The following is a 105,522-nucleotide window of genomic DNA, read 5'->3' as shown; positions in this document are numbered from 1 at the left end:
TCCTCCACCCGCACCCGACTCACGCTTGGGGCGATGGGCATCGGGGTGAGATCGAGGGAGCTGGCAATGGCCGACTGAGTGAGCTGAATCTGCATGGCCAGCGCTTCATTCAGGAGAGCCCGTGGCGGCTGAGATCCATTGCATGCCGTCAGTGAAACCACGATCGATAAAACGCACAGCACCTGAAGCAAACGGCGCACAACGCGCTTGAAAGCAGAGACAGGCAATGACAGCTGCGGCAACATGACGCGGTTGAAACCTCTCCCCATGATCGGCTGGCTGCAGGGACGACCGATGGAGTGCTGGACTCAAGGCAACCGTAGCGGCGTTCTGCTGCTCTGCGGTGGGGTCGGATATGAGGTGCACCTGACCGAGCGGCATCAGCAGAACCTTCCGGATGGCGACCTGAACTTGTGGATTCATCAGGTGCAGCGGGAGGACGGCAGCAGCCTCTACGGCTTTCCCCTGCGCCAGGAGCGGGATCTGTTCCGGCTGCTGATTAGCGTCAGCGGTGTGGGCCCCCAGGCCGGTCTGGCGCTAATGCAGGAATGCAAGCCCCAGGAGCTGGTGGAAGCGATCAGCAGCGGTGATCTGCGTCGCCTCTGCAAGGCACAGGGCATCGGCAAACGCACCGCTGAGCGTCTGGCGGTGGAACTCAGGGCCTCGATTGCGGCCTTCGCGGGCGTGGATCCCGCCCCATCGCTGGCGGAAGGCGTCAGCTCGGAGCAGATGCCGGCAAGCGGTGCCGACGTGGAAGCGACCCTCTCGATGCTGGGTTACGACGATCTGGAAATCCGTCGAGCCATCCGTGCGATCGCTGAGGGCGCCGATGGCCAACCGCCTGCTGGAAACGACCAGGACGCCTGGCTGCGGGGCTGCCTGCAATGGCTGAGCCGCGAATCGGCCTGAGCCGCCCCACGCGAAGGTAAGCTGGTTGTTTGCACTGACAGGGCCGCCCCCCGCGCATGTCGCTTGATACCACCGAGAAGCAGCAGCTGATCAACACCCACCAGACCCACGGCACCGACACCGGTTCTGCCGAGGTCCAGGTGGCCATGCTGAGTGAGCGGATCAACCGTCTCAGCAGCCACCTACAGAACAACATCCATGACTTCTCCTCACGGCAGGGGCTGCTCAAGATGATTGGCCGTCGCAAGCGCCTGCTGAGCTACATGCGCAGCAAGAGTGAGCAACGCTACGCCGACACGATCGCCAAACTGGGCATCCGCGGCTGATCGACGTCCCCCATGCCTGAGCAACGCAACGCCCTCCCCTTTGAGCCCAAAGGGTCTGGGAAGGGAAGCAAGCCTGCTTCAGGTACGCCTCGGCAGGAAGCCATTCCTCGCTACGTGGCCGATCGGATGGCTCGCCGGGTTGCTGTGTTCACAGGACTCCCGTCCCTCGCTGGGATGGGAGTTTTTGTTGGCAGTTATTTCGTTGTTACCCGTGGCATCGCCGATATCGCTCCAGGGCTCACGCTGACGGGCTCCGGCCTGTTTTTCCTTTTGGGTCTGGTGGGCCTCAGCGTCGGCGTGTTGACCGCCAGCTGGGATCCCGAACCGGGTTCTCTGCTTGGCTTCGAGAACTTCAAGCCGAACATTCAGCGGATGAAGGAGTCGATCCGGGCCCAGAAGCAGCAGCAACATCAATCGAAGTCCTGATCCAGTTCTTTGGATCAGGACCTCCTGATCAGACGATCAGGTGAGCACCAGACGATCGCTGCATCGGGCTTCAAAGGATTGGGTGCGCAGTGACGCGATCGCTGCATCAACGTCTTTGACGCAGAACTGGGAACCGAGTCGCACATAGCGAACGTTGTCGCCGTGGCACACCTCGGCGACCACAGGCACCTTCACGCCCAGCTCATCCCGCTCAGGGCGATGTTGGTTCAGGCATTCCCGCAGCTTGTGCTGAATGGCAATGTCGCTGGCCTGATCGGAGGGGAGCTGAACCAGCAGCAGATTGAGCTCATCGACGGCACGGCAGTCGTCAATGATCAGCTGCACGCGCTCGTCACGGCGATCAACCCCAGCCCACACCAAGAGGCGGGCTTCAGCCATCAGGTGATCTGCGAGGCGCGCGTAACTCTTGGGAAACACCACCGCTTCGCAACTTCCGGTGAGATCCTCAAGCTGCAGGATCGCCATGCGATCGCCCTTACGGGTGGTGACCTGGCGCATTTCAGCCACCATCGCAATGGCACTCACCTTGGCTTTGTCGGGCTGTTCCTCCAAGGAACCCAGACCGATGGGGGCCAGCAACTTCGACGAGGGGGTGAGCTGTTTGAGTGGGTGATCGGAGAGGTAAAAGCCCACCAGATCTTTTTCGAGACGAAGCTTTTCGGTTGGGGGATAGTCCGGCACCGGCGCCGCCTTGGGTGCATGGCTGAGATCCGCCGGCCCATCGGCATCGGCGGCAGGAGCCATCAGATCAAAGAGGTTGCCCTGTCCGCTGTCTCGGTCTTTGGCCCGTGAGGAGGCCCAGTCGAGCAGCAGATCAAGATCTGCCATCAACTGAGCACGGTTGGCCTGCGGATCCATGGCATCCAGGGCACCGCAGTGAATCAACGACTCCAGACCACGGCGGTTGAGCACCGAGGACGGGATCCGGTCACACAGATCCGCCAGAGAACGGAAAGGCCCATCGCTATCGCGGGCAGCGATCAATTGACGGATCGCACCATCACCAAGGTTGCGAACGGCGGAAAGGCCGAACAGGATCCGATCGCCGTTGGGGGTGAAATCGGTGAGCGAGGCATTCACATCCGGGGGCATCACCTCAATCCCCATCGCATTGCAATTGGAGATGTAGCGCTGCACTTTGTCGGCAGCTCCGGCGTTCACCGTGAGCAGGGCCGCCATGTAGGCGACCGGGTAGTGCGCTTTCAGATAAGCCGTCTGATACGTGACGGCGCCATAGGCCGTGGAATGGCTCTTGTTGAAGCAGTATTCAGCGAAGAGAACCATCTGATCGAACAGTTCGTCGGCGACCTTTTCATCAACGCCGCGCTCTCCAGCACCCTGAACGAAGATGCCGCGGTGCTTCTGCATCTCGGACACTTTTTTCTTGCCCATCGCCCGCCGGAGCAGATCGGCCTGCCCCAGGGAGTAACCGGCCAGATCCTGCGCGATCCGCATGATCTGTTCCTGGTACACCATGATCCCGTAGGTCTCGGACAGGATCGGCTCAAGAATCGCGTGGGCGAAGTCGATCGCCTCCCGGCCGTGCTTGCGGTTGATGAATTTGGGAATCAGTCCAGCATCGAGAGGCCCCGGTCTGTAGAGGGCAAGGATCGAGGAGATGTCTTCCAGGGATGACGGCTTGAGATCACGCACGATCTGCCGCATTCCGCTGGATTCCAACTGGAAGATCCCCTCCAGATCACCTCTCGCCAGAAGGGCAAAGGTCTCTTCATCCTGGGGCGGCAGTTTGTCGGGATCGACACGGGTGCCACTGCTCACCTCCACCAGTTCGAGGGTCTTTTCGATCATCGTGAGGTTCTTCAACCCCAGGAAATCCATCTTCAACAGACCCATGGATTCCACGTCTTCCATGAAGTACTGCGTGATCACCTGACCATCGTTGTTGCGCTGCAACGGCACCAGTTCGTCGAGGGGATCAGCGGCGATAACCACACCAGCTGCGTGAACACCAAAGGTTTTGTTGGTGCCTTCAATCCTCATTGCCATGTCCACCCAACGCTTCACCGTTGGATCCGCCTCGTACTTCTCGCGGAACTCGGGGTTGGGTGATTCCTCGCCGATCATCGCCTTGAGCTTGGCGGGCTTGCCGCGAACCACCGGGATCAGCTTCGCCAGACGGTCGGCATCCCCGTAGGGAATGTCGAGCACCCGGGCCACATCCTTCAAAACCGCCTTGGAGGTCATCCGGTTGAAGGTGATGATCTGCGCCACCTTGTCCTCGCCGTAGCGTTCGGTGACGTAGTCGATCACCTCACCACGACGCTCGATGCAGAAGTCGGTGTCGATATCAGGCATCGACTTACGTTCCGGATTGAGGAAGCGCTCGAACAGCAGGCAGTTGGTGATCGGATCGATGTTGGTGATCCCCAGGCAGTACGCGACGAGCGACCCTGCGGCGGAACCACGACCCGGACCGACGGGAATGTTCTGTTCCCGGGCAAAACGGATGTAATCCCAGACCACCAGGAAGTAGGTGGGAAATCCCATCTGCTCCATGATCTTGAGCTCATGGGCCATGCGCTCGGCATAGTCGTCGGGCAAGGCAGCATCAGGGCTGAGCTCGAGCCGATCCCGCAATCCCTGCTCGGTCACCTCCCTCAGGTAGCTGACGGGGGTATGGCCCTCGGGAATCGGGAAGCGGGGCATTTGATAGCGCCCAAGAATGTCGTAAGGCTCAACCTTCTCGGCCACCTTGACGGTGTTGGCGATCGCCTCCTGAACCACCTCAGGCTCGAGGTGATCCTTGAAGAGAAGGCCCATCTCCTCTTCGGTTTTGATGTATTCGGTGCCGGTGTAACGCAGCCGCTTCTCATCGGTGATCAGCTTGCCGGTGAGCACGCAAAGCAAGGCATCGTGGGCTTCAACGTCCTGCTTGCTCAGGTAGTGGGCATCGTTGGTAGCAACGATCTGAATGCCGAGCTCCTTGGCAATTTTGACGATCTCAACGTTGACGATCCGATCTTCCGGGGATCCGTGATCCTGGATCTCGAGGTAGTAGTCGTCGCCGAACACCTCCTGATACCAAGCCGCCACCTTGCGAGCAACATCGGGGCGACCCCGCAGAATCGCCTGGGCGATCTCACCGCCGAGGCACGCCGTGGCGATGATCAGGCCTTCGCTGTGTTGCTTCAGCAGCTCCTTGTCGATGCAGGCACGGGAGAAGATCCCGCGTCCCCGCATCCCCCGCAGGTGGCTGATGCTGGTGAGCTTCACCAGATTGCGGTAACCGGTGGCATTTTTCGCCAGCACCACCAGGTGATACCGCTTCTCTTTCTTGGGTTGTGGGTCGTCGATGGACCCGTTGATCACATACATCTCGTTGCCGATAATCGGCTTGAGATCTGATCCCTGACAGAGCTTCAGCAGCTCAATCGCGCCGTACATCACGCCGTGATCCGTCAGGGCGATGGCGGGCATACCCAGCAGCTTCGCCCTCTCCACCATGGCCGGCAACTGCGACGCACCGTCGAGAAGGCTGTAGTCGCTGTGGTTGTGGAGAGGAACGAAAGCCATAGGGTCAGCCTAGGACCCAACGCAAGATCCAGCGTTCAGGGGGAACACAACCCCCCATATGTGGCGCAGATCAGGGAACCAGTGCAGCTTCCGGGCGTGAAGCAAACACCTGAGCGGCCTGCTCGTACTGATGCGCCACCTGAAGCAGACGCGGTTCATCCAACACATTGCCGATCAGCTGCATCCCGATCGGCAGACCTGCCGCGCTGAATCCACAGGGAACACTGATGGCCGGAAGTCCAGCAAGGTTGACCGGAATCGTCAGGAGGTCAGCCAGATACATCGCCAGCGGGTCGTCGGCGTGGGCGCCAGCCTTGAAGGCCGTGGACGGCGCTGTTGGCGTCAGCAGCACATCAACACTCTGGAAGGCCGCATCAAAATCCCGCCGGATCAGGGTGCGCACCTGCTGCGCCTTTTTGTAATAGGCATCGACGTATCCGGCAGACAGGGCGTAGGTGCCGATCAGGATTCGCCGTTGCACCTCAGCGCCGAATCCTTCAGCACGGCTTCGCGCCGTCATCGCGGCAAGGCTCTCGGCGTCTTCGGCACGGAAGCCGTATTTGACACCGTCGTACCGCGCCAGGTTGGCCGACGCCTCCGATGGTGCGATCACGTAGTAGGTGGCGATGCCGTCGTTAAAGCGGGGGCAGCTCACCTCAACCAGTTCAGCACCGAGAGCCTCCAGCTGGGCAGCAGAGGCCTGCACCGATGCCTTCACCTCAGGATCGAGGCCTTCGGCATCGAAGCACTCCTTGATCACCCCCACCTTGAGCCCCTTGATGGACTGGTTGAGGCCGGCGCTGAAATCGGGAACCGCTGCATCAAGGCAGGTGGAATCGCGGGGGTCGGGTCCGGCGATCACCTGGAGCAGTTCGGCCACATCAGCAACGCTGCCGGCGAAGGGACCCACCTGATCCAGAGAGCTGGCGAAGGCCACCAGGCCCCAACGACTGACGCGGCCGTAGGTGGGCTTGAGGCCCACCACACCACAGAACGACGCCGGTTGGCGGATGGAGCCACCGGTGTCGGAACCAAGCGAAGCGACGCAACTGCCGGCGGCGACGGCCGCTGCACTGCCACCGGAGCTTCCACCCGGCACATGGGCGGTGTTCCAGGGGTTCTGTGTGGCCCCGAATGCGGACGTTTCGGTTGAGCCGCCCATCGCGAACTCATCCAGATTTGTCTTGCCCACCAACACACCACCTGCCTGCCAGAGCCGCTCGGTGACCGTGGATTCATAGGGCGGCACGAACTGCTCGAGCATGCGGCTGGAACAGGTAGTGCGAACACCTTTGGTGCAGAGGTTGTCCTTGATCGCCAGCGGCAATCCCGCCAGGGGGCCAAGCGTCTCGCCGGCGGCCCGGGCTTCATCAATGCGGGATGCCTCAGCACGGGCCTGATCGGCCGTGACTTCAACAAAGGCGTTCAGCGAAGGCTCAGAACTTTCGAGCCGCTTGAGGTGCTGATCAACGAGCTCGCGGGAGGAAACCTCGCCGCTCTGCAGTTGCTGACGCCACGCGCTGATCGTCATGTCCCTGCGATCCATTGCAGCAAGGACGCTATCAGCCGCAGGATCAGCCCTCAGCTGAGATGGTGAGGGGCTCGGAGCGCAGGGTCCGCAGCAGGGAATGGCTGATCGACTGGGGTTGCTCCGACTTAACGTCGTCCAGGAAGGCACTGAGCTCACTCTCCAGCCCCTTGCGGGTGATGAAAGGACCGAACCAGTAGGTCACATCAGGGCCTGACGTCTGAACGCGAGCCCACCAAGCGACTCCAAAGCCATTGGCAAGGCTGCGCAGCGGCCGAATCAGGGGACTCATGGGAGGAACAGGACATCGGGGCATTGTGCCCCGAGATCTTGGTCAACCGCGCTGTTTTCAGGGAGATAGCTGAATGTTCTGATCGAACGGCAAGCCAACATCCGGCCGCGATGGGTTCAGATCCAGGTCAATCCGCTGTTCCGGGGCCTTCTCCACAGGAGCTTCAGGCTGTTCGGGCGTAGCAGGCTGTTCAGTGGAAACAGGCTTTTCAGTAGTCACAGCCACCTCAGACGCCTCAGTTGCGTCAACGGTCGATTCAGAACCCGCAAGTTTGGGCCTGCGAATCGGCGGCGACGGTGCCTGGCCGTGAATGTCCTTCATCCAGTTGCGCCGTGCCACTTCATAGACGCACAGGGCTGTGGCGACGGAGGCATTCAGGCTCGGTGTGATGCCCCGCAGCGGGATGCGAACCAACTGGTCGCAATGGCGCCGGGTCATCAGCGACAGGCCCTGGTCCTCGGATCCGGTCACCAGCACCATCGGCCCACTGAGGTCGACATCGGTGAGGGTCACATCCCCTTCAGCGGCAAGGCCCACCACCCTGTAGCCGGAGTCTTTGAGCTTTTCCAGGGAGCGATTGAGGTTGACCACGCGTGCCACCGGCAGGTGTTCCAGGGCTCCGGCGGCCACCTTGGCGGCGGAACCGGTCAAACCAGCACTGCGGCGCTGGGGGATCACCACGCCATGGGCTCCCATGGCTTCAGCGGAGCGAACAACCGCCCCGAGGTTGTGGGGGTCGGTGACACCGTCCAGGGCCACCAACAGGGGGGGTTCCCCCAGATCCGAGCAGCCCTCGATGAGGCTGTCGAGATCAAGGGTTTCCGCCGCCGCCGTCTGCAGGGCGATGCCCTGGTGAACGGACCCACCTGTGATCTGTCCCAACCGGGCCCAGGTCACCTCTTCCACGAGAACGCCCGAGGCCTTGGCATCGCGCAGGAGCTGGAGGAATTTGGAGGCACTGCGCATCTCGGCAGTGCACCAGATGCGATGGATGGGGCGTCCGGCCTCCAACGCGGCCTGGGTGGCATGACGCCCCCAGATCAAATCGTCCGCTGGCGGGGTGGCCGCTGCAGCCTCCGGGGCTGCATCCGGCCGCTGAGGACGAGCCTCGTCGAAGCGGGATCTGGGGCGCTGGGACGGTTGGCGCCGTTCATCCCCGGAGCGACGGCGGTCGCCGAACCGATCGTTGCGATCGCGAAAACGTCCAGGCCCTGAGCGTTCGTTTTGATAGCCCGAGCGGGGGGCGTTCTGATCTCGGTCGAAGGAACGGGAGCGGTTGCCAAACCGCTCTTTCGGGCGATCACCGAAACGTTCTCCAGTTCGATCACCGGATCGATCAGCGGCGCGATCACCGAAACGCTCCCCAGACCGCTCCTTGAACCGATAACCAGGTCGATCACCAGAGCGCTCACCAAACCGATTGCCGGGTCGATCGCCCCCTCGCGACTGGTCCCACTCCCCATCCCGTGGAGCGCGTCGTTCGCGATAACCGCCGCCATCACGCCCAGGTTTGGCATAGGGAGAACGACCGCCGTCAGAACGGCGGTTGCCCGGCATGGGGCGACCATTGCCGGAACGGCCCATCGACGAGCGCCCCCCGGCCGGTCGTCCAGTGCCACCAGGCCCCGAACGGCCATCGCGGGATGGGCCGCTGGAGCGGCGTTCAAAGCGAGGGCTCATGGTGTGCGAGGCAACGTTATGGATTTGATCCGGCTTGCTCCAAGTGATCGAAGAGCTCCGCAAGCCGGGCTGGATTGTTCAGGAACAGCCAGCCCACCATTGTCTCAAACCCTGTGGCCCTTCCATAAACCGCAGCGTCTGCGCGCCGTGGCCCCCGCCCGGCACTGTTGCGACCTCGCCGCACCAGATCGAGTTCTTCTGAACAGAGCAGCTCGCGTTCTTCCAGCCAGCTCAACAAACGGGACTGGGCGTCAGCACGAACATCAGCCACGACGGCTCGATGCAGGTCGTCAGAACGTCCTGGCCTCGACCCATGGCGGAGCCGTTGATGCAGCTCCCACACGGCATCACCAATCCAAGCCAGTTGCAATGGTCCCAGCTGTTCGTTGATGTACCGGGGAGACTGGCTTCGAATCCAATCGGTCAAGCGGCCAACTGGTTGAGGGCTGTAGGCAGATCCTCCACCAGATGAAGGAACTCCTCAAGACGCACCAACTTGATCGTCTGCGTCACCCTTGAGTTCCCCACCAGCACAAACGACCGCTTGGCATCCGTAGATTGCTTGGCCAGCTGAACCAAAGCCCCAAGGCCGGATGAATCGAGGAAATCGATCTTGCTGAGATCGAGAACAGACGGAAGCTTGTTGGCCTTCAAAACATCACCCACGTACTCCATGAACTGCTTCTCGGAGTACGCATCCAGCTGACCGGTGAAATGAAACACCAGACAGCCGTCTTTCTGTTCGAATCCGCCCCTGAGAGAGACGGTCAGTCGCTGCAGTTCGCTGATGGGATCAAGCCCCCCAGGCATCGTCGGCACGAAGTGTAGTGATGCTGAGCGTTGGCTACCACCTCATCAACGGCGATCGGCCATCAGCGTCACAAAGCGGGCGAAATGATGGTCGGCGTCATGGGGGCCCGGACTCGCTTCTGGGTGGTACTGCACCCCGAACACCGGCTTCTGACGGTGGGCGATCGCTGCCACGGTGCGGTCGTTCAAATTGAAATGGGTGACGTCAATGACGTCTGAATCCAGAGAATCAGCGGAGAGGGCAAAGCCGTGGTTCTGACTGGTGATTTCAACCTGGCCTGTGGTGCCACAGGGATGATTCAATCCGCGGTGGCCATAGGGCAGCTTGAACGTCTCTCCGCCCAGGGCCAGACCAAGAATCTGATGGCCCAGACAGATGCCGAACAGGGGTAGATCGGATTCCTCCAGCAACAGCTTGGCCAGGGCGATCCCACGGGTCACCGCTGCCGGGTCGCCAGGCCCGTTGGACAGGAAGACGCCATCCGGGCGATGGGAACGAACCGTCTCCAGATCCGTGTCTGCCGGCAGAACCGTGACATCGCAACCATGGGCGACCAATCGATCGAGGATGGCGCGCTTGATGCCGAAATCGATAGCGACAACGCGGAAGGGCGCGTCGCTGCGGCGCTGCAAACGCTGATCGAAGCCAACACTGCAGGCCTGATTCCACTGGTAGGGCTCACGGGTTGTGACGCGGTCCGCCAGGTTCAACCCCTGCATCGACGGGGCCTGCTTCAGGAGCTCAAGCAACTGCGCAGGGGTCTGACCGTCACTGCTGATCACGCCATTCATGGCCCCCACCTCACGCAGGTGACGCACCAGGGCACGGGTGTCCAAACCGCTGATGCCCACCAACTGATGGGTCTGCATCCAGCTCTCAAGGGACTGTTCACAGCGCCAGTTGCTGGGAACTGGGGCCAGCTGGCGGGCAATCACGCCACGGGCATGGGGGCGATCAGCTTCTTGATCATCAACATTCACCCCGGTGTTGCCGAGTTCGGGATAGGTGAAGCTCACCAGCTGCCCGGCATAGGAGGGGTCTGTCAGCACCTCCTGGTAACCGGTCATGCCGGTGTTGAACACCACCTCACCGATGGTGGTGCCGCGATGGCCGAAGCCGACACCGGTGAGAACCGTGCCATCGGCAAGGACGAGATAAGCCTTGTCTGATGGGGAATCGGGCATCGAAGGGCCGCCGCAGGTCATCAGTCACTCATTCTCCATCTCCGTCGGACAGGGCATCCCGCAGAGCCACAAGCTTGTCCCAGGCCTTGCCCTCATTGAGAACAGCCTGAGCATGAGCAACAGCAGCCGGCAGATCGCTTTGAAGCCCGGCAGCCCAGAGCACAAGCGCTGTGTTGAAGGCCACAACCTCCCTCTGCGCCAGGGATCCCTGCCCCTGCAGAACGTTCTGAAGGATCTGCTGGTTCACCGCGCAGTCACCACCGCGCAGCTGATCGAGACCAGCACGGGTGAGGCCCAGATCTTCAGGGGAAACCTCCTTTGTGGTGATGCCCCCGGATTCGATCAGACGCAAGGCATTGGGCCCCGCCAAGGACGCCTCATCGAGGCCTCCAGCGCCATGAACCACCACGGCACGGCTCAAGCCCAAGTGCTGCAGAGCGCCCGCCATGGGGTCGAGAAGTTCCGGACGCGCCACGCCAAGAACCTGGGCCTGGGGCTGCAGCGGATTGACCAGAGGACCCAACAGGTTGAACACCGTGCGGACCCCCAGGCTGCGTCGCAGCGGCGCCAGATTCACAAGAGCTGGATGCCAGGCGGGAGCGAACAGGAAGGTGACACCGGTTCCCGGCAAAGCGTCGACCACCTTGTTCAACGGTGCCTTGAGGTTGAGGCCGAGCCCCTCGAGCACGTCGGCTGAACCCACTTTGCCGCTGGCGCTGCGGTTGCCGTGCTTGGCCACATTGACCCCGCAGGCGGCGGCGGTGAAGGCGACCGCCGTGGAGATGTTGAAGGTGTCGGCACCATCACCACCGGTGCCGCAGGTGTCGACCATGGCCAGATCGGGCCGGGGGCAAGGAAGGGGGCAGGCCTCGCGCAGGACAGCCGCCATGGCCGCCAGCTCATCGGCCACCATCCCCTTGGCCCGCAGTCCAGCCAGGAACGCCCCGGTCTGCACGGGCTCGAGCTCTTCGGCCAGCCAGGCACGCATGAGAGCAGTGGCCTCATCGGAGCTGAGGTTGTTGCCCTGCAGCAGATGGTCCAAGCAACCGGACCAGGAACGCGGGTCTGAAGACATGGAGGGGAGCTGGCAGTAAAAAACCCGGGTGCGAGGCACGCCGGGCCGGGTGATAGGGATAGTCCCACTATCCCCTAGATCAACAGATAACGACCAGTCAACGACCAGCCGTTGAAGCCGGATGCCTAGGTTGGCCTGCCAACGGGACCCACGAGCTCGCATGGCCGCCCTTCGTCTCGATCTGATCGGCCGCTATCTGCGTCCCCACCGCCGCACGGTGCTGCTGGGAGCCATCGCCCTAGTGGTGGTCAACGTTCTGCGGGTCACGATCCCGATGGAAGTGCGCAGCGTTGTGGACGAGCTCCAGGAGGGATTCAGTTACGCCGGAGTCCTGCGCCAGGCGGGATGGGTTGTGCTGCTCGCCAGCACCATGGGGGTGATCCGGCTGGCCTCTCGACAACTCATCTTCGGCGTGGGTCGGCAGGTGGAGGTGGATCTGCGTCAGCGCCTGTTCGAGCACATGCTCCGCCAGGAACCCGATTGGATTCAGAGCAAAGGCAGCGGTGAAGTGATCAGTCGCGCCACCAGCGATGTGGAAAACATCCGGCGCCTGCTCGGATTCGCGATTCTCAGCCTGACCAACACGGTGCTGGCCTATGCGCTGACGCTGCCCGCGATGTTGGCCATCGATCCGTGGCTGACCCTGGCCGCCGTCGGGCTCTACCCCGTGATGCTCAGCACGGTACGCCTGTTTGGTGGACGCATGATGCGTCAGAAGCGCGCGCAGCAGGAAGAACTCTCCGCCCTCAGCAACCTGATTCAGGAGGATCTCTCGGGAATCGGGGCCATCAAGATTTACGGCCAGGAGGGGGCAGAACAGCAGGCCTTTGCCACACGCAACCGCCGCTACCGCGACAGTGCCATTCAGCTGGCGAGAACACAAAGCACTCTGTTCCCGCTGCTTCAGGGCATTTCCTCCCTCTCAGTTCTTTTGCTACTGGCCATCGGCAGCGGCCAGCTCGAAGCCGGTCGTCTGAGCATTGGAGGACTGGTGGCCCTGATCCTTTATGTGGAGCAGCTCGTCTTCCCAACGGCACTGCTGGGATTCACCCTCAACACCTTCCAGACCGGCCAGGTGAGCCTCGAGCGGGTGGAGGAGTTAATGAAACGGGAACCCCAGATCAAAGACCCTGATCCCTCTGATGCTCAGCCCCAGCCAACGTCAGAACACCGGGGGCGTTTTGAAGCCCGTGACCTGACGGTTCAGTACCAGGGCGCAGAGCAGAACACCCTCAATGGCCTGAGCTTCTGCATCGAGCCTGGGGAGCTGGTGGCTGTTGTCGGGGCCGTGGGCTGCGGCAAGACCACCCTGGCTCGGGCCTTCGGTCGGATGGTTCCACTGGAACCGGGACAGCTGTTCCTGGATGGTGTGGATGTCACCCAGATGCCCCTGAAGAGGTTGCGCCGTGACGTGGCGATCGTTCCCCAGGAGGGCTTTCTGTTCACCAGCACCCTGGCGGACAACCTGCGCTATGGCGACCCTGAAGCCAGTGATCAGCGGGTTGAACTGGCGGCAGAGCAAGCCCGCCTGGCTGATGACGTGAAGGGCTTTCCCGATGGTTTCGGAACCATCGTTGGTGAACGCGGCATCACGTTGAGTGGTGGTCAGCGTCAACGCACAGCTCTGGGCCGGGCTCTGCTGATGTCGGCGCCGGTGTTGGTCCTCGACGACGCCTTGGCCAGCGTTGACAACAACACGGCTGCGGCGATTCTGGATTCGATCCGAGCTCAGGACGACCGGACGATCGTGATGATCAGCCATCAACTTTCAGCCGCAGCGGCCTGTGATCGCATCCTGGTGATGGAGAACGGACGCATCGTTCAACAGGGTCACCACAACGCCTTGATTCAGCAGCCAGGTGTATACAAACGGCTTTGGGAGCGTCAGCAGGCGTCGCAACAACTGGATGCGTTGGCTTCCTGAAGAATCTCCGGGCGGTTTCTGACAACACCAACTTTCGTGGCTTAGCTGTGAAGGCAACTTCTTGCCTATGACCAGCGGATCCCCCTTCGCGGTGCGCTGCACGCTCACCTTTGGCGATATCTACGGACAGGTGCTGGCCTGGATGGCCGTCATTTTTGTGAGCCTGGCTGCGGGGCTTGCCCTGATGGGCTCGTCGCGACCGGTGTTTGCGCTGGTGGGAGTGGGGCTGATTTTGGTGCTCAGCCTGCCATTTCTGCTCTTCGCCTTCGTCACAACGCTGCTGAATCACATCCAGCTCAACCCAGTTGAGGGGGAAGCCAACGCGTCTTGAGCATCCACGGCAACAAGAAACGAGGGCCTATCAACACGTCCGGAACGGCTATCCCGCGATGGTTCCGCAGGACGAGACCACGATCCATTGGTCGGCGATCAACAGGAGCTCATTCCATCCTGCCCCGCGATTGAGGGCAGACAGTCCTGGCGCAGGTGCGCTTTCTGGTTCAACAGAATGATCCACCTGTTTTTGTTTTTGAGAAACAGCTTTCTTCATCAACAAGCCATCAATCAATGGCTTGCAATTGATTGATCCATCCAATTCGTCTTTTTTCTGGCCATGGCCCAGCCATCGGCACAATCTCCTCCACCCCTGATGACATTCTCAATGGTGTCAACAGTCAAATGTGCCTGACCCGCAGACTCGCCTCGAGACAGCTCAGCAACAGCGCCATTCAGGCTGAAAACCACTGACAAACAATCAACACCTTTCTGCAGAACATTGTTCAAAGAAGAACCATTCTTCAAGAGAAGCTTTGATTCGTTCCCTTGTATCCCTCACTCGCGGAGCCATCACTGAAAGTTCACTGATTGCCCTCTACGCGGCAGTATCACTGTGCGGAATCCGCTGCCTAAGCTCTGCGGACCGATGCAACCAACATGCTTCCTTCCTGGCTGTCTCCCCGCGGCGGCGCCGAATCCTCGGCCCCGGCAACGCATGCCGTGTTGGGAAAGCCGCTGAAGTCACCCCTGATGGCCGACCAGGAGGAAGCAATTTTTGCCTGTGGGTGCTTCTGGGGTGCTGAAAAAGGGTTCTGGCGACTGCCTGGGGTGGTGAGCACTGCTGTGGGGTATGCGGGCGGCCAGACCGAGCAACCGAGCTACAACGAGGTCTGCTCCGGCAGAACCGGTCACACGGAAGTGGTGCGAGTTGTGTGGAGCCGACCCGCCCTCGACTTCAGCGACCTGCTGAAACTGTTCTGGGAGTGCCACGACCCCACCCAGGGCAACAGGCAAGGCAACGACACCGGCAGCCAATACCGATCAGCCATTTACACCTTCAATCCGGAGCATCTGCAATTGGCCCTGGCCAGCCGGGATGCCTATCAAGTCGCCCTCTCGGCCAAGGGCTACGGGGCCATCACCACCGAAATCCTGGCAGACCAGACCTTCTATTTTGCCGAGGACTACCACCAGCAATACCTCGCCAAACCCGGTAGCCGCCCCTACTGCTCCGCCATGCCAACCCAGACGCTGCTTGGTGACTTCGAGGGATCGAACTACAAACTCCCGAAGCAAGTCTGGGACCAGTACGACTGGTCCATCAGTCACTGCGTGCTTCGATCCGACAACAGCCCGATCGCCCTAGGCTGATTCGGCCAAGATGAACATGGTCCCGACCCATGTCATGCCCGAACCCTGGTCTGATCGGCAGGTGATCCTGGCGATCGCCCTCACCTTGATTTTGGTTCTGGGCCTGATCCTCGGCAGCGTCTCGTTCAATCGAGATCAGCAAGCTCCGATGCTGTGGCGGGAGACCCCCCAACCCACAGCAACACCTTTGGCAATCTGACCACAAGCCGGCGGGCACGCTTCCTGTTGGTGCGATCGTGGGAGAACAAGGACCCCTCCGTTCTGCGGTGAGTGAACGGCCTGATCCATCCGAGCAGCGTCAACTGCATCCCCTGCCGAGGGGGCTGGTGGAGCTCTACGGCTTGATCGCCGTTCTGGTGGTTCTCATCCCCGAATGGCTGGCGGATGGAACCCTGAATCTGGGCCAGGCCAAAGGCCCTGCTTCACTCCCGATGCGCTCGAGAGCCTGGCGCACCCTGCCCGAGCTGCGTCTGGCGGCGATGACCCTGGCTGAGCTTCGCCAGGCCGCCGCAGAACTGCGGATGTACCACTACGCATCCGCAACAAGAGACCAGCTCACCACTCGGTTGCTCAGGCGACTCAGACGCCGGAATGCACTGTGATAACTTAAATCTGACGGGGCGTGGCGCAGCTTGGTAGCGCACCACTTTGGGGTAGTGGGGGTCGTGGGTTCAAATCCCGCCGCTCCGATTCAACCGTCTTGTTTCCCCACCTGAACATCAACACTTCAGGGATTGAGCCGGCGTTTTCGCCGGCTCTTTTTTTGCCTTCAGCGGCGGCCAGCGCCGGTCACCATCAGATGCCTGGAGGCATCAATCTGAAGCCAGCCTTCATCCCGCAACTGCCCCAACACGCGTGTCACGGTCACCCGTGTGGTGCTGAGGGCACTGGCGATCTCCTGATGGGTCAGGCGAAGGTTGAGCCGCAACCCGGCCTCACAGGGTTCGCCAAAGTCCTTGGCGAGTAGCTCCAAAAAGCCCCGGTTCGGACTGTCCAAACCGGGGCTTTTCATTCACCGAAAGAAGAGGTTTTCAGGGCTGAATGCTCGCCACCGCACTGCGGGATTTTTCGAGGATGCTGCCCCGCAGAGGCACAAAGCCCAGGGCCGCCGCCCGCTCCTGGGTGGAATCTTCCAGCATGTAGTTGAAGACGTCCCGCACAGCCTCAGCCTTGGCGCCATTGCCGTTGGCATAGGCCAGCACCCAGGTGAGTGTGGCAATGGGGTAAGCCCCAGCTGCCTCGGGGTTGGGATTGCTGCCCGCCAGGTACTGATCAAGCTCAATGCCGTTGAGAGCTTTGGCACCAGCCTCCACGGAGGGCTGGAGGAATTCACCGGATTTGTTCTGCAGCGCAGCAGCCTTCACATTCCCCTTGATGTACGACTGATTCACGTAACCGATCGCACCCTCACGGTTCTCGATCACTCCGGCCACCCCGGAATTGCCCTTGGCCCCTACGCCCACTGGCCACTTCACCGATTTGCCGCTGCCGAGGGTCCAATCGGTTGAAAAGGCCTGCATGGAATCGGCGAAGGCCTTGGTGGTGCCGGAGCCATCGGAGCGATGCACCCAGGTGATCGTGCCTGCTTCGCAGCCCAGCTCCTTCCAATCGCTGATGCCGCCCGTGGCCACCTCCACAGCCTGTTGCTGAGTGAGTTGAAGCTCGCAACCGGGCTTGTTGTATCCGAAGGCAATGGTTCCGCCCACCATCGGGATCTGAACCACTCCCTGGCTCACCTGCTTGCGATCGGCCTCTTTGATCGGGTCGTCCGAAGCGGCGAAATCCACGGTGCCATCAATGAAGGCTTTGCGACCGGAACCGGAACCCACCGCTTGGTAGTTCACCTTGATTCCACCGGAGCCGGCCAGATCGGCAAACCAACTCTGGTACACCTTGGCGGGGAAGGATGCTCCCGCCGCATTGAGGCTGGACACACTGGAGCTGCCACCACAGGCGGCGAGGCCAACAGCGAGGACGCTCAGGCTTGAAACAACAAGGGAACGACGTGCCAAAACCGTTTGTGTGATTTAGCCCATCCTCTCGCGGAGCAGGAGAGCTTGGGTTAAGAGCCCTCTAACAACTGCCTAAATCGGTCCACCTTCAGGTGGTGGGCACAACGGTGGATGCAACGGTGAGCCGCGTGGCCACCGCGTAACAGCGCAGCCAGCGGTTCACCCGTTTGCGGTGGGGGGCGGGAACCTCCTCAATCAACTGGCTGAGTTCATCCGCCCCCATGCGGCGCAGGGCACGCACATCCACATGCCAGAGCGCTTCGGCTTCACGGATCAAACGCGCCCAGGTGCGCACCTGCTGCCATTGACGCAGGCGGGAGCGGATGGGGCGTTGATGGGGATGCAGAAAAGCCGTCATGGCTTCAGCCTGCTGCGTTCAGCAGCACTCTCTGCAAAATCACCCAGACGCTTCGGAGTGCTGAAGCAAATGCGCAGGCTCAGGCGCTGAGGCGATCGGCTTCGACCTCAACGGAGGCGACCGGAAACTCCAGCTCCGCCACCTCACGATCGCTCAAACGACGGGTCCAGGCCCCCTTGATCGGATCGTTCCAACGGAAACCCGCCGCTTTGGCGAGGTGGCGTTCGTCGAACGACACCCGGGCACGCATCAACTGGCGGGGTTCCAGGCCCCGCTCCAACAGCTGCTCCAGGTCGTCACAGCGGGCGAAGACTTCCGCGATGTAGATGCAATCGCTGAGGGCGCGGTGGGCCGCCCAAACCGGAACGCCGTAGGCCAGGGCCAGGTCCCGCACCGACGGCCGCGAACGCAGCTGACGCTCCGCCGGCCAGCGGATGTCTTCCATGGTGCACAGCCACGGTGTTGTGGTGGCCGGCACAACGCCAAGACCGAACCACTGGCGATCGAAGGCCGCGTTATGGGCCACCAGCAGATCGGCAGCTTCAAGCAGATGCTCAAACCACACCAGCGCCTCCTGCCAGGGCTGGGGCCTGCGGGTGACGGCGGCGGGGATCCGGTTAATCGCCTCTGCCGCGTTGGAGTCCACCGGCAAAAGAAACGATTGCTGGGCCAGCACCGAACGACTCGGCACATCAAACAAAATGCAGCCCACCTCCAGGCATTGGTCCTGCTGCGGATCCAGACCGGAGGTTTCGGTGTCGATGATCAGCAGGGTGGTGGGTGAGGCATTTGGCGCGTCCTCGGGCTGATCAGCCTTGGCCTCGGGTTCAGCGGCTGGCGGAGCAGGAATCGGTATTGCCGCTGTTTGGGGCTCCGCCTGAGGCCTTGAAAATCCCGCAAGCAAATCGAGCTGTTCAGGCATGGCGCAGTGACTCCTACCGCCACTGATTCTCCCGCCCCGGGCAAGGTGCCTGCTGCCTAGGGTTCGACCTCTTCATTTCAATCGAATGGCCCTCGGGATCGGCGACCGTCTCCCCTCCTTCAGCCTGGAGGATCAGAACGGCGACCTTCGCACTCCCGCTGCGGTGCAGGGCCGCTGGCTGGTGCTGTTTTTCTATCCCAAGGACGACACACCTGGCTGCACAGCTGAAGCCTGCAGCTTCCGCGACAACGCGGAGAGCTTTGCTGCCCTCGATGCAGAGGTCTGGGGCATCAGCGGTGATGACGCCGTCAGCCACCGCCGTTTCGCCACCCGCCACAACCTCACGTTTCCGCTGCTGTGCGACCGCAACAACGCCCTGCGCCGCGAGATGGGTGTGCCCAAAGCCCTTGGTCTGCTGCCCGGTCGCGTCACCTACATCATTGATTGCGAGGGAGTGATCCGCCACACCTTCAGCAACCTCCTGGATGGCCCAGCCCACGTGCGTGAAGCACAGCAAGTGCTGAATCAGCTGCGCGGTTGAGCATGGCCAACTGGCGTCAGCTGGGTGCGATCTGGCAACTGCGGCCGGCCGAACCCACGGGATTGATCGAATTCATCGGCGGCAGCTATCTGGCGGCCACCCCCCAGATCAGCTACCGCAGGCTGCTGGAAGAGCTGGCGGCGGATGGGTTGGCGGTGCATGCCTGGGCCTATGTGCCCGGGCTCGATCATCAACGTCAGGCCCGCGATGCCTGGAGTGCCTTCCGCTCTGGGCGTCGCCAACTTGAGGAGCGCTGCGGGACCTTTGGGGCTCCGCTGCGGCTTGGCCACAGCCTGGGATGCAAGCTTCACCTGCTGGCCCCCGATGGGGGTCGAGGCAGCAGGGCTCTGGTGGCCCTGAGCTTCAACAACTTCAGCGCCGATCGCTCGATTCCGCTCCTGGGGGAACTGGCACCAAGGCTCGGGGTGGAAACCGAGTTCAGCCCAAGCCCAGCTGAAACGCTTCGCTTGATCAGCCGCCACTACCAACAGGAGCGGAACCTGGTGGTGCGCTTCGGGCGCGATGAACTGGATCAGAGCGGCGATCTGATCCAGGCGCTGCGAGAACGTGCTTCCGACGCCAGCTCAACCCTGGAGCTGCCCGGTGATCACCTCACCCCAGCCAGTGCCGGGCTGCGGCGCAGCTTTCTCGGAGACTGGGCGGATGACCCCAGGCGGGTGGCGGTCATCCGTCAGCTAAGCCGAACCATCGGCCAGGCGATCAGGCCCTGAGGCGATCCAGAACGGAGCGATCTTCCAGGGTGCTGGTGTCGCCACTCACCTCCTGACCCGCCGCCAGGGCCCGCAGGATCCGGCGCATGATCTTGCCGCTGCGGGTCTTGGGCAGGGCATCACTGCAACGGATCTCATCCGGCCGGGCAATCGGACCGATTTCCGTTCCCACGTGGGCGCGCAACTCCTTCACCAGGGCGTCATCGCCCTCGCGGCCCGCCTCCAGGGTGACAAAGGCCACGATGCCTTCGCCCTTGAGGTCGTCGGGCCGACCCACGACAGCCGCCTCCGCCACCGCAGGGTGACTGACGAGCGCTGATTCAATTTCCATCGTGCCGAGACGGTGGCCTGAGACGTTGATCACGTCATCGACGCGACCCATCACCCAGAAGTAGCCATCGGCATCCCGACGGGCACCATCCCCCGCGAAATAGAGGTAGGACCCATCGGCAGGACGGATGTGCTCCCAATAGCTCTCGCGGAAGCGTTGGGGGTTGCCATGCACGGTGCGCATCATTCCCGGCCAGGGAGCACGCACCGCCAGGTAGCCGCCTTCATCGGCACCACAGCTGTTGCCTTCCGCATCGATGATGTCGGCCTGAATGCCGGGCAGGGGCAGGGTGGCGGAGCCGGGCTTGGTGGGCGTTGCCCCCGGCAGGGGGCTGATCATCACCCCGCCGGTTTCGGTCTGCCACCAGGTGTCGACGATCGGGCAGCGGTTGCCTCCAATCACGTCGCGGTACCACATCCAGGCCTCCGGATTGATCGGTTCGCCGACGGTGCCAAGCAGGCGAAGGCTGCTCATGTCGAACTGATCCGGAACGGAGCGGCCGCTCTTCATGAACGCTCGGATGGCGGTGGGAGCCGTGTAGAAGATCGAGATCTTGTGTTTCTGGATCAACTCCCAGAAGGCACCGGGCTTGGACGGTCGCGGCGCACCCTCGTACATCACCGTCGTGGCACCGTTCGACAAGGGGCCGTAGACGATGTAGCTGTGGCCGGTGATCCAACCCACATCGGCCGTACACCAGAAGACATCCTCATCCCGGATGTCGAAGATCCACTGGAAGGTGAGGTGGGCCCAGAGGTTGTAGCCGGCGGTGGTGTGCACAACGCCCTTGGGCTTGCCGGTGGAGCCGGAGGTGTAGAGCACGAACAGTCGGTCCTCGCTGGCCATCGGCTCAGCGGGGCAGTCGGCACTCTGACCCTCCACCAGGTCATGCCACCACTGATCACGACCGGAAACCATCTCCACGTCCTGCTTGGTGCGCTGCACCACAAGCACGCCGGTCACCGAGGGGCAGGCGCCATTGGCCAGCGCCGCATCCACCGCGGGCTTGAGTGACACCGGCTTGTCCTTGCGGAAGCCGCCATCAGCGGTGATCACCGCTTTCACTTCACCATCGTTGAGCCGATCCCTCAGGGCTTCGGCGGAAAAGCCGCCGAACACCACTGAATGGGGTGCACCGATGCGCGCGCAGGCGAGCATGGCGATCGCCGCTTCCGGCACCATCGGCATGTAGAGCGCCACAAGGTCACCCTTGCCGATGCCCATGGCCTTGAGGCCATTGGCGGCTTTGCACACCTCGGCATGAAGTTCCTGGTAAGTGAACCGGCGCACATCCCCCGGTTCTCCCTCCCAGATCAACGCTGTCTTCTGCGCCGTTGGCCCATCGAGATGACGGTCCAGGCAGTTGTAGGAGAGGTTCGTGGTGCCACCCTCAAACCAGCGCGCGAACGGAGGATTCGACCAATCGAGCACGGTGTGGAAGGGCTCGAACCAATGCAGTTCTCGACGGGCGGCCTCACCCCAGAACGCATCAGGATCGTTTTTGGCGGCATCGGCCATGGCCCGGTAAGCCTCGAGGCTGCCGATGCGCGCTTTGGCGGAGGTGTCTGCTGGCGGCTCGAACACCCGCTGCTCCTGCAGCACGCTTTCGATGGTGGTGTTGGCGTCGGTCACAGCAGACTGCGCAGTGCTTCTCCTGGAAGGGTAAGGAGCAGGACCCCGCTTGATCCAGGTCCCGTATCAATCCGTCGGACGATGATGCAGTCGATGCGAAAGGATTGAGCTGGGCATCGCCATCCCGGGATGAAACTGCCACCTGCCGCTTGCCTGTTCGATCTGGATGGGCTTCTGCTCGACACCGAGCCGCTGCATGGCCGGGGCTGGTGGGAAGCCGCGGCCCACTTCGGCACCCAGCTGAGCGAGGCCCAGTTGATGCAGCTGAAGGGCCGTCGCCGGCTCGACTGTGCGGCCCAGGTGGATGCATGGCTGGCGCAACCGGTGGGCGCGGATGCGCTGTTGGCGGTGCAGCAGCCAATCGTGCGTGCCCTGCTTCCGGATGCTGCCCCGATGCCTGCCGCGCAGGAGCTGGTGGCGCATTGCCACAACCGGGGCATCCCCATGGCACTGGTCACCAGCAGCAGCAGCGAGGCCGTTGCATTCAAAGCAGCACCCCATCCCTGGCTGGAGCTGATCCAGGAACGGGTCTACGGCGACGATCCCGAGCTCAACGCGGGCAAACCCGACCCCGCACCCTTTCGACTTGCCGCCCACCGCTTGGGGCTCAACCCAAGCAACTGCTGGGCCCTGGAGGATTCCCAGGCCGGCAGCCAATCAGCCCTTGGCGCCGGGTGTCAGGTCTGGCTGGTGAGCCCCAAGGGCTCCGACCAACCCGACCTGAACACCAACCCCTGTGCCATCAACAGCCTGGCTGTTGTGTGGAAGCTGTTGACTTGAAGTCGCTGCTCAGTACAGGCGGCTGAGGACAAAGTCCGGCAGTTCCATCAAGGCGCGTTGCGCCGCAGACTCCGGCAGCCAAGCGATCGATTCCCGGGATTCGCGGGCAAAGGTTTCCGCCAGCTCACGGGTGCGTTCAATCGCCTTGGAGGCCCGAACCATCTCCAGTGCCTTGTCCAGGTCACCGGGCTCGGAAAACTGGCGATCGATCAACGGCTGCAGCGATGGATGCTCCTCAAGGGCATAGAAGGTGGGAGCCGTGAGATAGCCGCTGGCGAGATCACTGGCAGCCGGCTTGCCGAGCTGCTGGTCGCTGCCGGTGAAATCGAGGATGTCATCCACCACCTGGAAGGCCAGGCCCAACTGGCGACCGAATTGGTAGAGGCTGTCGAGCTGGGAGGGTGAGCAGCCGCTGAGCACGCCTGCAGCACGGCAGCTGTTGGCAATCAGGGATGCCGTCTTGCAGTAGCTCTTTTCGAGGTAGGTCTCAAAGGTTTGGGCCGTGTCGAAGCGGTAGAGGCCCTGCTTCACCTCCCCATCCGCGAGATCCATGATCACGCGGCTAAGCAGCTTGACGACATCGAGGTCATCGAGGTTGGCAAGGTGCCAGCTGGCCTGAGCGAAGAGGAAGTCGCCGGCAAGAACGGCAACGCGGGCATCGAACCGGCTGTGGACCGTGTCCACCCCGCGCCGGGTGGAAGCCTCATCCACCACATCGTCGTGAACGAGCGAGGCCGTGTGGATCATTTCAGTGATCTCAGCCAGGCGGCGGTGGCGGGGCGTGAGCTCTCCCTGCGGGGACAGGGCCCGCGACAGAAGCAGAACAATGCCGGGGCGCAACCGCTTGCCACCGGCGCTGAACAGATGCTCGGCAGCGGCCTGGAGGATGGGGTGACCTGCCCCGATCAGGCTGCGCAGGTCTCCGAGCAGGGTTTCAAGATCTGTCTCTACCGGTTGGAGTAGCTCGGTAACGGTGCTCATGACTCCCCTCGGCGCCGCGATCCTAGTGGTCCCACGCTCAGTCCTGCAGCAGCTGAAGGCTGACGGCAGGCCGCTGGCCCAGCCAGGGGGTGGCGCGCACTTCGAAGCCATCGGGGTCTGCGGTGACGCAGAAGCGGCAGCTGTCCAAGGAAAACGGCCTTGAGGCCGGCGAGATGCGCGCCGGTGGCCCCAGAACGGCATCCAGCTGACGGGCCACGCCGATGGCCGGGTCAATGATCTTGACCGACTCCGGCAGCAGCTGACGCAACAGCGGCACCAATAACGGGTAATGGGTGCAACCCAGCACGATCGAGTCCACGGAAGCCGCCAGCAGGGGTTCGAGATAGGCCTGGGCCGCACGACGCAGGTCGTCGCTGTTCATCTCGCCGGCTTCGATCAGGGGCACAAAGGCAGGACAGGCCTGCTCGATCACCACCGAGCCGGGATGAAGCGCTTCGATGCTGGCCCGGTAGGCCGAGGAGGCCACGGTGGCTGGTGTGGCCAGCACGCCAACACGGCGCGTTTCCACCATCGCGGCGGCGGCGCCGATCAGACCGATCACCGGCACCCCGGCCTGTCCCTCGGCCACATCCCTCGCCAGGGCATTGGTGGTGTTGCAGGCCATCACCACCGTGGAAACCTGTTGGTCGCGCAACCAACCCACCACTTCCGCAGCGATGCGCCGGATGTCATCCGGTTGACGATTGCCATAGGGAACCCGGGCCGTGTCACCGAGGTACACGCAGGGCACCGGTCCATGGCGTTCAAGCACCCGACGCAGAACCGTCAGGCCACCGAGGCCGCTGTCGAAGAACCCCAGCAGTTGCTTCGTCATCGCACCTCCTGCTTGAGGTAGTTGAGGATGCCGGCCGCCAGAGCCAAGGCCAGGCGGCGGCGATGGTCGGCCTTGGCCAGACGCGGCGCATCAATCGCCCCGGTGACGAATCCCATCTCCACCAGAGCCGAAGGCATGGTGCTGCGCCGGATCACGAAGAAACGACCACGTCTGACGCCGCGGTTCGGTGTTCCCGGGGACACATCCATCATCTGCTGCTGCAGATAGGACGCGAGGCGTCCAGAACGGGGGTCCGAGAAGAAGAACGTCTCGATCCCGTTCACATCCGGGCGGTTCATGCTCAGGGCATTGGCATGGATGCTCACGAAGGCCGTGGCCCCACTGCGGTTTGCCAGGGACACCCGCGGCGGCAGGTCCACATCCACTTCACGGGTGCGGGTCAAGCGCACGTCCACGCCCCTCGCCCGCAGAAGGTCGGCCACCTGCAGCGACACATCCAAAACCACGTCGGTCTCGCGCAGACCACCGATGCCGATGGCCCCCGGATCAGGCCCCCCATGACCGGGGTCAATCACGATGCGATAGCGGTTGCGGGCCACCGTGGGCAGCCCGGAAGGATCCACCGGCGTGCGGGTGGGACGGAAGCCACCCGGTGGGAGCCAGGCCGTGGCACGACCGCTGAGGTCGCCTTCACCGAAATCATCCAAGCCGCGGGTGGGCAGGCCTGTGAACACCAGTTCCCAACGGTCCGGAGCGGTTCCACGCAGGCGCAGATCGTTGGGGTTGAGATCCACATCAGGGCGGAATTCCACCACCAGACGGGTGGCACCCGCGCGGGGTTTGCCCAGCCGGATCTCACGGACGGCACCGCGCCCCGCCAGGCGCCGCGGGAATCTGAGCTCACCTGGAATATCAATCCAGACCCGGGTGCCGCGGCCATCGCTGGCAGCCTGAAAAAACGCTTCCAAGCGAGCGTTCCGGCTGGTGCGCAGCTTGAGCACCCCCTCCTCGGTGAAGGCCCAGGCGGCCAGGGCACTGGCAGCTCGGGCAGGCAACGCCTGGGTGAAGGCCGTGCACTGCAGGGCTGCGGCCAGAAGCCAGGCCATCCGTCGGGATGAGGCCGGAGCCATGGCGCTCAGAACAGCGTGGGTTGGCGGTGCCGAAGGCTCGGCATCTGACCCCGAACATGACCGAGGTGGTTGGTGTTCACCGGAGCAATGGCGGCTCCCGCCTGGACACCCGCATCCGCGAGGACCGTTCCCCAGGGATCAATTACCAGGGCGTGTCCATGGCTCTGACGGCGACCGTGGTGGACACCGGTCTGAGCCGGAGCGAGGACATAGGCCGTGTTTTCAATGGCCCTGGCCTGCAAAAGCACCTGCCAGTGGTCTTTTCCGGTGAAGGCCGTGAATGCCGCAGGAATCATCAACAGGTCTGCGCCGGCACCTACGAGATGGCGATAGAGCTCAGGAAACCGCACGTCGTAGCAAATGGACAGCCCCACCTTGCAGAGACCAGGAATCTCAACGACCGGAGGCAGATCCCTGCCTGGGTTCACCGTTGCCGACTCGCGGTAGGTGTTGCCGTCCGGCAGGTCGACATCAAAGAGGTGAATCTTGTCGTAACGGCCCAGGAGCATGCCGTCACGGTCGACAAGCTCAGCGCGGTTCAGGGTTCGCGATCCATCACCCACCGGCACAGGAAAGCCACCACCCAGCAGCGCCACCTGATAGCGACGCGCCATGGTCACCAGGAAGCTACTGCTCTGCTCCGCCAGGGTGGGAGCCAGCTCCAGGCGCCGGCTGTCTTCGCCCATGAAAGCGAAGTTCTCCGGCAGACCGATCAGCTCGGCACCACGGCGGGCAGCCAAATCGATCTGCTCTTCAGCTGCATTGAAGTTGAGCGCCGGGTCCTGACCGCTCGTCAGCTGGACAGCAGCCGCCAGGAAGTCGCTCACATGCACTGATCAGATGAGCGAACTTTAGTGAGGGTCAGGCCGCCCGAAGCACCCCAGGCTCGACCTGTGTCGGAACGACACTGAGCTGATCGAGGCCAGCACAGCAGCGGAAATCCGCGTCGTGATCGCCCAGGCGGATCAAGCGCTGACCATGGGTCGCCGTGCGAAGACAAGCCTCTGGTTCGAATTGCCACTGACGCCAGAGGGAGACGGCTGCTGTGAGTTCGTCGTTGGCGGCACTGCTCCCGGTGGGATCCAGCTCCAGCAAGCGATGGCCCAAGGCACCAGCGGCCAGGGAATCCTCGAGGGAGTAGGCCCCCTCCCAACCGCTGCCGACAATCGCCACGTGGCTGGGTTGTTTTTCCAGCAAGCGCTGGGCCACGGCTTCACGGTTCGGCAACGCCGCCGTAAGCAGCAGGGGAACCTCGCGGACACGATCGAGCGCCCGGGTGCCATTGGTGGTGCTCATAAACAGACGCTTGCCAGCCACCCGCTCCGGCGTCGCGGCAACGGGTGAATTGCCCAGGTCAAACCCCTCGAGCATCTGCCCACCGCGCTCACCAAGGAGCAACCGAGCATCGGCAGGCCATGCCGCTGCCGCAGCGCGCAGATCGTCGAGGCTGGCGAAGGCCTGCACCGCCTCGGCACCGTTGTGCAACGACCAGGCAATGGTAGTGGTGGCCCGCAGCACATCAATCACCACCGCCGCATCGGGGCGGAGTTCCTGCGGCATCTCTGCCGGCACATGGAAGTAGGAGATCTGCATGGCCACGCTGAACACCGGCGTGCGACACAGTACCGAGACCGCTTGCGCCGAGACCGTCATCCCATGGCCCTGTTCCAATCCGGTCCGGCCACCCGAGATCTGCGGGGCTTCCTGAAGCTGCTCGAGGACCGCGGCCAGTTGCGCCGGATCACGGCACCGGTGGATCCCGACCTTGAGCTGGCGGCCATTGCCGATCGGGTGCTGAGCCAAGGGGGCCCCGCCCTGCTGTTCGAGAACGTGATCGGCTCGTCGATGCCGGTGGCCGTCAACACCCTCGGCACCGTGGAACGGGTGGTGTGGAGCATGGGCCTCGAACGGGCCGAGCAGCTGGAGGAGCTTGGGTCACGCCTGGCCCTGCTGCAGCAACCCCGCCCCCCCAAAGGTCTGGAGGAAACCAAACAGTTCGCGCGGGTCTTCTGGGACCTGGTCAAGGCCAAGCCCGACCGCGACCTCACACCCCCCTGCCGTCAGCAGGTGTTTCGTGGCGATGAGGTTGATCTCGACAACATCCCCCTGATCCGGCCCTGGCCAGGGGATGCAGGGGGCGTGATCACGCTTGGACTTGTGATCACCAAAGACCCCGAAACCGGTGTCCCCAACGTGGGTGTTTACCGGCTTCAGAAGCAGTCGGTGAACACCATGACCGTGCACTGGTTGAGCGTGCGTGGTGGTGCCCGCCACCTGCGCAAGGCAGCCGCCATGGGCAAGAAGCTGGAGGTGGCGGTGGCCATCGGCGTGCACCCGCTGCTGGTGATGGCCGCAGCCACACCGATCCCGGTGCAACTCAGCGAGTGGCTGTTCGCAGGCATCTATGCCGGAGAAGGGGTTCGTCTGGCCCCCTGCAAAACCATCGACCTGCAGGTGCCCAGCCACAGCGAAGTGGTGCTGGAGGGAACGATCACTCCTGGTGAAGTGCTGCCGGATGGTCCCTTCGGGGATCACATGGGGTTCTACGGCGGTGTGGAGGACTCACCTCTGGTGCGCTTCCACTGCATGACCCAACGGCGGGATCCGGTGTTTCTGACCACCTTCAGCGGCCGTCCTCCCAAGGAAGAAGCGATGCTGGCCATCGCGCTGAACCGGATCTACACACCGATCCTGCGGCAGCAGATTCCAGAGATCACCGACTTCTTCCTGCCGATGGAAGCGCTCAGCTACAAGCTGGCGGTGATCTCGATCGACAAGGCCTATCCGGGGCAGGCCAAGCGTGCTGCCATGGCCTTCTGGAGTGCCCTGCCGCAATTCACTTACACCAAATTCGTTGTGGTGGTGGACAGTCACATCAACGTGCGCGACCCACGTCAGGTGGTCTGGGCCATTGCGGCGCAGGTGGATCCCCAGCGCGACCTGTTCACCCTGGAGAACACCCCCTTCGACAGCCTGGACTTCGCCAGCGAGCAGTTGGGCCTGGGGGGACGACTGGCCATTGATGCCACCACCAAGGTGGGACCTGAGAAAAATCACGAATGGGGCGAACCCCTCAGCCGTCCGGCGGATCTGGAACAGCGGGTCAGCGACCGCTGGGCCGAGCTGGGTCTGGAGGACCTCGGCACCGACGACCCCGACCCCAGCCTCTTCGGCTATGCCCTCGATCGCCTGATTCAGGGCCTGAAGACCGGCCAATAGGATCAGCCCAACGACGAAACAACCTTGAGCGGCACAGGCCAACCCGACGACCCCCGTGAGCTCAAGGCCGGAGGAACCCTCCAGGGACGGGTGAAGGTTCCAGGTGACAAATCGATCTCGCACCGATCGCTGCTGTTCGGCGCCATCGCAGAGGGCACCACAACCATTGATGGTCTGCTCCCTGCCGAAGACCCCCTGAGCACCGCCGCCTGCCTGCGGGCGATGGGCGTCAGCATCAGCCCGATCACCGATGGCGGCATCGTCACCGTTGAAGGGGTTGGCCTGGACGGATTGCAGGAGCCAGCAGAAGTGCTCGACTGCGGCAACTCCGGCACCACGATGCGACTGATGCTGGGCCTGCTGGCGGGCCGCGACGGTCGCCACTTCGTGCTGGATGGCGATGCCTCCCTGCGCCGCCGCCCGATGCGTCGGGTGGGCCAACCGTTGGCCTCAATGGGTGCGGAAGTGCATGGCCGTGATGGCGGCAACCTGGCGCCGCTGGCGGTGCAGGGGCGCCAGCTGAAAGGAACGGTGATCGGCACGCCCGTGGCCAGTGCCCAGGTGAAATCAGCCCTGCTTCTGGCTGCGCTCACGGCCGAGAGCCCGACCACGGTGATCGAACCGGCCCAGTCCCGTGATCACAGCGAGCGGATGCTGAAGGCCTTCGGTGCTGATCTCACCGTTGGCGGCGAAATGGGACGGCACATCAGCGTGCGTCCCGGCGCCACCCTGCAGGGCCAGAACGTGGTGGTCCCTGGTGACATCAGCTCGGCGGCCTTCTGGCTTGTGGCTGGAGCCTTGATTCCAGGTGCCGATCTCACCATCGAAAATGTGGGGCTGAATCCAACACGCACCGGGATCCTGGAGGTGCTGGAGCAGATGGGTGCCCTGATCGAGGTGCTCAACCCCCGTGACGTGGCGGGCGAACCGGTGGGCGATCTGCGGGTGACCCACGGCCCATTGAAGCCCTTCAACTTCGGCGAGCAGATCATGCCCCGCCTCGTGGATGAAGTGCCGATCCTCAGCGTCGCCGCCTGTTTCTGCGAGGGCGAAAGCCGGATCAGTGGAGCGTCTGAACTGCGGGTGAAGGAAACCGATCGGCTGGCGGTGATGGCGCGTCAGCTCAAGGCCATGGGGGCCGACATTGATGAACATGAGGACGGCATGACCATCCGCGGCGGTCGAACGCTCAAGGGAGCCGTGCTGGACAGCGAAACCGATCACCGGGTGGCAATGAGCCTCGGCGTGGCGGCCATGCTCGCCGACGGCAACTCGAGCCTCGCGAGAAGCGAAGCTGCAGCCGTGTCGTATCCCTCGTTCTGGGACGAACTTGAACGGCTCCGCTGCTGAGCTCGGTGCGCTCCGCGTCTATCCGACGGCGGATGGCAGCTTCAGCCTGCACAGCGATCACTTCGGCGAGGCCTTTCACAACTCGGCGGGAGCCCTGAATGAGGCCCGGGCCAAGTTCGTCCAACCCGCTGAGCTGCAGCGCTTCAGCGGCGGCACTGAATTAAAGATCCTGGATGTGTGCCTGGGGCTCGGCTACAACACGGCCGCTGTGCTGGAAGCCTTGCCGACGGCAGGGCCGAAACTGCGGTGGTGGGGGCTTGAACTGGACCGCCGGCCCTTGGAACAAGCCTTGGAGCAGGCCAGTTTCCAATCCCTCTGGTCAGCCTCTGTGCTGGCGAAGCTTGAAGCCATTCGCGACCACGGCTGCTGGCAAAAACCCAACAGCCAAGGGATCCAGCTCTGGGGCGATGCCCGATCGATGCTCCAGGAGATTCCCGAGCCCGTTCGCTTTGATCTGGTGCTGTTGGACGCCTTCTCCCCCCAGCGTTGCCCGGAACTGTGGAGCGAGGAATTCCTGGGAGCGCTGGCGCAGCGCTTGGCTCCGCAGGGACGGTTGCTCACCTACAGCCGTTCCGCCGCGGTGCGGGCCAGCCTCAAGCGGGCGGGATTGAGCCTGTATTCCCTGCTGCCGGCCCCGGGCGAACGGGTGGGATGGAGCAGCGGCACCATGGCCACGCCTGCAGACGCCGCCTGTCCTCTGGACGGCCCCGGTTGGCGCCAGCTCTCGGCGATGGAGAGGGAACACCTGCAGACCCGGGCGGCCGTGCCATTTCGTGATCTCCAGGGCAACTCCACAGCTGAAGACATCCTTGAGCGCCGCCGCCTTGAACAGGAGCATTGCGGTTATGAACCCACCAATGCCTGGCAAAGGCGCTGGCGCAGGGACAGTCCGTCCTGAGCCCGGTAGATTCCGCCCGTCTTCCCCTCGCTCCGCATGCTTGCCGTAGCCGTACTGGCCGCTGGAAAAGGCACCCGCATGAAGAGCGCACTCCCGAAAGTGCTCCAACCACTGGCGGGAGCCACCCTGGTGGAACGGGTGCTCGCCAGCGCCGGCGACCTGCAACCGGAACGGCGGCTGCTGATCGTTGGGCATCAGGCCGAACGGGTGGAGCAACAGCTGGCTCCGCTCGGAGGCCTGGAATTTGTTCTGCAGCAGCCCCAGAACGGCACGGGCCATGCGGTGCAACAGCTGATCCCATCGCTGCAGGGCTTTGAAGGGGAACTGCTCGTGCTCAACGGCGATGTGCCGCTGCTGAGAAGTGAAACCGTCGAAGCATTGGTGCAACAGCACCGGGCGAGCGGTGCCGATGTCACCCTGCTGACGGCACGGCTCGAGGATCCCACCGGTTACGGGCGTGTGTTCGCCGATGCCGACGGCCAGGTGAGCAGCATCATCGAGCATCGCGATTGCACAGACGAGCAACGCAGCAACAACCTCACCAACGCCGGGATCTACTGCTTCAACTGGACAGCCCTGGCCAACGTTCTGCCGAAGCTCAGCACCGACAACGATCAAGGGGAGCTCTATCTCACCGACACGGTGGCGATGCTGCCGAAGGCCATGCACCTGGAGGTGGCCGATGCCGATGAGGTGAACGGCATCAACAACCGGCGGCAACTGGCCCAGTGCGAAGCCCTGCTGCAGCAACGGCTGCGCCACCACTGGATGGATGAAGGGGTCACGTTCGTTGATCCCGAAAGCTGCACCCTCAGCGAGAGCTGCAGTTTCGGCCGCGATGTGGTGATCGAACCGCAAACCCACTTCCGCGGGCGCTGCGTGGTTGGCAACAACTCCCGGATCGGCCCCGGCAGCCTGATCGAGGACGCGTCAGTTGGGAGCAACGTCAGTGTGGTGCACTCCGTGGTGCGAGAGGCCAAGGTCGGCAACGACGTTGCCATCGGTCCCTTTGCTCACCTGCGGCCCGCCGCCGATGTCAGCGATGGCTGCCGCATCGGCAACTTTGTCGAGGTGAAGAAAAGCCAGCTGGGGGCTGGCACCAAGGTGAACCACCTCAGCTACATCGGCGACGCCCAACTCGGGGAGAAGGTCAACGTGGGGGCCGGAACCATCACCGCCAACTACGACGGGGTGAACAAGCACCGCACCGTGATCGGCAGCAACAGCAAAACCGGTGCCAATTCCGTGCTGGTGGCCCCCATCAACGTCGGTGAACGCGCCACCATCGGTGCCGGGTCAACGATCACCAAGGATGTGGCGGATGGCGCTCTGGCGATTGGTCGCGCCCGCCAGATGACCAAGGACGGCTGGGCGGAACGAAAGGTTTAGTCCAGCCTTTTTAAAGACTTGGCAACAGCGGAATCAACCGTTCCAGGGCGACACCGCGGCTGGCCTTGAGCAGCAGAACATCACCGGAGTTCAGCCAGGCGGCCAGGGGCGCTGCGGCGTCTTCGGGATGCGACACCAGCTGCAGGTGGGGCAGGGGAGCCGCCACTTCAGCCATTGCCTGGCCCTCCGCACCGCCATCCACCAGCACCAGACCATCCAGGCCCAGCTGCACCGCGCGGGCGGCAACCTCCTGATGCAGCTCCAGGCTGCGCTCGCCAAGCTCCAGCATGGTCCCCAACACGGCAAAACGTCGCCCCGGTTGCGCCGCCAGCAGCTCAAGAGCCGCCAACACCGCCTCAGGCGAGGCGTTGTAGGTCTCATCGAGGAGTGTCAAACCACCCTGCTGCAGGCGGCGGTTGCGTCCTTCAGGCACCGTCACCCGCATGGCTTGCAACGCCTGGCGGGACACGCCCAACTGGTCTGCAACAGCGACGGCCAAGAGCAGGTTGCGGGCGTTGTGGCGTCCCTCCAGCTGTAGCGGGAGACGATCTGCACCGATCAGCAACTGGTCGCCGGTGACGCCTCCAACCAGATCGGATTCGACCTCGGGATCGTCAGCCAGGCGCACGCGCAGCACGTGGCCGAACCACACCGCCGCCAAAGCCGACTCCAGCAGGGGATCACCGGCGGGAATCACCACGGTTCCCTTTGGATGCAAGCCAGCCGTGATTTCACATTTGGCCGCTGCAATCGCTTCACGGCTGCCGAGACGACCGATGTGGGCCGTTCCAATGTTGGTGATCACCGCAAGATCCGGCTCGGTGCAGCGGGAGAGACGCTCGATTTCCCCAGGCCCCCGCATGCCCATCTCAATCACCAGGGCCGCATCAGCTGCGCTGGCACCCAGAACGGTGAGGGGGACACCAACGTCGTTGTTGTTGTTGCCTGCGCTGGCCTGAATCGCTCCCAGCGGAGTCAATGCCGCTCGAATCAACTCCCGGGTTGTGGTTTTGCCGGCTGAGCCCGTCACCGCCACCAGAGGCTTGCCCAGGGCACGGCGATGCAGCAAGGCCAGCTGTTGATAGGCCCGCAGTGTGTCGTCCACCCGCCAATGCAACAGGCCCGAAGGCAACGGTTCAGTCCAGCTGCGGCTCACAACAGCAGCCTGAACCTTGTGTTCAGGCAGTTGGGCGAGAAAGTGATGACCATCGAAGCGCTCGCCCACCAGGGGGACAAAAAAATCACCCGCCTGAAGCTGTCGGCTGTCGGTGCAGACCCGTCCCACCAGGGCATCGGGTTCAAAGCTGGCGCCCTGCGGCGTTCCCCAGGCATCCAGCAGCTGACGCAGCGTCAGGGTCATCCCACCAACCCGAGGTCAAACAGGATCATGCCGCCCCCAACCCGAGCTGACCGCCCCAGCAGATCGCCCTGTTCATTGACCAACTGAAGACTGGCGTAATCCAGCTCAAACGCCGACTGAAGCCAACTGGAGGCGAGGCTCTGGCGCTGATCGAGAGACATCTGCTGCCAAGCGTCAACAGACAACTCCAACAGCAAGCGGTCCTGCTCCGGAACGGGCTTGGCTGAAAGGAGCAGTCCTTCCGGGACGGCCTTGTCCTGAAACAACTCGAACAGGGGATCGAAACTGAGTTGGGGCTGGGGGGGCTGCTCCGGCTCCAATGGCTCCAAAGCTGGCTCCGCATCCACAGCTTCCGGCGGAAGAGATGGCTCCTCCAGCATGGGCTGTGGTGCTGGGATCAGCTCCGGCACGGGGAGCTCAAGGGGAGACGTCCGCTGCTCCATGACCGGCTCCGGACGCGGGGCGGGGCGGGCATGGTCCTGCCAGAAGCGGACCCCAGCCAGCGGCAGCAGCAGGAGCAGCACCAGCAGCAGTGGCCAGAAGCTGGGGGCCAAATCCCGGGGCCAGAAGCCTGGCACCGAAAGCTCACCCTCTCGATTGCGGCGCCAGAGTTCCTGACCCCTGAGCCGAAGATCGGCGGCCATCGCCTGCAGGTTGCGGCCGAACTCCTGCCAGGGGCTGACGTAGGGAGCCGGGAGATTGCCCGATGGCTCCACCCCCTGGAGCTCGGAACGAGCCTCAGGTGGGGAGTCGGATCGGGCGGGCTCGCTCAAACTCAACTGGATCGACGACCGAAGAGGCGATTCAGGGGATTCCGGCCGGCGGAGGTCACCTCAGCAGGAACCCTGGCCTCTTCAGTCTGCCCCTCGGAACGGGAAGGATCAGCAGCCTGCCCCTGAGAGAACTGTTCCACCAAGGCAGCATCCGGGGTTGGTTCCTTGATGCCGCAGACGTCCTTGTACATGAGGTCGTAATCGACCGCGGAACGATCCCAGCTGTAGTCCTGATTCATGCCGCGTTTCTGCAGCTCAACCCAGCTGTCGCGGTGGCGGAAGGCCTCCCAGGCCCGCACCAGGGCTGTGTAGAAGTCGACCGGTTCAAAGCGATCGAAGCAGAAGCCTGTGCCGCTGTCGGCAGCGGGGATGTGGGGCGGAACGGTGTCAACGAGACCACCAACCTTGCGAACCACGGGCACTGAGCCGTAGCGCATGGCATAGAGCTGGCTGATGCCACAGGGCTCAAACCGGCTGGGCATCAGGAAGGCATCGCTGCCGCCATAGATCAACCGCGACAGGTCATCGTCGTAGGTGAGGAAGACGGCGCACTTGCCCGGGTGACGGGATGCGAGTTGCCAGAGCCCGGATTCGAGCCCCCGGTCGCCGGTCCCCAGCACAACGATCTGGGTGTCGGTGTAGGCCAGCAGACGATCAGCCACCTGCAGCAGCAGATCAACTCCCTTCTGGTCGACAAGGCGGCTGACCATGCCAAGGACGAAGGCGTCCTCCCGCACCTCCAGCCCCATGCGTTCCTGGAGCACCTTCTTGCAGACCGCCTTGCCGGAAAGATCGTCGGCGCTGAAGTTCGCCGGCAGGGAGCGATCGGTGGCTGGGTCCCAGGCATCCAGATCAATGCCGTTGAGGATGCCGCGCAGCTTGCCCGAGACGAATTTGAGCAGACCCTCCAGCTTTTCGCCGTACTCCGCCGTGCGGATCTCCTGGGCGTAGGTGGGCGACACCGCATTGACGCGATCGGCGTAGAGCAGGGCAGCGGCCATGGTGTGATCCCCCTGCATGTACCAGGGGCACCAGGTCATCCGATCGAGCTTCCAGCGCCAGGGACCCTGGTACTTGAGGTTGTGGATGGTGAAGACCGTGCTGATTTCCGGGTCCTGATGCATCCACACCGGGATCATCCCGGTGTGCCAGTCGTGGCAATGCAGCACCTGGGGCTTCCAAACGTTCCAGGAGAATTCGGCAGCAGCACTGGCGAAGAAGGTGAAGCGCCAGTCTTCGTCGTCGCCGCCGTAAATGCGCTCCGGGTCGAACACCGGATGACCCACCAGGTAGATCGTCATCCCATTGGTGGGATGCTTCGTTTCATAGACGGCGAACTCGGTGCCCATGGTCTGGGCTCGCCAGATCGGCTCCGCCGGCACGTTGAGGCGGCTCCAGAGCTTGGCGTAGCCCGGCATGATCAGTCGCACGTCGTGGCCGAGCTTGGCCAATGCCGGGGGCAAAGAGCCAACAACATCGCCCATCCCTCCAACCTTGATCATCGGGGCGCATTCCGCTGCAGCGAAGAGGATGCGCATGTCTCAGATCGGCGTTGGCGCGGCGACTTTAAGGGGAATTTAGGAATCTGTTCCGTCAGGGAAGAACCGTCACCTGAGTTCCAAGCGACACTTGGCGATACAGGGCACGCACATCCTCGTTGTAAAGCCGCACACAGCCATGGGAGACGGCCCGTCCCACCGTCCAGCGATGGGGGGTGCCGTGGAACCCCGTGGTGGTGCATCCCTTGATCGTGATCCAGGCATCGCCGTCATGGGCATCACGGCCGCGGCAATCGCGATGGAAGGCGATCCAATGGCTGCCCAAGGGATTGTTGGCCCCCTGTTCCTCCACCCGCTCACCACTCACCGGATGCACCCACACCGGATTGGGGATCTTCTGAAGCACTTCAAAGCGTCCGGTGGGGGTTTCCCAGCCGGGCATGCCGATGGCCACCGGAAAGGCACTGCGCAGCCTGCCGTTGTCGAGCAGGAACACACGGCGACGGCCGCGCAACATCACCACATGGCGACGGCTGTTGCTCCGGAGATCCTGAGGCAGTGAAGCCAGGCCTGCCGCCACGGAATCCTCAGCCGCCGCCTGCAGCAGGGCCAGCGGTTCCGGCGGAGGGAGAGGAAGCATCCCCATCAGGGTAACCAGCCTGTCTCGGAAAAATCCGGAGACCGCTTCTCAAGGAAGGCATTGCGGCCTTCCACGGCTTCTTCGGTTCGATAAAAGAGGTGGGTGGCATTGCCCGCCAATTCCTGCAACCCGGCAAGGCCATCGGTTTCGGCGTTGAATGCGGCCTTGAGGCAACGGATGGCCGTAGGGCTGTGCTGCAGCACCTCGCGGGCCCAGCGCACCCCCTCCGCCTCCAACTGCTCCAACGGCACCACGGCGTTGACGAGCCCCATGTCCAACGCCTCCTTGGCGCCATAACGGCGGCAGAGAAACCAGATTTCACGGGCCTTGCGCTGGCCAACCACTCGCGCCAGGTAGCCCGCACCAAAGCCGCCATCAAAACTGCCGACCTTGGGGCCGGTCTGGCCGAACACAGCGTTCTCGGCAGCAAGGCTGAGGTCGCAGAGCAGATGCAACACCTGGCCGCCGCCCATGGCATAGCCGGCCACCAGGCCGATCACCACCTTGGGCAGGCTGCGAATGATGCGCTGCAGATCCAGCACGTTCAGGCGGGGTAAGCCGTCCTCACCGATGTAACCGCCGTCGCCGCGAACACTCTGGTCGCCGCCGGAACAGAACGCATAGCCACCATCGGGGGCTGGACCAACGCCGGTGAACAGCACCACACCAATGTCACGGTCATCCCGGATGCGCGTGAAGGCATCACAGAGCTCCATCACCGTCTGCGGGCGGAAGGCGTTGCGCTTGGCGGGGCGGTTGATGGCCACACGCGCCAGGCCGTCAGCGCAACGGTCCACAAGGATGTCCTGGTAGCTGCCCCACGGTGTCCATTGCGCGGTTGGCGCACCGGGGAGCACCTGACGCATGTCACTCATCGGGTTCAGGGCTCGGTGCGTTCATTCTGAGCAGCGGCGCGCAGCTGCTGACGCAGGGCAGCATCACGACCGCGGTCGCTGCACAAGCGCAACAACACCGGCCGTTGCTGCGTCAAGCCCCAGGCCAAGGCCTCCTGCAGATCCTCCAGACAGGCCACCTGGCGTCCAGGCACACCGTGGGCCGCCGCCAGGGCCAGGGGATCCACCTGCTGGGGCATAGCGAAGAGCGATTCGAAGCCCGGAGTGGCAATGGGCAACTGCTGAAAAATGCCGCCGCCGCCGTTGTCGATCAGCAGCACCAGCAGTGGTGGAGCTGCATCAGCGGACGATGCATGCAGCCAGCCGTTGCTGTCGTGCAGCAGGGCCAGATCACCGGTCACCAACGCCAACGGACCGAGATTCGCCGCCAGACCCATGGCGAGGGACAAGGTGCCGTCGATGCCCGAGGCGCCGCGGAAGCTGAAGCAACGGTGGCGGCCGCAGGCGGGCCCACCCCAGGTCAACCAATCGCGCACCGGTGAACTGGCGGCCAACATCACTGGCAACCGCTCCGGCAGGAGCTGGGGAAGCCAATAGGCCAGGGCGGGCTCATTCACGGCGCCACGCAAGGGCAGCTGGGCCTCGATCCAGGCCGAGAGGTCATCGGTGCCAACCGATGGCTTGCTCAGCGGCTCCAGACCAGGCTGTTGGGCGATCCAAGCGGCCATGCCCCCGGACCATTGGCTGGCCACCTGCAGCGGATCCAGCGGCCTTGGATCCGCTTCGGTGATCAAAAGTTGGGGGCCCTGATGGCGCTGAAGCCAAGCCTCCAACCGCCGACTGGCGGGCATGGGTCCCAGCCGCAACACCTGAGCGTCGTCAGGCAGGTTCAGCCGATCCAGTTGCAGCTCCCAGTGCTCGATGCGGTTGGGGCAATCGGGAGCAAGGGCAGCGAGGGGGTCGGCCAACAGAGGCCAACCGCTGAGTTTCAGCCAATGGTGCAGCGCCTGTTGATAGGCCTCCAGCGCGGGCGAAAGACCGCGCCAAGGGCCCGCAATCACAACCCCCGGGCGCTCTGGATCGAGGCGAGGCGCAGACGCGATCTCGGGCGAAGGCTCAGGGCAATCCGTGGGCGGGAGCGCAGCTGAGACCAGCTGTTGCTGCTGCTCGAGCGTGGTGTGCAGCGGCTCCTCGAAGGGCAAGTTGAGGTGAACCGCTCCCGGCGGCCCAGTGCCAGAACCATGGGCTTGCTGCCAGGCCTGAACCGCCAGGGCATTGAGGACGTCGTTGGCCTGGGTGTGGACACCGTCTGCCGCTCCACTGCCGAACCAGCGGCAGGCCGAGAGCAGAAAGGATTCCTGGTTAACCGTCTGGTTGGCGCCGCAGTTTTTGAGCCGAGCGGGGCGATCCGCCGTGAGCAGCAGCAAGGGCTGACAGGAACGGTCCGCCTCCACCGCAGCGGGAAGCAGGTTGGCCACTGCTGTGCCGGAGGTGGTGACCACTGCCACGGCAGGACCATGGGCGGTTGCCATGCCGAGGGCCAGAAACGCTGCGGACCGCTCGTCGATGGCCGTGACCAGCTGCAGCCTCGCCTGGGACGCCAGCATTCCAGCCGCGGTTGCCAAGGGGCCGGAACGGCTGCCAGGGCAGAGCACCAGCTGCTTCAGCCCCTGGAGACAAAGAGCCTCTAGCAGCGTGAGGGCGGCCTGCAAATTGGTGCGAGCGATGGTCAGTGCAGCAGGCCAGGCTGGTGTGATCTTCGGTCAACGATGACCCAACCCACGACACCCGCTCCAGGAGAAGACAGCAAGGGCTTCTGGCGCAATCTGATTCTCTGGGCCCTGCTGGCGCTGCTGTTGCGCTGGTTGGTGGTGGAACCGCGCTGGATTCCCTCCGGCTCGATGCTGCCCACCCTGCAGCTGCAGGACCGCATCCTGGTGGAGAAGGTGAGGCCCCGCCTGGCCCGCAGCCGCCACAGCCATCTGCACCGGGGTGATGTGGTGGTGTTCGTCCCGCCAGAGCAGCTCGTGGCCGCTGGCTACGACGCATCTGCAGCACTGATCAAACGGGTGGTGGGGCTTCCTGGCGATCAGCTTGACGTGCATGACGGCAGGCTGTTCCGCAACGGTGAACCGGCTGCGGAACCCTGGTTGGCGGAAGCGATCAACTACGAAATGGCCCCGATCACCGTGCCGGCGGATCAGCTGTGGGTGATGGGGGACAACCGCAATGCCAGCCTCGATTCCCACCTCTGGGGATCACTGCCGGAAACCAATGTTCTGGGCACGGCGGTGTGGCGGTATTGGCCGCTGCAGAGGTTCGGTCCGTTACGGATCACCGACAGCGGCGATGGCGGTTGATGCCAATGGCTTGCGGTAAGGTCAAGTCCGTGATGCAGATCACACACGAATGTTTAACCCCGAGTTCCTGACAACTGACAGCAGTGATGGTCACGCGGGGAACAGCTTGATCCAGTACCTGCAGGAGCAGTCGCCGGACACCTTGCAACGGGTCGCCAAATCAGCAAGCAACGATATTCAGGACATCATTCGCCACAACGTTCAGGGTCTGCTGGGAATGCTCCCTGGCGAGCACTTTGAGGTGAAGGTGACGGCCAACCGCGACAACCTCGCCAACATGCTGGCCTCGGCCATGATGACGGGTTATTTCCTGCGCCAGATGGAACAGCGCAAGGAATTGGAAGAGACCCTGTTCGCTGATGAACAGATGGCGATCGAGCCGGAAGACGAACTCAAGCTTTGATCACGGGCTGATCAGGCACCACGCCGAGATCGAGCAAACGCTGATCAATGGATCCAAGAAACTCCCAATTCTCAGAACTTGGAGCCCAGTCCCGCTGTTGCAATGACGCGAGCAGGTGTTGCACGGTTTCGGGCGTGAATGTGACCGGCGCGCTGTAGTGAGCCGGCACCAGCCAGCGCAGCTCAGCCTGGCCGCTCAACTCCTGCAGCCATCGCAACAGAGCCTCTTTGGCTCTGGGCAACACCAACCGCTCAAGCACAGGGGCCACCTGCAGCCTGGGCGCGTCTTCACCGATCAAGCCATCAGCAGCCGCCTGCCAACCGGCCTTCCAGCGGAAGGGGTAGAGGCCGAAGTGGGCTTTCAGGGAACGGAGCCCTGGCTTGAACGCATCCCGCAGCAACTCAGGCAGCGCGGGCACCTCCAGCGGTTCCGGCCTCAGGTAGGAGGCAAACAGCACCAGCCGGGCCCAGCCGCGGCGGCGGGCTTCCGCTGAATCGCGGAGGGGCTCATCGCCGCGTTCGCGGGCATGGAACAACAGCGGCGTTGGATCGAGGTCAAACAACGCTGGGGGTTCGGCACTGATGCCCACCAGGGCGTCGGTCACCAACAGAGCGCCTGACGGGCGATGCAAACAGGAGACTTCCTGGAAACGGCCCACGCCAAGGTCGAGCGGTCCAAGGGAGAACCACTCACAAACATCGCCATGGGGAAGGCCATCGTCGAACAACACCTTGGTGCGACGGGGCGGCACACCCAACCAGGACAGAGGCAACTGCACCGGGAAGCTCCACTGGCCCGGACACACCCAGATGTCCGCATCCGGGAAGGCGCGGGCCAGGGGACCTAGAGGAAGCTTGTGCTCCAAACCAGAGGCGGTGGGCAGCACGATCGTGCGCACGGGGCCGTGTTGTTGCTCCAGCCCGGCGATGGCTTGGCGCACTTCACCGGTGGGCGGCAGAGGGTTCACCAACATCAAGCCGCCGGGCACCTTGGCCACGGTGAGCCGCACCGGCACGGCCACGTAATACACCCCCTGCAGCTGCTCCAGGCTCCAGAGCTGGCCAGGTATCAGCTCACTGAACAGCGTGCGGCGGCGGCCGTAGGGGTAGAGCGGCAGCAGCGGCCAAAAACCCCAGCGCTGATCAGCAGGATTCACACCAGCTCCAGCCACCACACTCCCCATCAATGCAGTGATTCTGCAGAGGAATGGATCAGGCCAGAGGCAAACCACCCACTCCGGCCCAGAACAGCACCAGTCGCCCGGTTGCCGCCAACCCACCAGCACCAATGGTCCATCCCTCAGATGAGGGAGTGTTCAAGGCGGCGCCCTCGCTCAAAAGGGGGAGACAGAACGAATAACCCCACCCACATTTCCATCAACAACCAGACCACCTGCACAAGGAAGGGTCGAATTCAGCGGCGATTGGAGCGCTTGGAGTGGCTGTGTTTCGACAACAAATGCAACAGGTTGGATGCCTTGTCTTGCTCTCCCACCTTGGTGAGCTTTTTCACCAGAGTCCAGGTGTCTTGCGCAGACATTTCCCCATCGTTCTCCCATTTGATGCTCGACAATTCAGCAGAGACATCAAGGGAAGGCATGTATTTTCTGCGTAAGGAACGTGATGTCGATGTGGCCGTTGCCACCCAGTGATGTCACTTAAGACAATCGGAAGTTGGTTTGTCTGGATACAACGCCCTGCAAGAAGGCAATAAAAAAGCCTCAGCCGCATGGGCTGAAGCCAGGTGATGGGGAACAGACGAAACATACCGGCCCTGCACCCACAATCAAGGGCTGAGGACACCACATCTGGTGGCTAGCGCAGCCTTGCCGAGGCAGCCAACACCACAGACCACCAGCTGCCAACCCGAAAAGTTCAGTGCGAACCGAACCAGGAGCAACAGGTGCCAAGACGGATCGCCAACAACGCCAGAACGCCGAGCGCTGCAGCCATAAACGAAAGTCCCATCAGCTGCTGACGGCGCTTCTCACTTCTGGCCTCGACCGATTGGCTGCCGTTCAACAGAAAAATCCAGACGCTCAAACTTAGGCGTTTTCAGTAACTTGCGCTACCAAGACAGGCGTTCTGCCGGCGATGCCGCGGCGGCTGCGTGCGCTGAGTTGCGTTCGTGCCCTGAGATGACGGTGACGGCGACAGGGTCTCTCATACAGATCGGCGCTGTTTTTCCACGAGCGCGGGTAGGGCCAGCTGCGCTTGACCGCGGGCGAATTGGTTGTTCTGCAACACCACCAGGCGTGGAGCCACAGGGCGGTCATGCCACAGATCAAACCAGTCATGGCTGCATGATGAAACCCATCGGGGCGGCGTCAAGCGCAGGCCAGCAACCTAAGCAACGCTGAGTCATCCCCCCGCAGCTCTGCGTGAATGAGTGATACGGCCTGTTGCCAAGTGGCCTAAGGCCGATGCAGAACGGGTGCATCGGATCAGCAGCCATGGCCAAGCGTCGCTTTCTCGAAAAGCAACCGCTCACCGAAGCGGAAGGACTGACCGCCCTGATCATGATGGGGGTGGGGCTCACCCTGGGTGGCATCAGCGTGACCATCCTGATGGCGCTGAATGCCTCAGCCGCAGGGTCTTGGCAAGAACTCTGGCTTTCAGGTCAACTGAATTTCTGAGATCAGGCCAGCCAAGGCCAACGGATCCCAAACGCCTCCAGGGGGTCCATCACGAGCTTGTTGAGGGCCCGGCCCAACAGCACCTGGGGCTCTTCCGGACGGATCGGCCGCACCAAATGCTCTGGAAGGGTCGCAGCATTCGCCCCTCTCACCACCCCACTGCGCATCAAGGCGTTGGCCGCCTCAAGACCGCAGACGTAGGCCCGTTCCTGGCACAGGCCCTTGGCACCGTGCTCGCGTTCGCCCATCCGCACCCAGTCGCCAGCGCAGACCACAGACGGAAGTGCCGTCTGCAGCGGCGGCCGCTGGCTGAAACTGCCGGGGGAGAACAAAGACACCGAGCCCGGGTAACGCCGCACCTCAAACTCCAGCACCTGGGCAAGCCGGAAGGCCGGCACCGCCTGGGGCAACAACTCATTCAGCAGGGTGTCGACGATCTCCTGATCACTCAAGGCTGCGATTGCCGTGGCGTTGTAGAAGTCGCTGGCCACCACGGATCCCTGGGGCTCGCTGCCATCCCAGAGCGCATCAAGATCCGCGTTCTGCAACTGGTCGAGCATGAAAAATGTGGCGCCCGCACCCTGTAAAGCGTCGAAGCGCGAGAAGACATTGGCGGGATCGGCGACCGCGATGGTGCGATCCAGCCACAACCGCACCGACACCACATCAATCGCCCCCAAACCGCCAGCAGCCGCCAGCTCCGGCAGCACATCACTGCAACGCGGCGACTCCGCCATCAGGGCATGCATGCCCTTGGCACCCACCGCCAGCACAACCGCATCAACGTCATCAACAACGCTGGAGCGGCCTGTTGCTTTGCAACGGACCTCCACCGACCGAATCGCTTCGCCTGGCTGATCAAGATTCAGGCGCGTGGCCAACATTCCTGCCAGAACAGTGAGCAAACCGGAGCCGAGCAGGCGTTCCGCCAGGGGAGCGATCAGCTGCTCGGCGATGCTGCCAGTGCGAATCCAGCGCACATCAAAGGAATCTTGATGCGCCAGGGCGTAGTAGTAGAGCAGCTCCATGGTGACGGCTGCCGATAATTCCTCCGGTGGCTTGAACAGACCCACCAAAAGAATCGGACGCAAGAATTCGTCGATCATCCGCTCCGTGATTCCCAGTTGGCAGAACAGGGTCAACGCATCGATGGCGTCGTAACGCCGAAAGGTCTCCTCGTTGCGGTTCAGATCAAGCATCGCCACCAAAAGGCCGGCAATGCTCAGGCGATCGGCAACAGGCAGGCGCTTGAAGTTCTTGATCGTTGCCATGGCCTGCCCCAGGGGGCTGGGCAACTGCAACCCGTCACCGAACACCGGGGCCGTGGCCTCCAGACCGGCGGGAGACCAGAAGGCGCTGGTGGTGAATTCAGTGAACACGTCGGTGAGCCCAAGCTCATCGGTCAGCGCATTGATGTTGGGGTAATCCCTCCAAAAGCCCCGGGTGCCCGCTTCGAAGGGTTTACCGCTGGCCGTGCGTATCGGCGTCCTCCCCGTGGGATCCGACATCCCGTCAACCAGGGTGACGCGAACACCGGCTTCACAGAGGGCTTTGGCTGCACCCCAGCCGGCCCAGCCAGCACCGATCACCATCACATGGGAGCCATCCGCGCTGGCGACCTTGGCTTGTTCAGGCATCAACCTTTCAGACTCAGTCGTTTTTTGGGGGTTTGATCAGCTCACCGGTCTGCAACGACACCACAGCAAAGCTGCCCACAAAGACCAACGCCACCAGAGCGAGGAAGGCTGCTGTGAGATTGCTGATCTCAAGCTGCCCGAGCATGAAGGCAAACAAGGTCATCAAAAGCAGCAACAGCTTTTGAACTTAAACGGACTCGTCGTTGTTCAGATTGCCAAGAACCACGCCTGCCATCGACAAACCAATGGCAAGCATCACAACGGCTTCGATCATGCGGCTTTGGTAGAGATGCTCGGCGTCTTAAGAAGAAGCGCCGCAGCGGAAGGATTCACCTTCGCCTGGCCAGAGGAAGCGGATTGTGCCTGGGGCTGCCAGGTGGATGCTGCAGAACAACGGGTGGGATTTTTCAACCAAGAACTGCGACCCATCAACCTTCAATCAGCTGTGTCAAGGATTGCGGCTGAAGCTCAGAAGATCTGTCTGATTGGCGACCGACGCTGGAAACCAGACCAAATGCAGCCAACAACATGGCTGAGGTTCAGATACGCGGAATGATCGCGTCGTTGGGGAAGAACTCTTCAAACACACAGATGCGGTCGGCCCAACGGGCCTCCACTTCCAAACGCATCAGGCGATTGCGCACCCACATCAAGGTGTCGACATCAATCGGTTTATGGAACTTGTGCTGCTGCGCCTTCACCCAATCATCCTTGCTCTGAGAGCTGTTCATGACCGCGAAAACTGACCTGCCCACACCGTACGGATGGCGTCCTTCGGCGCCATGAGCTTCACACTGAGTAAGCATCAAGGATCACTCAATCGCAGCCGAACTGTTCAGCAGAACAACGAATTAATGGAAGCTTTGAGTCCAAGCCAGAGCGATCAGGGCCTGAACCTCGTGATCGGTAGCCGATCCATCATTCCGACCATTCAAGCGGCGACAGAATCAATCCAATTCACCTTCAGCCGTGATGACCCAGAAAGCACCTCAACTCAAGCCACGCCCGGTGCACACACCACCCAAACGCGCTTAAAGTACTTAAGGGCTTGAATCAACCCATCGGAGCTGAACAGATTTCCTGTTCTGTAACAGCACGAACGACACGTCGATTGACACCACCCCTATAAAGAATCTGTAGCAACTGCTACGCAATCACGTTCACCTCGTCTTCGGCGAGGCGCAGTTCGACTCAGGCCATGGAACGGGGACCTGAGCTTGCTTCGAGGAACCCATCATGACCCTGACCTATCGCGGCCAGAAGTACAACCAGAACAACGCTGCTGCGTCCAACGTTCAGCGCCCAGTTCTTGTTTATCGCGGTCAGAAAGTCGCCAGCTGAGAACAGCACAACGACCTCTTACAAGCCCCGCCTCGGCGGGGCTTGTTTATGGCTCATTTGCCTTCAGGATCGGGCTGTTTGGCCTTCCAACGTTCAAACCAAACGGCGACGGCAAGGGACACACCCACGGCAAAGCCAGCACCAATCAGCACCACACCAACTTCCACCGGCATAAACACCACCTGTTGCTACCCCAGATCATCGGACAAGAGCGTCACTGAACCAACGACCGATACGCCTCATTGACGCGTCGAAACGCCTCAGCAGAACCACCGAGATCGGGATGGTGCTGCTTCACCAATTTTCGATGCGCCTGCTTGATCTCAGCGAGGGACGCGTTGGCCTCCAAGCCCAACACCCTTAAAGCGGCACGGCGTGGATCACGGGCGTGGCCATCGTCCTGACGATCCGTTTGACGTTGGTCCGTTCGGGTGCGGCGACCCTGCCGCCTTGAACCTGATTGGTCCTGCCGCTGACGCAACTGCTCCACCACACGCTGTGGATCCTCATCCAGCCATTCACTCGCGCGAACCCCAAACAAGGTAAACGCCGCCAGAACGGCCGTTGTTTGCTTGTTCGGCTTGGCTCCCACCGCCGCCATGAGATCTGTTCCCAGCCCCCGAACCAACCGATCCAACCGCTGTTCAAGGGTTAAGTGGGCAGGAAAACCACTGCGGTTGAGCTGCTCGATCAACAGCTCCAATCCGCGCTGACGCAGTGCCGTCCATCCCGGCTGCTGAGCCAGGGCCTGCCCCCAGGCCCGCACCTGTTGGCTGCTGATGCGCGGTGGAGCTTGTGCCGATGGCTCACTCCAGGCGCGATGGGATCTGGGCTCCGTACGAATGCGTTGGCGTTGCTGACGTTGCAGTCGCTCCAACTCACGGTTGAGCCGCAACACCTCGCGACGCAAAGCGTCGTTCTCCGCCAGCAACGCCTCAACATTGCTGGTGACCCGTTGTTCAGGGCGTCCGCCTGACCACTGACGCGGATCAAAGCCCAAAGCGTGTCTCCCGCCTCACCACGGCAACAACTCACCATTGGCATGCCAGAAGCTGCCGCTGGTGGCCATGGTCAAGCCATCGATCCGGGCCAACAGCCCCTTCACCGACTGCTCGGGGGGGATCCCGCTGGGATTGAAGCGAATCATGCGGGTGCGCACCAATCCGGGATGCAAGATCGCCACGGCGATGCCCCGCGGTTCCAGATCAATCGCCAACGACTTTCCGGCCATGTTGAGCGCCACCTTCGACATCCGATAGCCATAGGAGCCTCCCGAACTGTTGTCGTCGATGGACCCCATGCGGCTGGTCATCAGCACCAACTTGGCTCCGCTGGGCATCTGATCCACCAACGCCCTGGCCAGCAGCAAAGGAGCAAGGGCGTTCACCTCAAACTGGCGGCGAATCCCGGAGGGATCCAAATCCTTCAGGCCCATCGACTGCAAAATCCCGGCATTGAGGATGACGCCATCGAGGGGCAAACCATCCAGTCGCTGCACCAGGTCATCAATGGCTTGGCTGTCGCTCAACTCAAGGCCGGCTTCCACCCGCACCCCCAGGCACTCCAGTTCATCACTGGTTTGACGGCAAACGGCCACCACGTCGTCGCCACGGGCCTTGAGCTGCCTGCAGTATTCCAAGCCGATCCCACGGTTTGCGCCGGTGACCAGAAACGTCGCCATCGGGAGGTTTCAGCAACCGCCATCCTGCCGGCTCTTGCGTCGATCCCCTGACGCGATCACGCCGGGAAATCCCCCTCGACGCCGTACTGATGCAAACACTGTTTCACCGTGAGCACGGAGACCGTGATGCCGGTCTCTGCATCCACCAGCAGATAGGGGCAGCCTCGGAGCACGCAGCGTCGCCGTGCGTCGATATAGGCATCAAAAGCGTTGGCATGGGAACACTCCTCCACCCAACCTTCACTACTGAGATACCGCGTGAGGATCATGCCCACAGGCCCCTGGGCCACCGGTTATGGCTCAGGACATTTCACATCCAAGAAAGAGCCTTGAAGTCTTCGGGATCGCAACGGCTCGGGAAACGCCAAAGCAAGCCAGATCAATGGGGTTCAGCTGATCCCTGCACAACGGTGACCACCTGGTTCCAGGTGGCATGCACCACGCGATAGGTCTTCAACGTGGCGCGCGATTTGGTGCGGGCATTCACAAAGGCTTTGAACTCCGTTTTGAAGCAGATCTCCTGGATCCACTGCCCTCCTGTATCAAGCCTCTCGATGCAATACATCAGAGATTTAGCGGTTAAAAACATCACAACCGCAAAACATTTGCTGAGCACAAAATCGAAAGATGCTGTTCGGGATCAATCAAAAAAAAGCCCCCGCGCTTGGCGGAGGCTCGGGTGGTGTGAGGAGTCGACGATTTTGCAACTGCCGACCCTGATTTCATAGCTCGATTTCAGATCAGCAGCGCTCCAAGCCACAAAGCTTTATTCGCTACAGATAAAGAACACTGGCGCGACAACGCCGGAGCGCATCACGCACAGCCTCCAGCCTCGTTTCGTCCGGCCGATGCAGCCCGGCAGGCACCACCATCTCGTCGTTCGCATCCAGATGAACCCGTGCCGAGAACCAGGTGCCAGGTCCTGGCACAGACGCACGGCAGATCGGATCCTGGTTGGCGTCCAAACGTCGCTCGATCAACCAACCCTCAACCCGATCCAAGGGCTGAAACGACGAGGAGGCAGAGGCGACGGGCACCATCAGGGTGAGCAGCAACAAACGCAGGGCTTGCATCACAAGGCTGGGGCGAGCGAAGCGCACCCATCGTCACAGAGAACACCGGTTCAACCGCGCCGTTGCGTTAGAAGGGCTGCGTCGCGGAGCCGTCGATGCCGTTATTTCGCTGTGAAGGGTGCTCCATGCGCATCGAGCGCTCGATGGCGGCGTACTGGCGCAACAAAGGGAAATTGCTGTGCTCATCGTGTCTCGACCGTCAGGAGATGCCTGTGAAAACGGCCGAGGGCTGCCGAAGGCAAGGTTCTTCCGAATTCCGTGCCAACAGCAACAAAAGCTGACGCCAGCTGTGGGAATGATGCACAGGTCGTTCCCTCCCCCCGATCCATGGGTTTTCTCGCCGTCGCCGGATGCGTGCTCCTGGCCTCCGCCATGTCTGCTGCACTCACCACCAAGCCTTCCAAAGCCTGAGCATTCAAAACGCCAGCAAAAGCTGAACAAAAACCGGGCCTGGCCCGGTTTTTTTATGGCGCTGAGCTGTTAGCCATGGATCTTTTCTCCCGCAGAAGAGATTTAGAACTGCAAATCAGAGGTGCAGGCCGCCCCCTCACGGCTGTAGATCCTTGATCCACTGAGCCAATCCCATGGAGAGCATCAATCGCATCTGTGCCACCTCCAAGGGCACAACCATTGATGCCATCGGCCAGGGCCGCTATCGCGTCTGCAATCGACACGCCGTGTGCTCTGACGTTGAAGGTCTCTGGCAGGCCTATGAAATTCTGCGGCGTCAGGAACAATCCTTAAGTTGATCGTTGCGGCCAAGAATAAGTATCAACACTTACAGCGCTTGAGTGTTCAACACGTAACACTTGGTGCACCCCGGTGAGGGGTAATGCGTCGACTCCGGGAGGGCCTAGGGAACCCTCCTTTTTTATGCAGTTTTTCAGAAACCCAGCGTTCCTGCACTGTCATCCCCGAACTCCAGGTATAGGCAGCGGGCATCCTCAGCCCGGCCGCAATCAATCAGATGTTGAACCCGTTCGCGCCACCACTGCGACACACCAGAACTCAACTCTTTGTTGGGCAGACCACCGAAGGATTCACTCACAGCAATCATTCGTGCTGAGCAAACGCTAAGCAAGTTGATTGACAACGCGAATTGGCTTGTTACCTGCTGTTAGCAGCTGTTGTTACCCAAAGGTGTTGCCGTTCCAACCCCAACAGCTGGCCTGCACATCCTCAAAACCGATGTACACCCGATTAGCAGGGATTCCCGTGCGTGCCTGGATCAGTTCACAGAATGCGGCCGTCATCGCGGGCGGACGCAGGGCACCGATCGACTTCACCTCCACGTAGGCGCAAGGCTCGTGGCTGCCGGCGAAGGTCATCGGCACACCCGTCTCCAGGAGCGTCATCACGTAGGCCTCCGGCTTGCCCGTCTGGTTGGCCAACTCAGACGAAAGCTCCTGCAGCAACGCCGATCCGTCTTTCAGTGCTGGAAGCGAAGTGCGCACATTGATCAGAGGCATCGGCTCAAGAATGCTGGGAGAAGCTTGGCACTCTCGGGCCAGGAGTGCCAAGACCTGGACGTTGATCTAATTGAAATATTTCCACAAAAAAAAGCATCAACCTGAACAATTCGAAGAAAGAAAGGCTCATAAATTTCACACAAAAGTGATCAGCTCTATGATCCTTCTTCACTTCTTTGGCCTTGGAGACGTTCTGCGTCGCTTTGAACTCGAGCAGATCACAGGTCTCACAATCATGGGATTCAGGCCACTGAGCCTGGATGAATTGATGCACTGGTCGCAAAACATGGCCGACCAGCACCACTGGGATGGGGAAGCGATTCGTCACGACGTGATAAGCACCTGGCTCGATAAAGCCGAAGACATCACCCGCTGGAGGCATCGGCTGGATCAGGCCCCTGCTGAGGTTGAACTGTTGGCGGGCATTGGCGATCAGTACACCTGGCGTGATCATTGGGAAGGCATGCTGCGCCAAACACCGCGTGCCGGCTGGTCACAACAAGCGGAGTGCAATGACAGGCTGTCCACCGATCAGCGGACGAGAAGCGGACATCGCCGCTGTGATGCGGACCCCGCGTGACGTCTGGGCCAACAGCGCGATCGATCTTGAACAACTGCGTTCCGGATTTGCCTGTGCCCTCCACATGCACCAACCAACGGTGCCGGCGGGGGCGAACAACACTTTGATCTCCCATCTTCAATACATGCTCGATCACCCCAACGAGGGTGACAACCACAACGCAGAGCCATTCGCCCACTGCTATCGGCGTCTGGCCGACCTGCTGCCTGAACTGATCAACGAAGGCTGCAACCCAAGAATCATGCTCGACTATTCGGGGAATCTGCTCTGGGGAATCGAGCAGATGGGGCGCGGCGACATTGGTGATGCACTCCACTACCTCGCCTGTGACCCTTTGATGCAGGGACATGTGGAATGGCTGGGAACCTTCTGGAGCCATGCCGTGGCTCCATCCACACCCATCCCAGACCTGAAACTGCAAATCAGCGCCTGGCAACAGCAGTTCGCGGCCTGTTTTGGCAGCGCTGCCCTGGAGCGAGTGAAGGGGTTCTCACCGCCGGAGATGGCCTTACCCAACCATCCCGACACCCTGTTCGAATTCATCAAAGCCCTCAAAGACGCTGGATATCAGTGGCTTCTGGTGCAAGAGCACAGCGTTGAACGCATGGACGGCAGTCCACTGCCGCGCAGCCAATGCTTCGTTCCCAATCAACTTCTCGCCAGGAACAGTCGAGGCGAGGAGATCAGCATGACGGCACTGATCAAAACCCAGGGGTCTGACACCAAACTTGTGGGCCAGATGCAGCCTTATTACGAGGCATTGGGTTGCGAACGGCAACGTCTTGGTGACGTTGCGCTGCCATCACTGGTGAGCCAGATCGCCGACGGAGAAAACGGTGGGGTGATGATGAATGAATTCCCAGAGGCGTTCCGGCAGGCCAATCGCCACGTCCGTGACAACCCCAACGGCACCGTGGCCATCAACGGCAGTGAATACCTTGAGGCCCTGGAGCGCAAGGGAGTGAATCGCCACCACTTCCCCACCATCCAGGCGGTACAACAACACCGCCTTTGGCAAGAGCTTGACAACAACGCCTCAGCCGAAGCGATGGAAGAGACCATCAGCAAACTGAGGGCTGACGACACCAGCTTCAGCATGGAGGGTGCGTCCTGGACCAACGATCTGAGCTGGGTTGAGGGTTACGCCAACGTGCTGGGCCCGATGAATCAACTCAGCGCTCAGTTTCATGCGCTGTTCGACCGCTCAGTCGCCGCAGACCCCACCACCACCGGGACCCGGGCTTATCGGGAAGCGTTGCTGCATGTGCTGCTGCTGGAAACCAGTTGTTTTCGCTACTGGGGTCAAGGAACCTGGACCGACTATGCCCAGGAGATCCATCGCCGCGGAGAGGAGCTGCTGAATCAGAGGACGGCAACGGCTCCAACCAGCTGAGAGATGCTTTACAGAGCGTTACATTCGTGTAACGTGATGAGAGCTGATCGCACCTGATGGGTGATTACACAACCGCAATCATCGCCATGGTGGGCATTGGCATCGTGTTGACGTCTGCTGTGGTGTTTGCCCTGATGCGTCCCAGCGACATGCCACCCATCGACGAGAACCGCAATTGAGCATGGGAATCGTTACCGAACTGCTGATCGCTGCCACGGAAATCGGAATTGCCCTGCTGGTGGCTGTTTCCCTGCCCGTCGCTGAATCCCAGAATTGATTTCGATTCAGCCGATCCCTTTTAGGCGAAATTCCATATAAATCGAAGCGGCATCGCCCTCGCGATCGAGTTCCTGCAGGTCGCTACATCGCGCTTGCATCCAGTACACCGTTTCCCTCCAAACTTCCAGGTGATAGCGGCGCTCGAGATTTTGTCCAGAACCGTCCAAAGCTCTACCTGCATCACCCACAAAATATAAGCAATGCAGAACGGCATCGCCTTCGATGTCAACATTTAGCGACCGGCCCTTGCTTCACATCACGATGGCAAGAACGAGGGTCAATGTTCATTCATCCAGACCAAGTACGGATAAGCACACAGCAGGGATAAACGTACCCGTTGTTACGACAACGCAGGATCGAGTCAATACTTTGAGCTGATTCTGCCGACGTCACCATGGAGCCCATCGCTCTGACACTTGGCCAACAATTCGACATTGAACAGCGCAGTCGCGATATCAATGCAATGACTGACGTGAAACAGCTTCAGGAGATCAGCAAAGATCTGCTTCTAGCTTGGCAGCAGGAGATTGCCCGCTCACGGGCAGCAGCCAGTCCACACAAGAAATAACGCTTCGTTACAATTGGTTGACATGCTTGGAAGTCATGAACCTGAGCTTGCCTCAGCAGTTCGAAGCTGAAGCGATCAAGCGGTCCATCAACGAAACCGACGATCTTGACCAGTTGAAAGCTCTGGCACGGGAACTCGCAGATCTCTATGTGCGTCAGAGAGCTGCCACGGCCTGGGTGATCGCCGAGAAATAAGCATCACACTTTGCTGTCGTTTCGCCAGCGTCGTTCCAATTGCTGACGTGCTTCGTCAACGGTTTGCCCACGGGAAAGAGCTGTTTTGTCGCGATAAGGGCGCGTGATCGACCAAAACTTGAGGGCAGACGCCAGCGCCACTACCAACCATGCGAGCACAATCCAACCCGGATTCGTCATCGTTGCCCAGCAATGCGCTCCATGATGGCGAACGGGACGCGAGTCTTGCCTGCATATCCCCTCACCAGCGCAACCGTGGATCCTGAGGTGCACCAGTTCGTGATCAGCCAGTTGGTGGTGATCGCCTTACCCGTTGGAACCCTCTTCGGCATCTGGCTTTGGATGCTGAACTGGGGCGGTCGTTCCCGCAGAGACCAGTGACCTTCCTTGCCGGCCTACTGACCCCCGTGTTGATGCTCTTCCATCTTTCTGGCCCCGTCCCTGCGGATCTCGGCGTGAGCAACGGGGCGTTGCGCGACTGCCCGACAACAGCTCACTGTTCCAGCCAAACCTGGGCGAGCTCTAACCCGATGGCGGACTTCAGCAAGCTGAGTGGGTTGGTGCAGGAGTCGCCGCGGACGGTTGTGATTGATCAAACCGAGACCTACCTGCATGCCGAGGCCAGCAGCGCTTTCTTTGGCTTTGTGGATGACCTGGAGCTGTTCGCTGATCGAAACAACAACCGGATCCAGGCACGGTCCGAGTCGCGTCTCGGCGACTCGGATCTTGGTGTGAACGCCGCACGATTGGCGGCGCTGCGGTCGGGGCTGGAGAGCTGAAGGCCGCTTAAACCTTGGCGCGACGCAGTTTGCTCAGATCGATGATCATTTCCTTGATGCCAACCACGAATCCGATGGCGGCCAAGGCCACGATGCTCAAGATGATCACCGTGTCGAGCAGCGAACGTGGATCGATCCAATCAGGCATGGCATGAACCGTGGGCTGATCTCGTATTAGCCAGAGCCGGATAAAATCCCAGCACGTAGCGCGAACGTTCAACACAAATCGTCAGACATGCACGACATCATTTGCCCTCACTGCAATACCGCCTTCAAGGTGGATGAGGCCGGGTATGCCGACATCCTCAAACAGGTGAGGGATCGTGAATTTGAACAGCAACTGAACAAGCGACTGGCCCTCGCCGAACAGGACAAACGCAATGCCATCGAGTTGGCCGTTGCCAAAAAAGACAGGGAAATGCAAACGCTTGAGGCACAACTCAAGCAAAGTGCAATCCATCAGGAACTGGCGATTAAAGATGCCGTGAACAAAGCGGAGAAGCAGCGTGATCGCATTGCCGCTGAGCTCCAGCAAATTCGTGAGCAGCAGGCGACAGAACTACGCCTGGCTGAAACCAAATTCGCCAAAGAAATGCAGGCGATGACGCTGCAAAAAGACAGTGAAGTGAGGGATTTGCAGGCGAAGCTCCAGGCTGGAGCCATGCAGCGCCAGCTGGCCGTGAATGAAGCGGTCAGTTCCGTGGAGAAGCAACGCGATGCACTTCAAAGCGGCTTGAAGGAAGCGGAACTGAAGCATCAACTGGAATCTCAATCACTGAAAGATCGCTACGAAGCCCAGCTCAGTGATCGGGATCAGGCCATTGAACGCTTGCGCGACATGAAGGCGCGGCTTTCCACCAAAATGGTGGGAGAAACCCTCGAGCAACACTGCGAAACCGAATTCAACAGGATTCGTGCAGCGGCGTTCCCCAAGGCCTATTTCGAAAAAGACAACGACGTGCGCAGTGGAAGCAAGGGTGACTACATCTTTCGCGACCAGGACGACCACAACAACGAAATCATCTCGATCATGTTTGAGATGAAAAATGAGGTTGATGCAACGGCCACCAAAAAGAAAAACGAAGACTTTCTCAAAGAGCTAAATAAAGACAGAAACGAAAAAAATTGCGAGTATGCGGTGCTAGTCTCCCTGCTGGAGCCTGAAAATGAGCTTTACAATTCAGGCATTGTTGATGTGTCTCATCGCTTCCCGAAGACCTACATCATTCGCCCACAATTCTTTATTCCATTCATCACATTGCTCCGCAATGCAGCCATGAAGTCTCTGGAATACAAAGCTGAACTGGCTCTGGTGAAGGCACAGAACATTGATGTCACTAATTTCGAGAACGACCTCGAAACCTTCAAATCAGCCTTCTCACGCAACTACGACCTCGCCTCCAGACGCTTCCAAACGGCAATCGATGAAATCGATAAGTCGATCGATCACCTCCAAAAAACCAAGGATGCCCTGATGGGTGCTGATCGAAACCTGAGGCTTGCCAATGACAAGGCACAGGATGTGACCGTTAAAAAGTTGACCCGACGCAATCCAACGATGGCAGCCAAGTTTGCTGACTTGAACAACGCTCCTGATCAGAAATCGGCCTGAGCCATGCCCTCCAGTCCACGCAACCGCATTGGCGAGATTTACGGCAAACTCACCGTGGTGCGCGCATCCGAACGGCGAACCAAAGCAGGAAACGCTTTTTGGTGGTGCCGCTGCAGCTGCGGGGCCGAGCGTGAAGTTCCCAGCGACAAGTTGTCGCTGAACACGGCTCGCCGCAAGCCCACCGTGAATGCCTGTGAAACCTGTTCCCGCGAACTTCAAATTGAAGGTGTTTATCGCAAAAACGATCGGGAGGAAAAACAACGCCGCCAAGCAGCGCTGGAAGCCAGATCACAGCTGAAGGGTCAAGTGCCTGATCGCTGGCTTTCTCTACCGCTCACCGATGCTCACGCTCGAGAACTGGGACAAAAACTCTTCTTCCGCGGCACAACTTGCCTGCGTGGACACCTCGCGCCCTACCGCATCAACGGCGGTTGTCAGGCTTGCTCCGGTCAAACCCCATCCGCGGCAAATTCGCCATCAACCAAGCCCAAAGGGTCATAACAGCGGCACCAAAGGCCATCATCGCCAGGAGCTTGGCTTCCATTCAGAGGAAATCGAAATCGTCTTCCGAATCACCGGAAAATGCATTCATCACGAGGGCAGAAAAGGGCACAAATACGGCTGCCATCACAAGTATTTCCACAGGCTTAAAAACAGCTGACTGAACTTAACTGGTTTGACTTTACAAAAAGTCATCAGCACTACCGTCCCGCTGGAGTGAGTTCAAATACTCATTTCTGATCCAGGCATAGGCATTTCACTCCGTTGTCAGCCCAGACGACCGAATCAGACTGAACTGAGTCGTAAAACGACGATGCCAAAGGTGCTGAAGGCGGCCTCAAAGACGATTCGCAATCTGCTCAAGCCGGCAACTCAACACAGCTTCTCCGAAGACCGGCTGCGCAACGACCGGCAGAGCTACATCGCGATGACGCGGGCACTGGTCGATGCCCAGCTCAAATGGCGTGATGCGGAGCTCAGCTCACGCCTCTGGAAAGACGTAGCCGACCGTGGCATGGATCGCGGCCGCCTGCTTCACCTCATCTACAGCGTTGACGCTCATCACGATGATGTAGCCCTGCAGAACGCCGATACGGCCTATCTGCAGCTGGTTGATCCCAGCGATCCCTGAGGCGGAACTGCTCTAGAGCTCAAACAGAGTGCCCAGCAGCATGGCGGGATGGGTTGACTCCCCTGCCGTGCTGCGTTCGAGCTGAACGGCCATCACGCAGTGGGCCATAAATCGAACGGCCGAAAGAACAGCCAGACCAATGCACAGGGGGCAGTGCGTGAGGGACAAGACAGAGGCCTGCCGGAGTGATGGACCCATCCCAAAGCAGAAGCCGGGAAGCGCCACGATCTCTTCAACAAGCGTCATGCAAGAGACCCATCCCACCCCGGGCAGGTGGTGGGGGATGGGGCAGAGGGCGGCTGGTAAGGTTGTAGTTTATTGCTCTCTTTCGGGGAACGGATGAGTCAGGTCACAGTCGGCGAAAACGAAGGTATTGAATCCGCGTTGCGTCGCTTCAAGCGCTCCGTCGCCAAAGCCGGCATCTTTTCTGATCTGCGTCGGATCCGTCACCACGAGACCCCCGTTGAGAAATACAAGCGCAAGCTGAAGCAGCGTTCACGCAACCGTCGTCGCTGAGCTCGCGCGACACGTCAGCTGCAAACGGGCCCGAGGGCCCGTTTTTTTGTGCCCATCCGTCGCCCTCTTCACGGTGCTCTTTTCACGGTGCGCTCTGGTTTTCGCCAGACTTCATAAATGCTTAAGAAGACCAAGACCAGCCAATGGTGTTAATCAATCCTTTTTGCCCGATCAGTGCGGCAAAAATCGCTGGCTTGAAGACCACCGTGGTCTTGCTGTTGGTGTTGTTGATGAAGTCGAAATTGCTGCGAATCAAGATGTCCCTCCTGGGATCTGTTCTTGGATTCGCCATGTTGGTGAGCTTCTTACTCACCACAGGCCTACTCACTGTGATTACTGGCGGAGCCGTTGCTTACGCCGCCATGCAAAACCGGAGCAACTGAGCCATGCGCAATCGTCTTCCTTTCTTGAGCGGACTTGCATTGGCAACCCTCGGAGTTTCAGGTCTTGCCGGCGGTGGTTTGCTTTGGAATTTTCAGGGCCGCACTCTGGGGCTTGGCAGCACGGTTACGGCATTGGTTCTGCTGGGAATCAGCTTTGTTCTGCTTCGGCCTGAACCACGACTTTCACCCGTTGAAGTCCCTGAAGCCAGCCAGCCGCTCAAATTCAAGGCACCACAGGCATCCTTCCTCGGCCTGATGCTGGCAATCCTCGGCACCTTCGGCATGGCGGGTTCCGGGTTGCTGTGGAATTTTCAGGGTTTGGCCTTTGGACTCACCGGCACCCTCACGGCCGCCGTTGCTCTTTTGCTGAGTCTGGTTTTTCTGTGGCCCCTCGGCACCTCCAAGGCCAAAACATCTCTCAAGACCGAGCCGGTGGAGACCACCGAAACTGTTTCTGAGAGCGCAGCTCCCGCACAAACCACAGCAGAAGCAATTGCCGAATTGCTGGCAGCCGAACAGCAGCAGCGCGCAGAGCTGACGTTGGTGAATTTCGCTCCGTTGAACCTGTTGCCGGGACAACGTGTGCCCACAAAGTTTCGTCGGGCAGGCAGTTCTCTTGGTCGTTATCGCTCAATGGCGAACGAGCTGTTCAAGAGCTGAAGTCTCTCCAGATATTGCGGATCTGTCGGTGCCAGGGGGTGATGTTGAGATCAGGGCGCTGAACATTCGACCTGGGTTCATCAACACTGAATCCAGCCTCTTCCATCTCCCTTCTCAGCCGACGGGTGATTGGGATGAGCGCGATTGAAAGCACCAAGGCTGCGAGAAGCAGAAAGGGGAGCAACGACATCAGCCAAATGGTGGCAATCACGGTGATTGCACCTGCCATGACCGTCTTAAGCCATCGCGGCAGGGTTCTGCTCTGTTGACCTGGAAGTTGCTTCATGGCTCAGGAGAGTCCGTTCACTCTTGAAAAAATCCGCTGGAGTTCACGTTGAAATGCTGTGGTACTGAGGGGTTCCCCCAAGCGCCTGCGTTGGTTGCGGCGAAGCACAGCTCCAATCCAACAAACCTGCAGAACAATCAACAGCGAAGCAATGATCAGAACCGGAGATTCAAGATCATTCCACTGCATCTGAGTTCAGTAACTGGATTGGGGCAGGGTGAAGCCCGACTGCATATGACCAACATCAAGCATCACGTAGGTGAGCCAAATCAACACTGCTGCAACACCAGCCCCTGCAGCAACCTTTGCCAGAGAACGGCCAATCATCTCGAGCAGGCTGACCTCTTTCATCGCGTTGATCCAACTTCGATGATTCTGACGCGTCTTTCGCCCGTACCGTCGCCAGCCATAAAAAAAGCCCCGCGATGGCGGGGCTTTTGAATCTGATCACACTGGTGTTCAGCGGCTGGCCACGGCTTCTTCCAGAACAGCGGCTTCGCCAGCGGCGAAATCCGTGTCTTCCGCAGCGGAAAACTGCATGTCGGGCTCAAGCCGACGGGCGATGAGCTCATCAATGGAAAAGACGCCTGGGCCGCAGGCGAGAACGGCCACGGCAGCCGCGAAATAAAGGCCAAGAAGCTCCAAGAGATAGATGTTGAAGCCCGCTGTGACGATGGCGTGATAAATGGCGACGGAGATGGTCCCGGCGACTGCCAAGGCTCCCATCCGCGTCAGCAACCCAGTAATCAACAGCCAGCTGCCGATCACCTCCGAGAACGCTGCAACGTAGGAGAGAAGGATCGGGAAGGGCAGATGCAGAGGGCGTACGAATGCATCTGCAAAATTCTCGATATTGGCGAGCTTTTCGTAACCGTGGTGAATCAGCAGCGCGCCGGTGAACACCCGAAGCAGGAGCAGACCGAGATCGCCAGCAATGGGGCGGGTCAGAATGGCGCGAATCACCACAGAACACATCGACTACACACAACTTAAATAAGTTGCGTGTAGTTACGCGGCTTCGCGCCAGGGCGGAGCAAGGAATGGGTACTTTTACTCAGTCGTCGTAGACCAGGCACTCGGGCTCATCGGGGTTCTGCTCGCAGAACAACTCAAGGGGTGAGGGGTCATGGGGATCATCAGGGAATTCCTTCTTGTGATCCAACAGCCACTGCAGCTCCTCCGTGAGATGACGCACCTTGCCTTCGTTGTGCTCAGACAGGGCCTTAAGGAACTCCTCCTGGTCCTTCTGGATGTGCTCGTCAATCGTTTTCATGACTGAAACTGTCATCTGGCTGACATTCGGTTGTTAGCGAAGACCACCCCGATCGATCAGTCGGTAGATCTACCTTTGTGGCCGAAACCACACAACAGATCCGCTCCGGGCCCCATCACGTCCTGTGACACCACAGTGGCCATTGGACGATGGCCGCAGGAAAGTCGGGTTGGCTGATGTTGAGTGGATGCAATCTTCCGAACGCAGCGTTCTGACGGGGCTGCTTGTCTTCGCCGTAGGAGTTGTGGTGGGAATCGGAATTGGCTCAGCCAGTGCTGTTGCCGCCCTGACCCAAGGCGCACCTGACGTTCTGCAGAGTTGGTCGGGGGTGGTTGCCCTGCCGTGAAGGTTGACGGGACAGGCTTTCCCGCCTATCAGAAGCGCAGATCGGGTGAGTCGCGCGATGCTGTCAGATGAGCGGCAGATTTTTAGCCGTGACAAAAAGCCCCTGCGCCAATTCCTGAAACGGCTTCAACGCTTTTTGTTCGGATAATCAACGCGTTCCAACACTGATATTCCCTGCGCCAATCAACTGTTCAAGCCGTGCAGTGAGTTTCCGTTCGGTTCGATCAAATTGCTCCTGATGGCCGGCCACATAGGCAAGCTCTTCACTGGTGATCACCTGGTGGGTGACGGCATCAAGGTAGATCTGAACCAGGGACATCCACAGCGGCATCAACCGAAGGCCATCCTGGCAACACTGGAACGCAAACGGTGAATCGGGCCACGCGGAACTGAGCTATGGATCGAGAGACCATTCAGAGCCTGATCAAGCAATGCAGCTTGGGGCTGTTCGATCTGGCCTGTGCCGTCAGCGGACACCCAAGCTGGGATCTCAATCTGCCTGTGGGAGTGATCGATGCACGACGCTCCAAACCAAAGCTGATAGTGAGTGCCATCGGCACGATCAACTCAACCCTGAAGGCCTCATCCACCATTGCCCACCCGTTGATGGTGCGGCTGTTCGAACGGTTCGAAGACGTGGGTCTGGAACAGGCGCTGACGGAAATGAAACGTGGTGAGGATGGGGAGGCGTTCTGCGAGGTCTGGCAGGCTTACAGGGATGAACGCCGTTGTGGTGATGCCCCGATGTGGAGCATCGAAGACGCCACAGCCTTTGTGGTGCAGTCCCGCGAGGCTCACGCTGATCGTGAAGTGGCCTGCGTCGCCATTCTCCCGGGGGATCCCCACCGCATCGTCACCTTTTCAGTTCCCATCGCCTTCCTGACACGAGATTGAGTGTCTCCGAACTGCTGATGCAAATCGCCCTGCTGGGCATCGCCATTGGCGCCAATGCCCTCTCGGCTCTGGCGGGAGGGGGAGCAGGACTGGTGCAACTGCCCGCCCTCATCCTTCTGGGCCTTCCTTTCTCCATGGCATTGGCCACCCACAAGGTGGCCAGTGTTGCGCTGGGGCTGGGAGCGAGTGGGCGTCATTGGCGTGCCAGCAGCCTTGACCTGAAACGCTCGGCGCTGGTGTTGGCGGCCGGTCTCCCAGGTGTGTTTGTGGGAGCCAGCATGGTTCTTGCGCTGCCCGATCAAGTGGCCACCGCGAGCCTTGGGCTGCTGACCCTGGGGCTGGGGGTTTATTCGGCTCGGAAACCAGATCTGGGGACGACAGATCAGCCCTACCCACTGACAGCCCGCACCGTTGGGCTTGGCAGCTGCGGGCTGTTCATCATTGGCGTTCTCAACGGTTCCCTCACCTCAGGCACAGGGTTGTTCGTCACCCTGTGGCTGGTGCGCTGGTTTGGGCTGAGCTACGCCAGAGCCGTTGCTCACACCCTGGTGCTGGTGGGCCTGGGGTGGAATGGCACCGGGGCGCTAGTGCTGGGTTTGAGCGGCGAAATCCGTTGGGACTGGCTTCCACAGCTGGTGCTGGGTTCACTGATCGGAGGCTTCCTGGGGGCCCACTATTCCCTGGTGAAAGGAAGCCGCCTAGTCAAAAAAGCGTTCGAGATCTTGGCGCTGCTGATGGGCGGATCACTCCTGATCCGCAGCCTCTGAATCGGCATCTGCAAGGAAACGCCCCGAAAACCGCGTGGCCAACACCACTGTTGCGGCCCCGTAGGCGATGAACGTCACCGCCTGACCAGAGCTGGCCGTCTCGTAAACCTCACCTGTCAGCAGCATCCAGTCCATCAAGGACGCCACCGTTCCCCAGATCACCACCCAGACGGACACGTAGGCAACACCGCGGAAGGTCCGATTCACAAGGCCATGGGTTGAGCGAACCCGACGCTAGGGGAAGTCGCTCGAACGAGGAAGGCCTGCGGCTCCCGTAATGTCGCTGATTGAACCGGTTGAGGGGATGCCGAAGAAACGCCGCAAGCTCAACAAAGAGATGGAAGCGGAGATGGCCGCTGCCAAGCGCAAGATTGAGCTGGTGGGCGCGCTGATCAACGACATCCGCGATGAAGACATCCAGGGTGAGTACCTCGGCGCCTTCACGCAAATCCGCAGCGCCGTGGTGAATCTGATCGCGAAGTACACAACGGACGGATTCTGCGAAGAAACCGAGGGTCTTCTGGCGCTGTACAAGGGCTTGATTGAGCAGTTTGAAGAGGAGTACGAGCTCTGAACAGGCACGAACGCAGCACAGCGTTTAGGTTCACTTGCCTTCGTGCCTTGCCATGGCTCTTCGAGAGACCAAACCCCAGGTGTCACCGCTGCGCCTCAAGATCACGGTGTTGATCGCCGGCTTCGGGCCCCTGGTCGCCATCGGCCTCTGGCTTCAGTCCAAGGGGTTTTTCAACTGACTCCATTCATCGATTCCTCGCCACGGCTGGACTTCTCGGCCTCGGCCTGGTTCCCAGCGTGAGCTGGGCCGAAACCATGACAGCTCAGGTAGGCGCCGATTTCTGATGACAACACCCATGCTTCACCCTCCGCTGGACGCAGAACAGATCCGTGCCCTGTTCACCAAGCCCTACGGCACGCCAGGCCCCACAGCTGCGCAGTGGAAGGCCGTCTATGCCAGTGACGTGCATTTCACCGATCCAACCCAGGAACGGCAGGGCATTGACGCCTACATCCTTGCCCAGGATGGTCTGATGCAGCGCTGTGATGACGTGTTCCTGGAAACGGAATCGGTGGTGGTGAACGGTGAAACAGCCTTTGTTGAATGGCGCATGGGCCTCAAGATCAAAGGGATTGAGTTCATCTACCCCGGGGCGACCCGGCTCCGCTTCAATTCAGATGGAAAGATCGGGGACCACCGCGATTATTTCGATTTCGTCGGCCCCACGTTTGCTCCAGTGCCCGTGATTGGTGGAATGGTGCGCTGGCTCTACAAACGCTTCGTTGCCTGAACCACGGCCCCATGGCCATCTGTTGATCGGCCCCCCGGGCAGCGGCAAGACCACCCTCGCCACGATCCTCGCTCCGCTGCTCCCTGCACGGGTGATCGCCAATGACGCCCTGAGGGAACAGCTCTGGGGAGACGCGAATGTGCAGGGGCCTTGGTCTGAATTGGAACCGCATCTGCATGGCGCCATCGACCGCGCCATCGCCGATGGCGACAACGTGCTGGTGGATGCAACCCATGCACAACTCAACTGGCGCCAAGGGTTGATGCAGCGAAGCATGGGGGGCCAGCACCTGCCATGGACCGGCTGGTGGTTGCAGACACCGTTGGATCAGTGCCTGGCCTGGAACCGCAGCCGCCAACGGTGCGTTCCAGAGGCCGTGATTCGTGCGATGCACCTGAGCCTGAACAGCCCCCCCAACAGGCCCGACCTCAGCGAAGGATTCGCAAGCTTGATCCGCCTCAATCCCGCCGCCCCCCAGCTCAGCGATCAGATCAACCGAGCCCTCCAAACCATCCTTGACCCCTTGCCATGAAGAAAGGTGAGTAGGTCATGCACCCCCTTCGGAGTCCCATCAACGTGATCCCAACGGCACAAGTGTCATGACACTCGGCGAACTCTTTCTCGAAGCCATGTCCACCGGCGTGATCACCAACGGTGAGATGGCGTGGGTGACCGCCCGCCAAGATCAATTCACACGAACTGAGGAGGCTGTCGCCCAACGGCTGGGCCGGTTGATCGACGAAGGCACGATTCAACTGGGTTGTCGCATGCCCATGGCCTGATTGAAGGCCTAGTGATGGTGCTTGCGTCGCCGCGAATGACGACGCATCCGCTTCACCAAACGGCCGCTGACGGAGCGGCTTTCAGCACATTCGAGCTGATTCCAACGCCATCCCAGCCAGGACAGCACCACGACGATGGCAAGGGCGATCAACAAACCCACGGGGACAACGGCTTAAGAGAACAACGCAGGAACCAAAGCTGCTGGAGCCCAGTTCTCTTCCATCGTTAATGCAACAGGTTGCGATGCAGTCCAGCCAGGCCTGAACCGACTCAATGCGTTGTACAGCGGCCAACGCAGCGCTGTCGCTGCTTCCCTGCTCAGCCGTGAAAGGAGCAGGTTTCAGCGCTGACCGTCCTGGTCAAGGCTGAACTCAAGCAACGCTGCCGTGAGCAAGGTCTTCATCGACTGCAGGGCCTCCTGCTCTCTGGGATCTGGCCCTCCGGGCCATTTCTCAAGGTGAAAGCTCACCGAGCGGTGGAGCAGGCGAACAGCTTCAAGGTCCAGATCGAACTGGAGGGTGGGGCGAGGCTCACTCATGACTCCATTCTCACCAACACCACGTTGACAACCAAAAGGACTGCGAGTAGTACATAGCTACCAATAAGACGCGTATGGGCTTCGTCAACGCTCCGCCGCCAAGCGCCTGGCCACCGATGGGATCAGGGCTACTCCGACCGAGCCGGTCCCTCATGGTGTGCCTCACCTGCCAGCACTTTCAGCACACCCTTGCTGAGGCGGGGGTCACCCAGCCAGCCTGTGCACACCACCAACAGCGCATCCCCCAGGGAGCACACCTCACACACCGCTGCCATTAATGGATGCAACGGCTGGAGAAGCAGATCGGATGGTGCCCTGAAGGGGCCTGATACACCGCCCAACCTTCACAGCGAACACAGCAACAAAAAGCCCCCTCCGAGGAGGGGGCTTTCCGATTCAGTTGATCTGAATCGTTTTGGCTGTTCCAAAAGGAACAGGTTGATTCCAGATCAACCGATGGCAGGAGCCTGCAGAGCCACAGGAGTGGACTCAGCAGCAGCCAGGTCGAGGGGGAAGTTGTGAGCGTTGCGCTCGTGCTGCACTTCCATGCCGAGGTTGGCGCGGTTCAGCACATCAGCCCAGGTGTTCAGGACGCGGCCCTGACTATCCAGGATGGACTGGTTGAAGTTGAAGCCGTTCAGGTTGAAGGCCATGGTGCTGATGCCCATGGACGTGAACCAGATGCCGACAACAGGCCAGGCGCCCAGGAAGAAGTGAAGGCTACGGCTGTTGTTGAAGGAGGCGTATTGGAAGATCAGGCGACCGAAGTAACCGTGGGCAGCCACGATGTTGTAGGTCTCTTCCTCTTGGCCGAACTTGTAGCCGTAGTTCTGGGACTCGCTCTCGGTGGTTTCACGCACCAGGGAGGAGGTCACCAGGGAGCCGTGCATGGCGGAGAACAAGCTGCCGCCGAAAACACCTGCGACGCCCAGCATGTGGAAGGGGTGCATCAGGATGTTGTGCTCAGCCTGGAACACCAACATGAAGTTGAAGGTGCCAGAAATGCCCAGGGGCATGCCATCAGAGAAGGAACCCTGACCGAAGGGGTACACCAGGAAAACAGCCATCGCTGCAGACAGCGGAGCGCTGTAGGCGACGCAGATCCAGGGGCGCATGCCCAGGCGGTAGGAGAGTTCCCACTGACGACCCATGTAGGCGGAAATGCCGATCAGGAAGTGGAAGCAGACCAACTGATAAGGGCCGCCGTTGTACAGCCACTCATCGAGGGAAGCAGCTTCCCAGATGGGGTAGAAGTGCAGGCCAATGGCGTTTGAAGACGGAATAACAGCACCGGAGATGATGTTGTTGCCGTAGATCAAGGAGCCAGCGACGGGCTCGCGGATGCCATCGATATCAACCGGGGGAGCGGCGATAAAGGCAATGGTGAAGCAGATGGTGGCCGCCAGGAGGCAGGGAATCATCAGCACGCCGAACCAACCCACATAGATGCGGTTGTTGGTGTCGGTCACCCACTGACAAAAGGCTTCCCAATTGCTCTGGCGTCCGCTGCGAATTGCGGTGGACATGGAAGAAAAGAAGACGGATGAACCTCTCCCTCAAAAAAGGGATAGGTGGATCAAGTGTATGGACGGAACGTTCCGTTACATGACAACTCAACAATCAGAATCAGGTCTCAAAAAAACTTCATTAAGCGCTTTACTAAGCATTCATGAAGTTGCATGAAGTAGCCACTCGCGGGATTGCTGAACGAAGCCATTCCAATTCACCCGTTCCTCCTCTGCAGCCCGAGCCACCAACAACGGTGCCTGCTGCTTCAACGCCACAAGATCAAGCTCGTCAACGCCGGCATTGATCGCCAGCCAATCCGCCATGGAGCGTCCCACCACACGGGTGAGGTAAGCAGCACTGAGGGCCTGCATTGAACCGGCGATCAGCCAGCTCCCCCCATCCAGCTTGGCCAGCCCAAGCAAGGTCTGTCCGGTCCACTCCACCACGCCCTGGGCGAGGGCCACCCGAGCCAGCTGCGCCGCAGCTTCCCTCAGCACATCCGGTTGAAGCGATGTTCCCCAGATCTCTCCCATCTCCTTGATCATCAAACCGTTCGCCACCGCCACGGCCAGAAGATCAAGGCTGGCGATGGGGGAGGCCATCACCGACCCGGCCACCAGCCACTGGGTGCGCTGCTGGATCTGCAGAAAGCGTTCGCGCCGAAGCGATTCGAGGTCACGCTGCCAACGGCGATGCAAGTCCGCCAGGAGTCGCGGACGCGTCTCCAACGCAGCCTGTTTCAGCGAACGGCGCAACGGTGCCAGTGCAGTGCGCAGCTGCATCGAAGACTCCTGAACCAAAATCCGCTCACGCCAGCGCTCGGGAAGGTCATCCCGAACAGCCGCGACGGCATCGGTGGATGCGTCCTTCGCGTCGGTCGACACAAGCAGCCAGGCCGGCTGATCGTCCGGCACCTGCTGCAGCCAGAGCAGATCTGAAGCCAGCAGAGGCGTCTGCAGGCAGAACAGAATCAGATCCTGATCCAGCAGGCCGCCGGGCCAGGAACGGCTGCCGTCGTCGGTGGTCAGGGGATGGCAGAGCGACAGCGTCACCGGCGCCGGGCCAGCAAGAGAGCTGCTGAGGTCTGCCTCATTCGGTCCCTGAGAGCCCCCCAAGGCGACCATTGCCATGCGCACAGGACCGAAGCGGTCCAGCACCCGTTTCAGTTCAGCGCGACGGGCCAGATCGGCAGAGGATTGCTGCTCGAAACGTGCGAATTGATCCAGCACCTCCTGGCACCGAGCGATCCATCCATCAAGAGAGACCGGCGCCGCAAACCGCGGCTGACTTGGCTTGCGGCCAAGCCAGATCACAACGCCACCGGCGGCCAGCAGACCCAGCCCCCCGCCGGGAACATGCATCACATCACTGATCAGCCACTGTCCAGCAAGCAGACCAGCTCCAGCCAGAGCCAACGGCCGCAGCAGCGACGACGGTGGCATCACCAGGTCTGGCCATGAAGCCGGGAGTTTCAACAGAACGGCTGCTGTAGCAGTGGCCCTTCTTAGCTCAACCCACCACCTGACACCAGAACTTCAGGCCAGAAACACGAGTTCTCCATAAGTTGGGAACAGGCCGGAGTCAGCCGTGACACACAGTCATCCCAATGCGATGGTCGACAACCGCCGGGGGGTGCGCAGGGTTCTGATGGTGGCCCTGGGCCTGAACATCAGCATGTCGCTGCTGAAGCTTCTGGTGGGGGCCATGAGTGGTTCCCTGGCGGTGATCGCTGATGGCATGCACAGCGCCACCGATGCGTTGTCCAGCCTCACGGGACTGGTCACCAACAAACTGTCTGATCCGCGCCCCGACAGGGATCACCCCTACGGCCACCGCAAATACGAGGCGGTGGGAGCCCTGGGCATCGCTGGTTTCATCCTGTTCACAGCCCTTGAGATCCTGCTGCGTTCAGGGGAAAGGCTGCTCGAGGGCCTGCCACCGATCCGGGTGACCAGCCAGGAGCTGGTGCTCCTCACGCTGGTGCTGGGGTTCAACCTCCTGCTGGCGGGGTATGAGTTGCGGGAAGGTCGGCGGCTGAACAGCAACCTGCTCAAAGCGGATGCTCAACATGCGGCGAGCGACGTTTGGACCACCGTGGTGGTGCTGGTGGGCATGGCCGGGGCGGTGTGGCTGCAGGTGAGCTGGCTCGACGTTGCGCTGGCCATCCCCATGGCACTCCTGCTGATCCGTGTGTGCTGGCAGGTGCTGCGCGGAACCTTGCCCTGGCTGGTGGACCACATGGCGGTTGCACCTGAAGCCATCTATGCCGAAGCGATGGCCACCGCCGGTGTCTTGAACTGCCACGACATCGCCAGCCGGGGCGTACCGGGCCAGCAGGTGTTCATCGAAATGCATATGGTTGTCGACGCAGACGACCTCACCAAGGCGCACCGGATCACCGAAGAGGTGGAAGAGCGCTTGGACGAAAGTTTCGGGCCGGTGCGGTGCACCATCCATCTGGAACCCAAGGACTACGTGGAGGACGGGATCACCTACACCGGCGCCCATGGCTGAGGTCGACACCACAACCCAGGCGCTGGCTGGACTGACCGAGCGTCAGCAGCGGGGGCTGATTGAGGTGCTCGATGAAGTCCGTCGTGCCGAGAGCTGGTCGTGGCAACTGCCGGTGTTGCTGCGGGAGCGGTGCTGGCTGCGGCTGTCTCGAACTCCCCTGACCGAGCTGCATCGTTGGCTCCCTCCGGATGGGCGTGATGAAGCCCCGGAACTGGTGCATTACCGGCGGTTGCTGCAGCAGGGGATGGATCCACTGTTGGCCCAACAGAGCTGCTGGCGGGAGTTCGGCATCGAGGACTGCCAAAGAGCGCTGCAGGACTACTGGAACAGTCGTGACACGGCCATCCACGGTTGGACAGCCGAGCGGTACCGACAACTGGTGAGCAGCTATCGCGAACGGATTGAACGGGGGATCACGGTGGTTCCGATGCTGGTACTGGCTCGGAAGAACAGCGTTGAATGCCACCAGCTGCTCTGGATCACCGAAAACACCCCGGTGATGCGTCACACTTGCGCCTGATTCCAGGCCATGGGCCATGAGTGATTCCTACAGCGATCCCCAACAACAGGCGGGACAGGGAGACGGCGGCCGAGATGGTCAGCGCAGTCGTGGCAACCGTGGTGGCGGCCGTGAAGGCGGAGGCTTCCGGATTCGCCTGAGTGACAACGAAATGCGCTCAGCCCGGGCCCTGCAGGAGGCCTTCAATCTCCGCTCGACCGTGGCTGTGCTGGGTTTCGCGGTCCGCAGCCTTGGCCAAATGCTGGAGGACGGCCAACTGGACGCTCTGATCGAACAGCAGAAAAATCAGCCTGCCCGAGGCGGCCGGCGTGATGGTGCTGGTCGTGACGGTGGTGGTCGTGGCCGCCGCTTTGACGATGAGCGTGATGGCCGCGGATCCCGTCCGAATCCCTTTGCCCGACCGGCCAAACCCCAGCCGGAGGCTGCAGCTGAACCGGTTGCCGAGCCGGAGGCCGAACCAGTGGCGGAGCCGGTGGTGGAGTCAGAAGCAACCTCCACCGACGACACCAACACCGCAGCAACCGAGGCCTGATTGATGAGCCGGCCAAGGGTTCTTTCCGGGGTGCAACCGACCGGAGCACTGCACCTCGGCAATTGGCTGGGTGCCATCCGCAATTGGGTTGATCTGCAGGAGACCCACGACACCTTTGTATGTGTTGTGGATCTCCATGCCATCACCGTTCCCCATGACCCCAGCCGCCTGGCTGAGGACACCCGTTCCACAGCAGCGCTTTACCTGGCCTGTGGCATGGACCCCAAACGCTGTTCGGTGTTTGTGCAGAGCCAGGTGGCAGCCCACAGCGAACTGTGCTGGTTGCTGAATTGCGTCACGCCGCTCAACTGGCTGGAGCGAATGATTCAGTTCAAGGAGAAAGCGGTGAAGCAGGGGGACAACGTCTCCGTGGGCCTGCTGGACTATCCGGTGTTGATGGCCGCCGACATCCTTCTCTACGACGCTGACCTGGTGCCCGTCGGTGAGGACCAGAAGCAGCATCTGGAGCTGGCGCGCGACATCGCCCAGCAGCGCATCAATGCCCGTTTCGGCGGCAAGGACACGCCGGTGCTCAAAGTGCCCAAACCGCTGATCCTCAAGGAGGGAGCCCGGGTGATGAGCCTGACGGATGGTCGCAGCAAGATGAGCAAGAGCGATCCCAACGAGGGGAGTCGCATCACGCTTTTGGACCCTCCGGAGCTGATCACCAAAAAGATCAAACGCGCCAAGACCGATCCAGAGCGTGGCCTCGAATTCGGCAACCCCGATCGACCGGAAACCGACAACCTGCTTGGGATCTACGCAATCCTGAGCGGCAAGGGGCGGGAGCAGGCCGCCACTGAATGCGCCGAGATGGGTTGGGGACAGTTCAAGCCGCTGCTGGCCGAAGCCACCGTGAGCGCGCTGGAGCCCATCCAGGCCCGCTACCGGGAGCTATTGCAGGACCCCACAGAGCTCGATCAGGTGCTGAGAACAGGCCGTGAGAAGGCCGAAACCGTGGCCAACGCCACGCTTGAACGGGTTCGGGATGCCTTGGGTTTCGCCCGGCCAGCCTGATCAGCAACAAAGAGAAGCATTAGCTGATCTTATCAATGCGACGGCCATGGGCTCAAGCCATGGCCCCTGAGGCTTGAGGGAGACAACGTCAGCCGCAGACGCGAGCCTCGCAAGACTCTCAGTCTTCTCTCAGCTGCATATACACAGCACAGACAACGCGTCAACCCCTCAGGCGCCGATCTCGCGTCCAGGCCTCGTGGGCCAGCACTGTGATCGTCCACCTGATTGCTCTGCGTGCATCGCCTTTTTTATGTGTTCAGCCCAGCCACACGTTGGAGCCGGCCTGTCGTCGGTGCAGCCCTGACCGCAGGATTGGTGCTGTCCGCAGGAGCCAAACAGCCGCTCCAGAACGCAGAGTCGCCCGCAGAACAGGTTGAGCAAAGCGCCACCAGCAGCCGCAACACCAGCAGCCGCGCCACCCTGTCCACCGGCAAGGAGGGTGGTCGTTACGAGCTGACACCTGAGCGTCGCGCCCTGCTCAACACCATTCGCTACGCCGAGGGCACCTGGAAAGACGGTGAAGACAAGGGCTACCGGATCATGTACGGCGGCGGGCAGTTTCAGGACCTCTCACGTCATCCCGAGCGGGTGATCGTGAAGCGCTACTCCAGCGCCGCAGCGGGGGCCTATCAATTCCTGCCCAAGACCTGGAAGGGCGTGGCGAAGGAGCTCAAGCTGTCCAGCTTCGAGCCCAGGCACCAGGACCAAGCCGCTCTGCACCTTGTTGAGCGTCGCGGTGCTCTCAAGGAAATTGACCGGAAAGGGCTGACCAGAAACGCCATGGCGAAGCTGGCTCCCGAATGGGCATCCTTCCCCACCTGGACCGGCCGCTCCGCCTACGGTCAACCGGTGAAGAGCCCTCAGGACCTGGCGAGCTTCTACAGCAGCAACCTGCGCCAGCTGCGCAATCAGCTCGGGGCCTGAGGCGAACGGTTCGACCCCAACCTCGCGGCCAGGCCCCACACCTCGGTGACCAAGCCGTGCCAAGGGTTCATCACCTCCATCGAGACCGCCATGGGCTGCGTTGATGCAGCCACAAGGGAGCGTGTTGCAGCAATGGCCTTCTTGCCCTCCTGCAGCCGCTCCTGCATGCGTCGGCGCTCCTGCAACGGCATCACCTCCTCCGGACAGGCCTGCAGAAGCTCCTCACCGCGCTGAAACCAGTGCTCGAAGTCATCGAGCAGGGATGCCAGCAACTCATCCAGCAGTGCGCCAGCTTCCTGATTGGTTGACTCACCCACCTGATGCCCTCGGGTCTCGCCCATAGGATGGCGGGCCCTGAACCTGAACCGGTGAGCAGCGCTGCAGCAACCACCCCAGCCCCTTCAGCACCGGTGGTTCTGCCCAAGACCAGCGAAAGCGATCAACTGCTGAAGATTCGCCACTCCATGAGCCATGTGATGGCCATGGCTGTGCAGCAGTTGTTTCCCAAGGCGCGCGTCACCATCGGCCCCTGGACGGAAACAGGTTTCTATTACGACTTCGACAATCCCGATCCCTTCACCGAGGCCGACCTGAAGGCCATCAAGAAGGGGATGATCAAAATCATCAACAAGAAGCTGCCTCTCGAACGCGTCGAGGTGAGCCGCAACGAGGCCGAGGAAAAAATCAAAGCCCAGAACGAGCCCTACAAGCTCGAGATTCTTGAAGGACTGCAGGAGCCGATCACCCTCTACACCCTTGGTGAGGACTGGTGGGACCTCTGTGCTGGCCCCCACGTGGACCACACCGGCCAACTCAATGCCAAGGCCTTCGAGCTGGAAAGCGTGGCAGGCGCTTACTGGCGAGGCGATGAAACCAAAGCGCAGCTGCAACGCATCTACGGCACGGCCTGGGAAACCCCAGAACAGCTGGCGGAACACAAACGTCGCAAGGAAGAAGCGCTTCGCCGCGACCATCGCCGCATCGGCAAAGACCTCGACCTCTTCTCGATCGAGGACGAGGCCGGGTCTGGTCTGGTGTTCTGGCACCCCCGCGGTGCTCGCATGCGCCTGTTAATCGAGGAGTTCTGGCGCCAGGCCCACTTCGAGGGCGGATACGAGCTCCTTTACACCCCCCACGTTGCGGACATCAGCCTCTGGAAGACCTCAGGCCACCTCGACTTCTACGCCGAGAGCATGTTCGGCCCAATGGAGGTGGACGAACGGGAGTACCAGCTCAAGCCGATGAACTGCCCGTTCCACGTGCTCACCTACGCCAGCAAACTGCGCAGCTACCGGGAACTGCCGATCCGCTGGGCGGAGCTTGGAACGGTGTATCGCTACGAGCGGCCCGGTGTGATGCACGGTCTGATGCGGGTGCGGGGCTTCACCCAGGACGATGCCCATGTGTTCTGCCTGCCGGAGCAGATCAGCGACGAGATTCTGAAGATCCTCGATCTCACCGAACGGATTCTCTCCGCCTTCGATTTCAGCAGTTACGAGATCAACCTCTCCACCCGCCCCGAGAAGTCCATCGGCGATGACGCCGTCTGGGACCTGGCCACCAAGGGACTGATTGAAGCCCTGGAGCGCAAGGGTTGGGCCTACAAAATCGATGAGGGCGGCGGTGCGTTCTACGGCCCGAAAATCGACCTCAAGATCGAAGACGCCATCGGCCGGATGTGGCAGTGCTCCACGATCCAACTGGATTTCAATCTGCCGGAGCGGTTCGAGCTCGACTACATCGCCGCCGACGGCAGCAAGCAGCGGCCGATCATGATCCATCGCGCCATCTTCGGTTCGCTGGAGCGGTTCTTCGGGATCATGACCGAGAACTACTCCGGCGATTACCCCTTCTGGCTGGCCCCCGAGCAAGTGCGTCTGCTGCCGGTCACCGACGAGGTGCAGCCCTACGCCGAACAGGTGTTGGACCAACTCACAAAAGCTGGTGTTCGCGCCACGATCGACCGCAGCGGTGAGCGGCTCGGCAAGCTGATCCGCACCGGCGAACAGATGAAGATCCCCGTGCTGGCGGTTATCGGTGCCAAGGAAGCGGAGCAGAACGCCGTGAGCCTTCGCAGCCGACGGGACGGTGACCTCGGGCTCACAGCGGTGGCCGACCTTCTCAGTGCTGCCCAGATGGCCAACAGCGAGCGCGCCGCGGGCCTGGAGCTGAACCGATGACGGATACCCCTGTGCAGCACCTGGCCGATCTCGCGCGGCTGCGGGGAGCGCCGGAGTTGGCTCCCCAGATCAGAAACGAGCTGCGAGGAGAACTCGATCAGGCGATGGCCCAGGCCAGCTGGTTCACCATCGGCGTCATGGCCCCGTCCAGGGAGCAGGCCCTTACAGCGCTTCGCAGCCTCGAGCAAAGCCAACAGTGGGAGCCGCTGGAGCTCGTCGACAGCCCCGAGGAGCAGGGCCCTGTTTTCCTGAAAGCCAATCAGAAGGGGGGCATGATCCGCATTCGGATCGAGCACGGCCTTGGCGAAGGAATTCTGATCAGTGGCCACGGTGACGACGACACCACGCCAAGCACCACCTGGGGACCGCTTCCACTGGACTTCTTCTCCTGAGCCAACCACGCTGGTAGGAATTGCCGCAGCCCTGGATGGCCACCAGCACACTCCTGGCGGGGGACATGGGAGGCACTAAGACTCTGCTTGCTCTCTACGGGAGTGAGGCGGGCCAGCTGCGCCTGCTGCATCAGGAACGCTTCCGCTCGGGAGAATGGCCATCCCTTGAGCCGATGCTCGAAGCCTTCCTCAACAATCGCCCCGCCGATCTCCCGGCTCCAGCGCATGCGTGCATCGCCGTTGCCGGTCCGGTGCGACACAGGGAGGCCACGATCACCAACCTGCCCTGGCGGTTGCGGGAGGCCGACCTGGCGCGGGCTGCTGGCATGGAACAGCTCGAGCTGGTGAATGATTTCGGCGTGCTGATTTACGGGCTGCCCCATTTCGACAGCCATCAGCAGGTGATCCTTCAGAAGGGCCACCAAGACAAGGGCCCCCTGGCCATTCTTGGGGCAGGCACCGGTCTCGGCATGGCGCGAGGCCTGCAGAGCGAACAGGGACTGGTGGCCCTGGCGAGCGAAGGAGGGCACCGCGAATTTGCTCCGCGCAACGAAGCGGAATGGGAGCTGGCCTGCTGGCTCAAACAAGACCTCGGCGTCAGCCGCCTTTCGATCGAACGCATCGTGAGTGGCACCGGCCTGGGGCATGTGGCCCACTGGCTGCTTCAGAAACCCGATGCCGCTATGCACCCCCTGCGCAGCGTGGCTGAGGCTTGGCGGCGCAACAGCTCCAACGATCTTCCCGCTCAGGTGAGCGTTGCCGCTGAAGGGGGTGATCCCTTGATGCAACGCGCCCTACAGCTTTGGCTGGAGGCCTATGGCTCAGCGGCAGGCGATCTTGCCCTTCAGGAACTCTGCACAGGAGGCCTCTGGGTTGGCGGGGGCACCGCATCAAAACAATTGAAAGGACTGAAATCCGCCAGCTTTCTCAATGCGATGCGCAACAAGGGACGCTTCCGCGAACTGATCGAAGGGATGCAGGTCACAGCGGTGATCGATCCCGATGCCGGACTGTTCAGTGCAGCCTGTCGCGCCCGGATGCTGGCGGAGTCAGGTGGGACACTGGCCTGAGCAGAGGATCAGCGATGGCGCAGCCGCGCATCGGTCAGAAAGTGGTCGTGGACGTCCCGGCAACCACCGCCAATCTCGGCCCTGGATTTGACTGCCTCGGTGCAGCCCTTGATCTGAACAACCGCTTCGCGATGCGGCGGATCGAAGGGGGCGGTGAACGATTTGAGCTGATTATTGAGGGAACTGAAGGCAGTCACCTCCGGGGTGGGCCGGAGAACCTCGTTTACCGAGCGGCCCAACGGGTGTGGAAAGCGGCTGGGCTGGAACCCGTCGCCCTTGAGGCACGGGTGCGTCTTGCCGTGCCGCCGGCACGGGGGCTGGGCAGCAGTGCCACGGCGATCGTGGCGGGATTGATGGGAGCCAATGCCCTCGTCGGGGAGCCTCTCTCCAAGGAGAAGCTGCTGGAGCTGGCCATCGATATCGAAGGTCACCCGGACAACGTTGTGCCCTCCCTTCTGGGGGGCCTCTGCATGACCGCCAAGGCCGCCTCTCAGCGCTGGCGCGTGGTGCGTTGCGAATGGACGCCGAGCGTGAAGGCCGTCGTGGCGATTCCATCGATTCGCCTGAGCACAAGCGAAGCCCGCCGGGCCATGCCCAAGGCCATCCCCGTTGGCGACGCTGTGGTCAACCTGGGTGCCCTGACACTGCTGCTGCAAGGGCTGCGCACCGGCAATGGTGATCTGATCTCCGACGGCATGCACGATCGCTTGCACGAGCCTTACCGCTGGCGCCTGATCAAAGGCGGCGACCAGGTCAAACAGGCCGCCATGGACGCGGGAGCCTGGGGTTGCGCCATCAGCGGAGCTGGACCAAGCGTCATGGCTCTGTGCGAGGAAGACAAAGGCTCAGCCGTCAGCCGAGCCATGGTCAAAGCCTGGGAAGCTGCCGGGGTCGCCAGCCGCGCGCCGGTGCTGAATTTGCAGACCTCAGGCAGCCACTGGCAACCGGCCGACGATGAGTAGATCCACCTAAACAGGGCATTCAGCCCTGTTAGCTTTGTTAAAGATTGCGGACACGGAATGGATGCTGGGTTAGCAGAGCTTGCTGTCTCGGGCAGTCCCTTCCCTTGGTTGTCGCTGATTGTGCTGTTGCCGGCGGCAGCTGCTCTGGTGCTGCCGCTGGTTCCGAGCAGCGAAGAGAAGCCATCCCCCGCGCCCAAGATCATCACCCTGGTCGTCCTTCTGGTCGATCTTCTTTTGATGATGGGGGTGTTTGCCACCCTCTTCGACCCCAGCACTGAAGGTCTGCAGCTGGTGGAGCGGGTGAGCTGGCTCCCAGCACTCGGCCTCGAATGGTCCCTTGGTGTGGATGGTCTTTCAGCACCTCTTGTGGTGCTCAGCGGCCTGGTCACGTTCCTGTCAGTGGCGGCCAGCTGGTCGGTTCAGCGCAAATCACGGCTGTACTTCGCCCTGATGCTTGTTCAGGCCTCAGCCCAGGGCCTGGTGTTTCTGTCGCAAGACTTCCTGCTCTTCTTCCTGGCCTGGGAGCTGGAACTGGTTCCCGTTTACCTGCTGATTGCCATCTGGGGCGGACAGAACCGCCAGTACGCCGCCACCAAATTCATCCTTTACACGGCCCTGGCCTCTCTGCTGATCCTGATCAGCGGCCTGGCACTGGCCCTCTCCGGTGACACGTTCACCTTCAACATCACGGAACTGGCGGCCCGTTCCCCCGGCGGCAGCTTCGGCCTGTTGTGTTACTTGGGCTTCCTGATTGGCTTCGGCGTGAAACTGCCGATGTTCCCTCTCCACACCTGGCTGCCCGATGCCCACGGTGAGGCCAACGCTCCGGTGTCGATGCTGCTGGCCGGGGTGCTCCTCAAGATGGGCGGCTACGCCCTGCTGCGCTTCAACGTGCAGATGCTTCCTGAAGCGCACGCCACCCTGGCGCCAGCCCTGGTGATCCTTGGGATCGTGAACATCGTTTACGGCGCGCTCAATGCCTTCGCCCAGGACAACGTGAAACGCAGGATTGCCTGCAGTTCCGTGAGCCACATGGGCTTTGTGCTGGTGGGGATCGGTGCCGTTGATGCCCTGGGAATCAGCGGAGCCATGCTCCAGATGGTGAGCCATGGCCTGATCGCAGCCGCGATGTTCTTCGTGACGGGCGTGTTCTACGAGCGAACCAAGACCCTCTCGATCCCAAACATGGGCGGACTGGCCAAGGCGCTACCCATCACGTTTGCCTTCTTCCTGGCCAGCTCCCTGGCGTCGCTGGCCCTGCCGGGCATGAGTGGCTTCATTAGTGAAATCACCGTGTTCCTTGGCATCACCAGCCAGGAAGCCTTCACGTCCGTGTTCCGATCGATCACCGTTCTGCTGGCCGCCATCGGACTGGTGCTCACACCGATTTATCTGCTCTCCATGTGCCGACGGGTGTTCTTTGGCCCCAGGATTCCGGCCCTTGCGAGCGTGGCTGACATGCGCCCCAGGGAGCTGGTGATTGGCCTGAGCCTGCTGGTGCCAACCCTGGTGATCGGCATCTGGCCCCGCATTGCCATGGACCTCTACGAAGCTTCCACCAACGCTCTGGCCCTGCAGTTCATTGCCAGCTGAGATGTCGACTGTTTCCCCCCTCCTGCGCGGCCAAGGGCTTCCCGAGTTCCGGGCCATTTCCCCTGAGCTCGTCAGCACAGACATTCCGGTTTTGCTCGCACAGCTGGATCAGGACTTCACTGGGCTCGAGCAGGCTCTTGAGACAGCCCTCGTCGGCCCCTCGAAGCTGTCCTGGGATCGGGTGATGCAACCGCTGCAGGCCATCGGCGAACGGCTGCGTTGGAGCTGGGGTGTGGTGTCACACCTCAATGGCGTCTGCAATTCCCCTGAGCTGCGCGATGCCCATGCCGCCCAGCAACCGGATGTTGTGCGTCTCAGCAACCGGCTTGGCCAAAGCCAGATTCTTCATCGGGCCTTGATGGCCCTCCAAAGCGATCCCTCCGAACCGCTCAACCCAACCCAGGAGCGGATCCTGAAATCCGAGCTGCTCTCGATGCAGCAGCGCGGTGTTGGCCTCAGTGGCAATGAGAAGGCAGACTTCAACAGCACCAGTGAACGCCTGGCTGCTCTCTCCACCCAGTTCGGCAACCACGTGCTCGATGCCACGCAGCAGTGGACCCTGAAACTCAGCCAGCCCCACGAGGTGGAAGGCCTGCCGCAACGGGCCTTGGAGGCACTGGCCGCCGCAGCGCGTGAAGCAGGGGATGCTGATGCATCTGCGGAGTCCGGCCCGTGGCTGCTGGGACTGGACATGCCCCGCTATCTGCCCTTTCTCACCCACGCCAACAACCGATCCCTGCGAGAGAAGGCCTATCGCGCCCATGTGGGGCGGGCCAGTAAAGGCGAACTCGACAACCGGGCACTGATCGAGGAGATCCTGACCCTGAGACGAGAGCAAGCGTCCCGCCTGGGCTATGCCCATTGGGCAGACCTCAGCCTCAGCGCCAAGATGGCTGACGATGTTCCGGCGGTGGAAGCACTGCTGGAAGAACTGCGTGCTGCGGCATACCCAGCAGCTGAGCAAGAGCTGCTGGATCTCCAAGCCATCGCCAGGGAGCACAAGGCCCCCGAAGCCGATGAGCTGGCTCCCTGGGACATCGCCTACTGGTCGGAGAAGTTGCGCCAATCCCGGTTCGATCTGGACCAAGAGGCGCTGCGTCCCTGGTTCCCGCTGCCGCAGGTGCTCGAAGGCCTGTTCAGCCTTTGTACGCGTCTGTTCGACGTTGAGATCGTTGCCGCCGACGGCGAGTCACCGACCTGGAACGACGATGTGCGCTTCTTCCGGGTGAAGCGCTCCGATGGCACACCGATTGCCGGCTTCTACCTCGACCCTTACAGCAGACCCGCCAGCAAACGCGGTGGAGCCTGGATGGATGAATGCCTGGGCCTGAGCAAGAAACCCGATGGCTCTGTGGTGCTGCCGGTGGCCTACCTGGTCTGCAACCAGACCCCACCTGTGGGCGACACGCCCAGCCTGATGAGCTTTGAGGAAGTGGAGACCCTCTTCCATGAATTCGGCCATGGGCTCCAGCACATGCTCACCACCGTTGAGGAACCGGAAGCCGCCGGCATCAGCAACGTGGAATGGGATGCCGTGGAACTCCCCAGCCAGTTCATGGAGAACTGGTGTCTTGATCACGCCACCTTGATGGGCATGGCGCGCCACTGGCAAACCGGTGAACCCCTGCCTGAATCGGAATTCAACAAGCTGCGCAGCAGCCGCACCTTCAATGCAGGCCTCGCCACCCTGCGGCAGGTTCACTTTGCCTTGAGTGACCTTCGTCTCCACAGCCAGTGGACCCCTGAACTCGGCGTCAGCCCAGATGGACTGCGCCGTGAGATCGCCGCCACCACAACGGTGATGGATCCCATCCCGGAGGATCAGTTCCTCTGCGCTTTCGGCCACATCTTCGCGGGGGGCTACTCCGCCGGGTACTACTCCTACAAGTGGGCTGAGGTGCTCAGCGCAGATGCCTTCTCCGCTTTTGAGGAGGTTGGCCTGGATCAGGAGGATCAGGTGCGTGCAACGGGAGCCCGCTTCCGCGACACCGTGCTCAGCCTCGGTGGCAGCCGATCTCCAGCAGAGGTGTTTGAAGCCTTCCGAGGCCGTCCTGCCAGCACCGAAGCCCTGATTCGCCATTCCGGCCTGGTGGCCGCGGCCTGATCTCAGGCGCGCAAGCTGCTGCAGAGCCGTCGAATCGCAGCGGGGTGGCTGATCAGTTGCTGATGGGTCCAGACCGGTATTTCCTCACACCGGCCCAAGGGCAGAATGGCCCTCCAGCCGGGGTACACCATCAGATCCCAGCGGCAAAAGAAACTGGAGCACTCGACCCCAGCCAGGGCATCGGGTTGGCGATTCAGCTCGCGCAGCAGGCGACTTCCCACTTTCATGTCTGCCGCACCGGCCAGGAGCGGGCGGGGAATCATCTGAGCAGCCAGGGTGCCCTGCTGCGGGCTGCCCACGCTGAGGAAGCGCCGGGTGCGCTGCCCCCCCCCCAGTTCCTGCAGCCAGATCCTGCCGATCACGCCCCCCATCGAAAACCCCAGAAGATCAACCCTGGTGTCAGCACCAAAGCGCTGCTGGATGTGCTGATCCAGGCGAGAGGCCAGCTGCCGCAGGGGAATCCAACCCAGACCATGGGGCAGATGCGGCGCCAGCAGCGGGCGATCCGGCTGGTCCAACCCCTGAATCAATCGATGAAACAGGCGGGGCGTGTCCCAGAGACCATGGACCAGCACCAACGGGATGCTCACAGGGCTGATCTCCCGCCATTACGGGAGCGTTCCACGAACACGCGGCCGTTAAATCCTGGAACCGGTGCAGCACATTTGGTCAATCGCAGCCAGACCGGGATGGGCCCGTACAACGTTTCCAGCCGATCCAGCATCTGCTCGCTGAAGTGCTCGATCGTGAGGCAACGAACCTGCCGGGACAAGCCTTGCAGGGCCTGAATGGCCACGCCGTAGTCCAGGCTCCGGCCCAGGTCGTCGGCCACGGCAGCAGCCTTCAGATCGAGCTGAACACTGAAATCAAGGCTGAACCATTGGCCATCCCGACGTTCGTGTTCCAATACCCCGACGTGGGCCCACAACCGCAGGTCCCTCACACCGATGCAATCCATCAGAGCGGCCGATCGATGTGGGTGAAGACGCGGCTGCCGTTGGCGTAGTCGGCAGCGATGTGGCCCTCGCCACGCAACCGATAGCGGTAGGTCACCAACCCTTCCAGACCAACGGGTCCGCGTGGCGGCAGGGTCTGGGTGCTGATGCCCACCTCAGCGCCGAATCCGTAACGGAAGCCATCAGCGAAGCGGCTGGAGCAGTTGTGATAGACCCCTGCGCTATCCACCGCTGCAAGGAAACGATCAGCCGCCTGGGCATCCTCCGTCAGGATCACTTCGGTGTGACGCGAGCCATAGGAGCGGATGTGATCGGTGGCTGCCTCGAGATCGTCCACCAGCTTCACCGCCAGGATCAGATCCAGATACTCCGTGCTCCAGTCCTCCTCCGTGGCCGCTTCCGCCACACCAAGGGCCACGCTCTCGGCATCGCCCCGCAGCTGCACCCCGGCAGCAGCGAAGGCCGGCAGCGCAGCGGCGAGAAAAGGCTGCGCAATCGAGCGGTGCACCAGCAAGGTCTCAATGGCGTTGCAGGCGGCGGGATACTGGCTCTTGCTGTCCACCGCCACCCGAACGGCTTTGTCGACGTCGGCCGCCGCATCCACGTAGAGGTGGCACACCCCATCGGCATGGCCCAGCACCGGAATGCGGGTGTTGTCCTGAATGAAGCGCACCAGTTCGTTGCTTCCCCTGGGAATGATCAGGTCCACGAGGCCATCGAGACGCAACAAGGCCAGGCTTTCTTGACGGGTGGTGAGCAGAGCCAGGGCATCGGCGGACACCGGACTGGCCGCCAGGCCTGCCTGCAGAGCCTCCATCACAGCCTCATTGGTGCAGCGAGCCTCACTGCCGCCTTTCAACAGAGCACCGTTGCCCGAACGGATCGCCAGCGAGGCGATCTGCATCACCGCATCCGGCCTGGCTTCAAAGATCACACCCACCACCCCGAGCGGAACGGAGACCCGTTCCAGCACCAGGCCCTGATCCAGCTCCCGATGCAACTGACGACAACCCAGCGGGTCACTGAGGCTGGCCACCTTGCGGACGCCATCAATGGCCGCCGCCAACTTGGTGTCATCCAGCTTCAGCCGCGCCATCAAAGCCGGCGCCAACCCCTCGGCTGCAGAGCGTTGGAGGTCTTCACGGTTGGCCGCGAGGATGCTTTCCGCACGGTCGGTCAGCGCGTCCGCCATCGCCTGAAGCGCCAGAGCTCTCTGGCCGTCATCGGTCTGCCCCAGATCAACAGCAGCACGGCGGACAGCCGAGGCACGCTGCAGCAACGCAGCAGAAGGCTCTGGAACGCTGGACATCAAGGCAATCAATCTGGAGCCATCATCCCGTTCAGCCGCTGCAGAGCGAGCCGCGCAGCCCCCAGGCGTCCAGCGCCGTTCCCCAGATAGGCGGCTTCGATCCGCAACCCCTCCCTTGAGACGGCCTGAACCCGCGACTCCACCTCGCGGCGCACCGCCGGCAGAAAGTGGCGGGCAGCACCGGCCAGGCCGCCACCCAGCAACACCAACTGCGGCGTGAACACGTACACCAGCGAAGCAACGCCACAGCCCAGGCGCTCGCCGTAACGGCTCCAAACCTCCAGGGCCTCCGCATCACCAGCATCGGCCTCTGCACTGAGCTCGCGGGGATCGCGATCACACAAGCGCCGCAGGCCGGTGATGCTGGCGAACTGCTCCAGGGAGCCACGGTTACCGCTGTTGCAGGCCGGACCATCGGGCTGAACCCCGATCAGACCGGGTTCCGCTGCAGCGCCGTTGTGGCCCGTGAACAGCTCACCCCTTAGAAGCACCCCCCCTCCCACACCGGTTCCGAGGGTCAGCAGCACCACATCATCAACACCACGGGCGGCGCCCAGCCAGGCCTCACCGACCACCCCACAGTTGCCATCGTTGGCAAGGGTGACCCGGCGGTTGAGCCTGGACTCCAGCCAATCCGCCAGCGGCACGTCCTCCCAGCCGGGCAGGTTGATGCAAACCCGGGCCACTCGAGCCGCCGCATCCATGGGACCGGGGAGGCCAATGCCGACCGCCTCAGCCGCATGCTCAGGATCAATCTGTTCAATGGCGTCACACAGGGCCATCGTCACGGCGCCAGGTACGGCGGGCTGCGGTGTGGGGCATTGCGCCTCCGCCAGCACCGTTCCATCAGCACGAATCCGGGCCAGCTTGATCGCCGTGCCCCCGAGATCCACTCCAATCACCTGCGCGGTAGGCATGGCTCAGAACCGGAAGAACACCTGCAACTGGCTCTGCCAGGTGCCATTGGCATCCATGGCCGCGGAGACTGACGTGGTCGGTGTCAGCCGATAGGAGACCGTTCCTTGTGGAGGAACGTCGGTTGTGTTCGGTGCCATCAGAACGGAAAGGTTGAACCGGTCGGTCAACGCCACACCAAACTCCGTCACCACTGTGAGTGTTGGTGAAACACGGCCGGAGGTGCGCTCCTTCTCTGATTTCACCTGAGGGTTGACGTAGGTGGGGAAGATCGCCACCTGAAGCCGTTGCCCCATGGCATCGGTCAACGTGCCCAGCACCGGTGAGAGCAGCGACTGACTCAGCATCGTGGCCAACGCGGCGCCACCGGTTCCACCCAGGGAAGCCAGGGTGTTGCCACCGATCAAACCCAACAGCTGTTGCTCGCTCATCGGTGGCGAGCTGCGCAGGACCAGGTTGTTGCTTTCACCCAGACGATTGGCCGGGCCGCTGACCTGGACCATGACCTTCACCAGCCGCAGTTGACCACCGCCGACATAGGCACTGCCCGTTCCATTCGAAGCAAAGAGGTTTGCGCTGGTGATCTGATCGTTGGTGCCCGCACTCACGGTGTCGGCGACCCTGGCTTGCATGGCGATATCCACGTAGGGGACAAGCCCCAGCGAAGGCGTGAACACCGCTGCATTGGCCGCCTGTGGGTCCAAACGCAGTGGAGCCAGAGGAGGAACCCAGATCCTGCCGGACTTGAGCTGGATCAAGCCTCGTGCTTTGAGCGAGGGATCCAACGGGCCGTTCAACGTGACGGCACCTCCCCCTTTGAAGCTGATCCAGGGGGGCATCAGCACCTCGATATCAGGGCCGAGGGCCAGCCGAAGGTTCTCAAAACGGATGGCCGGCAGTTCCGGCATGAACCGTTGCAGCTGATCCGGAGCTTGGATGGATCGGTTGGGACCCATCAGGACCAGAGGTTCCTGGAAGTCCCACTCCTCCTCCAGAAGTGTGTTCAACGCCTGAGGACCGAGCTGCACCGCCGCTGAGGAGCCCTCCACCCCGGTGGGTACCAGAGCTTGAAGCCCGCCCTGCCGCAACCGTCCGAAGAAGCCGGACTGGGGCCGAAGCGTGCCCCGCGACAGGTCCAGATGTCCGGAGAGGACGGGTTGCACCAAAGCTCCAGACACCTGCAGTTCGCCATCGGCCTGGAACTGCACGATCGGCTGTCGAATCTGAGCTTGGCTGAGTTGCAGGGTGAGCGGTGAAGACCCGTTCTGGGGGGTGAACAAGCCAAGGCTTCCTGAACCGCGCAGCAAGCCGCCGCGGCCCACTTCAGCCTCCAGGCGTTGCACCAAGACGCGATCGAAATCGAACAGGATCGAGGCGTTGATCCGACTCAGCTCCTGTTCACCGATGCTGAGATCTCCATTACTGACCACCACAAAGCCATTGGCTTGCGGTTGGTTCAACGGCCCGCGCAGCAACAGCCGCAGATTGGTGCTGCCCCGCTTCACGGCCAGGGAATCCCCAGCCAGAAGCGTCAACACGCCCAGGGCATCCCCATGGCTTTCCAGCCTCAGGTTCAAATCCGAATCGGGGTTGAAGGGCACCGTGCCGGCCACGGTGACGGCTTCCTTGCTCTCGCCTCCCTTCAGGGCCAGGTTCAGGCGGATCAACTCACGCTCAACGACAACCGATCGCTGCTCCAACTGCAGGGGCTGGCCCGCCAGGCTGGCGGAGTCGAGCAGCAGATCGGAAACCAGCAGGGGGGCCGTTCCGCTGAGGTCGTAGCGGCCGCGGATGCCAACACTGCCGCGGAGCTGCGTCGGCACAGGAGCCAACAACGCCAGCAGAGAGAGCGGAACCTGCAGCAGGGAGAGGTCACCGGATCCACCGAGCAACGGGCCGCGAAGCGTGGCGACCATCGGTTCAAGCTGGAGTGCCTTGGCCTGGTCATCCCCTTCAATCCAAAGGTGCGCCTTGGCGATCAGATCGGCCTTCAGGCGCTTTGGATCAGGACCGTCGATCGTTCCCGACAGATTGACCCGCCCCTCCAGACGCTCCAGCTCAGCGCCCTTGCGGGGGTGAGCCAGGGCATAGGCCTCAAGCGCCCGGCGCGATACCGCCAGAGCTTGCAACTGACCATCAAGCGACCCACCAAAGGTGTTGATGAACAGGGTTCCGAGATCCTCGGCACGGCCGGGGGCCAGGCCCGGTTCGGGATCGCTCCCTCTCAACTGACGGGCCAAAAGCGTCAGCCCGGTGACATCCAGGCCTTCGGCCTCGATGCCGCTGTGCATCCAGCCACCCAGATCGCCACGGGCCTTCAGCCGAATGCTGCCCTGCAAGAGCGTCAGTGCTGCATCGGCTTGAAAACGGCCATCCCCGAGGGAACCCTCCAGCTCGAGGCTCTGCACGGCAACTCCCGCCATCGAGCCGTCCGCAATGACGGCAGACCCACGGATCGCGAGGGGGCCCATGGCAAGGCTCCCTGCACCCGAGAGCTGACCTGCCGCCGCTTTGGGCTGGTTGACCGGAGGCACGATGAAACGAAGTCCATCAATGTTGAGGTCCGCTGCACGCCAGCGGTAGCGGCGTTGCTCTCCAGCCGGATCCAGCCCGTGCAAGCGCAACTGCCCCTCACCCCGGCGCAAGAGCACGGTCTTGGGCCAAGCATCGGCATCGAGTTCAGCCACGAGCGAGCCGGGCACGACAGGCTGCTGGGCCACCATCGCCAGACGAGCACCACGGCCCAGTTCACCGTTGAGGCTGCCTTGCCAGCGTTCGAGAACCTGCAAGGCACCAACGCGGGGTTGATTCAGCGTCAGGCTGATGTCGGGCTGAAGCCCCGACAGAGGACCCTTCACGCGACCCCGCGCCGCCACCTGCCCGCCCAGCGGCGTACCGATCAAGGGGGTGAAACGGCTCAGGCTGAAAGGTTGGAGTTCAAAGCCGCTCTGAAGCTCACCGGTTTGCCACCGCCCCTGCGCCAGTTGCACAGGAAGGCGCGCTTCCGCCCGCAACAGCGGACTGGTGAAGTGATCCAGCACCAGGGCTGAATCCTGCGCTGACCATCGGGTCTGAAACGACCACTCGTCCAGCAACGGGTTGGACACCTGGCCAAGCTTCAGGCTCAGCTCAGGTGACGCCAACCCACCACTGACGTCGACGCTTCCAAGGAGCGGAGCGGTTTGGCCCAGTCCGGCCTGCAGGGTCGGCAGCGCAGACCAGAAGCGGGGATCGATCTGCAGCTCCGTGCTGCGCAGATCCAATTGGGATCCAATCGTCCCCACCAGCCCAAAGCGCAGTCCCGGGGCACTGAGGCGGAGTCTGTCCACGGCAACAGACGGTTGCTGGTCTTGCATCCAGGGGGTGCGCCATTGAGCGTCCAGCGTCAGGGCTGTGTTGAGCCCTGTGGCCTCAGGCAGCTGGATCTCACCATCGGCACTCCACCGGGGCTCCCCCCAGGGGCCCTGGATCCTGAGCTTCAACCGGTCCTGGCTTGCAGAGCTGAGGTCTGTACGGCGAACGTCAGCCTGGAGATCAAAGCTCTTGTTCAAGGCAACGGACCCTGAGGCCCGAGCCTCAAAGGCTCCAAAACGCAGTGTTGCGGGCTGCAAGGTGAGTTGATCGCCCTTGCAAGCGACCCTGAGGCGATTGCTGTTCAGCGCAGCAAGTTCGAGACGCTTGAGGCTGAGCCCACCTCGACAGTTCAACAACCCATCGGCCCAGCCGATCTGAACATCTCCCTCCAAGGTTCCAGAGGCATCCAGATCCTGAGCGGGGGCGATGACGGCCCCCAACGGTTTCAGGTTGAGCCGATCGAGCCGCGTTCGAAGCCTGAAGCGAGGGCGATCCCAATGCCCTTGTCCATCGAGCCGCAGCACCCCTTCAGCGTCGAGCCAGCGAAGTTCCGATGCGGTACTGAAAAAAGCCTCCCCGAGCCGCACTGCGCCCCGGCTGCGGAGTTCAAGGGTCTGCTGCTGAGGACCGAAACGGAGCAATGCAGGATCGGCCAACCGGTACTGCACGCCAAGTCGCGGCAGGGTGCCGTCGCCGCTCAGGGGCCCAAAGGTCCAGTACCGACCAGCCTCATTGGCCTGCAACTGACCACGCAGCCTGTGCACCGTGATCTGCAGAACCGGTTGCAGACGCCGAAGACTCGCCAAAGGAGCGAGGCCGACCTCCAGCCCCGCCAGGCTCAGCTCAGAACGATCCGCCGCCGACGGCAAGATTCGACTCGGCCCGATGGCGATCCCCAGGCCCAAGGGGCGAAGTCCTTCGTAAGGGCCAAGATCCACGTCGTGGCCCAGAGGACCCGACAACGTGCGCTCCAAGCTGGGGCGCGCCCGGCTCAGGATGCCTTCGGCAGCGCGGTCAAGGGCGATCAAGCCTGCTGCTCCAGCCCCGACCAGAGCGAAACTTCCCGCAACCAACCAGGTCCTGCGCCGCGTTTTCCCCATCAGACGCGGCGGTCTCCCCGGAATCTCGCGCAATATAAGGAGACTGTTTTCAGTCCACCAGACCCCATGGCCTTCGATCAGCTGCTGCTTACTGCCGCTCCCTGGCTGGGTTGGTCTGGGCTTGGGCTTGGAGCGCTAACGGCAGTTGCCTTTCTCGCCAAGTGGGGCATTCGGTTTCGACTGGTCGGCGTGAGCAGCTTCACCCTGCTGCTGGCCGTGAGTTGCTGGGCATTTGGCGTGAGCTACACACCGCCAGTGGTGGTGGAGGGTGCAGTTCGGGCACCGATCGTGTTCGATAACGGCAACGACCTGGTGGTCGCCCAGGTTCCTGCCGACTTGGCCCCAACCACAGTTCAAGCCACCCTGGAGCAATTGGAGGGCAACCTGCGCGGCTCAGGTCGCTCCAGCAGCACCGTGCTGGTGCGGTTGCGGGGCATCCAGGCGGATGGCGATGGGCTGGGACGCCCCGTCATCCTGGGCGAGGTGAGCAAGACCTTGCGTTGATGCCGAACTTCAACGACGCGATCGAGGAGCTCCCCCAGTCGTTTCGCAGGGAACAACAGGAACTGGATCGGGCCGGTATCAAGCGCTGGTCCAGCATTCGTGATCTAACGGATCTGCAACTGAGCCAACTCGCCCGCAGTGGCCAGGCTTCGGCCCGAAACCTCAAGCGGCTGCGGGGCATGGCCGATTTGGTCTGCCGCTTGGATTTGCCTCCCCAGGACGCAGCGCTGCTGATGCATGCGGGCATCGCCACGGCCGCCGCTCTGGCGGCATGCACCCCCGAACGTCTTGTGCGCCAGACCGGAAGGCTGGAGCGCAGCCTTGGAACCAACCGGCCTGCCGTGGTGGATCTGCGGGTGGCAGGCGATTGGATCCGCCGCGCCAGGCAACTGGCGAACTGACCCCAGCCACCCTGCCTTGGCATCCAAACCTGCGTATGAACCTGTTATGGGCTTGAAACTCTTACGCACAGCTTTGATCGCTCTGGCGCTCCTGGGCTCACCATTGCTCGTGGTTGCCGCTGAGTCGGACTTGCTCAACAGCGTCAAACGCAATCCTGAAAAAGCAAAGACCATGTGCCGTTCGTTCCGGCAAATGAACGTCAACGGCCGATCGCCATTCTCCAAGCCTTACATCAACCAGGTCGCCGCCAGCGAGAAGCTGAGTTTTCAGGATGCGGAAATCTTCATCACCTACATCGTGGGGATGCATTGCGCCGATGTCCGCTGAGACCAGCGGAATTGTCTGCCGGTCTGCAGCGCTGAGGACGGCCGATGGCGTGGTGCTGCGTTCACGGTTGTGGCATCCCAGCGGCGAAGGCCCCTGGCCTGCCCTGCTGATGCGGCAGCCCTACGGGAGCCGCATCGCCTCAACCGTGACCTACGCCCACCCCAGTTGGTGGGCGTCCCATGGCTTCCTGATTGTCGTTCAGGACATCCGAGGACAAGGCGAGTCGCAGGGACGTTTCCGGGGGTTTGGTCAGGAAGCAGCCGACACCCCCGCCACCCATGCCTGGGTGCGGCAGCTGCCGGAATGCAATGGACGCCTGGGGGTCTACGGTTTTTCGTATCAGGGCCTGACCCAGCTCACTGCAGCTGAATCGGCCCCACCGCCGGAGTGCACCGCTCCGGCGATGACCGGCCTGGACGAACGACGCCATTGGAGTTGTGAAGGCGGTGCCCACTGGTGGCACCTCGGCCTGGGCTGGGGGCTGCAGCTGGCGGCCCTCCAGGCCCAGCGACGCGGAGATGCAACAGCCTGGCTGGAGATCCGCCGAAGCCTTGAAGACAACCGCTATCTGCGGGACGGACCAACCCTGCTGGAGCGCCATGACCCCGAAGGCATGGCCTGGAGCTGGTTGAACAACGACCCCAGCAGCGATCAGCAGTGGACGGTTCATCACGCCCCGGAGAGCTGGCTCCAGCGGCCGATGCTGTTGATCGGTGGATGGTGGGATCCGCATCTGGTGGGTCTGCTGGACCTCTGGCATCGCAGCCAAGCGGCCGGCGGGCAGCCATCCCTGCACATCGGGCCTGCCTCCCATCTGCAGTGGTGGCCTGAAACCCAGCAGCTGATGCTTCAGTTCTTCCAACAGCATCTGCAGGATCGCCCCCCGCAGGAGCCGAAGCCCAGCCACCTGCTCTGGAACATCACCCAGCATCAGTGGGATGCAATCCCCGCACCCACCACGGGCAGATCAGCGTCATGGGGACTGCGCAGCCATGGACTGGCCTGCATCGACCCAAACGACGGTGCCCTTGTGGCGGATGGAGAGGGAGAAGGAAGCGTGGTCATCGTTCATGACCCCTGGCGACCGGTTCCGGCCATCGGTGGACACCTCGGGACAACCCCTGGGCCGGCGGAGCGCACGGCCGTGGATCAACGCAGCGACGTTGCGACATTCACCACCGCACCCCTGGTTGATGAGCTGCTGCTGTCAGGTCAACCGCACCTCCGGCTGGACGCAGAAGCGGACCAGCCCGGGTTTGATCTCTGCATCAGCCTCTCGCGCCTGCCCGCGGAAACCCACAGCGTTGAACAACTGAGCACGGGAGTCGTACGGGTGCGCGGAGAGGAGGCGTTGCAGCCAGCCAGGCGCAGCGTGACCCTCCAGCCGCTGCACGCGAGCCTGGCTTGTGGCGATCGACTGCGGATCTCCGTTGCCGCAGCAGCGTGGCCCGCCATTGGCGTCAACCCTGGCCACGATGCCGTTGCCTGCGGAGCACCAAGCCCAGAGCATCGTGTGGTAACGCTGACACTGAAACTTGCTGGCTCCACCCTGCAGCTGAACCCCTTTGATTCCGGCAGACTGAAGCTCGACTGACGTTTGTGCTTTGAAGCTCTCCGCTGCCCTGCTGGCCATCGCTCTGTCGGCTCCCATGGGTTGATCAGTCCCGCAGCAGCGAAGCAACTCACCAGAACCGAACTCACCCCAGCCCAAGCAACAACGGCGGCTGAACTGCTGCTGGACGCGCTCAAAAATCGCCAGGGAGACGTCATGCATGACGCTCTCGCAGCCCCGGTTCAGAGCAGTGTTGATGTGAACAGCGTCCAGGCACGCCTGAACCAACGCGCGGCCATTGATGCAACCCGCGTTGTCAGCGTGACCCCTGGCTACAACACCACAACCATCGATGCGGTGGTGACCACGGCATCCGGTGATTAAGGGGTGCTGATGGTGATTGATGAGGACGGCAAACTGCTCGCCTGGAAGTGGAGCGACCGGATCCAGCCGATCGAGACAACGGCCCTCGACTTCACCCGCGACCTGGCAGCAGGACGCTGGATTGCCGCGCGATCCAAGATGTCCCTCCAACTCCAGGAGGAGCTGGCCCCGGGAGATCTGGAACGCAAATGGACCAAGCTCAGCCAGGTGTCAGGTGAGTTCTGCAAGGTCAAGGACGCTGTGATCGCCCATTAAGGCGGCGATCAGCAGCTCGTGCTGGTGGCTGTCGCCTTCGGCCAGGCCACCACCAACCTGTTCGTGATCTTTGACGCAAGCGGTCGGATCATCAACGTCGACATTTCCCGAGACTTCGTCTGATCAACAGCGGATCTGTTTCGTAAATCGGGCTTAACATCTCGCCCAATTCACAGATCTCCCATGGGTGTCGCCGCAGTCCTCGACTGGATGGTGCAGGACGGCGAACGGTTGGCGAATTGTCGCCATGACCACCCGTTTGCGGTGCTTGGTCCTCAACCCTCGGATCAGGGTTGGACCGTGCGGATCTGGATGCCGGAAGCCCAAACAGTCACCCTGTTGCAGGCTGGCGACGAGATCGCCATGACAACGCCGAACCACCCCTGGGTGTTCGAGGCACAGCTCAACAGAGACCCCGGCTGCACGTACCGGGTCAGGGTTGAGCGGGGCGGGATCGTGCACGAACAACACGACCCCTGGGCCTTCCGCGGCGAATGGATGGGCGAAATGGATCGCCACCTCTTTGCTGAAGGCAACCATCACCACATCTGGCAAAAGATGGGTGCCCACCTCACCGAGCGTGACGGGGTCAGTGGTGTGATGTTCTGCCTGTGGGCGCCCAGCGCTCTTACGGTCTCCGTGATTGGAGATCTGAATGCATGGGATGGACGTCACCACCCCATGCAGCAGCGCGTCGGGGGCATCTGGGAACTGTTCATCCCCGGCCTTGAGGAGGGACATCTCTACAAGTACGAAATTCGTACCCAAGAAGGCCACTGCTACCAAAAGGCTGATCCTTACGGCTTCCAGCACGAGGTTCGCCCGGACAACAGCTCCGTTGTGGCTCGCCTGGGCGGATACCAGTGGTCCGATCAGGGCTGGATCCAGAAGCGCGACAGCAGCAACGCGCTCGATCAACCGATCTCGGTGTATGAAATGCACCTGGGCAGCTGGATCCACGCCTCAGCGGATGAGCCCTGGATTCAACCCGACGGCACTCCTCGAACGCCCGTTCCCGCCGCGGAGATGAAGCCCGGCGCGCGCCTGCTCACCTACGCCGAACTCGCCGATCGCCTGATTCCCTACGTCAAGGAGAGGGGCTTCACCCACATCGAGGTGATGCCGATCACCGAGCATCCCTTCGACGGCTCCTGGGGCTATCAGGTGACGGGTTGGTATGCCCCCACCAGCCGTTACGGAACGCCCGATGAATTCCGGGCCTTCGTGGATCGCTGTCACGCCGAAGGCATCGGCGTGATCATCGACTGGGTTCCGGGCCACTTCCCGAAGGATGCCCACGGCCTGGCCTTCTTTGATGGCACCCATCTCTATGAACACAGTGATCCCCGGATCGGGGAACACAAGGAATGGGGAACGCTGATCTTCAACTACAGCCGCAACGAGGTTCGTAATTTCCTCGTCGCCAACCTGGTGTTCTGGTTCGAGCAGTTCCACATCGATGGCATTCGCGTGGATGCTGTGGCCTCGATGCTCTATCGCGACTACCTGCGTCCCGACGGGGAATGGCTGCCCAATGAGAACGGTGGTCGGGAGAACACAGAAGCCGTTCGCTTCCTGCAGCAGGCCAACCACGTGCTGTTCCAGCACTTCCCAGGGGCCCTCTCGATCGCGGAGGAATCAACCACCTGGCCGATGGTGACGCAGCCCACGGACAGCGGCGGCCTCGGATTCAACCTCAAATGGAACATGGGTTGGATGCACGACATGCTCGATTACTTCGAGCTGGACCCGTGGTTCCGCCAGTTCCACCAGAACAACATCACGTTCTCGATCTGGTACACCTACACCGAGAACTTCATGCTGGCCCTGAGCCACGATGAAGTGGTGCACGGGAAGAGCCATCTCCTGCACAAGATGCCGGGAGATGACTGGCAGAAGTACGCCAACACCCGGGCGTTGCTCTCCTACATGTGGACGCACCCCGGCAAGAAGACGATCTTCATGGGGATGGAATTCGGCCAGCGGGCTGAATGGAATGTGTGGGGCGATCTCCAGTGGGATCTGCTCAACTACGAACCCCACAAGGGCATCCAGCGGTTGGTGGATGACCTCAACGTTCTCTACAAGGCAGAACCGGCCCTCTGGCGGGACGACTTCGACCAATTCGGCTTCCAGTGGATCGATTGCAACGACAACCGGCACTCCGTGATCAGCTTCATGCGTCGGGAGAGTGCCAGCGGCACCTGGCTGGTGGTGGTGGCGAACTTCACGCCCCAAAGTCACTCCCACTACCGCGTGGGCGTTCCTCTCTCAGGGTTCTACGAGGAGATCTTCAACTCCGATGCAGCCAAGTACGGCGGCAGCAACCTCGGCAACATGGGCGGCAAACCAACGGACGAATGGGGCATCCACGGCTACGAGAACTCCTTGGATCTCTGCCTGCCGCCGCTGAGCCTGATGGTGTTCAAGCACGACCCGAAACGCAGCCTGAGCAGCAGCGAGCCGGACAACATCGTGTGACGAACGTGATGACAAAGAGGGGGTAAAGCTCTAGCCAAGGGCTTGATTCGGGTAGGTTTCCGGCTGACCTGACCGGGCTTGATGAGCGACTCTTTACCCCTGCTCCTGCGTGCTGCGCGCGGTGAATCGGTGGAGCGTCCTCCGGTGTGGATGATGCGCCAGGCCGGTCGCTACATGAAGATCTATCGGGACCTGCGGGACAAGTACCCCAGCTTCCGTGAGCGTTCCGAAAACCCTGATCTCTCCTATGAGATCTCCATGCAGCCGTTTCACGCCTTCAAGCCCGATGGCGTGATCCTGTTCTCCGACATCCTCACGCCCCTGCCGGGGATGGGAATCGATTTCGACATCATCGAGAGCAAAGGCCCCCAGATCGGCGATCCAATCCGGAGCATGGCCCAGGTGGATGCCCTGCGCCCCCTCAACCCCGCCGAGTCGATGCCCTTTGTGGGTGAAGTGCTGGGTCGTCTGCGCCAAAGCGTCGGCAACGAAGCAGCTGTTCTCGGCTTCGTTGGTGCCCCCTGGACCCTGGCCGCCTACGTGGTGGAGGGAAAGAGCAGCAAGAATTACGCGGTGATCAAGGCCATGGCCTTCCGCGAACCCGAGATCCTGCACAAGCTTCTCGACCACTTCGCTGAGTCGATCGCCAATTACCTGCGCTACCAGATTGATTCCGGCGCCCAGGTAGTGCAGATGTTTGATTCCTGGGCGGGCCAGCTGAGCCCAGCGGACTACGACACCTTCGCTGCGCCTTATCAGAAAAAGGTGGTGGATCTGGTCAAGCAGACACACCCCGACACCCCCTTCATCCTCTACATCTCCGGCAGCGCCGGCGTGATCGAGCGGATGGCCAACACCGGTGTTGACATCGTTTCGCTGGATTGGACCGTGGACATGGCCGAAGCCCTGGCACGTCTGCCGGAGCACGTTGGTGTTCAGGGCAACGTGGATCCCGGCCTGCTGTTCGGCACCCCGAAGGCGATTGAGGCACGCATCGATGACTGCGTGCGCAAGGCCCGCGGCAGGAAGCACATCCTCAACCTCGGCCATGGAATCCTGCCGGGCACACCGGAAGAAAACGGTGAAGCCTTCTTCCGGGCCGGCAAGAGCGTGATGGACCGTCTCGGGGCTGTCGTTTGACCCGCATCCTGGTGACCGGCGCCAGCGGATGCGTCGGTCAGTACATCTCCCGCTGGCTTCTGGACCACTCAGATGCCGAGCTGCTGCTCTGGCTGAGGGACCCCGCCAAACTGACCGCTGTCCCAGCAGACCATCCCCGCATCCGCCTCTTGGTCGGGGACCTGCGGGACACCGGCCGTTTTGCCCAAGAGCTGGCCTCGGTGAACCGGGTGATTCACACCGCCACGGCCTGGGGTGACCCCGAGCGGGCCGAACAGGTGAATGTGGTGGCGGTGAAACGGATGCTGGCGCTTCTGGAGCCCAGCAAGCTGGAGCAGATCATTTACTTCTCCACGGCCAGCGTGCTCGACCGGCACCTGCGCCCCCTGCCGGAAGCTCTGGCCTACGGCACGGAATACATCCAAACCAAGGCGCGCTGCCTGAGGGATCTGGAGCAGCACTCCCTGGCCAGCAAAATCGTCGCGGTTTTTCCCACCTTGGTGTTCGGTGGACGGGTCGACGGCACCAGCCCCTTCCCCACCAGCTACCTCACCGAAGGTTTGGCTGAAGTCAGCCGTTGGCTCTGGCTGGCCCGTTGGCTTCGGGTGGATGCGAGCTTCCACTTCATCCATGCGGAAGACATCGCCCGCATCTGTGGCCTTTTGGCCACCCGCCCCCATGAACCGAACCGAGAGCCCGGGCAAGGCGCCCTGCGTCGGGTGGTGATGGGACAAGCGGCCATCTCGGTGAACGACACCGTGAAAACCCTCTGCCGCTGGCGCGGTGTGGCCCGAACGCCCGGCATTCCGCTCTGGCCATGGCTGATTGAGACCCTGATCCGCGTTCTGCCGATCGATGTGAATGCCTGGGACCGGTTCAGCATTCGCCAGCGCCACTTCATCCATGACCCGGTGACGCAGCCAGAACGGTTCGGTGGCAGCAGCCATGCCCCTGACTTGGCAACAGTTCTTAGCGATTCCGGCCTGCCCAATCGCGGAACCCCCAGATCTGCGCGTAAGGTTTAGTCATCGACTAAGCACTTTCATGCGCTCCGTCATCCGCACCATTGCAGCTGCCTGCTGCGCCTTCCTGATGCTGATCGGCCTCAACGTCGGCAGCGCTCAAGCCGCCACTGTTGAAGTGAAGCTCGGCACCGACGGCGGCATGCTCGCCTTCGAGCCCGCCACCGTGAACATCAAGGCCGGCGACACCGTCAAGTTCGTCAACAACAAATTGGCTCCTCACAACGCTGTTTTCGAAGGCCACGACGAGTACAGCCACTCTGACCTCGCCTTCAACCCCGGCGAATCCTGGGAGGAAACCTTCGCCACCGCTGGCACCTATGACTTCTACTGCGAACCCCACCGCGGTGCTGGCATGGTCGGCAAGGTGATCGTTGAGTGATCTCTGGATTTCTGAAGAAATCTCTGAACATCTCAAACTGAACTAAAGGCCCCGGGCTGTGTATCAACCACAGTCCGGGGTTCTTTTTTTTGCCGGCAACGATGGATAGCTTGGGGCATTGAGGGGGGTTGCGATGGCACGCCTATCAGGCCTGATCCTGACGTTGCTGTTGATCATTGGCGCAACAGGCCTGCTGTCTGCTCCGGCGATGGCGATCGACAAGATCGAAAGCTCCGCCTTGGAGCGAGGGGAGCAGATTTTCAACAGCAACTGTGCGGCTTGTCACATGGGGGGCGGCAATGTGATCCGCGCCAACAGAACACTGAAGATCAGCGACTTGAACGACCATGTGGAGGCCTACTCCAGCTCCCCGCTGGAGGCCCTGGAGCATGAGATCGAGGATGGGCTGAATGCCATGCCCAGCTATGCCGACAAACTGAGTGAAGAGGAGATCATGGCGGTGGCCACCTACGTGGAACAACGGGCCGAATTGGGCTGGTCCAGGCGATGAGTCGTGAAGCTCTTCGCGATTTTTTGCGGGCTGTGGAGCACCACCAGGGCTTGCGGCGTGATGCGGCCCAATGCCGTGATGACGATCAACTGTTGGCCCTGGCACGCCACCACGGCTTCAATGTGATCCAGCGGGATCTCTGCGACGACGCCCGCGAATCAGCCATCACCAGTTGGTTCGAAACCAGCCGAATCCAGCGCTCGTTTCAATCACCACCCTTCCAATCAAATCCCTCGCAATCAACACCTCCACAACCAACACCCTCGCAATCACCAAAGACCTGATGGCCGTTGTCACCCTGCTCAGTGATTTCATCGACGGCACCAGCATGGCCCTGGCGGAAGACACCGACGCCGCCGATCTGAACGCCTTCATGACCGCCAATCAAGGCCGACTCTGGGCGAGCGTGCAGCAGCGCCGCCGGCAGCGACAGCAAACCATCGAGCGGCGAGGTCCGGGAACGGTGTACTTCGCTGCGGATGCCCCAGGGGCTGCGGCCGTGGAGCGCTACCTCGGCAGTGACACGGGCTCAGCTGAGGAAGCAGCAGCGCTGCAGGCCATGCGGAGCACTGGGGTGGAGATCGCACCCCATGTGGGAGCAGACCGTGAACGCGATGTTCTGCTCAACGGCCGGTTGAAGGACCTAACGGCCCAGGCCAAAGCCAAGGGTTTTGGTTGAAGCCATGGGCGATGCAGCGATGACGCTTCCTGAGAACCCGCTTGGCCTGCAGAGTTTTGACGAGCTGGTGGAGTGGACCGTGTCCTACCTCCACTTCAAACACGCCCTGGAGGTGATTGCCTTCACCCCAGAGGTCGCAAGGTCGTATCTCGATCGCTTCAGCGCGTTCAGCAGCCGCTATGCCACGGAGATGAAAAAACAGGACATCCTTGAAGCCCGCCTCCCCAAAGAGATGCGGGAGAGCATCGAAGCCGAAAACGCTCACCGCGCGCTCCTACGGGAGCTGCTCAACGGCTGATCAAGCGGCGGACTGGGCCTGCTTGGCCGCCTGCAACACAGCCAGATAGAGATCCTCGTCGATCTCACGGATGTCGTACTCCGTGGGTTTCACACCATGGTGGTGCTCATGCACCACCATCCAACAGCTGCGTTCCAGCTCACCGCCAGCCGTTGCTGCGAGCGCCAGGCCCTGCTGCACGAGGGAGTCCACCAGCGGCTGATCAGGCATTGGCATCCAAGGGTTCGGCAAACTCTAAAAAGACACCCCGGTTTGCCGCTCCCTGGCGTGGGGACCGATCCAAAGGCTTCGGTTTGCCCCCACTGAAAACGGAACAAGCCCCATACGGTGAACTCAGTTGAAACGCATCCGAGATGCAACCCACGGCGGAACAGTTCACCGAACAAGCCTGGGCCGCCATCGTCGCCGCCCAGCAACTGGCGCAGAGCGCCAGGCATCAGCAACTTGAAACGGAGCATCTGCTGCTTGCGCTGTTGCAGCAGAACGGTCTGGCTGGACGCATTCTCAGCAAAGCAGGGGTCGACGTTGGCACGTTCCAGGCGGCCGTCGACAGCCATCTCAGGCAGCAGCCCAGTCTTGGCTCTCCACCGGAATCGGTGTTTCTGGGACGCTCCCTCAACAGCTGCCTGGATCGCGCCGAAACAGCCCGCGATGGTTTCAGTGACAGCTACATCGCCATCGAACATCTGTTGCTGGCCCTGGCCGACGATGAACGCTGCGGCAGGCAACTGCTCAGCCAAGCGGGCGTTGACACCAGCAAACTCAAAGAAGCCATTACAGCCGTGCGAGGCAACCAGACGGTGACCGATCAAAACCCGGAAGGGACCTATGAATCGCTTGAGAAGTACGGACGGGACCTGACGGCCGCCGCCCGTGACGGAAAGCTGGACCCGGTGATCGGTCGCGACGAGGAGATCCGGCGCACCATCCAGATCCTCAGCCGGCGCACCAAAAACAACCCCGTGCTGATCGGCGAACCCGGGGTCGGCAAGACCGCCATTGTTGAGGGATTGGCGCAGCGCATCGTGAATGGCGATGTGCCCCAGGCCTTGCAGAACCGTCAGCTCATCGCCCTCGACATGGGAGCCCTGATCGCCGGTGCGAAGTACCGCGGTGAGTTCGAGGAACGGCTCAAAGCTGTGCTCAAGGAGGTCACCGCCTCGGAAGGCCAGATCGTGCTGTTCATCGATGAAATCCACACGGTGGTGGGCGCTGGCGCCACCGGTGGAGCCATGGATGCCAGCAATCTGCTCAAGCCGATGCTGGCCCGGGGGGAACTGCGGTGCATTGGCGCCACCACCCTCGACGAGCACCGCCAGCACATCGAAAAGGACCCCGCCTTGGAGCGTCGCTTCCAGCAGGTGCTGGTGGATCAACCCACGGTGGAAGACACCATCTCCATCCTGCGTGGTCTGAAGGAGCGCTATGAGGTGCATCACGGTGTGCGCATTGCCGACAGTGCCCTGGTGGCTGCTGCTGTGTTGAGCAGCCGCTACATCGCCGACCGCTTCCTCCCCGACAAGGCCATCGATCTGGTGGATGAGTCGGCCGCCCGCCTCAAGATGGAGATCACCTCCAAACCGGAGGAGATCGATGAAATCGATCGCAAGATCCTGCAGCTGGAGATGGAGAAGCTCTCCCTCGGCCGTGAATCCGACAGCGCCAGCCAGGAACGCTTGCAACGGATTGAACGGGAACTGGCGGAACTGGGCGAACAGCAAAGTTCCCTGAATGCCCAGTGGCAGCAGGAGAAAGGAGCGATCGATGAGCTGTCGTCGCTCAAGGAGGAGATCGAACGGGTGCAGCTGCAGGTGGAACAGGCCAAACGCAGCTACGACCTGAACAAAGCAGCGGAACTGGAATACGGCACCCTGGCCTCGCTGCAGAAGCAGTTGCTCGAACAGGAAGCCCAGATCGCCTCAGAGGAGCCTGGCGAGAAAGGCTTGCTGCGGGAGGAGGTGAGTGAAGACGACATCGCCGAGGTGATCGCCAAGTGGACCGGAATCCCTGTGGCGCGGCTGGTGCAGAGCGAAATGGAGAAGCTGCTGCAACTCGAAGATGATCTGCATCAGCGGGTGATCGGCCAGCACCAGGCCGTCACCGCCGTCGCCGATGCGATTCAACGGTCCAGGGCGGGGCTGAGCGATCCGAACCGCCCCATCGCCAGCTTCCTGTTCCTCGGCCCCACGGGTGTGGGCAAGACGGAACTCTCCAAAGCCCTCGCCAACCGGCTGTTCGACAGCGATGACGCCATGGTTCGCATCGACATGTCGGAGTACATGGAGAAGCACACCGTGAGCCGTTTGATCGGGGCACCTCCCGGCTACGTGGGCTATGAGGCCGGTGGCCAGCTCACCGAAGCGGTGCGTCGTCGGCCCTACGCCGTGATCCTGTTCGACGAGGTGGAGAAAGCCCACCCGGATGTGTTCAACGTGATGCTGCAGATCCTCGATGACGGACGTGTCACCGATGGGCAGGGCCGCACCGTGGACTTCACCAACACCGTGCTGATTCTCACCAGCAACATCGGCAGCCAGTCGATCCTGGAGCTGGCCGGCGATCCCGAGCAGCATGGAGCGATGGAAAGCCGGGTGAATGACGCTCTCCGGGCCCATTTCCGGCCGGAATTCCTCAATCGCCTCGACGATCAGATCATCTTCCACAGCCTCAGGCGGGAGGAACTGCGCCAGATCGTCACCCTTCAGGTGGAACGTCTGCGCCAGCGGCTGGCTGAGCGCAAGCTGGAGCTCAGCCTGAGCGATGGGGCCGCCGACTGGCTCGCCAATGCCGGATATGACCCCGTCTACGGGGCACGACCGCTGAAACGCGCTGTGCAGCGGGAACTGGAGACACCCATTGCCAAAGCGATCCTGGCGGGTCGTTACAGCGAAGGGCAGGCGATCAGCGTGGAGCTGGAAGCGGACGCGTTAGCACTGCGCTGAAAACCAGGCGGGAACAGCGCTGTAGGTGGCGGCATTGCGGCTGTTCTCCCGCGCCTCCACGCCAAAGCAACAGGTGCGACCGCCGTCCCGCTCCCGGAGCAGCTCATTGGCCCAGGTCCAGATCAAGGCCGCCGTTGCCTCCATGCCCACGTTCTCCATCACGCGGAGATCAATGGCCTGGAGGTCATGCAACCGCTGCCATTCCGCCAGCAGTGGATCGTCTGCATTGACCAGAAAGGTGTGGTCGAACTGCTGCCTCAGGCGTTCTTCGAAGGGGCGAAGGCTGGAAAAATCAACAACAAACCCGCAGGTATCCAGCTCCGTTGCGGCGAACCAGAGGTTGAAACTGCGGCTGTACCCATGCACGAAGCGGCAATGGCCCTGGTGGCGCCACTGCCGGTGACAGCAGGGATAGCCGCTGAAGGCTTTGCTGCAGCTGTAGGGGGTCGGAGAAACGAGCAAGGGGTGAAAACGCGGAATGGAGCACGCTGCGGGAAGATTCAGGCGTTGCCCGAATATCCGAGGCCTGATGCAGCCCCTCAGCCCCGCCTTCATTGACCAACTCCGTTTTAACGAAGCGGGGCTGATTCCAGCTGTGGCCCAGGACTGGCTGGACGGGGCGGTGCTGATGGTGGCCTGGATGAACCGGGAGGCCATCGAAGCCACCCTGCGCAGCGGTGAAGTGCATTACTGGAGCCGCTCACGCCAGGAGCTTTGGCACAAGGGGGCCACCAGCGGTCACGTTCAGACGATGCGGGAGGTCCGCTACGACTGCGATGCCGACGTGCTGCTGGTGACCGTGGAGCAGGCTGGGGATGTGGCCTGCCACACCGGCTCCCGCAGCTGTTTCTACGAAAACAGCGATGCACGAACCACAGGTGGCGCCGAGGCCCTAGCGCCACCAACGGATGCTTGCACCGAACTGTTCCGGGTGATCGAAGGGCGACGCGAGAAACCGGAAGAGGGCAGCTACACCAACAAGCTGCTGGCGGGGGGAGACAACAGCATCCTCAAGAAAATCGGCGAGGAGAGTGCTGAATTCGTGATGGCCTGCAAAGACGACAATGCCGCCGAGATCGCCGGCGAAGCGGCGGATATCGTCTTCCACATGCAGGTGGCCCTGGCCCATCACGGCGTGAGCTGGCGGCAGGTGCAGGAAGTGCTGGCCGCACGTCGTGGTGCCCCGCGCCGGCACTAAGGCAGACAGGGGCTGTCGCTGCTGATCACAACTTCATCGCCAAGCTCCACGGTGTCCAACAACACCCCCATGGTGAGCTTTCCGGCGTTGATGCAACCGCCAGTCACCGCCTTGCCGATCCGGGACTCGTCATTGGTGCCGTGAATGGCGAAGCTGTACCAGCGGAAGACGCCGTCGTAGGTGTTGAAACGGAAGGGCTGATCGGTTGCGGGCACAGGAGCCAGGCTGATGTAGCCGACGCCGTATTCCCCGGTTTCCCCATCACCTTTGAAGTCAATGGAGTTCATGTTGGTGAAGAGGCTCTCGCGCAGCTCCTCTTCTGATTTGCCGGATTGCTCCACCAGTGCGGGATCCATCTCGAAGCGGTCGTTGCTGAGGATGGCGTTTACCTGAAAGGTTCCAAGCGGAGTGATGCCCTCTTCAAAGGTGGTGCCTTCACAGGCAATGCCATGGCGACCATGGCCAACGGTGAAACGCAACGGCCCCTCAGCACGATCCAACACACCTTCACTGGCTGCTGGATTGCTGCCGTCCAGCTGAATCCGAATCGGTGCTCGAACCTGTGGGTTCTGCTGGGGCAGGCTGTTGTTGGAACGACAACCCACCAGACTCAGCAGCAGACCAGCCAGCGCCAGAGAACGGACCAGGTGCATCGATCAACCACGACTGCCGGCAGCATGCCGCGCCCTCATGGTGACGTCACTCAAGTGATTCAGATTCGGCCGGTTCGATGGGCTTCCGAAGCGTTGATCCGAAACGGGTGGTCTGCTGCATGACCCACGCCAGCGTGAGGCGATCCCGCTGCGATGGCACCAACACCGGACGCTCGCCCTGGCTGATCGCCAGAACATCGGTGGGAACCGAACTGTGGCCCCAGAGGCCGAAGGCGTGACCCAGTTCATGCAGAGCGGTGGCCTGCAGTGCTTCAGCTCGCAGCCCTGGTGACACCATCACCTTCACCAGGGGTTCAAGCCTTCGGCGGCCCTGGCGCTGCACGTCCACAACCTGAAGTTGTGTACGTCCGTTGCTGGCGCGCCACACCCCAGCCACCTGCCGGCGGGCCGGACGCTGGCGATGAATCAACACGTTCGCCTGGTCCGGATTGTCCACCAGCGTGAGCGGAACCAGTGCACCCCAGGTGGTGAGCGCCGATGACACTTGATCAAGCCAGCGTTGGTCCCAGCGGTTGGCCGGCGTTGCGGCGGCGGGCTGAACCCACACGCACCAGTGCTTCAACACCGGAGGGCCCAGAGAGGTGGTGGCGATGGAGGAGGCATAGCCCGGCCTTTGGCCTGGAGGCTGGTGTTCCAAAGCCACCTGCAGGGTTCGAACCTGCTGTTGTGGAGGACAGAGCTCGGGCTGCATCAGGCGGCGGGAAGACCCACACCGCGGGCCATCAGGGTGGCCATCAACGGAATGCTGGCGAAGCCGACCAGTTCAATGTTGATGATCCAGGCCAGACGCTTGGCCAGGGCTTCGCTCACCTTCGGCAGCTCACCCTTGCGCAAGGGAATCGCCCAGAGGATGTAGGTGATCGTGGGATACAGCGACAGGCCTCCCACGGAGAGGTACAGACCAACCTTCCACCAGAACAGCGGATTCTGGGTGTAGAACTCAGCCCCTTGGCCGAAGTGGATCACCCGCAGGATTCCACTGACCAGAAGAGCCAGGGCAGCGATGCCATAAACGATGTCGGTGATCACCATCGCCGTGGCGTCCTGGCGATTCGGATCAGCTTTGATCAGCTTCCGCTCCAGCACCAGAGCGCCAAAGCAGAGCATGAAGCTGAGGTAGTGAACGTAGGCAACGCCGGCGTTTTTGGCGATGTCGGACGTGAGAGCGACGGCCAGGTGCATGGGCGTGGCGGCGGAAGGTGCGGCGACCTTAGCCACCCAATTGAATTAACAATGAAAGATTCACTTCAGTAACAGGAAGAAAGAGTGAAATAGCGCACAAAGTATTAATTCGGGAGTCTTTATTATGACCACAAGAAAAAAACACTTTGGTTCTAGGTTCAATTCAGCCGTATCGTCATGATGACGAGTTCTCTGAGTGCTTTTCTCGGCGAAATTGGTCGCCATCAACTGCTCACTCCAGAGCAGGAACTCATGATGGGGAGGAAGGTTCAGGCGATGGTCGCCATCACAGAACGCTGTCATCTGGCTGGCGGGATTGGCCCAGCCTGTGAGTACAGCGATGAAGAAAAAGGCGTGATTCGTCGTGGCGAACGGGCCAAGAATCAGATGATTACCTCCAACCTTCGTCTTGTCGTCAATCTGGCCAAGCGTTATCAAGGCAAGGGTCTGGATCTTCTCGATCTGATTCAAGAGGGCACCCTTGGCCTCACCCGAGCCGTCGAGAAATACGACCCCACCCGCGGCCATCGTTTCTCCACCTATGCCTACTGGTGGATTCGGCAGGGGCTGAATCGAGCGCTCTCCACCCAAAGCCGCACGATTCGCATTCCCGTGAATGTGAACGAAAGCTCACCAAATTGCGGGCTGCCAAGGCACGCTTGATGCAGCGCAATGGCCTCAGCCCCAGCGGAGAGCAACTCGCGGAGTTCATGGAGATCCCCATCGCTGAGGTGGAAGATCTGCTGGCCTGTGAACTGCGCAGCGTCACCGTGAGCCTGCAGGGGGTTGTGAAATCGAAATCGGATCCTTCCGAGCTGGTGGATGTGCTGCCAAGCGAGGAGCTCCCGCCGCTGGAAAGGGCCGAGATCGCTGAACGCACCGCGTCCGTGTGGTCTTTGCTGGCCAAAGCCAATCTCACCCCGAAAGAACACACCGTTGTGACCCTGCGCTTTGGGCTGGATGGCACCAACGAGTGGCGCACCCTTGCCGAGGTGGCTCGCCACATGAACTGTTCACGGGAGTATTGCCGTCAGGTAGTGCAGCGGGCCCTGCGCAAACTGCGCAAGACGGGCATTCAGAGCGGACTCGTGGAATCCACACCCTGAAGATCGGCACGCCCCGCTGGCGTCTTGCGGAGGAACTGGGGAGAGTGGATCCAACCGGTTCCCTCCGCATGACTGACCAGGCTGCGCGAACCACCGTTGAAGCCGACGTGCTTGAACGGGAGGTGATCGACGAAAACCTGCTGCGGCGCCTGTTGCAGCGGGCCGGCAGAGGTCTTGCCGCCCCAGCCCTGGAAGCCCTGGAGTTGATGCTTGACCCCGGAACCCCCTCAGCCGCGCGGCTGACGATGCTCGCCGCTCTGAGTTATCTGCTGATGCCGGCCGACCTGATTCCAGACCTGCTGCCGGTGGCCGGTTTCAGTGATGATCTGGTGGCGCTTACGGCCATGGTGGGTCTGTGGAGCAATCACGTCACTCCCGCCATCCGGATGCGAGCTCGCCGCAAACTGGATCGCTGGTTTCCCCTGGCGCACTGAATCGCTGAACTGAATCGCTGATCAATGTCTGGCTGGACCCCTGAATTTGAAGCGGACCTCACTCTGCTGCTGAAGGACTGGTTGAAGCAGCAAGGGCGCACCCAGGCCGACCTGCGTCGAAACCTGCGCGCTGTGTCGACCCGAATGCCTGCCCTGCTTGAGGTGCTGGAGCGCGAACACAACGTGCGTGGACTGGCTGGACTGGCTGATCGGCTCTGCAGCGTTGAAGCCGAATGGCATGGCCAGCCTTCCAGCGAACCTGCCGGTGTGGCAACGGCCGACGACGATCCATTCGGGCAACTTGATCTGCTTTTGCAGGAAATTCGAGACGACTGCACCGATTAACGGCCGACACGGGCAAAGTGGTAGCTCAGACATCGCTCCGATGACGCGAAATCACCTCCTCAGCGCCTCCGTTCTGTTGATGATGTCGGTGTTCGGCGCCGCCTCGGCCCATGCGGTAAACCGAGGGGTGGCTGCGGGGACCGGGTAGCGCCACGGGCAAAGACAGCAAGATTGAAGCCGATTGCATCAAGGCAGAGGACGGCTCCGTCACCTGCGACACCAAGGTGGTCAACCCAGCCAGCGACACCAAGGCTCGCCCCTATTACAACCCCTTCGACGACTGAAGCCCGTGAGTGAACCCACGCGTTCCAAGAGAAGTTTTCTCGGTTTCGTAGA

At 61.6% G+C, this 105,522-nt stretch carries 136 protein-coding genes, 1 tRNA gene and 2 pseudogenes (2 of these 139 cut by a window edge); 76 read left to right on the top strand and 63 right to left on the bottom strand.

The genetic code is table 11. From position 1 onward, the window contains the following. Positions 1–245 carry the 5' portion of a hypothetical protein gene (locus DXY03_RS02190; RefSeq protein ID WP_170951948.1) on the bottom strand. It extends 217 nt beyond the left edge of the window, so 245 of the gene's 462 nt are visible here — the first part of the coding sequence; the start codon lies at positions 243–245; its stop codon lies off the left edge, out of view. Positions 246–267: 22 nt separating this feature from the next. Between DXY03_RS02190 and ruvA the strand changes: the two genes are divergently transcribed. The 3 genes from ruvA to DXY03_RS02175 are packed head-to-tail and all read left to right on the top strand — an operon-like array spanning position 268 to position 1,661. Then, a complete protein-coding gene (gene ruvA, locus DXY03_RS02185; protein ID WP_115008922.1) occupies positions 268–909 on the top strand; it encodes a Holliday junction branch migration protein RuvA in 642 nt (213 codons plus the stop codon). Between the two features lie 56 nt (positions 910–965). After that, positions 966–1,235: a 30S ribosomal protein S15 gene (gene rpsO / locus DXY03_RS02180; RefSeq protein ID WP_006851408.1), complete on the top strand. Its 270-nt coding sequence runs from the start codon at positions 966–968 to the stop codon at positions 1,233–1,235. A gap of 12 nt (positions 1,236–1,247) precedes the next feature. Continuing rightward, on the top strand, positions 1,248–1,661 hold the full coding sequence (locus DXY03_RS02175; RefSeq protein ID WP_115008921.1) for a PAM68 family protein: 414 nt from the start codon (positions 1,248–1,250) through the stop codon (positions 1,659–1,661). A 36-nt stretch (positions 1,662–1,697) separates the two neighbouring features. Here DXY03_RS02175 and DXY03_RS02170 read toward each other — a convergent pair whose 3' ends face one another. The 8 genes from DXY03_RS02170 to trpD form a co-directional block, all read right to left on the bottom strand. Next, positions 1,698–5,216: a DNA polymerase III subunit alpha gene (locus DXY03_RS02170; protein ID WP_115008920.1), complete on the bottom strand. Its 3,519-nt coding sequence runs from the start codon at positions 5,214–5,216 to the stop codon at positions 1,698–1,700. 70 nt (positions 5,217–5,286) lie between these two features. Beyond that, positions 5,287–6,762, bottom strand: coding sequence for an Asp-tRNA(Asn)/Glu-tRNA(Gln) amidotransferase subunit GatA (gene gatA, locus DXY03_RS02165; protein WP_115008919.1), 1,476 nt, complete (start codon positions 6,760–6,762; stop codon positions 5,287–5,289). A 28-nt stretch (positions 6,763–6,790) separates the two neighbouring features. Next, the gene (locus DXY03_RS02160) at positions 6,791–7,036 is read right to left on the bottom strand and encodes a DUF1816 domain-containing protein (RefSeq protein WP_115008918.1); all 246 of its coding nucleotides are present in this window, start codon (positions 7,034–7,036) and stop codon (positions 6,791–6,793) included. Positions 7,037–7,093: 57 nt separating this feature from the next. Continuing rightward, positions 7,094–8,716, bottom strand: coding sequence for a 23S rRNA (guanosine(2251)-2'-O)-methyltransferase RlmB (gene rlmB, locus DXY03_RS02155; protein WP_115008917.1), 1,623 nt, complete (start codon positions 8,714–8,716; stop codon positions 7,094–7,096). A 16-nt stretch (positions 8,717–8,732) separates the two neighbouring features. Beyond that, on the bottom strand, positions 8,733–9,143 hold the full coding sequence (locus DXY03_RS02150; protein WP_115008916.1) for a Mini-ribonuclease 3: 411 nt from the start codon (positions 9,141–9,143) through the stop codon (positions 8,733–8,735). Next, positions 9,140–9,526 (bottom strand): STAS domain-containing protein, encoded by a 387-nt coding sequence (locus tag DXY03_RS02145; RefSeq protein ID WP_115008915.1) that lies wholly within the window; start codon positions 9,524–9,526, stop codon positions 9,140–9,142. Before DXY03_RS02145 ends, DXY03_RS02150 begins: the two co-directional genes overlap by 4 nt. 45 nt (positions 9,527–9,571) lie before the next feature. Beyond that, positions 9,572–10,732 carry a glutamine-hydrolyzing carbamoyl-phosphate synthase small subunit gene (gene carA / locus DXY03_RS02140; protein WP_170951947.1) on the bottom strand — a complete coding sequence of 387 codons (1,161 nt, stop codon included), beginning with the start codon at positions 10,730–10,732 and terminating at the stop codon, positions 9,572–9,574. 7 nt (positions 10,733–10,739) lie between these two features. Next, positions 10,740–11,786 (bottom strand): anthranilate phosphoribosyltransferase, encoded by a 1,047-nt coding sequence (trpD, locus tag DXY03_RS02135; protein ID WP_115008914.1) that lies wholly within the window; start codon positions 11,784–11,786, stop codon positions 10,740–10,742. 160 nt (positions 11,787–11,946) lie between these two features. Between trpD and DXY03_RS02130 the strand changes: the two genes are divergently transcribed. Beyond that, positions 11,947–13,710, top strand: a complete 1,764-nt coding sequence (locus DXY03_RS02130) for an ABC transporter ATP-binding protein (RefSeq protein WP_115008913.1) — start codon at positions 11,947–11,949, stop codon at positions 13,708–13,710. 67 nt (positions 13,711–13,777) lie between these two features. Continuing rightward, the gene (locus DXY03_RS02125) at positions 13,778–14,041 is read left to right on the top strand and encodes a hypothetical protein (protein WP_011364125.1); all 264 of its coding nucleotides are present in this window, start codon (positions 13,778–13,780) and stop codon (positions 14,039–14,041) included. Between the two features lie 48 nt (positions 14,042–14,089). Here DXY03_RS02125 and DXY03_RS02120 read toward each other — a convergent pair whose 3' ends face one another. Then, the gene (locus DXY03_RS02120; protein ID WP_115008912.1) at positions 14,090–14,344 is read right to left on the bottom strand and encodes a hypothetical protein; all 255 of its coding nucleotides are present in this window, start codon (positions 14,342–14,344) and stop codon (positions 14,090–14,092) included. A gap of 299 nt (positions 14,345–14,643) precedes the next feature. Here DXY03_RS02120 and msrA point away from each other — a divergent pair, with 299 nt between their 5' ends. From msrA to DXY03_RS02105, 4 genes are all read left to right on the top strand, one after another. After that, positions 14,644–15,357 (top strand): peptide-methionine (S)-S-oxide reductase MsrA, encoded by a 714-nt coding sequence (msrA, locus tag DXY03_RS02115; RefSeq protein ID WP_115008911.1) that lies wholly within the window; start codon positions 14,644–14,646, stop codon positions 15,355–15,357. 10 nt (positions 15,358–15,367) lie between these two features. Next, positions 15,368–15,556: a hypothetical protein gene (locus tag DXY03_RS12075; protein ID WP_206749716.1), complete on the top strand. Its 189-nt coding sequence runs from the start codon at positions 15,368–15,370 to the stop codon at positions 15,554–15,556. 67 nt (positions 15,557–15,623) lie between these two features. Then, entirely contained in the window at positions 15,624–15,959 is a 336-nt protein-coding gene (locus DXY03_RS02110; protein ID WP_115008910.1) for a hypothetical protein, read from the top strand. Positions 15,960–15,973: 14 nt separating this feature from the next. Beyond that, positions 15,974–16,047 (top strand) — tRNA-Pro (locus DXY03_RS02105). A 79-nt stretch (positions 16,048–16,126) separates the two neighbouring features. Here the strand turns inward: DXY03_RS02105 and DXY03_RS02100 are convergent. From DXY03_RS02100 to DXY03_RS02085, 4 genes and pseudogenes are all read right to left on the bottom strand, one after another. After that, positions 16,127–16,339 (bottom strand): annotated as a pseudogene (locus DXY03_RS02100) (replication/maintenance protein RepL); the annotation flags it as partial. 49 nt (positions 16,340–16,388) lie between these two features. Then, a complete protein-coding gene (pstS, locus tag DXY03_RS02095) occupies positions 16,389–17,369 on the bottom strand; it encodes a phosphate ABC transporter substrate-binding protein PstS (protein WP_115008909.1) in 981 nt (326 codons plus the stop codon). Between the two features lie 88 nt (positions 17,370–17,457). Then, complete coding sequence (locus DXY03_RS02090) at positions 17,458–17,727, bottom strand: hypothetical protein (protein ID WP_115008908.1); 270 nt, start codon at positions 17,725–17,727, stop codon at positions 17,458–17,460. Positions 17,728–17,806: 79 nt separating this feature from the next. Beyond that, the gene (locus tag DXY03_RS02085) at positions 17,807–18,649 is read right to left on the bottom strand and encodes a 3'-5' exonuclease (protein WP_115008907.1); all 843 of its coding nucleotides are present in this window, start codon (positions 18,647–18,649) and stop codon (positions 17,807–17,809) included. Positions 18,650–18,734: 85 nt separating this feature from the next. Between DXY03_RS02085 and DXY03_RS02080 the strand changes: the two genes are divergently transcribed. Continuing rightward, on the top strand, positions 18,735–19,190 hold the full coding sequence (locus tag DXY03_RS02080; protein WP_115008906.1) for a peroxiredoxin: 456 nt from the start codon (positions 18,735–18,737) through the stop codon (positions 19,188–19,190). A 2-nt stretch (positions 19,191–19,192) separates the two neighbouring features. Then, the gene (locus tag DXY03_RS02075; protein WP_115008905.1) at positions 19,193–19,921 is read left to right on the top strand and encodes a DUF1350 family protein; all 729 of its coding nucleotides are present in this window, start codon (positions 19,193–19,195) and stop codon (positions 19,919–19,921) included. Here DXY03_RS02075 and acs read toward each other — a convergent pair. Then, positions 19,911–21,884: an acetate--CoA ligase gene (gene acs / locus DXY03_RS02070; RefSeq protein ID WP_115008904.1), complete on the bottom strand. Its 1,974-nt coding sequence runs from the start codon at positions 21,882–21,884 to the stop codon at positions 19,911–19,913. The genes DXY03_RS02075 and acs overlap by 11 nt on opposite strands. Positions 21,885–22,013: 129 nt before the next feature. On the opposite strand from acs, the gene DXY03_RS02065 reads away from it, so the two are divergent. Next, positions 22,014–22,664 carry an HAD family phosphatase gene (locus tag DXY03_RS02065; protein ID WP_115008903.1) on the top strand — a complete coding sequence of 217 codons (651 nt, stop codon included), beginning with the start codon at positions 22,014–22,016 and terminating at the stop codon, positions 22,662–22,664. Positions 22,665–22,673: 9 nt separating this feature from the next. Here the strand turns inward: DXY03_RS02065 and sds are convergent, their stop codons facing one another. Genes sds through DXY03_RS02040 form a run of 5 tightly spaced genes read right to left on the bottom strand, consistent with a single transcriptional unit; the run spans position 22,674 to position 27,164 of the window. Next, on the bottom strand, positions 22,674–23,645 hold the full coding sequence (sds, locus tag DXY03_RS02060) for a solanesyl diphosphate synthase (RefSeq protein WP_115008902.1): 972 nt from the start codon (positions 23,643–23,645) through the stop codon (positions 22,674–22,676). Positions 23,646–23,682: 37 nt separating this feature from the next. Continuing rightward, positions 23,683–24,480, bottom strand: coding sequence for a glutamate racemase (murI, locus tag DXY03_RS02055; RefSeq protein ID WP_115008901.1), 798 nt, complete (start codon positions 24,478–24,480; stop codon positions 23,683–23,685). Further along, positions 24,477–25,571, bottom strand: coding sequence for an N-acetylmuramoyl-L-alanine amidase (locus DXY03_RS02050; protein WP_114989000.1), 1,095 nt, complete (start codon positions 25,569–25,571; stop codon positions 24,477–24,479). Before DXY03_RS02050 ends, murI begins: the two co-directional genes overlap by 4 nt. Positions 25,572–25,576: 5 nt before the next feature. Further along, the gene (locus DXY03_RS02045; RefSeq protein ID WP_115008900.1) at positions 25,577–26,398 is read right to left on the bottom strand and encodes a carbon-nitrogen hydrolase family protein; all 822 of its coding nucleotides are present in this window, start codon (positions 26,396–26,398) and stop codon (positions 25,577–25,579) included. 34 nt (positions 26,399–26,432) lie between these two features. Further along, positions 26,433–27,164 (bottom strand): 2-phosphosulfolactate phosphatase family protein, encoded by a 732-nt coding sequence (locus DXY03_RS02040; protein ID WP_115008899.1) that lies wholly within the window; start codon positions 27,162–27,164, stop codon positions 26,433–26,435. 63 nt (positions 27,165–27,227) lie between these two features. On the opposite strand from DXY03_RS02040, the gene DXY03_RS02035 reads away from it, so the two are divergent. The 4 genes from DXY03_RS02035 to glmU are packed head-to-tail and all read left to right on the top strand — an operon-like array spanning position 27,228 to position 32,427. After that, positions 27,228–28,790, top strand: coding sequence for a UbiD family decarboxylase (locus DXY03_RS02035; RefSeq protein ID WP_115008898.1), 1,563 nt, complete (start codon positions 27,228–27,230; stop codon positions 28,788–28,790). Positions 28,791–28,814: 24 nt separating this feature from the next. Then, the gene (gene aroA, locus DXY03_RS02030; protein ID WP_115008897.1) at positions 28,815–30,140 is read left to right on the top strand and encodes a 3-phosphoshikimate 1-carboxyvinyltransferase; all 1,326 of its coding nucleotides are present in this window, start codon (positions 28,815–28,817) and stop codon (positions 30,138–30,140) included. Further along, positions 30,121–31,038, top strand: a complete 918-nt coding sequence (locus DXY03_RS02025; protein WP_115008896.1) for a tRNA (5-methylaminomethyl-2-thiouridine)(34)-methyltransferase MnmD — start codon at positions 30,121–30,123, stop codon at positions 31,036–31,038. The genes aroA and DXY03_RS02025 overlap by 20 nt, the downstream gene beginning before the upstream one ends. 36 nt (positions 31,039–31,074) lie before the next feature. Next, complete coding sequence (glmU, locus tag DXY03_RS02020) at positions 31,075–32,427, top strand: bifunctional UDP-N-acetylglucosamine diphosphorylase/glucosamine-1-phosphate N-acetyltransferase GlmU (RefSeq protein WP_115008895.1); 1,353 nt, start codon at positions 31,075–31,077, stop codon at positions 32,425–32,427. A gap of 10 nt (positions 32,428–32,437) precedes the next feature. Here glmU and murF read toward each other — a convergent pair whose 3' ends face one another. Genes murF through menD form a run of 6 tightly spaced genes read right to left on the bottom strand, consistent with a single transcriptional unit; the run spans position 32,438 to position 39,265 of the window. Beyond that, positions 32,438–33,787: a UDP-N-acetylmuramoyl-tripeptide--D-alanyl-D-alanine ligase gene (murF, locus tag DXY03_RS02015; RefSeq protein ID WP_115008894.1), complete on the bottom strand. Its 1,350-nt coding sequence runs from the start codon at positions 33,785–33,787 to the stop codon at positions 32,438–32,440. Then, on the bottom strand, positions 33,784–34,560 hold the full coding sequence (locus DXY03_RS02010; protein ID WP_244272213.1) for a hypothetical protein: 777 nt from the start codon (positions 34,558–34,560) through the stop codon (positions 33,784–33,786). The genes murF and DXY03_RS02010 overlap by 4 nt, the downstream gene beginning before the upstream one ends. 2 nt (positions 34,561–34,562) lie before the next feature. Continuing rightward, positions 34,563–36,098 (bottom strand): glycogen synthase GlgA, encoded by a 1,536-nt coding sequence (gene glgA, locus DXY03_RS02005; RefSeq protein ID WP_115008893.1) that lies wholly within the window; start codon positions 36,096–36,098, stop codon positions 34,563–34,565. Between the two features lie 55 nt (positions 36,099–36,153). After that, the gene (locus tag DXY03_RS02000; RefSeq protein WP_244272211.1) at positions 36,154–36,705 is read right to left on the bottom strand and encodes a L,D-transpeptidase; all 552 of its coding nucleotides are present in this window, start codon (positions 36,703–36,705) and stop codon (positions 36,154–36,156) included. Then, positions 36,705–37,574 carry a 1,4-dihydroxy-2-naphthoyl-CoA synthase gene (gene menB, locus DXY03_RS01995; protein WP_115008891.1) on the bottom strand — a complete coding sequence of 290 codons (870 nt, stop codon included), beginning with the start codon at positions 37,572–37,574 and terminating at the stop codon, positions 36,705–36,707. The genes DXY03_RS02000 and menB overlap by 1 nt, the downstream gene beginning before the upstream one ends. Positions 37,575–37,579: 5 nt before the next feature. Further along, positions 37,580–39,265, bottom strand: coding sequence for a 2-succinyl-5-enolpyruvyl-6-hydroxy-3-cyclohexene-1-carboxylic-acid synthase (menD, locus tag DXY03_RS01990; protein WP_115008890.1), 1,686 nt, complete (start codon positions 39,263–39,265; stop codon positions 37,580–37,582). A 57-nt stretch (positions 39,266–39,322) separates the two neighbouring features. Here menD and lepB point away from each other — a divergent pair, with 57 nt between their 5' ends. Beyond that, complete coding sequence (gene lepB, locus DXY03_RS01985) at positions 39,323–39,913, top strand: signal peptidase I (RefSeq protein ID WP_115008889.1); 591 nt, start codon at positions 39,323–39,325, stop codon at positions 39,911–39,913. Between the two features lie 49 nt (positions 39,914–39,962). Beyond that, a complete protein-coding gene (locus tag DXY03_RS01980) occupies positions 39,963–40,316 on the top strand; it encodes a DUF760 domain-containing protein (RefSeq protein ID WP_006849758.1) in 354 nt (117 codons plus the stop codon). On the opposite strand, the gene DXY03_RS01975 is transcribed toward DXY03_RS01980, so the two are convergent. The 4 genes from DXY03_RS01975 to DXY03_RS12445 form a co-directional block, all read right to left on the bottom strand. After that, positions 40,306–41,499 (bottom strand): DUF4336 domain-containing protein, encoded by a 1,194-nt coding sequence (locus tag DXY03_RS01975; protein WP_115009253.1) that lies wholly within the window; start codon positions 41,497–41,499, stop codon positions 40,306–40,308. The genes DXY03_RS01980 and DXY03_RS01975 overlap by 11 nt on opposite strands. A 28-nt stretch (positions 41,500–41,527) precedes the next feature. Then, entirely contained in the window at positions 41,528–41,653 is a 126-nt protein-coding gene (locus tag DXY03_RS12685) for a hypothetical protein (protein ID WP_256377228.1), read from the bottom strand. A gap of 76 nt (positions 41,654–41,729) precedes the next feature. Further along, positions 41,730–41,915, bottom strand: coding sequence for a hypothetical protein (locus DXY03_RS12070; RefSeq protein WP_170951944.1), 186 nt, complete (start codon positions 41,913–41,915; stop codon positions 41,730–41,732). 275 nt (positions 41,916–42,190) lie between these two features. Then, positions 42,191–42,358 carry a hypothetical protein gene (locus DXY03_RS12445; RefSeq protein ID WP_206749715.1) on the bottom strand — a complete coding sequence of 56 codons (168 nt, stop codon included), beginning with the start codon at positions 42,356–42,358 and terminating at the stop codon, positions 42,191–42,193. A 410-nt stretch (positions 42,359–42,768) separates the two neighbouring features. Here DXY03_RS12445 and DXY03_RS01970 point away from each other — a divergent pair, with 410 nt between their 5' ends. Beyond that, a complete protein-coding gene (locus DXY03_RS01970) occupies positions 42,769–42,951 on the top strand; it encodes a hypothetical protein (protein ID WP_170950632.1) in 183 nt (60 codons plus the stop codon). A 2-nt stretch (positions 42,952–42,953) separates the two neighbouring features. Here the strand turns inward: DXY03_RS01970 and DXY03_RS01965 are convergent, their stop codons facing one another. Beyond that, positions 42,954–44,588, bottom strand: a complete 1,635-nt coding sequence (locus DXY03_RS01965; protein ID WP_115008887.1) for an FAD-dependent oxidoreductase — start codon at positions 44,586–44,588, stop codon at positions 42,954–42,956. Between DXY03_RS01965 and DXY03_RS01960 the strand changes: the two genes are divergently transcribed. Then, the gene (locus DXY03_RS01960) at positions 44,572–45,144 is read left to right on the top strand and encodes a hypothetical protein (RefSeq protein WP_170951943.1); all 573 of its coding nucleotides are present in this window, start codon (positions 44,572–44,574) and stop codon (positions 45,142–45,144) included. The two genes, DXY03_RS01965 and DXY03_RS01960, sit on opposite strands and share 17 nt — an antisense overlap. Here DXY03_RS01960 and DXY03_RS01955 read toward each other — a convergent pair. Next, entirely contained in the window at positions 45,128–45,319 is a 192-nt protein-coding gene (locus DXY03_RS01955; protein WP_244272209.1) for a hypothetical protein, read from the bottom strand. The two genes, DXY03_RS01960 and DXY03_RS01955, sit on opposite strands and share 17 nt — an antisense overlap. A 33-nt stretch (positions 45,320–45,352) precedes the next feature. Here DXY03_RS01955 and DXY03_RS12065 point away from each other — a divergent pair, with 33 nt between their 5' ends. Continuing rightward, positions 45,353–45,640, top strand: a complete 288-nt coding sequence (locus tag DXY03_RS12065; RefSeq protein ID WP_170951912.1) for a hypothetical protein — start codon at positions 45,353–45,355, stop codon at positions 45,638–45,640. A 184-nt stretch (positions 45,641–45,824) separates the two neighbouring features. Beyond that, positions 45,825–45,929 carry a DUF4278 domain-containing protein gene (locus DXY03_RS01945; RefSeq protein ID WP_071823061.1) on the top strand — a complete coding sequence of 35 codons (105 nt, stop codon included), beginning with the start codon at positions 45,825–45,827 and terminating at the stop codon, positions 45,927–45,929. A 214-nt stretch (positions 45,930–46,143) separates the two neighbouring features. Here DXY03_RS01945 and DXY03_RS01940 read toward each other — a convergent pair whose 3' ends face one another. From DXY03_RS01940 to DXY03_RS01920, 5 genes are all read right to left on the bottom strand, one after another. Further along, entirely contained in the window at positions 46,144–46,929 is a 786-nt protein-coding gene (locus DXY03_RS01940) for a J domain-containing protein (protein ID WP_115008884.1), read from the bottom strand. A 15-nt stretch (positions 46,930–46,944) separates the two neighbouring features. Beyond that, positions 46,945–47,610 carry an SDR family oxidoreductase gene (locus DXY03_RS01935; RefSeq protein ID WP_115008883.1) on the bottom strand — a complete coding sequence of 222 codons (666 nt, stop codon included), beginning with the start codon at positions 47,608–47,610 and terminating at the stop codon, positions 46,945–46,947. Positions 47,611–47,666: 56 nt separating this feature from the next. Beyond that, a complete protein-coding gene (locus tag DXY03_RS01930) occupies positions 47,667–47,900 on the bottom strand; it encodes a hypothetical protein (protein ID WP_244272207.1) in 234 nt (77 codons plus the stop codon). Positions 47,901–47,989: 89 nt separating this feature from the next. Next, positions 47,990–48,175, bottom strand: a complete 186-nt coding sequence (locus DXY03_RS01925) for a hypothetical protein (protein ID WP_114988977.1) — start codon at positions 48,173–48,175, stop codon at positions 47,990–47,992. A gap of 208 nt (positions 48,176–48,383) precedes the next feature. Then, positions 48,384–48,710: a hypothetical protein gene (locus DXY03_RS01920; protein WP_244272205.1), complete on the bottom strand. Its 327-nt coding sequence runs from the start codon at positions 48,708–48,710 to the stop codon at positions 48,384–48,386. Positions 48,711–48,808: 98 nt separating this feature from the next. On the opposite strand from DXY03_RS01920, the gene DXY03_RS01915 reads away from it, so the two are divergent. Beyond that, on the top strand, positions 48,809–48,964 hold the full coding sequence (locus DXY03_RS01915) for a hypothetical protein (RefSeq protein ID WP_244272203.1): 156 nt from the start codon (positions 48,809–48,811) through the stop codon (positions 48,962–48,964). Between the two features lie 303 nt (positions 48,965–49,267). Next, positions 49,268–49,432: a hypothetical protein gene (locus DXY03_RS12060; protein WP_170951942.1), complete on the top strand. Its 165-nt coding sequence runs from the start codon at positions 49,268–49,270 to the stop codon at positions 49,430–49,432. 134 nt (positions 49,433–49,566) lie between these two features. On the opposite strand, the gene DXY03_RS12055 is transcribed toward DXY03_RS12060, so the two are convergent. Both DXY03_RS12055 and DXY03_RS01910 read right to left on the bottom strand, forming a co-directional pair. Beyond that, the gene (locus tag DXY03_RS12055; RefSeq protein WP_170951941.1) at positions 49,567–49,731 is read right to left on the bottom strand and encodes a hypothetical protein; all 165 of its coding nucleotides are present in this window, start codon (positions 49,729–49,731) and stop codon (positions 49,567–49,569) included. A gap of 82 nt (positions 49,732–49,813) precedes the next feature. Next, positions 49,814–50,152 carry a phenylpyruvate tautomerase MIF-related protein gene (locus DXY03_RS01910; RefSeq protein ID WP_038555629.1) on the bottom strand — a complete coding sequence of 113 codons (339 nt, stop codon included), beginning with the start codon at positions 50,150–50,152 and terminating at the stop codon, positions 49,814–49,816. A gap of 157 nt (positions 50,153–50,309) precedes the next feature. On the opposite strand from DXY03_RS01910, the gene DXY03_RS01905 reads away from it, so the two are divergent. The 5 genes from DXY03_RS01905 to DXY03_RS12045 all read left to right on the top strand — a co-directional run bounded on the left by DXY03_RS01905 (position 50,310) and on the right by DXY03_RS12045 (position 53,166). Continuing rightward, complete coding sequence (locus DXY03_RS01905) at positions 50,310–50,732, top strand: hypothetical protein (RefSeq protein WP_244272201.1); 423 nt, start codon at positions 50,310–50,312, stop codon at positions 50,730–50,732. Continuing rightward, positions 50,665–52,125 carry a glycosyl hydrolase family 57 gene (locus DXY03_RS01900; protein ID WP_115008880.1) on the top strand — a complete coding sequence of 487 codons (1,461 nt, stop codon included), beginning with the start codon at positions 50,665–50,667 and terminating at the stop codon, positions 52,123–52,125. The genes DXY03_RS01905 and DXY03_RS01900 overlap by 68 nt, the downstream gene beginning before the upstream one ends. Before the next feature lie 56 nt (positions 52,126–52,181). Then, positions 52,182–52,304: a hypothetical protein gene (locus tag DXY03_RS12680; RefSeq protein ID WP_256377227.1), complete on the top strand. Its 123-nt coding sequence runs from the start codon at positions 52,182–52,184 to the stop codon at positions 52,302–52,304. Between the two features lie 494 nt (positions 52,305–52,798). Next, entirely contained in the window at positions 52,799–52,972 is a 174-nt protein-coding gene (locus tag DXY03_RS12050; RefSeq protein WP_170951940.1) for a hypothetical protein, read from the top strand. Between the two features lie 35 nt (positions 52,973–53,007). Continuing rightward, positions 53,008–53,166, top strand: a complete 159-nt coding sequence (locus DXY03_RS12045) for a hypothetical protein (protein ID WP_170950585.1) — start codon at positions 53,008–53,010, stop codon at positions 53,164–53,166. 3 nt (positions 53,167–53,169) lie between these two features. Here the strand turns inward: DXY03_RS12045 and DXY03_RS12440 are convergent, their stop codons facing one another. Continuing rightward, positions 53,170–53,346, bottom strand: a complete 177-nt coding sequence (locus tag DXY03_RS12440) for a hypothetical protein (RefSeq protein WP_206749714.1) — start codon at positions 53,344–53,346, stop codon at positions 53,170–53,172. Positions 53,347–53,391: 45 nt separating this feature from the next. Here DXY03_RS12440 and DXY03_RS12040 point away from each other — a divergent pair, with 45 nt between their 5' ends. Both DXY03_RS12040 and DXY03_RS01890 read left to right on the top strand, forming a co-directional pair. Continuing rightward, on the top strand, positions 53,392–53,547 hold the full coding sequence (locus DXY03_RS12040; protein WP_170951911.1) for a hypothetical protein: 156 nt from the start codon (positions 53,392–53,394) through the stop codon (positions 53,545–53,547). Between the two features lie 32 nt (positions 53,548–53,579). Further along, complete coding sequence (locus DXY03_RS01890; RefSeq protein WP_371637628.1) at positions 53,580–53,945, top strand: DUF1499 domain-containing protein; 366 nt, start codon at positions 53,580–53,582, stop codon at positions 53,943–53,945. 7 nt (positions 53,946–53,952) lie between these two features. On the opposite strand, the gene DXY03_RS12035 is transcribed toward DXY03_RS01890, so the two are convergent. Beyond that, positions 53,953–54,093, bottom strand: a complete 141-nt coding sequence (locus DXY03_RS12035; RefSeq protein WP_170950583.1) for a hypothetical protein — start codon at positions 54,091–54,093, stop codon at positions 53,953–53,955. Between the two features lie 87 nt (positions 54,094–54,180). Here DXY03_RS12035 and DXY03_RS01885 point away from each other — a divergent pair, with 87 nt between their 5' ends. The 3 genes from DXY03_RS01885 to DXY03_RS01875 all read left to right on the top strand — a co-directional run bounded on the left by DXY03_RS01885 (position 54,181) and on the right by DXY03_RS01875 (position 56,689). Then, on the top strand, positions 54,181–55,557 hold the full coding sequence (locus DXY03_RS01885) for a DUF2130 domain-containing protein (protein ID WP_115008877.1): 1,377 nt from the start codon (positions 54,181–54,183) through the stop codon (positions 55,555–55,557). A gap of 3 nt (positions 55,558–55,560) precedes the next feature. Then, a complete protein-coding gene (locus DXY03_RS12560; RefSeq protein WP_115008876.1) occupies positions 55,561–56,058 on the top strand; it encodes an early protein (E6) in 498 nt (165 codons plus the stop codon). Positions 56,059–56,371: 313 nt separating this feature from the next. After that, a complete protein-coding gene (locus DXY03_RS01875) occupies positions 56,372–56,689 on the top strand; it encodes a hypothetical protein (RefSeq protein ID WP_115008875.1) in 318 nt (105 codons plus the stop codon). A 12-nt stretch (positions 56,690–56,701) separates the two neighbouring features. Here the strand turns inward: DXY03_RS01875 and DXY03_RS01870 are convergent, their stop codons facing one another. Then, positions 56,702–56,935, bottom strand: a complete 234-nt coding sequence (locus DXY03_RS01870) for a hypothetical protein (RefSeq protein ID WP_115008874.1) — start codon at positions 56,933–56,935, stop codon at positions 56,702–56,704. 93 nt (positions 56,936–57,028) lie between these two features. On the opposite strand from DXY03_RS01870, the gene rpsU reads away from it, so the two are divergent. The 3 genes from rpsU (at position 57,029) to DXY03_RS01855 (ending at position 58,248) form a co-directional block, all read left to right on the top strand. After that, positions 57,029–57,205: a 30S ribosomal protein S21 gene (rpsU, locus tag DXY03_RS01865; RefSeq protein WP_009790002.1), complete on the top strand. Its 177-nt coding sequence runs from the start codon at positions 57,029–57,031 to the stop codon at positions 57,203–57,205. Between the two features lie 143 nt (positions 57,206–57,348). After that, complete coding sequence (locus DXY03_RS12555; RefSeq protein ID WP_114988968.1) at positions 57,349–57,588, top strand: hypothetical protein; 240 nt, start codon at positions 57,349–57,351, stop codon at positions 57,586–57,588. Between the two features lie 24 nt (positions 57,589–57,612). Next, complete coding sequence (locus DXY03_RS01855; RefSeq protein WP_244272200.1) at positions 57,613–58,248, top strand: hypothetical protein; 636 nt, start codon at positions 57,613–57,615, stop codon at positions 58,246–58,248. Between the two features lie 481 nt (positions 58,249–58,729). Here the strand turns inward: DXY03_RS01855 and DXY03_RS12020 are convergent, their stop codons facing one another. From DXY03_RS12020 to DXY03_RS01835, 3 genes are all read right to left on the bottom strand, one after another. Continuing rightward, on the bottom strand, positions 58,730–58,885 hold the full coding sequence (locus DXY03_RS12020; protein WP_006850963.1) for a hypothetical protein: 156 nt from the start codon (positions 58,883–58,885) through the stop codon (positions 58,730–58,732). A gap of 108 nt (positions 58,886–58,993) precedes the next feature. After that, entirely contained in the window at positions 58,994–59,497 is a 504-nt protein-coding gene (locus tag DXY03_RS01840) for a DoxX family protein (RefSeq protein ID WP_250397550.1), read from the bottom strand. 91 nt (positions 59,498–59,588) lie between these two features. Further along, complete coding sequence (locus DXY03_RS01835; RefSeq protein WP_006852050.1) at positions 59,589–59,807, bottom strand: CP12 domain-containing protein; 219 nt, start codon at positions 59,805–59,807, stop codon at positions 59,589–59,591. A 187-nt stretch (positions 59,808–59,994) separates the two neighbouring features. Between DXY03_RS01835 and DXY03_RS12015 the strand changes: the two genes are divergently transcribed. Continuing rightward, the gene (locus DXY03_RS12015; protein WP_170951937.1) at positions 59,995–60,153 is read left to right on the top strand and encodes a hypothetical protein; all 159 of its coding nucleotides are present in this window, start codon (positions 59,995–59,997) and stop codon (positions 60,151–60,153) included. 147 nt (positions 60,154–60,300) lie between these two features. Here the strand turns inward: DXY03_RS12015 and DXY03_RS01830 are convergent, their stop codons facing one another. After that, positions 60,301–60,471, bottom strand: coding sequence for a hypothetical protein (locus DXY03_RS01830; protein WP_244272198.1), 171 nt, complete (start codon positions 60,469–60,471; stop codon positions 60,301–60,303). A 77-nt stretch (positions 60,472–60,548) separates the two neighbouring features. On the opposite strand from DXY03_RS01830, the gene DXY03_RS01825 reads away from it, so the two are divergent. Together DXY03_RS01825 and DXY03_RS01820 are read left to right on the top strand one after the other, a co-directional pair. Continuing rightward, a complete protein-coding gene (locus DXY03_RS01825; protein ID WP_115008870.1) occupies positions 60,549–61,046 on the top strand; it encodes a hypothetical protein in 498 nt (165 codons plus the stop codon). A gap of 17 nt (positions 61,047–61,063) precedes the next feature. Then, a complete protein-coding gene (locus tag DXY03_RS01820) occupies positions 61,064–61,813 on the top strand; it encodes a sulfite exporter TauE/SafE family protein (protein WP_115009248.1) in 750 nt (249 codons plus the stop codon). Here DXY03_RS01820 and DXY03_RS01815 read toward each other — a convergent pair. Further along, complete coding sequence (locus DXY03_RS01815; RefSeq protein ID WP_115008869.1) at positions 61,790–62,020, bottom strand: hypothetical protein; 231 nt, start codon at positions 62,018–62,020, stop codon at positions 61,790–61,792. The two genes, DXY03_RS01820 and DXY03_RS01815, sit on opposite strands and share 24 nt — an antisense overlap. A 97-nt stretch (positions 62,021–62,117) precedes the next feature. On the opposite strand from DXY03_RS01815, the gene DXY03_RS01810 reads away from it, so the two are divergent. From DXY03_RS01810 to DXY03_RS01795, 5 genes are all read left to right on the top strand, one after another. Then, on the top strand, positions 62,118–62,387 hold the full coding sequence (locus DXY03_RS01810; RefSeq protein ID WP_006850218.1) for a hypothetical protein: 270 nt from the start codon (positions 62,118–62,120) through the stop codon (positions 62,385–62,387). A gap of 52 nt (positions 62,388–62,439) precedes the next feature. Then, a complete protein-coding gene (locus DXY03_RS12675) occupies positions 62,440–62,565 on the top strand; it encodes a hypothetical protein (RefSeq protein ID WP_006850359.1) in 126 nt (41 codons plus the stop codon). Between the two features lie 117 nt (positions 62,566–62,682). After that, the gene (locus DXY03_RS01805; RefSeq protein WP_115008868.1) at positions 62,683–63,117 is read left to right on the top strand and encodes a nuclear transport factor 2 family protein; all 435 of its coding nucleotides are present in this window, start codon (positions 62,683–62,685) and stop codon (positions 63,115–63,117) included. After that, on the top strand, positions 63,110–63,649 hold the full coding sequence (locus tag DXY03_RS01800; RefSeq protein WP_115008867.1) for an ATP-binding protein: 540 nt from the start codon (positions 63,110–63,112) through the stop codon (positions 63,647–63,649). The genes DXY03_RS01805 and DXY03_RS01800 overlap by 8 nt, the downstream gene beginning before the upstream one ends. 67 nt (positions 63,650–63,716) lie before the next feature. Next, complete coding sequence (locus tag DXY03_RS01795; protein WP_041434599.1) at positions 63,717–63,899, top strand: hypothetical protein; 183 nt, start codon at positions 63,717–63,719, stop codon at positions 63,897–63,899. A gap of 8 nt (positions 63,900–63,907) precedes the next feature. On the opposite strand, the gene DXY03_RS12010 is transcribed toward DXY03_RS01795, so the two are convergent. From DXY03_RS12010 to DXY03_RS01775, 5 genes are all read right to left on the bottom strand, one after another. After that, on the bottom strand, positions 63,908–64,060 hold the full coding sequence (locus tag DXY03_RS12010; protein WP_206749713.1) for a hypothetical protein: 153 nt from the start codon (positions 64,058–64,060) through the stop codon (positions 63,908–63,910). 180 nt (positions 64,061–64,240) lie between these two features. Further along, entirely contained in the window at positions 64,241–64,438 is a 198-nt protein-coding gene (locus tag DXY03_RS01790; protein ID WP_006851951.1) for a hypothetical protein, read from the bottom strand. 128 nt (positions 64,439–64,566) lie between these two features. Further along, positions 64,567–64,713 carry a hypothetical protein gene (locus DXY03_RS12005; RefSeq protein WP_206749712.1) on the bottom strand — a complete coding sequence of 49 codons (147 nt, stop codon included), beginning with the start codon at positions 64,711–64,713 and terminating at the stop codon, positions 64,567–64,569. Between the two features lie 174 nt (positions 64,714–64,887). Continuing rightward, positions 64,888–65,964 (bottom strand): photosystem II q(b) protein, encoded by a 1,077-nt coding sequence (psbA, locus tag DXY03_RS01780; protein WP_115008865.1) that lies wholly within the window; start codon positions 65,962–65,964, stop codon positions 64,888–64,890. 141 nt (positions 65,965–66,105) lie between these two features. Beyond that, positions 66,106–67,389 (bottom strand): YcjF family protein, encoded by a 1,284-nt coding sequence (locus DXY03_RS01775; RefSeq protein ID WP_115009247.1) that lies wholly within the window; start codon positions 67,387–67,389, stop codon positions 66,106–66,108. A gap of 169 nt (positions 67,390–67,558) precedes the next feature. Here DXY03_RS01775 and DXY03_RS01770 point away from each other — a divergent pair, with 169 nt between their 5' ends. From DXY03_RS01770 to DXY03_RS01750, 5 genes are all read left to right on the top strand, one after another. Continuing rightward, complete coding sequence (locus DXY03_RS01770; RefSeq protein ID WP_115008864.1) at positions 67,559–68,461, top strand: cation diffusion facilitator family transporter; 903 nt, start codon at positions 67,559–67,561, stop codon at positions 68,459–68,461. Continuing rightward, positions 68,454–68,981: a hypothetical protein gene (locus DXY03_RS01765; protein ID WP_115008863.1), complete on the top strand. Its 528-nt coding sequence runs from the start codon at positions 68,454–68,456 to the stop codon at positions 68,979–68,981. Before DXY03_RS01770 ends, DXY03_RS01765 begins: the two co-directional genes overlap by 8 nt. Before the next feature lie 16 nt (positions 68,982–68,997). Then, positions 68,998–69,513, top strand: a complete 516-nt coding sequence (locus DXY03_RS01760) for a hypothetical protein (RefSeq protein ID WP_115008862.1) — start codon at positions 68,998–69,000, stop codon at positions 69,511–69,513. A gap of 3 nt (positions 69,514–69,516) precedes the next feature. After that, positions 69,517–70,530 carry a tryptophan--tRNA ligase gene (trpS, locus tag DXY03_RS01755; protein WP_115008861.1) on the top strand — a complete coding sequence of 338 codons (1,014 nt, stop codon included), beginning with the start codon at positions 69,517–69,519 and terminating at the stop codon, positions 70,528–70,530. A gap of 234 nt (positions 70,531–70,764) precedes the next feature. Further along, complete coding sequence (locus DXY03_RS01750; RefSeq protein WP_244272196.1) at positions 70,765–71,454, top strand: glycoside hydrolase family 104 protein; 690 nt, start codon at positions 70,765–70,767, stop codon at positions 71,452–71,454. Here DXY03_RS01750 and DXY03_RS01745 read toward each other — a convergent pair. Continuing rightward, positions 71,439–71,795 (bottom strand): DUF2605 family protein, encoded by a 357-nt coding sequence (locus DXY03_RS01745; protein WP_115008860.1) that lies wholly within the window; start codon positions 71,793–71,795, stop codon positions 71,439–71,441. The genes DXY03_RS01750 and DXY03_RS01745 overlap by 16 nt on opposite strands. Positions 71,796–71,798: 3 nt before the next feature. On the opposite strand from DXY03_RS01745, the gene thrS reads away from it, so the two are divergent. The 6 genes from thrS to DXY03_RS01715 are packed head-to-tail and all read left to right on the top strand — an operon-like array spanning position 71,799 to position 79,755. Next, on the top strand, positions 71,799–73,634 hold the full coding sequence (gene thrS, locus DXY03_RS01740; RefSeq protein ID WP_115008859.1) for a threonine--tRNA ligase: 1,836 nt from the start codon (positions 71,799–71,801) through the stop codon (positions 73,632–73,634). After that, complete coding sequence (locus tag DXY03_RS01735; protein ID WP_115008858.1) at positions 73,631–74,026, top strand: DUF1824 family protein; 396 nt, start codon at positions 73,631–73,633, stop codon at positions 74,024–74,026. The genes thrS and DXY03_RS01735 overlap by 4 nt, the downstream gene beginning before the upstream one ends. A 35-nt stretch (positions 74,027–74,061) precedes the next feature. After that, positions 74,062–75,096: a glucokinase gene (locus tag DXY03_RS01730; protein ID WP_115008857.1), complete on the top strand. Its 1,035-nt coding sequence runs from the start codon at positions 74,062–74,064 to the stop codon at positions 75,094–75,096. Positions 75,097–75,110: 14 nt separating this feature from the next. Continuing rightward, positions 75,111–76,058 carry a homoserine kinase gene (gene thrB, locus DXY03_RS01725; protein WP_115008856.1) on the top strand — a complete coding sequence of 316 codons (948 nt, stop codon included), beginning with the start codon at positions 75,111–75,113 and terminating at the stop codon, positions 76,056–76,058. A gap of 57 nt (positions 76,059–76,115) precedes the next feature. Then, positions 76,116–77,651, top strand: a complete 1,536-nt coding sequence (locus DXY03_RS01720) for an NAD(P)H-quinone oxidoreductase subunit 4 (protein ID WP_115008855.1) — start codon at positions 76,116–76,118, stop codon at positions 77,649–77,651. Between the two features lies 1 nt (position 77,652). Then, entirely contained in the window at positions 77,653–79,755 is a 2,103-nt protein-coding gene (locus DXY03_RS01715) for a M3 family metallopeptidase (protein WP_115008854.1), read from the top strand. Positions 79,756–79,757: 2 nt separating this feature from the next. On the opposite strand, the gene DXY03_RS01710 is transcribed toward DXY03_RS01715, so the two are convergent. Genes DXY03_RS01710 through DXY03_RS01690 form a run of 5 tightly spaced genes read right to left on the bottom strand, consistent with a single transcriptional unit; the run spans position 79,758 to position 87,389 of the window. Continuing rightward, positions 79,758–80,345 carry a triacylglycerol lipase gene (locus DXY03_RS01710; protein ID WP_115008853.1) on the bottom strand — a complete coding sequence of 196 codons (588 nt, stop codon included), beginning with the start codon at positions 80,343–80,345 and terminating at the stop codon, positions 79,758–79,760. Then, complete coding sequence (locus DXY03_RS01705; RefSeq protein WP_115008852.1) at positions 80,342–80,713, bottom strand: dihydroneopterin aldolase; 372 nt, start codon at positions 80,711–80,713, stop codon at positions 80,342–80,344. Before DXY03_RS01705 ends, DXY03_RS01710 begins: the two co-directional genes overlap by 4 nt. Beyond that, entirely contained in the window at positions 80,713–82,020 is a 1,308-nt protein-coding gene (locus tag DXY03_RS01700; RefSeq protein ID WP_170951934.1) for a glutamate-5-semialdehyde dehydrogenase, read from the bottom strand. Before DXY03_RS01700 ends, DXY03_RS01705 begins: the two co-directional genes overlap by 1 nt. Before the next feature lie 8 nt (positions 82,021–82,028). Next, on the bottom strand, positions 82,029–82,937 hold the full coding sequence (locus tag DXY03_RS01695) for an ROK family protein (RefSeq protein ID WP_115008850.1): 909 nt from the start codon (positions 82,935–82,937) through the stop codon (positions 82,029–82,031). Between the two features lie 3 nt (positions 82,938–82,940). Then, the gene (locus DXY03_RS01690) at positions 82,941–87,389 is read right to left on the bottom strand and encodes a translocation/assembly module TamB domain-containing protein (RefSeq protein WP_170951933.1); all 4,449 of its coding nucleotides are present in this window, start codon (positions 87,387–87,389) and stop codon (positions 82,941–82,943) included. 66 nt (positions 87,390–87,455) lie between these two features. On the opposite strand from DXY03_RS01690, the gene DXY03_RS01685 reads away from it, so the two are divergent. The 14 genes from DXY03_RS01685 (at position 87,456) to DXY03_RS01625 (ending at position 97,305) form a co-directional block, all read left to right on the top strand. Then, positions 87,456–87,893: a Ycf51 family protein gene (locus DXY03_RS01685; protein WP_115008848.1), complete on the top strand. Its 438-nt coding sequence runs from the start codon at positions 87,456–87,458 to the stop codon at positions 87,891–87,893. Further along, positions 87,893–88,294 (top strand): DUF4332 domain-containing protein, encoded by a 402-nt coding sequence (locus DXY03_RS01680; protein ID WP_115008847.1) that lies wholly within the window; start codon positions 87,893–87,895, stop codon positions 88,292–88,294. Before DXY03_RS01685 ends, DXY03_RS01680 begins: the two co-directional genes overlap by 1 nt. A 16-nt stretch (positions 88,295–88,310) precedes the next feature. After that, the gene (locus tag DXY03_RS12550; RefSeq protein ID WP_244272193.1) at positions 88,311–88,622 is read left to right on the top strand and encodes a hypothetical protein; all 312 of its coding nucleotides are present in this window, start codon (positions 88,311–88,313) and stop codon (positions 88,620–88,622) included. Further along, on the top strand, positions 88,612–90,216 hold the full coding sequence (locus DXY03_RS01670; RefSeq protein ID WP_115008846.1) for a CocE/NonD family hydrolase: 1,605 nt from the start codon (positions 88,612–88,614) through the stop codon (positions 90,214–90,216). The genes DXY03_RS12550 and DXY03_RS01670 overlap by 11 nt, the downstream gene beginning before the upstream one ends. 60 nt (positions 90,217–90,276) lie before the next feature. Continuing rightward, complete coding sequence (locus DXY03_RS12545; RefSeq protein WP_244272191.1) at positions 90,277–90,558, top strand: hypothetical protein; 282 nt, start codon at positions 90,277–90,279, stop codon at positions 90,556–90,558. Between the two features lie 9 nt (positions 90,559–90,567). Next, the gene (locus tag DXY03_RS12540; RefSeq protein ID WP_244272189.1) at positions 90,568–90,813 is read left to right on the top strand and encodes a hypothetical protein; all 246 of its coding nucleotides are present in this window, start codon (positions 90,568–90,570) and stop codon (positions 90,811–90,813) included. A gap of 183 nt (positions 90,814–90,996) precedes the next feature. Further along, positions 90,997–93,294: a 1,4-alpha-glucan branching protein GlgB gene (gene glgB / locus DXY03_RS01660; protein ID WP_115008845.1), complete on the top strand. Its 2,298-nt coding sequence runs from the start codon at positions 90,997–90,999 to the stop codon at positions 93,292–93,294. 81 nt (positions 93,295–93,375) lie between these two features. Beyond that, complete coding sequence (hemE, locus tag DXY03_RS01655; protein WP_115008844.1) at positions 93,376–94,434, top strand: uroporphyrinogen decarboxylase; 1,059 nt, start codon at positions 93,376–93,378, stop codon at positions 94,432–94,434. Continuing rightward, positions 94,431–95,438: an NAD(P)-dependent oxidoreductase gene (locus DXY03_RS01650; RefSeq protein ID WP_115008843.1), complete on the top strand. Its 1,008-nt coding sequence runs from the start codon at positions 94,431–94,433 to the stop codon at positions 95,436–95,438. Before hemE ends, DXY03_RS01650 begins: the two co-directional genes overlap by 4 nt. Before the next feature lie 19 nt (positions 95,439–95,457). Further along, on the top strand, positions 95,458–95,817 hold the full coding sequence (petE, locus tag DXY03_RS01645) for a plastocyanin (RefSeq protein WP_038555756.1): 360 nt from the start codon (positions 95,458–95,460) through the stop codon (positions 95,815–95,817). A gap of 133 nt (positions 95,818–95,950) precedes the next feature. Beyond that, positions 95,951–96,328, top strand: coding sequence for a c-type cytochrome (locus tag DXY03_RS01640; RefSeq protein WP_115008842.1), 378 nt, complete (start codon positions 95,951–95,953; stop codon positions 96,326–96,328). After that, complete coding sequence (locus DXY03_RS01635; RefSeq protein WP_170951932.1) at positions 96,325–96,612, top strand: Nif11-like leader peptide family natural product precursor; 288 nt, start codon at positions 96,325–96,327, stop codon at positions 96,610–96,612. Before DXY03_RS01640 ends, DXY03_RS01635 begins: the two co-directional genes overlap by 4 nt. Continuing rightward, positions 96,612–97,007: a hypothetical protein gene (locus DXY03_RS01630; protein ID WP_115008840.1), complete on the top strand. Its 396-nt coding sequence runs from the start codon at positions 96,612–96,614 to the stop codon at positions 97,005–97,007. Before DXY03_RS01635 ends, DXY03_RS01630 begins: the two co-directional genes overlap by 1 nt. Before the next feature lie 19 nt (positions 97,008–97,026). Then, entirely contained in the window at positions 97,027–97,305 is a 279-nt protein-coding gene (locus DXY03_RS01625) for a hypothetical protein (RefSeq protein ID WP_186495632.1), read from the top strand. Here DXY03_RS01625 and DXY03_RS01620 read toward each other — a convergent pair whose 3' ends face one another. Next, positions 97,306–97,515, bottom strand: coding sequence for a hypothetical protein (locus tag DXY03_RS01620; protein WP_115008839.1), 210 nt, complete (start codon positions 97,513–97,515; stop codon positions 97,306–97,308). A gap of 143 nt (positions 97,516–97,658) precedes the next feature. On the opposite strand from DXY03_RS01620, the gene clpB reads away from it, so the two are divergent. After that, positions 97,659–100,247 (top strand): ATP-dependent chaperone ClpB, encoded by a 2,589-nt coding sequence (clpB, locus tag DXY03_RS01615; RefSeq protein WP_115008838.1) that lies wholly within the window; start codon positions 97,659–97,661, stop codon positions 100,245–100,247. Here clpB and DXY03_RS01610 read toward each other — a convergent pair. Next, the gene (locus tag DXY03_RS01610) at positions 100,233–100,709 is read right to left on the bottom strand and encodes a 6-carboxytetrahydropterin synthase (RefSeq protein ID WP_115008837.1); all 477 of its coding nucleotides are present in this window, start codon (positions 100,707–100,709) and stop codon (positions 100,233–100,235) included. The genes clpB and DXY03_RS01610 overlap by 15 nt on opposite strands. Positions 100,710–100,776: 67 nt before the next feature. On the opposite strand from DXY03_RS01610, the gene hisIE reads away from it, so the two are divergent. Then, positions 100,777–101,445, top strand: coding sequence for a bifunctional phosphoribosyl-AMP cyclohydrolase/phosphoribosyl-ATP diphosphatase HisIE (hisIE, locus tag DXY03_RS01605; RefSeq protein ID WP_115008836.1), 669 nt, complete (start codon positions 100,777–100,779; stop codon positions 101,443–101,445). Here hisIE and DXY03_RS01600 read toward each other — a convergent pair. From DXY03_RS01600 to DXY03_RS01590, 3 genes are read right to left on the bottom strand one after another with little or no spacing between them, the layout of a single operon-like run. Then, a complete protein-coding gene (locus DXY03_RS01600; protein ID WP_115008835.1) occupies positions 101,442–102,098 on the bottom strand; it encodes a L,D-transpeptidase in 657 nt (218 codons plus the stop codon). The genes hisIE and DXY03_RS01600 overlap by 4 nt on opposite strands. Before the next feature lie 46 nt (positions 102,099–102,144). Next, positions 102,145–102,810 (bottom strand): peptidase, encoded by a 666-nt coding sequence (locus tag DXY03_RS01595; protein ID WP_115008834.1) that lies wholly within the window; start codon positions 102,808–102,810, stop codon positions 102,145–102,147. Further along, entirely contained in the window at positions 102,810–103,301 is a 492-nt protein-coding gene (locus DXY03_RS01590) for a DUF2214 family protein (RefSeq protein WP_115008833.1), read from the bottom strand. The genes DXY03_RS01595 and DXY03_RS01590 overlap by 1 nt, the downstream gene beginning before the upstream one ends. Before the next feature lie 180 nt (positions 103,302–103,481). Here DXY03_RS01590 and DXY03_RS01585 point away from each other — a divergent pair. From DXY03_RS01585 to DXY03_RS01565, 4 genes and pseudogenes are all read left to right on the top strand, one after another. Further along, positions 103,482–104,407 (top strand): annotated as a pseudogene (locus DXY03_RS01585) (sigma-70 family RNA polymerase sigma factor). Between the two features lie 68 nt (positions 104,408–104,475). Continuing rightward, positions 104,476–104,841 (top strand): YkvA family protein, encoded by a 366-nt coding sequence (locus DXY03_RS01580; protein WP_115008832.1) that lies wholly within the window; start codon positions 104,476–104,478, stop codon positions 104,839–104,841. Positions 104,842–104,865: 24 nt separating this feature from the next. Next, positions 104,866–105,186 carry a hypothetical protein gene (locus DXY03_RS01575; protein WP_115008831.1) on the top strand — a complete coding sequence of 107 codons (321 nt, stop codon included), beginning with the start codon at positions 104,866–104,868 and terminating at the stop codon, positions 105,184–105,186. A 289-nt stretch (positions 105,187–105,475) separates the two neighbouring features. Then, a protein-coding gene (locus DXY03_RS01565) for a phosphate-starvation-inducible PsiE family protein (protein WP_114988340.1) crosses the window boundary here: on the top strand, positions 105,476–105,522 show its 5' portion. 448 nt of this gene lie beyond the right edge of the window; only the first 47 of its 495 coding nucleotides appear in the window; its start codon is at positions 105,476–105,478; its stop codon lies off the right edge, out of view.

The sequence above is a fragment of the Synechococcus sp. N5 genome, assembly GCF_900473925.1.
In the GTDB taxonomy this organism is placed as follows: Bacteria; Cyanobacteriota; Cyanobacteriia; order PCC-6307; family Cyanobiaceae; genus Parasynechococcus.
Note: the sequence above shows the minus strand (reverse complement) of the source record. Positions and strands in the feature narration are given on the sequence as shown.

Excerpts from the sequence above, each read along its gene's own strand:
- ruvA (WP_115008922.1), top strand. The coding sequence starts at position 268 with ATGATCGGCTGGCTGCAGGGACGACCGATGGAGTGCTGGACTCAAGGC.
- rpsO (WP_006851408.1), top strand. The coding sequence starts at position 966 with ATGTCGCTTGATACCACCGAGAAGCAGCAGCTGATCAACACCCACCAG.
- DXY03_RS02175 (WP_115008921.1), top strand. The coding sequence starts at position 1,248 with ATGCCTGAGCAACGCAACGCCCTCCCCTTTGAGCCCAAAGGGTCTGGG.
- DXY03_RS02170 (WP_115008920.1), bottom strand. The coding sequence starts at position 5,216 with ATGGCTTTCGTTCCTCTCCACAACCACAGCGACTACAGCCTTCTCGAC.
- gatA (WP_115008919.1), bottom strand. The coding sequence starts at position 6,762 with ATGGATCGCAGGGACATGACGATCAGCGCGTGGCGTCAGCAACTGCAG.
- DXY03_RS02160 (WP_115008918.1), bottom strand. The coding sequence starts at position 7,036 with ATGAGTCCCCTGATTCGGCCGCTGCGCAGCCTTGCCAATGGCTTTGGA.
- rlmB (WP_115008917.1), bottom strand. The coding sequence starts at position 8,716 with ATGAGCCCTCGCTTTGAACGCCGCTCCAGCGGCCCATCCCGCGATGGC.
- DXY03_RS02145 (WP_115008915.1), bottom strand. The coding sequence starts at position 9,526 with ATGCCTGGGGGGCTTGATCCCATCAGCGAACTGCAGCGACTGACCGTC.
- carA (WP_170951947.1), bottom strand. The coding sequence starts at position 10,732 with ATGACCTGCGGCGGCCCTTCGATGCCCGATTCCCCATCAGACAAGGCT.
- trpD (WP_115008914.1), bottom strand. The coding sequence starts at position 11,786 with ATGTCTTCAGACCCGCGTTCCTGGTCCGGTTGCTTGGACCATCTGCTG.
- DXY03_RS02130 (WP_115008913.1), top strand. The coding sequence starts at position 11,947 with ATGGCCGCCCTTCGTCTCGATCTGATCGGCCGCTATCTGCGTCCCCAC.
- DXY03_RS02125 (WP_011364125.1), top strand. The coding sequence starts at position 13,778 with ATGACCAGCGGATCCCCCTTCGCGGTGCGCTGCACGCTCACCTTTGGC.
- msrA (WP_115008911.1), top strand. The coding sequence starts at position 14,644 with ATGCTTCCTTCCTGGCTGTCTCCCCGCGGCGGCGCCGAATCCTCGGCC.
- DXY03_RS12075 (WP_206749716.1), top strand. The coding sequence starts at position 15,368 with ATGAACATGGTCCCGACCCATGTCATGCCCGAACCCTGGTCTGATCGG.
- DXY03_RS02090 (WP_115008908.1), bottom strand. The coding sequence starts at position 17,727 with ATGACGGCTTTTCTGCATCCCCATCAACGCCCCATCCGCTCCCGCCTG.
- DXY03_RS02085 (WP_115008907.1), bottom strand. The coding sequence starts at position 18,649 with ATGCCTGAACAGCTCGATTTGCTTGCGGGATTTTCAAGGCCTCAGGCG.
- DXY03_RS02080 (WP_115008906.1), top strand. The coding sequence starts at position 18,735 with ATGGCCCTCGGGATCGGCGACCGTCTCCCCTCCTTCAGCCTGGAGGAT.
- DXY03_RS02075 (WP_115008905.1), top strand. The coding sequence starts at position 19,193 with ATGGCCAACTGGCGTCAGCTGGGTGCGATCTGGCAACTGCGGCCGGCC.
- DXY03_RS02065 (WP_115008903.1), top strand. The coding sequence starts at position 22,014 with ATGAAACTGCCACCTGCCGCTTGCCTGTTCGATCTGGATGGGCTTCTG.
- sds (WP_115008902.1), bottom strand. The coding sequence starts at position 23,645 with ATGAGCACCGTTACCGAGCTACTCCAACCGGTAGAGACAGATCTTGAA.
- murI (WP_115008901.1), bottom strand. The coding sequence starts at position 24,480 with ATGACGAAGCAACTGCTGGGGTTCTTCGACAGCGGCCTCGGTGGCCTG.
- DXY03_RS02050 (WP_114989000.1), bottom strand. The coding sequence starts at position 25,571 with ATGGCTCCGGCCTCATCCCGACGGATGGCCTGGCTTCTGGCCGCAGCC.
- DXY03_RS02040 (WP_115008899.1), bottom strand. The coding sequence starts at position 27,164 with ATGCAGATCTCCTACTTCCATGTGCCGGCAGAGATGCCGCAGGAACTC.
- DXY03_RS02035 (WP_115008898.1), top strand. The coding sequence starts at position 27,228 with ATGGCCCTGTTCCAATCCGGTCCGGCCACCCGAGATCTGCGGGGCTTC.
- glmU (WP_115008895.1), top strand. The coding sequence starts at position 31,075 with ATGCTTGCCGTAGCCGTACTGGCCGCTGGAAAAGGCACCCGCATGAAG.
- murF (WP_115008894.1), bottom strand. The coding sequence starts at position 33,787 with ATGACCCTGACGCTGCGTCAGCTGCTGGATGCCTGGGGAACGCCGCAG.
- glgA (WP_115008893.1), bottom strand. The coding sequence starts at position 36,098 with ATGCGCATCCTCTTCGCTGCAGCGGAATGCGCCCCGATGATCAAGGTT.
- DXY03_RS02000 (WP_244272211.1), bottom strand. The coding sequence starts at position 36,705 with ATGGGGATGCTTCCTCTCCCTCCGCCGGAACCGCTGGCCCTGCTGCAG.
- menB (WP_115008891.1), bottom strand. The coding sequence starts at position 37,574 with ATGAGTGACATGCGTCAGGTGCTCCCCGGTGCGCCAACCGCGCAATGG.
- lepB (WP_115008889.1), top strand. The coding sequence starts at position 39,323 with ATGACCCAACCCACGACACCCGCTCCAGGAGAAGACAGCAAGGGCTTC.
- DXY03_RS01980 (WP_006849758.1), top strand. The coding sequence starts at position 39,963 with ATGTTTAACCCCGAGTTCCTGACAACTGACAGCAGTGATGGTCACGCG.
- DXY03_RS01975 (WP_115009253.1), bottom strand. The coding sequence starts at position 41,499 with ATGGGGAGTGTGGTGGCTGGAGCTGGTGTGAATCCTGCTGATCAGCGC.
- DXY03_RS12070 (WP_170951944.1), bottom strand. The coding sequence starts at position 41,915 with ATGCCTTCCCTTGATGTCTCTGCTGAATTGTCGAGCATCAAATGGGAG.
- DXY03_RS01970 (WP_170950632.1), top strand. The coding sequence starts at position 42,769 with ATGGCCAAGCGTCGCTTTCTCGAAAAGCAACCGCTCACCGAAGCGGAA.
- DXY03_RS01965 (WP_115008887.1), bottom strand. The coding sequence starts at position 44,588 with ATGCCTGAACAAGCCAAGGTCGCCAGCGCGGATGGCTCCCATGTGATG.
- DXY03_RS01955 (WP_244272209.1), bottom strand. The coding sequence starts at position 45,319 with ATGAACAGCTCTCAGAGCAAGGATGATTGGGTGAAGGCGCAGCAGCAC.
- DXY03_RS12065 (WP_170951912.1), top strand. The coding sequence starts at position 45,353 with ATGGCGTCCTTCGGCGCCATGAGCTTCACACTGAGTAAGCATCAAGGA.
- DXY03_RS01945 (WP_071823061.1), top strand. The coding sequence starts at position 45,825 with ATGACCCTGACCTATCGCGGCCAGAAGTACAACCAGAACAACGCTGCT.
- DXY03_RS01935 (WP_115008883.1), bottom strand. The coding sequence starts at position 47,610 with ATGGCGACGTTTCTGGTCACCGGCGCAAACCGTGGGATCGGCTTGGAA.
- DXY03_RS01925 (WP_114988977.1), bottom strand. The coding sequence starts at position 48,175 with ATGTATTGCATCGAGAGGCTTGATACAGGAGGGCAGTGGATCCAGGAG.
- DXY03_RS01915 (WP_244272203.1), top strand. The coding sequence starts at position 48,809 with ATGCGCATCGAGCGCTCGATGGCGGCGTACTGGCGCAACAAAGGGAAA.
- DXY03_RS12060 (WP_170951942.1), top strand. The coding sequence starts at position 49,268 with ATGGAGAGCATCAATCGCATCTGTGCCACCTCCAAGGGCACAACCATT.
- DXY03_RS01910 (WP_038555629.1), bottom strand. The coding sequence starts at position 50,152 with ATGCCTCTGATCAATGTGCGCACTTCGCTTCCAGCACTGAAAGACGGA.
- DXY03_RS01905 (WP_244272201.1), top strand. The coding sequence starts at position 50,310 with ATGATCCTTCTTCACTTCTTTGGCCTTGGAGACGTTCTGCGTCGCTTT.
- DXY03_RS01900 (WP_115008880.1), top strand. The coding sequence starts at position 50,665 with ATGACAGGCTGTCCACCGATCAGCGGACGAGAAGCGGACATCGCCGCT.
- DXY03_RS12680 (WP_256377227.1), top strand. The coding sequence starts at position 52,182 with ATGGGTGATTACACAACCGCAATCATCGCCATGGTGGGCATTGGCATC.
- DXY03_RS12050 (WP_170951940.1), top strand. The coding sequence starts at position 52,799 with ATGGAGCCCATCGCTCTGACACTTGGCCAACAATTCGACATTGAACAG.
- DXY03_RS12045 (WP_170950585.1), top strand. The coding sequence starts at position 53,008 with ATGAACCTGAGCTTGCCTCAGCAGTTCGAAGCTGAAGCGATCAAGCGG.
- DXY03_RS12440 (WP_206749714.1), bottom strand. The coding sequence starts at position 53,346 with ATGACGAATCCGGGTTGGATTGTGCTCGCATGGTTGGTAGTGGCGCTG.
- DXY03_RS01890 (WP_371637628.1), top strand. The coding sequence starts at position 53,580 with ATGCTCTTCCATCTTTCTGGCCCCGTCCCTGCGGATCTCGGCGTGAGC.
- DXY03_RS12035 (WP_170950583.1), bottom strand. The coding sequence starts at position 54,093 with ATGCCTGATTGGATCGATCCACGTTCGCTGCTCGACACGGTGATCATC.
- DXY03_RS01885 (WP_115008877.1), top strand. The coding sequence starts at position 54,181 with ATGCACGACATCATTTGCCCTCACTGCAATACCGCCTTCAAGGTGGAT.
- DXY03_RS12560 (WP_115008876.1), top strand. The coding sequence starts at position 55,561 with ATGCCCTCCAGTCCACGCAACCGCATTGGCGAGATTTACGGCAAACTC.
- DXY03_RS01875 (WP_115008875.1), top strand. The coding sequence starts at position 56,372 with ATGCCAAAGGTGCTGAAGGCGGCCTCAAAGACGATTCGCAATCTGCTC.
- DXY03_RS01870 (WP_115008874.1), bottom strand. The coding sequence starts at position 56,935 with ATGACGCTTGTTGAAGAGATCGTGGCGCTTCCCGGCTTCTGCTTTGGG.
- rpsU (WP_009790002.1), top strand. The coding sequence starts at position 57,029 with ATGAGTCAGGTCACAGTCGGCGAAAACGAAGGTATTGAATCCGCGTTG.
- DXY03_RS12555 (WP_114988968.1), top strand. The coding sequence starts at position 57,349 with ATGGTGTTAATCAATCCTTTTTGCCCGATCAGTGCGGCAAAAATCGCT.
- DXY03_RS12020 (WP_006850963.1), bottom strand. The coding sequence starts at position 58,885 with ATGAAAGAGGTCAGCCTGCTCGAGATGATTGGCCGTTCTCTGGCAAAG.
- DXY03_RS01835 (WP_006852050.1), bottom strand. The coding sequence starts at position 59,807 with ATGAAAACGATTGACGAGCACATCCAGAAGGACCAGGAGGAGTTCCTT.
- DXY03_RS12015 (WP_170951937.1), top strand. The coding sequence starts at position 59,995 with ATGCAATCTTCCGAACGCAGCGTTCTGACGGGGCTGCTTGTCTTCGCC.
- DXY03_RS01830 (WP_244272198.1), bottom strand. The coding sequence starts at position 60,471 with ATGTCCCTGGTTCAGATCTACCTTGATGCCGTCACCCACCAGGTGATC.
- DXY03_RS01825 (WP_115008870.1), top strand. The coding sequence starts at position 60,549 with ATGGATCGAGAGACCATTCAGAGCCTGATCAAGCAATGCAGCTTGGGG.
- DXY03_RS01820 (WP_115009248.1), top strand. The coding sequence starts at position 61,064 with ATGCAAATCGCCCTGCTGGGCATCGCCATTGGCGCCAATGCCCTCTCG.
- DXY03_RS01810 (WP_006850218.1), top strand. The coding sequence starts at position 62,118 with ATGCCGAAGAAACGCCGCAAGCTCAACAAAGAGATGGAAGCGGAGATG.
- DXY03_RS12675 (WP_006850359.1), top strand. The coding sequence starts at position 62,440 with ATGGCTCTTCGAGAGACCAAACCCCAGGTGTCACCGCTGCGCCTCAAG.
- DXY03_RS01805 (WP_115008868.1), top strand. The coding sequence starts at position 62,683 with ATGCTTCACCCTCCGCTGGACGCAGAACAGATCCGTGCCCTGTTCACC.
- DXY03_RS01795 (WP_041434599.1), top strand. The coding sequence starts at position 63,717 with ATGACACTCGGCGAACTCTTTCTCGAAGCCATGTCCACCGGCGTGATC.
- DXY03_RS01790 (WP_006851951.1), bottom strand. The coding sequence starts at position 64,438 with ATGAGTGAGCCTCGCCCCACCCTCCAGTTCGATCTGGACCTTGAAGCT.
- DXY03_RS12005 (WP_206749712.1), bottom strand. The coding sequence starts at position 64,713 with ATGGCAGCGGTGTGTGAGGTGTGCTCCCTGGGGGATGCGCTGTTGGTG.
- psbA (WP_115008865.1), bottom strand. The coding sequence starts at position 65,964 with ATGTCCACCGCAATTCGCAGCGGACGCCAGAGCAATTGGGAAGCCTTT.
- DXY03_RS01775 (WP_115009247.1), bottom strand. The coding sequence starts at position 67,389 with ATGCCACCGTCGTCGCTGCTGCGGCCGTTGGCTCTGGCTGGAGCTGGT.
- DXY03_RS01770 (WP_115008864.1), top strand. The coding sequence starts at position 67,559 with ATGGTCGACAACCGCCGGGGGGTGCGCAGGGTTCTGATGGTGGCCCTG.
- DXY03_RS01765 (WP_115008863.1), top strand. The coding sequence starts at position 68,454 with ATGGCTGAGGTCGACACCACAACCCAGGCGCTGGCTGGACTGACCGAG.
- DXY03_RS01760 (WP_115008862.1), top strand. The coding sequence starts at position 68,998 with ATGAGTGATTCCTACAGCGATCCCCAACAACAGGCGGGACAGGGAGAC.
- trpS (WP_115008861.1), top strand. The coding sequence starts at position 69,517 with ATGAGCCGGCCAAGGGTTCTTTCCGGGGTGCAACCGACCGGAGCACTG.
- DXY03_RS01745 (WP_115008860.1), bottom strand. The coding sequence starts at position 71,795 with ATGGGCGAGACCCGAGGGCATCAGGTGGGTGAGTCAACCAATCAGGAA.
- thrS (WP_115008859.1), top strand. The coding sequence starts at position 71,799 with ATGGCGGGCCCTGAACCTGAACCGGTGAGCAGCGCTGCAGCAACCACC.
- DXY03_RS01735 (WP_115008858.1), top strand. The coding sequence starts at position 73,631 with ATGACGGATACCCCTGTGCAGCACCTGGCCGATCTCGCGCGGCTGCGG.
- DXY03_RS01730 (WP_115008857.1), top strand. The coding sequence starts at position 74,062 with ATGGCCACCAGCACACTCCTGGCGGGGGACATGGGAGGCACTAAGACT.
- thrB (WP_115008856.1), top strand. The coding sequence starts at position 75,111 with ATGGCGCAGCCGCGCATCGGTCAGAAAGTGGTCGTGGACGTCCCGGCA.
- DXY03_RS01720 (WP_115008855.1), top strand. The coding sequence starts at position 76,116 with ATGGATGCTGGGTTAGCAGAGCTTGCTGTCTCGGGCAGTCCCTTCCCT.
- DXY03_RS01715 (WP_115008854.1), top strand. The coding sequence starts at position 77,653 with ATGTCGACTGTTTCCCCCCTCCTGCGCGGCCAAGGGCTTCCCGAGTTC.
- DXY03_RS01705 (WP_115008852.1), bottom strand. The coding sequence starts at position 80,713 with ATGGATTGCATCGGTGTGAGGGACCTGCGGTTGTGGGCCCACGTCGGG.
- DXY03_RS01700 (WP_170951934.1), bottom strand. The coding sequence starts at position 82,020 with ATGTCCAGCGTTCCAGAGCCTTCTGCTGCGTTGCTGCAGCGTGCCTCG.
- DXY03_RS01695 (WP_115008850.1), bottom strand. The coding sequence starts at position 82,937 with ATGCCTACCGCGCAGGTGATTGGAGTGGATCTCGGGGGCACGGCGATC.
- DXY03_RS01690 (WP_170951933.1), bottom strand. The coding sequence starts at position 87,389 with ATGGGGAAAACGCGGCGCAGGACCTGGTTGGTTGCGGGAAGTTTCGCT.
- DXY03_RS01685 (WP_115008848.1), top strand. The coding sequence starts at position 87,456 with ATGGCCTTCGATCAGCTGCTGCTTACTGCCGCTCCCTGGCTGGGTTGG.
- DXY03_RS01680 (WP_115008847.1), top strand. The coding sequence starts at position 87,893 with ATGCCGAACTTCAACGACGCGATCGAGGAGCTCCCCCAGTCGTTTCGC.
- DXY03_RS01670 (WP_115008846.1), top strand. The coding sequence starts at position 88,612 with ATGTCCGCTGAGACCAGCGGAATTGTCTGCCGGTCTGCAGCGCTGAGG.
- DXY03_RS12540 (WP_244272189.1), top strand. The coding sequence starts at position 90,568 with ATGGTGATTGATGAGGACGGCAAACTGCTCGCCTGGAAGTGGAGCGAC.
- glgB (WP_115008845.1), top strand. The coding sequence starts at position 90,997 with ATGGGTGTCGCCGCAGTCCTCGACTGGATGGTGCAGGACGGCGAACGG.
- hemE (WP_115008844.1), top strand. The coding sequence starts at position 93,376 with ATGAGCGACTCTTTACCCCTGCTCCTGCGTGCTGCGCGCGGTGAATCG.
- petE (WP_038555756.1), top strand. The coding sequence starts at position 95,458 with ATGCGCTCCGTCATCCGCACCATTGCAGCTGCCTGCTGCGCCTTCCTG.
- DXY03_RS01640 (WP_115008842.1), top strand. The coding sequence starts at position 95,951 with ATGGCACGCCTATCAGGCCTGATCCTGACGTTGCTGTTGATCATTGGC.
- DXY03_RS01635 (WP_170951932.1), top strand. The coding sequence starts at position 96,325 with ATGAGTCGTGAAGCTCTTCGCGATTTTTTGCGGGCTGTGGAGCACCAC.
- DXY03_RS01630 (WP_115008840.1), top strand. The coding sequence starts at position 96,612 with ATGGCCGTTGTCACCCTGCTCAGTGATTTCATCGACGGCACCAGCATG.
- DXY03_RS01625 (WP_186495632.1), top strand. The coding sequence starts at position 97,027 with ATGACGCTTCCTGAGAACCCGCTTGGCCTGCAGAGTTTTGACGAGCTG.
- DXY03_RS01620 (WP_115008839.1), bottom strand. The coding sequence starts at position 97,515 with ATGCCTGATCAGCCGCTGGTGGACTCCCTCGTGCAGCAGGGCCTGGCG.
- clpB (WP_115008838.1), top strand. The coding sequence starts at position 97,659 with ATGCAACCCACGGCGGAACAGTTCACCGAACAAGCCTGGGCCGCCATC.
- hisIE (WP_115008836.1), top strand. The coding sequence starts at position 100,777 with ATGCAGCCCCTCAGCCCCGCCTTCATTGACCAACTCCGTTTTAACGAA.
- DXY03_RS01600 (WP_115008835.1), bottom strand. The coding sequence starts at position 102,098 with ATGCACCTGGTCCGTTCTCTGGCGCTGGCTGGTCTGCTGCTGAGTCTG.
- DXY03_RS01595 (WP_115008834.1), bottom strand. The coding sequence starts at position 102,810 with ATGCAGCCCGAGCTCTGTCCTCCACAACAGCAGGTTCGAACCCTGCAG.
- DXY03_RS01590 (WP_115008833.1), bottom strand. The coding sequence starts at position 103,301 with ATGCACCTGGCCGTCGCTCTCACGTCCGACATCGCCAAAAACGCCGGC.
- DXY03_RS01580 (WP_115008832.1), top strand. The coding sequence starts at position 104,476 with ATGACTGACCAGGCTGCGCGAACCACCGTTGAAGCCGACGTGCTTGAA.
- DXY03_RS01575 (WP_115008831.1), top strand. The coding sequence starts at position 104,866 with ATGTCTGGCTGGACCCCTGAATTTGAAGCGGACCTCACTCTGCTGCTG.